Source organism: Pseudarthrobacter sp. LT1, assembly GCF_035621795.1.
Lineage (GTDB): Bacteria > Actinomycetota > Actinomycetes > Actinomycetales > Micrococcaceae > Arthrobacter.
The window spans coordinates 505,066-615,772 of record NZ_CP141830.1; the positions used below are offsets into that span (position 1 = coordinate 505,066).

At 67.0% G+C, this 110,707-nt stretch carries 108 protein-coding genes, 3 tRNA genes, 1 pseudogene and 1 riboswitch (2 of these 113 running past the window's edge); of the genes and pseudogenes, 68 read left to right on the forward strand and 44 right to left on the reverse strand.

Features of this window, described 5'->3' with window-relative positions:
- On the forward strand, positions 1-50 hold the 3' end of the coding sequence (ccmD, locus tag VIK36_RS02455; protein WP_324643947.1) for a heme exporter protein CcmD. It extends 688 nt beyond the left edge of the window; the window shows 50 of its 738 coding nt (coding positions 689-738); its start codon lies beyond the left edge, outside the window; its stop codon occupies positions 48-50.
- Positions 51-112: 62 nt separating this feature from the next.
- Here the strand turns inward: ccmD and VIK36_RS02460 are convergent, their stop codons facing one another.
- Positions 113-1,153 (reverse strand): NAD-dependent epimerase/dehydratase family protein, encoded by a 1,041-nt coding sequence (locus VIK36_RS02460; protein ID WP_324643948.1) that lies wholly within the window; start codon positions 1,151-1,153, stop codon positions 113-115.
- A 146-nt stretch (positions 1,154-1,299) separates the two neighbouring features.
- Between VIK36_RS02460 and VIK36_RS02465 the strand changes: the two genes are divergently transcribed.
- The 11 genes from VIK36_RS02465 to VIK36_RS02515 all read left to right on the forward strand — a co-directional run bounded on the left by VIK36_RS02465 (position 1,300) and on the right by VIK36_RS02515 (position 13,252).
- On the forward strand, positions 1,300-2,259 hold the full coding sequence (locus VIK36_RS02465) for a sigma-70 family RNA polymerase sigma factor (protein ID WP_324643949.1): 960 nt from the start codon (positions 1,300-1,302) through the stop codon (positions 2,257-2,259).
- Between the two features lie 128 nt (positions 2,260-2,387).
- Entirely contained in the window at positions 2,388-2,924 is a 537-nt protein-coding gene (locus VIK36_RS02470; RefSeq protein WP_324643950.1) for an HAD family hydrolase, read from the forward strand.
- A complete protein-coding gene (locus tag VIK36_RS02475; protein ID WP_324643951.1) occupies positions 2,924-4,012 on the forward strand; it encodes a glycosyltransferase family 9 protein in 1,089 nt (362 codons plus the stop codon). The genes VIK36_RS02470 and VIK36_RS02475 overlap by 1 nt, the downstream gene beginning before the upstream one ends.
- Positions 4,009-5,043, forward strand: a complete 1,035-nt coding sequence (locus VIK36_RS02480; RefSeq protein WP_324643952.1) for a glycosyltransferase — start codon at positions 4,009-4,011, stop codon at positions 5,041-5,043. The genes VIK36_RS02475 and VIK36_RS02480 overlap by 4 nt, the downstream gene beginning before the upstream one ends.
- Positions 5,040-6,305, forward strand: coding sequence for a glycosyltransferase (locus tag VIK36_RS02485; RefSeq protein ID WP_324643953.1), 1,266 nt, complete (start codon positions 5,040-5,042; stop codon positions 6,303-6,305). The genes VIK36_RS02480 and VIK36_RS02485 overlap by 4 nt, the downstream gene beginning before the upstream one ends.
- 86 nt (positions 6,306-6,391) lie before the next feature.
- Complete coding sequence (locus VIK36_RS02490; protein WP_420716264.1) at positions 6,392-7,042, forward strand: D-sedoheptulose-7-phosphate isomerase; 651 nt, start codon at positions 6,392-6,394, stop codon at positions 7,040-7,042.
- Entirely contained in the window at positions 7,039-8,433 is a 1,395-nt protein-coding gene (locus VIK36_RS02495; RefSeq protein ID WP_324643954.1) for a PfkB family carbohydrate kinase, read from the forward strand. Before VIK36_RS02490 ends, VIK36_RS02495 begins: the two co-directional genes overlap by 4 nt.
- A 43-nt stretch (positions 8,434-8,476) precedes the next feature.
- Positions 8,477-9,193: an SDR family oxidoreductase gene (locus tag VIK36_RS02500; RefSeq protein ID WP_324643955.1), complete on the forward strand. Its 717-nt coding sequence runs from the start codon at positions 8,477-8,479 to the stop codon at positions 9,191-9,193.
- A gap of 98 nt (positions 9,194-9,291) precedes the next feature.
- Complete coding sequence (locus VIK36_RS02505) at positions 9,292-10,743, forward strand: aldehyde dehydrogenase family protein (protein ID WP_324643956.1); 1,452 nt, start codon at positions 9,292-9,294, stop codon at positions 10,741-10,743.
- Complete coding sequence (gene rfaE2, locus VIK36_RS02510; protein WP_324643957.1) at positions 10,740-12,275, forward strand: D-glycero-beta-D-manno-heptose 1-phosphate adenylyltransferase; 1,536 nt, start codon at positions 10,740-10,742, stop codon at positions 12,273-12,275. Before VIK36_RS02505 ends, rfaE2 begins: the two co-directional genes overlap by 4 nt.
- 74 nt (positions 12,276-12,349) lie before the next feature.
- Positions 12,350-13,252, forward strand: a complete 903-nt coding sequence (locus VIK36_RS02515; protein ID WP_324643958.1) for a fused MFS/spermidine synthase — start codon at positions 12,350-12,352, stop codon at positions 13,250-13,252.
- A gap of 47 nt (positions 13,253-13,299) precedes the next feature.
- On the opposite strand, the gene VIK36_RS02520 is transcribed toward VIK36_RS02515, so the two are convergent.
- A complete protein-coding gene (locus tag VIK36_RS02520) occupies positions 13,300-14,196 on the reverse strand; it encodes a LysR family transcriptional regulator (RefSeq protein ID WP_324643959.1) in 897 nt (298 codons plus the stop codon).
- A 127-nt stretch (positions 14,197-14,323) separates the two neighbouring features.
- On the opposite strand from VIK36_RS02520, the gene VIK36_RS02525 reads away from it, so the two are divergent.
- Both VIK36_RS02525 and VIK36_RS02530 read left to right on the forward strand, forming a co-directional pair.
- Positions 14,324-15,703, forward strand: coding sequence for an MFS transporter (locus VIK36_RS02525; RefSeq protein ID WP_324643960.1), 1,380 nt, complete (start codon positions 14,324-14,326; stop codon positions 15,701-15,703).
- Positions 15,704-15,783: 80 nt separating this feature from the next.
- On the forward strand, positions 15,784-16,533 hold the full coding sequence (locus VIK36_RS02530; RefSeq protein ID WP_324643961.1) for a 3-hydroxybutyrate dehydrogenase: 750 nt from the start codon (positions 15,784-15,786) through the stop codon (positions 16,531-16,533).
- 4 nt (positions 16,534-16,537) lie between these two features.
- Here VIK36_RS02530 and VIK36_RS02535 read toward each other — a convergent pair whose 3' ends face one another.
- Both VIK36_RS02535 and VIK36_RS02540 read right to left on the reverse strand, forming a co-directional pair.
- The gene (locus VIK36_RS02535) at positions 16,538-16,801 is read right to left on the reverse strand and encodes a hypothetical protein (protein ID WP_324643962.1); all 264 of its coding nucleotides are present in this window, start codon (positions 16,799-16,801) and stop codon (positions 16,538-16,540) included.
- Between the two features lie 167 nt (positions 16,802-16,968).
- Complete coding sequence (locus VIK36_RS02540; protein WP_324643963.1) at positions 16,969-17,343, reverse strand: helix-turn-helix domain-containing protein; 375 nt, start codon at positions 17,341-17,343, stop codon at positions 16,969-16,971.
- A 121-nt stretch (positions 17,344-17,464) separates the two neighbouring features.
- Between VIK36_RS02540 and VIK36_RS02545 the strand changes: the two genes are divergently transcribed.
- The gene (locus VIK36_RS02545; RefSeq protein WP_324643964.1) at positions 17,465-18,328 is read left to right on the forward strand and encodes an SDR family oxidoreductase; all 864 of its coding nucleotides are present in this window, start codon (positions 17,465-17,467) and stop codon (positions 18,326-18,328) included.
- Positions 18,329-18,448: 120 nt separating this feature from the next.
- Here the strand turns inward: VIK36_RS02545 and VIK36_RS02550 are convergent, their stop codons facing one another.
- The 3 genes from VIK36_RS02550 to VIK36_RS02560 form a co-directional block, all read right to left on the reverse strand.
- Positions 18,449-19,525 carry an ABC transporter substrate-binding protein gene (locus VIK36_RS02550; protein ID WP_255174245.1) on the reverse strand — a complete coding sequence of 359 codons (1,077 nt, stop codon included), beginning with the start codon at positions 19,523-19,525 and terminating at the stop codon, positions 18,449-18,451.
- 65 nt (positions 19,526-19,590) lie between these two features.
- Complete coding sequence (locus VIK36_RS02555) at positions 19,591-20,457, reverse strand: ABC transporter permease (RefSeq protein WP_255174246.1); 867 nt, start codon at positions 20,455-20,457, stop codon at positions 19,591-19,593.
- Positions 20,454-21,293 (reverse strand): ABC transporter ATP-binding protein, encoded by an 840-nt coding sequence (locus VIK36_RS02560; RefSeq protein ID WP_255174247.1) that lies wholly within the window; start codon positions 21,291-21,293, stop codon positions 20,454-20,456. Before VIK36_RS02560 ends, VIK36_RS02555 begins: the two co-directional genes overlap by 4 nt.
- 231 nt (positions 21,294-21,524) lie before the next feature.
- On the opposite strand from VIK36_RS02560, the gene VIK36_RS02565 reads away from it, so the two are divergent.
- From VIK36_RS02565 to VIK36_RS02575, 3 genes are all read left to right on the forward strand, one after another.
- Complete coding sequence (locus VIK36_RS02565) at positions 21,525-22,298, forward strand: IclR family transcriptional regulator (RefSeq protein ID WP_224024622.1); 774 nt, start codon at positions 21,525-21,527, stop codon at positions 22,296-22,298.
- Between the two features lie 141 nt (positions 22,299-22,439).
- A complete protein-coding gene (locus VIK36_RS02570; protein WP_255174248.1) occupies positions 22,440-23,765 on the forward strand; it encodes a CaiB/BaiF CoA transferase family protein in 1,326 nt (441 codons plus the stop codon).
- Positions 23,765-24,694, forward strand: coding sequence for a hydroxymethylglutaryl-CoA lyase (locus VIK36_RS02575; RefSeq protein WP_255174249.1), 930 nt, complete (start codon positions 23,765-23,767; stop codon positions 24,692-24,694). The genes VIK36_RS02570 and VIK36_RS02575 overlap by 1 nt, the downstream gene beginning before the upstream one ends.
- Positions 24,695-24,749: 55 nt before the next feature.
- Here the strand turns inward: VIK36_RS02575 and VIK36_RS02580 are convergent, their stop codons facing one another.
- Entirely contained in the window at positions 24,750-26,258 is a 1,509-nt protein-coding gene (locus tag VIK36_RS02580; RefSeq protein WP_324643965.1) for an amino acid permease, read from the reverse strand.
- A gap of 229 nt (positions 26,259-26,487) precedes the next feature.
- On the opposite strand from VIK36_RS02580, the gene VIK36_RS02585 reads away from it, so the two are divergent.
- The 5 genes from VIK36_RS02585 (at position 26,488) to VIK36_RS02605 (ending at position 33,075) form a co-directional block, all read left to right on the forward strand.
- The gene (locus tag VIK36_RS02585; protein WP_324643966.1) at positions 26,488-28,131 is read left to right on the forward strand and encodes an HNH endonuclease signature motif containing protein; all 1,644 of its coding nucleotides are present in this window, start codon (positions 26,488-26,490) and stop codon (positions 28,129-28,131) included.
- A gap of 136 nt (positions 28,132-28,267) precedes the next feature.
- A complete protein-coding gene (locus tag VIK36_RS02590; protein WP_324643967.1) occupies positions 28,268-29,110 on the forward strand; it encodes an IclR family transcriptional regulator in 843 nt (280 codons plus the stop codon).
- A 156-nt stretch (positions 29,111-29,266) separates the two neighbouring features.
- Complete coding sequence (gene hutU / locus VIK36_RS02595) at positions 29,267-30,976, forward strand: urocanate hydratase (RefSeq protein ID WP_255174253.1); 1,710 nt, start codon at positions 29,267-29,269, stop codon at positions 30,974-30,976.
- A 98-nt stretch (positions 30,977-31,074) separates the two neighbouring features.
- Positions 31,075-32,667: a histidine ammonia-lyase gene (gene hutH, locus VIK36_RS02600; RefSeq protein WP_324643968.1), complete on the forward strand. Its 1,593-nt coding sequence runs from the start codon at positions 31,075-31,077 to the stop codon at positions 32,665-32,667.
- Between the two features lie 162 nt (positions 32,668-32,829).
- A complete protein-coding gene (locus tag VIK36_RS02605; protein ID WP_255174255.1) occupies positions 32,830-33,075 on the forward strand; it encodes a hypothetical protein in 246 nt (81 codons plus the stop codon).
- Positions 33,076-33,151: 76 nt separating this feature from the next.
- Here VIK36_RS02605 and VIK36_RS02610 read toward each other — a convergent pair whose 3' ends face one another.
- Entirely contained in the window at positions 33,152-33,409 is a 258-nt protein-coding gene (locus VIK36_RS02610) for a hypothetical protein (RefSeq protein WP_255174256.1), read from the reverse strand.
- Between the two features lie 204 nt (positions 33,410-33,613).
- On the opposite strand from VIK36_RS02610, the gene VIK36_RS02615 reads away from it, so the two are divergent.
- Entirely contained in the window at positions 33,614-34,495 is an 882-nt protein-coding gene (locus VIK36_RS02615) for a fumarylacetoacetate hydrolase family protein (protein WP_324643969.1), read from the forward strand.
- Here VIK36_RS02615 and VIK36_RS02620 read toward each other — a convergent pair.
- The 4 genes from VIK36_RS02620 to VIK36_RS02635 are packed head-to-tail and all read right to left on the reverse strand — an operon-like array spanning position 34,492 to position 37,985.
- Positions 34,492-34,884, reverse strand: a complete 393-nt coding sequence (locus VIK36_RS02620) for a universal stress protein (protein ID WP_324643970.1) — start codon at positions 34,882-34,884, stop codon at positions 34,492-34,494. The two genes, VIK36_RS02615 and VIK36_RS02620, sit on opposite strands and share 4 nt — an antisense overlap.
- Positions 34,885-34,935: 51 nt before the next feature.
- Positions 34,936-36,474 (reverse strand): tripartite tricarboxylate transporter permease, encoded by a 1,539-nt coding sequence (locus VIK36_RS02625; RefSeq protein ID WP_324643971.1) that lies wholly within the window; start codon positions 36,472-36,474, stop codon positions 34,936-34,938.
- A complete protein-coding gene (locus VIK36_RS02630) occupies positions 36,475-36,978 on the reverse strand; it encodes a tripartite tricarboxylate transporter TctB family protein (RefSeq protein ID WP_324643972.1) in 504 nt (167 codons plus the stop codon).
- Complete coding sequence (locus VIK36_RS02635) at positions 36,975-37,985, reverse strand: Bug family tripartite tricarboxylate transporter substrate binding protein (protein WP_255174261.1); 1,011 nt, start codon at positions 37,983-37,985, stop codon at positions 36,975-36,977. Before VIK36_RS02635 ends, VIK36_RS02630 begins: the two co-directional genes overlap by 4 nt.
- Before the next feature lie 308 nt (positions 37,986-38,293).
- Between VIK36_RS02635 and VIK36_RS02640 the strand changes: the two genes are divergently transcribed.
- Both VIK36_RS02640 and VIK36_RS02645 read left to right on the forward strand, forming a co-directional pair.
- Entirely contained in the window at positions 38,294-39,874 is a 1,581-nt protein-coding gene (locus VIK36_RS02640) for a sensor histidine kinase (RefSeq protein ID WP_324645206.1), read from the forward strand.
- Complete coding sequence (locus VIK36_RS02645) at positions 39,871-40,536, forward strand: response regulator (protein ID WP_324643973.1); 666 nt, start codon at positions 39,871-39,873, stop codon at positions 40,534-40,536. The genes VIK36_RS02640 and VIK36_RS02645 overlap by 4 nt, the downstream gene beginning before the upstream one ends.
- A 44-nt stretch (positions 40,537-40,580) precedes the next feature.
- On the opposite strand, the gene hutG is transcribed toward VIK36_RS02645, so the two are convergent.
- Positions 40,581-41,534, reverse strand: a complete 954-nt coding sequence (gene hutG, locus VIK36_RS02650) for a formimidoylglutamase (protein WP_255174263.1) — start codon at positions 41,532-41,534, stop codon at positions 40,581-40,583.
- 196 nt (positions 41,535-41,730) lie between these two features.
- On the opposite strand from hutG, the gene VIK36_RS02655 reads away from it, so the two are divergent.
- Positions 41,731-43,035 (forward strand): cation:proton antiporter, encoded by a 1,305-nt coding sequence (locus VIK36_RS02655; protein ID WP_255174264.1) that lies wholly within the window; start codon positions 41,731-41,733, stop codon positions 43,033-43,035.
- A gap of 80 nt (positions 43,036-43,115) precedes the next feature.
- On the opposite strand, the gene VIK36_RS02660 is transcribed toward VIK36_RS02655, so the two are convergent.
- The gene (locus VIK36_RS02660) at positions 43,116-44,558 is read right to left on the reverse strand and encodes an NCS2 family permease (protein ID WP_324643974.1); all 1,443 of its coding nucleotides are present in this window, start codon (positions 44,556-44,558) and stop codon (positions 43,116-43,118) included.
- A gap of 111 nt (positions 44,559-44,669) precedes the next feature.
- Between VIK36_RS02660 and VIK36_RS02665 the strand changes: the two genes are divergently transcribed.
- Positions 44,670-45,323, forward strand: a complete 654-nt coding sequence (locus VIK36_RS02665) for a copper resistance CopC family protein (protein ID WP_324643975.1) — start codon at positions 44,670-44,672, stop codon at positions 45,321-45,323.
- Positions 45,324-45,378: 55 nt separating this feature from the next.
- Here VIK36_RS02665 and VIK36_RS02670 read toward each other — a convergent pair whose 3' ends face one another.
- Positions 45,379-46,014 carry an NAD(P)-binding protein gene (locus VIK36_RS02670; RefSeq protein ID WP_324645207.1) on the reverse strand — a complete coding sequence of 212 codons (636 nt, stop codon included), beginning with the start codon at positions 46,012-46,014 and terminating at the stop codon, positions 45,379-45,381.
- Between the two features lie 425 nt (positions 46,015-46,439).
- Here VIK36_RS02670 and VIK36_RS02675 point away from each other — a divergent pair, with 425 nt between their 5' ends.
- From VIK36_RS02675 to VIK36_RS02695, 5 genes are all read left to right on the forward strand, one after another.
- A complete protein-coding gene (locus VIK36_RS02675) occupies positions 46,440-47,480 on the forward strand; it encodes a universal stress protein (protein ID WP_324643976.1) in 1,041 nt (346 codons plus the stop codon).
- Positions 47,481-47,519: 39 nt separating this feature from the next.
- Entirely contained in the window at positions 47,520-50,369 is a 2,850-nt protein-coding gene (locus tag VIK36_RS02680) for a PEP/pyruvate-binding domain-containing protein (RefSeq protein ID WP_324643977.1), read from the forward strand.
- A gap of 84 nt (positions 50,370-50,453) precedes the next feature.
- Positions 50,454-51,623 (forward strand): hypothetical protein, encoded by a 1,170-nt coding sequence (locus VIK36_RS02685; protein WP_324645209.1) that lies wholly within the window; start codon positions 50,454-50,456, stop codon positions 51,621-51,623.
- Positions 51,624-51,668: 45 nt separating this feature from the next.
- On the forward strand, positions 51,669-52,733 hold the full coding sequence (locus VIK36_RS02690; protein WP_324643978.1) for an ABC transporter ATP-binding protein: 1,065 nt from the start codon (positions 51,669-51,671) through the stop codon (positions 52,731-52,733).
- Positions 52,723-53,607 (forward strand): ABC transporter permease, encoded by an 885-nt coding sequence (locus VIK36_RS02695; RefSeq protein ID WP_324643979.1) that lies wholly within the window; start codon positions 52,723-52,725, stop codon positions 53,605-53,607. Before VIK36_RS02690 ends, VIK36_RS02695 begins: the two co-directional genes overlap by 11 nt.
- Positions 53,608-53,654: 47 nt before the next feature.
- Here VIK36_RS02695 and VIK36_RS02700 read toward each other — a convergent pair whose 3' ends face one another.
- From VIK36_RS02700 to VIK36_RS02715, 4 genes are all read right to left on the reverse strand, one after another.
- Positions 53,655-55,175 (reverse strand): C40 family peptidase, encoded by a 1,521-nt coding sequence (locus VIK36_RS02700; RefSeq protein ID WP_324643980.1) that lies wholly within the window; start codon positions 55,173-55,175, stop codon positions 53,655-53,657.
- Positions 55,176-55,358: 183 nt separating this feature from the next.
- The gene (locus VIK36_RS02705; RefSeq protein WP_324643981.1) at positions 55,359-56,279 is read right to left on the reverse strand and encodes a cation diffusion facilitator family transporter; all 921 of its coding nucleotides are present in this window, start codon (positions 56,277-56,279) and stop codon (positions 55,359-55,361) included.
- A gap of 10 nt (positions 56,280-56,289) precedes the next feature.
- Positions 56,290-56,718 (reverse strand): metallopeptidase family protein, encoded by a 429-nt coding sequence (locus VIK36_RS02710; RefSeq protein ID WP_255174272.1) that lies wholly within the window; start codon positions 56,716-56,718, stop codon positions 56,290-56,292.
- A 9-nt stretch (positions 56,719-56,727) separates the two neighbouring features.
- The gene (locus VIK36_RS02715) at positions 56,728-57,699 is read right to left on the reverse strand and encodes a DMT family transporter (RefSeq protein WP_324643982.1); all 972 of its coding nucleotides are present in this window, start codon (positions 57,697-57,699) and stop codon (positions 56,728-56,730) included.
- 79 nt (positions 57,700-57,778) lie between these two features.
- Here VIK36_RS02715 and VIK36_RS02720 point away from each other — a divergent pair, with 79 nt between their 5' ends.
- On the forward strand, positions 57,779-58,462 hold the full coding sequence (locus VIK36_RS02720) for a DsbA family protein (RefSeq protein WP_324643983.1): 684 nt from the start codon (positions 57,779-57,781) through the stop codon (positions 58,460-58,462).
- Positions 58,463-58,503: 41 nt separating this feature from the next.
- Here the strand turns inward: VIK36_RS02720 and VIK36_RS02725 are convergent, their stop codons facing one another.
- Positions 58,504-59,520: a PHP domain-containing protein gene (locus VIK36_RS02725; RefSeq protein ID WP_324643984.1), complete on the reverse strand. Its 1,017-nt coding sequence runs from the start codon at positions 59,518-59,520 to the stop codon at positions 58,504-58,506.
- 164 nt (positions 59,521-59,684) lie between these two features.
- Here VIK36_RS02725 and VIK36_RS02730 point away from each other — a divergent pair.
- From VIK36_RS02730 to VIK36_RS02770, 9 genes are all read left to right on the forward strand, one after another.
- Positions 59,685-59,757: transfer RNA gene (locus VIK36_RS02730), tRNA-Glu, on the forward strand.
- Between the two features lie 91 nt (positions 59,758-59,848).
- Positions 59,849-59,922: transfer RNA gene (locus VIK36_RS02735), tRNA-Asp, on the forward strand.
- A gap of 48 nt (positions 59,923-59,970) precedes the next feature.
- A tRNA-Phe gene (locus VIK36_RS02740) sits at positions 59,971-60,046 on the forward strand.
- A 535-nt stretch (positions 60,047-60,581) separates the two neighbouring features.
- A complete protein-coding gene (locus VIK36_RS02745) occupies positions 60,582-62,174 on the forward strand; it encodes a glycoside hydrolase family 68 protein (protein WP_324643985.1) in 1,593 nt (530 codons plus the stop codon).
- A 198-nt stretch (positions 62,175-62,372) separates the two neighbouring features.
- Positions 62,373-62,822, forward strand: a complete 450-nt coding sequence (locus tag VIK36_RS02750) for an Asp23/Gls24 family envelope stress response protein (RefSeq protein WP_255174277.1) — start codon at positions 62,373-62,375, stop codon at positions 62,820-62,822.
- Positions 62,819-63,010 carry a hypothetical protein gene (locus tag VIK36_RS02755; protein WP_159633655.1) on the forward strand — a complete coding sequence of 64 codons (192 nt, stop codon included), beginning with the start codon at positions 62,819-62,821 and terminating at the stop codon, positions 63,008-63,010. Before VIK36_RS02750 ends, VIK36_RS02755 begins: the two co-directional genes overlap by 4 nt.
- Positions 63,007-63,387, forward strand: a complete 381-nt coding sequence (locus VIK36_RS02760) for a hypothetical protein (protein ID WP_255174278.1) — start codon at positions 63,007-63,009, stop codon at positions 63,385-63,387. Before VIK36_RS02755 ends, VIK36_RS02760 begins: the two co-directional genes overlap by 4 nt.
- The gene (locus tag VIK36_RS02765) at positions 63,384-64,022 is read left to right on the forward strand and encodes a hypothetical protein (RefSeq protein ID WP_324643986.1); all 639 of its coding nucleotides are present in this window, start codon (positions 63,384-63,386) and stop codon (positions 64,020-64,022) included. Before VIK36_RS02760 ends, VIK36_RS02765 begins: the two co-directional genes overlap by 4 nt.
- The gene (locus tag VIK36_RS02770; RefSeq protein WP_255174279.1) at positions 64,019-64,630 is read left to right on the forward strand and encodes a hypothetical protein; all 612 of its coding nucleotides are present in this window, start codon (positions 64,019-64,021) and stop codon (positions 64,628-64,630) included. Before VIK36_RS02765 ends, VIK36_RS02770 begins: the two co-directional genes overlap by 4 nt.
- A gap of 35 nt (positions 64,631-64,665) precedes the next feature.
- Here the strand turns inward: VIK36_RS02770 and VIK36_RS02775 are convergent, their stop codons facing one another.
- Positions 64,666-66,474 carry a glycoside hydrolase family 13 protein gene (locus VIK36_RS02775; protein WP_324643987.1) on the reverse strand — a complete coding sequence of 603 codons (1,809 nt, stop codon included), beginning with the start codon at positions 66,472-66,474 and terminating at the stop codon, positions 64,666-64,668.
- A gap of 140 nt (positions 66,475-66,614) precedes the next feature.
- Between VIK36_RS02775 and VIK36_RS02780 the strand changes: the two genes are divergently transcribed.
- The 5 genes from VIK36_RS02780 (at position 66,615) to VIK36_RS02800 (ending at position 71,302) form a co-directional block, all read left to right on the forward strand.
- Positions 66,615-67,904, forward strand: coding sequence for an ABC transporter substrate-binding protein (locus VIK36_RS02780; RefSeq protein WP_255174281.1), 1,290 nt, complete (start codon positions 66,615-66,617; stop codon positions 67,902-67,904).
- 7 nt (positions 67,905-67,911) lie between these two features.
- On the forward strand, positions 67,912-68,949 hold the full coding sequence (locus VIK36_RS02785) for a sugar ABC transporter permease (protein ID WP_324643988.1): 1,038 nt from the start codon (positions 67,912-67,914) through the stop codon (positions 68,947-68,949).
- On the forward strand, positions 68,946-69,845 hold the full coding sequence (locus tag VIK36_RS02790) for a carbohydrate ABC transporter permease (RefSeq protein ID WP_255174283.1): 900 nt from the start codon (positions 68,946-68,948) through the stop codon (positions 69,843-69,845). Before VIK36_RS02785 ends, VIK36_RS02790 begins: the two co-directional genes overlap by 4 nt.
- The gene (locus tag VIK36_RS02795) at positions 69,842-70,090 is read left to right on the forward strand and encodes a hypothetical protein (protein WP_236800876.1); all 249 of its coding nucleotides are present in this window, start codon (positions 69,842-69,844) and stop codon (positions 70,088-70,090) included. Before VIK36_RS02790 ends, VIK36_RS02795 begins: the two co-directional genes overlap by 4 nt.
- Positions 70,091-70,246: 156 nt before the next feature.
- Entirely contained in the window at positions 70,247-71,302 is a 1,056-nt protein-coding gene (locus tag VIK36_RS02800; protein ID WP_324643989.1) for a LacI family DNA-binding transcriptional regulator, read from the forward strand.
- 20 nt (positions 71,303-71,322) lie between these two features.
- Here the strand turns inward: VIK36_RS02800 and VIK36_RS02805 are convergent, their stop codons facing one another.
- Positions 71,323-72,207 carry a hypothetical protein gene (locus VIK36_RS02805; protein WP_255174285.1) on the reverse strand — a complete coding sequence of 295 codons (885 nt, stop codon included), beginning with the start codon at positions 72,205-72,207 and terminating at the stop codon, positions 71,323-71,325.
- A gap of 34 nt (positions 72,208-72,241) precedes the next feature.
- Positions 72,242-73,048, reverse strand: coding sequence for an exodeoxyribonuclease III (locus VIK36_RS02810; protein ID WP_324643990.1), 807 nt, complete (start codon positions 73,046-73,048; stop codon positions 72,242-72,244).
- Between the two features lie 160 nt (positions 73,049-73,208).
- On the opposite strand from VIK36_RS02810, the gene VIK36_RS02815 reads away from it, so the two are divergent.
- From VIK36_RS02815 to VIK36_RS02830, 4 genes are all read left to right on the forward strand, one after another.
- Positions 73,209-74,333 carry an enoyl-CoA hydratase/isomerase family protein gene (locus tag VIK36_RS02815; protein ID WP_255174287.1) on the forward strand — a complete coding sequence of 375 codons (1,125 nt, stop codon included), beginning with the start codon at positions 73,209-73,211 and terminating at the stop codon, positions 74,331-74,333.
- On the forward strand, positions 74,326-75,351 hold the full coding sequence (mmsB, locus tag VIK36_RS02820; RefSeq protein WP_324643991.1) for a 3-hydroxyisobutyrate dehydrogenase: 1,026 nt from the start codon (positions 74,326-74,328) through the stop codon (positions 75,349-75,351). The genes VIK36_RS02815 and mmsB overlap by 8 nt, the downstream gene beginning before the upstream one ends.
- Positions 75,348-76,124 (forward strand): enoyl-CoA hydratase, encoded by a 777-nt coding sequence (locus VIK36_RS02825; RefSeq protein WP_255174289.1) that lies wholly within the window; start codon positions 75,348-75,350, stop codon positions 76,122-76,124. The genes mmsB and VIK36_RS02825 overlap by 4 nt, the downstream gene beginning before the upstream one ends.
- Before the next feature lie 119 nt (positions 76,125-76,243).
- Positions 76,244-76,912, forward strand: coding sequence for a DedA family protein (locus VIK36_RS02830; protein ID WP_255174290.1), 669 nt, complete (start codon positions 76,244-76,246; stop codon positions 76,910-76,912).
- A 17-nt stretch (positions 76,913-76,929) separates the two neighbouring features.
- Here VIK36_RS02830 and VIK36_RS02835 read toward each other — a convergent pair whose 3' ends face one another.
- The 5 genes from VIK36_RS02835 to VIK36_RS02855 all read right to left on the reverse strand — a co-directional run bounded on the left by VIK36_RS02835 (position 76,930) and on the right by VIK36_RS02855 (position 80,432).
- Positions 76,930-77,715, reverse strand: a complete 786-nt coding sequence (locus VIK36_RS02835; protein ID WP_255174291.1) for a MerR family transcriptional regulator — start codon at positions 77,713-77,715, stop codon at positions 76,930-76,932.
- Between the two features lie 68 nt (positions 77,716-77,783).
- A complete protein-coding gene (locus VIK36_RS02840) occupies positions 77,784-78,119 on the reverse strand; it encodes a hypothetical protein (RefSeq protein WP_224024689.1) in 336 nt (111 codons plus the stop codon).
- 121 nt (positions 78,120-78,240) lie between these two features.
- The gene (locus tag VIK36_RS02845) at positions 78,241-78,444 is read right to left on the reverse strand and encodes a cold-shock protein (RefSeq protein ID WP_013599688.1); all 204 of its coding nucleotides are present in this window, start codon (positions 78,442-78,444) and stop codon (positions 78,241-78,243) included.
- Between the two features lie 132 nt (positions 78,445-78,576).
- Positions 78,577-79,203, reverse strand: coding sequence for a response regulator (locus VIK36_RS02850; RefSeq protein ID WP_255174292.1), 627 nt, complete (start codon positions 79,201-79,203; stop codon positions 78,577-78,579).
- Complete coding sequence (locus VIK36_RS02855; RefSeq protein ID WP_324643992.1) at positions 79,200-80,432, reverse strand: sensor histidine kinase; 1,233 nt, start codon at positions 80,430-80,432, stop codon at positions 79,200-79,202. Before VIK36_RS02855 ends, VIK36_RS02850 begins: the two co-directional genes overlap by 4 nt.
- A gap of 197 nt (positions 80,433-80,629) precedes the next feature.
- On the opposite strand from VIK36_RS02855, the gene VIK36_RS02860 reads away from it, so the two are divergent.
- The gene (locus tag VIK36_RS02860; protein ID WP_324643993.1) at positions 80,630-81,202 is read left to right on the forward strand and encodes a heme-binding protein; all 573 of its coding nucleotides are present in this window, start codon (positions 80,630-80,632) and stop codon (positions 81,200-81,202) included.
- Between the two features lie 9 nt (positions 81,203-81,211).
- Positions 81,212-81,901: an ankyrin repeat domain-containing protein gene (locus tag VIK36_RS02865; protein WP_324643994.1), complete on the forward strand. Its 690-nt coding sequence runs from the start codon at positions 81,212-81,214 to the stop codon at positions 81,899-81,901.
- A gap of 126 nt (positions 81,902-82,027) precedes the next feature.
- On the opposite strand, the gene VIK36_RS02870 is transcribed toward VIK36_RS02865, so the two are convergent.
- Genes VIK36_RS02870 through VIK36_RS02885 form a run of 4 tightly spaced genes read right to left on the reverse strand, consistent with a single transcriptional unit; the run spans position 82,028 to position 86,127 of the window.
- Positions 82,028-83,212 (reverse strand): acetyl-CoA acetyltransferase, encoded by a 1,185-nt coding sequence (locus tag VIK36_RS02870; RefSeq protein ID WP_324643995.1) that lies wholly within the window; start codon positions 83,210-83,212, stop codon positions 82,028-82,030.
- Positions 83,209-83,880: a CoA transferase subunit B gene (locus VIK36_RS02875; protein WP_324643996.1), complete on the reverse strand. Its 672-nt coding sequence runs from the start codon at positions 83,878-83,880 to the stop codon at positions 83,209-83,211. Before VIK36_RS02875 ends, VIK36_RS02870 begins: the two co-directional genes overlap by 4 nt.
- Positions 83,881-83,917: 37 nt before the next feature.
- Positions 83,918-85,357, reverse strand: a complete 1,440-nt coding sequence (locus tag VIK36_RS02880) for a short-chain fatty acid transporter (protein WP_324643997.1) — start codon at positions 85,355-85,357, stop codon at positions 83,918-83,920.
- 53 nt (positions 85,358-85,410) lie between these two features.
- Positions 85,411-86,127 (reverse strand): CoA transferase subunit A, encoded by a 717-nt coding sequence (locus VIK36_RS02885; RefSeq protein WP_324643998.1) that lies wholly within the window; start codon positions 86,125-86,127, stop codon positions 85,411-85,413.
- 161 nt (positions 86,128-86,288) lie between these two features.
- Here VIK36_RS02885 and VIK36_RS02890 point away from each other — a divergent pair, with 161 nt between their 5' ends.
- Complete coding sequence (locus tag VIK36_RS02890) at positions 86,289-87,086, forward strand: IclR family transcriptional regulator (protein ID WP_324643999.1); 798 nt, start codon at positions 86,289-86,291, stop codon at positions 87,084-87,086.
- A 103-nt stretch (positions 87,087-87,189) separates the two neighbouring features.
- Here the strand turns inward: VIK36_RS02890 and nadE are convergent, their stop codons facing one another.
- Positions 87,190-88,044, reverse strand: coding sequence for an ammonia-dependent NAD(+) synthetase (nadE, locus tag VIK36_RS02895; RefSeq protein ID WP_324644000.1), 855 nt, complete (start codon positions 88,042-88,044; stop codon positions 87,190-87,192).
- Positions 88,045-88,119: 75 nt separating this feature from the next.
- On the opposite strand from nadE, the pseudogene VIK36_RS02900 reads away from it, so the two are divergent.
- The 5 genes and pseudogenes from VIK36_RS02900 to VIK36_RS02920 all read left to right on the forward strand — a co-directional run.
- Positions 88,120-89,379 (forward strand): annotated as a pseudogene (locus tag VIK36_RS02900) (FAD-dependent oxidoreductase); the annotation flags it as partial.
- Between the two features lie 48 nt (positions 89,380-89,427).
- A complete protein-coding gene (pyrE, locus tag VIK36_RS02905) occupies positions 89,428-90,012 on the forward strand; it encodes an orotate phosphoribosyltransferase (RefSeq protein WP_200830744.1) in 585 nt (194 codons plus the stop codon).
- 143 nt (positions 90,013-90,155) lie between these two features.
- Positions 90,156-90,902 (forward strand): GAF and ANTAR domain-containing protein, encoded by a 747-nt coding sequence (locus VIK36_RS02910; protein ID WP_324644001.1) that lies wholly within the window; start codon positions 90,156-90,158, stop codon positions 90,900-90,902.
- Positions 90,903-90,984: 82 nt separating this feature from the next.
- Positions 90,985-91,605 (forward strand): hypothetical protein, encoded by a 621-nt coding sequence (locus VIK36_RS02915; protein WP_324644002.1) that lies wholly within the window; start codon positions 90,985-90,987, stop codon positions 91,603-91,605.
- A gap of 69 nt (positions 91,606-91,674) precedes the next feature.
- Positions 91,675-92,715 carry a thioesterase domain-containing protein gene (locus VIK36_RS02920; RefSeq protein ID WP_324644003.1) on the forward strand — a complete coding sequence of 347 codons (1,041 nt, stop codon included), beginning with the start codon at positions 91,675-91,677 and terminating at the stop codon, positions 92,713-92,715.
- On the opposite strand, the gene VIK36_RS02925 is transcribed toward VIK36_RS02920, so the two are convergent.
- The gene (locus tag VIK36_RS02925; RefSeq protein WP_324644004.1) at positions 92,712-93,548 is read right to left on the reverse strand and encodes an HAD-IIA family hydrolase; all 837 of its coding nucleotides are present in this window, start codon (positions 93,546-93,548) and stop codon (positions 92,712-92,714) included. The genes VIK36_RS02920 and VIK36_RS02925 overlap by 4 nt on opposite strands.
- 71 nt (positions 93,549-93,619) lie before the next feature.
- Between VIK36_RS02925 and VIK36_RS02930 the strand changes: the two genes are divergently transcribed.
- The 3 genes from VIK36_RS02930 to VIK36_RS02940 all read left to right on the forward strand — a co-directional run bounded on the left by VIK36_RS02930 (position 93,620) and on the right by VIK36_RS02940 (position 95,958).
- Positions 93,620-94,276, forward strand: coding sequence for a TrmH family RNA methyltransferase (locus VIK36_RS02930; protein ID WP_210411303.1), 657 nt, complete (start codon positions 93,620-93,622; stop codon positions 94,274-94,276).
- A 239-nt stretch (positions 94,277-94,515) separates the two neighbouring features.
- The gene (fbaA, locus tag VIK36_RS02935; RefSeq protein ID WP_324644005.1) at positions 94,516-95,535 is read left to right on the forward strand and encodes a class II fructose-bisphosphate aldolase; all 1,020 of its coding nucleotides are present in this window, start codon (positions 94,516-94,518) and stop codon (positions 95,533-95,535) included.
- Positions 95,536-95,958 carry a DUF3151 domain-containing protein gene (locus VIK36_RS02940; protein WP_324644006.1) on the forward strand — a complete coding sequence of 141 codons (423 nt, stop codon included), beginning with the start codon at positions 95,536-95,538 and terminating at the stop codon, positions 95,956-95,958. It abuts the gene before it with no gap.
- A gap of 123 nt (positions 95,959-96,081) precedes the next feature.
- On the opposite strand, the gene VIK36_RS02945 is transcribed toward VIK36_RS02940, so the two are convergent.
- A complete protein-coding gene (locus tag VIK36_RS02945) occupies positions 96,082-96,711 on the reverse strand; it encodes a uracil-DNA glycosylase (protein ID WP_255174308.1) in 630 nt (209 codons plus the stop codon).
- A 211-nt stretch (positions 96,712-96,922) separates the two neighbouring features.
- Positions 96,923-98,131, reverse strand: a complete 1,209-nt coding sequence (locus VIK36_RS02950; protein ID WP_324644007.1) for a cobalamin-independent methionine synthase II family protein — start codon at positions 98,129-98,131, stop codon at positions 96,923-96,925.
- Between the two features lie 13 nt (positions 98,132-98,144).
- A riboswitch (SAM riboswitch) is annotated at positions 98,145-98,249 on the reverse strand.
- Positions 98,250-98,467: 218 nt separating this feature from the next.
- Here VIK36_RS02950 and VIK36_RS02955 point away from each other — a divergent pair.
- The 5 genes from VIK36_RS02955 to VIK36_RS02975 all read left to right on the forward strand — a co-directional run bounded on the left by VIK36_RS02955 (position 98,468) and on the right by VIK36_RS02975 (position 103,429).
- Entirely contained in the window at positions 98,468-99,532 is a 1,065-nt protein-coding gene (locus VIK36_RS02955) for a M14 family zinc carboxypeptidase (protein ID WP_324644008.1), read from the forward strand.
- A gap of 235 nt (positions 99,533-99,767) precedes the next feature.
- Entirely contained in the window at positions 99,768-101,057 is a 1,290-nt protein-coding gene (locus tag VIK36_RS02960; RefSeq protein WP_056392225.1) for an adenylosuccinate synthase, read from the forward strand.
- 192 nt (positions 101,058-101,249) lie between these two features.
- Positions 101,250-101,621 (forward strand): YegP family protein, encoded by a 372-nt coding sequence (locus tag VIK36_RS02965; RefSeq protein WP_255174311.1) that lies wholly within the window; start codon positions 101,250-101,252, stop codon positions 101,619-101,621.
- 294 nt (positions 101,622-101,915) lie between these two features.
- Positions 101,916-102,467: an RNA polymerase sigma factor gene (locus tag VIK36_RS02970; RefSeq protein ID WP_255174312.1), complete on the forward strand. Its 552-nt coding sequence runs from the start codon at positions 101,916-101,918 to the stop codon at positions 102,465-102,467.
- On the forward strand, positions 102,464-103,429 hold the full coding sequence (locus VIK36_RS02975) for a hypothetical protein (protein ID WP_324644009.1): 966 nt from the start codon (positions 102,464-102,466) through the stop codon (positions 103,427-103,429). Before VIK36_RS02970 ends, VIK36_RS02975 begins: the two co-directional genes overlap by 4 nt.
- Positions 103,430-103,490: 61 nt before the next feature.
- Here VIK36_RS02975 and VIK36_RS02980 read toward each other — a convergent pair whose 3' ends face one another.
- The 7 genes from VIK36_RS02980 to VIK36_RS03010 all read right to left on the reverse strand — a co-directional run.
- Positions 103,491-103,985, reverse strand: coding sequence for a CoA-binding protein (locus VIK36_RS02980; protein WP_324644010.1), 495 nt, complete (start codon positions 103,983-103,985; stop codon positions 103,491-103,493).
- The gene (locus tag VIK36_RS02985; protein WP_324644011.1) at positions 103,982-105,334 is read right to left on the reverse strand and encodes an O-acetylhomoserine aminocarboxypropyltransferase/cysteine synthase family protein; all 1,353 of its coding nucleotides are present in this window, start codon (positions 105,332-105,334) and stop codon (positions 103,982-103,984) included. Before VIK36_RS02985 ends, VIK36_RS02980 begins: the two co-directional genes overlap by 4 nt.
- Entirely contained in the window at positions 105,334-106,524 is a 1,191-nt protein-coding gene (gene sfnG, locus VIK36_RS02990; RefSeq protein ID WP_324644012.1) for a dimethylsulfone monooxygenase SfnG, read from the reverse strand. Before sfnG ends, VIK36_RS02985 begins: the two co-directional genes overlap by 1 nt.
- Positions 106,521-108,473: an acetate--CoA ligase gene (acs, locus tag VIK36_RS02995; protein WP_420716265.1), complete on the reverse strand. Its 1,953-nt coding sequence runs from the start codon at positions 108,471-108,473 to the stop codon at positions 106,521-106,523. Before acs ends, sfnG begins: the two co-directional genes overlap by 4 nt.
- Complete coding sequence (locus VIK36_RS03000; RefSeq protein ID WP_324644013.1) at positions 108,464-109,366, reverse strand: ABC transporter permease; 903 nt, start codon at positions 109,364-109,366, stop codon at positions 108,464-108,466. Before VIK36_RS03000 ends, acs begins: the two co-directional genes overlap by 10 nt.
- Entirely contained in the window at positions 109,366-110,415 is a 1,050-nt protein-coding gene (locus VIK36_RS03005) for an aliphatic sulfonate ABC transporter substrate-binding protein (RefSeq protein WP_324644014.1), read from the reverse strand. The genes VIK36_RS03000 and VIK36_RS03005 overlap by 1 nt, the downstream gene beginning before the upstream one ends.
- A 137-nt stretch (positions 110,416-110,552) precedes the next feature.
- A protein-coding gene (locus VIK36_RS03010) for an ABC transporter ATP-binding protein (RefSeq protein ID WP_324644015.1) crosses the window boundary here: on the reverse strand, positions 110,553-110,707 show its end. Its footprint extends 661 nt past the window's final position; only the last 155 of its 816 coding nucleotides appear in the window; the start codon falls outside the window, past its right edge — the gene reads right to left on this strand; its stop codon occupies positions 110,553-110,555.

Here is a 110,707-nt window from a genome sequence, read left to right on the forward strand (position 1 = left end):
ATGGCGTGCGGGACGGGCGCGGCGAAGACGAGCCGCGAACCGGAATCTGAACGCACGGGCATCTGAAAATGCCGGACGCCGCCCCTTCTGGCGGCGGCGTCCAGCGCTTCCCCTAGGGGCGGCGCGGCTTCAGGACGGGGGAAGGACTGGCTCCTTCCCCCGTTCCCATGCCGGCAAGCACTTCCTTGACGGCATCGATCGATGACACTTTGGGTTCCCAGGCCAAAATGCGTTCCGCGCGGCTGGTGTCCATGATGGGGGCGCCGGCTGCCATCTCCACCCATCCCGAATCGGTGGGCTGCACCCGCGCGCGCCATGTCAGGTCCACGACTGCGTGGAGCAGTCGCATGGGGATGGGGAGGATTCTCCTGGCACCGAGGATGCGTCCCAGTTCCTGCGGCGTGAGGACCGGCTCGGCGGCGATGTTGAAGGCTCCACTGGCACGCTGGTCCACCACCCGCCAATAGGCTTCCGCGACATCGTCCGCATGGACTGCCTGGAAGACCAGGTTGTCCGGGGCCGGCAGTATCGGCAGCCATGGTTGGGGCGGTAACAGGCGGGACAGGACACGGCCCAGGAAGTACCTGCCGATTTCAGCCCCTGCTTCTTTTTGGAAGATGAGCGCCGGCCGCAGCCGTGCGACGGCGATGCCGGGGTTTTCGGCCATGAAGCCGTCCAGGAGCTTTTCCTGCTCGGCCTTGTGACGGCTGTAGTGCGAACCGGCCATTCCTTCTGCCGGCCATGACTCATCCCTGCGCTGGTCCTTGCCGGACTTGCTGTAGGCGCCCACTGAAGAGGCGCAAACAACCTGTTTGACTCCCGCTTGGTCGGCGGCCTCCAGGACGTTCCCTGTTCCCGTGACGTTGGTCCGGTGCAGCAGGTCCAGATCGCGGTTCGGCTGGATCTGCCACGCCAGGTGGACCACTGCGTCAACTCCGGCGAGCGCTTCTTTCAGCAGTGGCTTGTCCCGCTCCAGGCCCACATCCAGGGTGTGCCACTGCACGCCGGCGTAGGGTTCCCGGGACGTATCGGGAAGCCTGCGGCTGATTCCCACCAGCTCCAGGCTTCCGGGCTTTCTCTTGAGCTGGCCCTGCAGATTGCGCAGCAGTGCTGTTCCCGCATTTCCGCTGGCTCCGGTGATGGCAATGCGCATGACGAGACTCCTTGGCGGGTTGGTCCGGTTGCCGTTTACATTCCGAGCTTATAGCGGAGAAGGATTGTTTTATAAGCAAGCTTATGATTTCCTACTTCTAAGTCTTGCCGCAGGCTTTCGGAACCAGACCGAGGGAAACCACACTCATGCCCGAATCCTTTGCCGCACTAGCCGTGGACGCTGCGCCCGTCCACCATCCACAGCCGGTATCCGTATCAACGCAAACCCCTCCCGCCGCCTCAGGGCGGCTTCGGGAGACGTTCGAAAACGACCTGGTCCTAAGGTACCTGGACCTCGCAGAAGCTCTCGCTGCGCGCTTTGAAGCCCGTGGCAGGGAGAGGGCTGACCTGAACCAGGTGGCCTATTTGGGGCTTGTGAAGGCGGCGCGTGGTTTCGACCAGGCCAAAGGGGAGAGTTTCCCCGCCTACGCCGCGCCCACCATCACCGGCGAACTCAAGAGGTACCTTCGGGACCGGACGTGGGTTGTCCGTCCGCCGCGCCATATCCAGGACCTGAGGACCCGCCTGTTCCGGGCGGAACCGGAGTTGACCCAATCGCTGGGCCGCAACCCCAGCGTTGAGGAACTGGCCGGCGAGCTCGGCAGTGACCCGGCAGAGGTTCAGGAAGCCATCTCGGCGTCCAGCAGCATGCACCCGGATTCCCTCGACGCCGTGAACCCAAACTCGGATGCACCTTCCATTGGCGAGGTGCTGGCGTGCCCGGACACTCCGCTGGAACGGCTTGAAGAACTTGCCTGCCTCCGGGAGGCAATGCAGGACCTGGATGATTCCGACCGCGAGCTTCTGTACCGGCGCTACTTCTGCGAGGAAACCCAGGTGCAGTTGGGAAAGCGGTTGGGAATGTCCCAGATGCAGGTCTCCCGCCGCCTGGCCAAAGTGCTGGTGGAGCTGCAGCGCAGGCTGGAGGAAAGCGCGCAGTTCGGGAGCCCGGATGGAGAAGCCGGCAACGGAACGCCAGGACGCGCTGTGCGGCCAGGCCGCGCGGCCGGCCCCGTCGCACCGTTCCACCGGACCGTTAGGGCTGGGCATCCCGGCACTGCCGGCGCTCGGATGGACCGGCGCCACGGCGGTACCGGGACCAGGTAGCAGTCCTGCTGCCCGGCACCGCATCGACCCATATCTTGCCTGTTCAACCGGGTCTTTGTGCGCCGCTGCCGCAAACGGAAAGCCCGCGGCCTTGTTTAGGAGCAACAGCAGGAGGGAACAGGTTGGTTATGGGAAGCTCTGAAATGTCCAAGCTCCGGGCTGTCCTGTTCGACCGGGACGGGACCCTGGTGATCGATGTGCCCTACAACGGGGACCCCGGCAAGGTAAGGCCCGTGGCAGGCGCCAAAGCAGTGCTTGACGGCCTGCGGGCGCATGGAATTGCCACCGGCGTGATCAGCAATCAATCGGGTATTGCCCGCGGCTTGATTACGGCCGACGACGTGGAAAAGGTCAATGCCCGGGTGGAAGAACTCCTGGGCCCGTTTGATGTGTGGGAGGTCTGCCCCCACGCGGAGCAGGACGGTTGCTCCTGCCGCAAGCCCGCTCCCGGCATGGTCCACAGCGCCTGCCGCAAGCTGGGAATCCACGAATCGGAGGCCGCCCTCATCGGGGACATCGGCGCCGACGTCGGCGCCGCAGAGGCTGCCGGCGCCACCGGGGTCCTGGTCCCCACGCCCGTGACCCGTGCCGAGGAGGTGGCCGCGGCGCGGCTGGTCGCCTCCGATTTGGCGTCCGCCGTAAGCCTGCTGCAGGAGACACCCTGATGGGGCGCGTCCTGGTGGCCCGGCTGGACAGCATGGGCGATGTCCTTCTGGCCGGCCCCGCGGTCCGCGCGGTGGCCAACGGCCGCGCCCAGCGCGGCGGCAGTACCAACCATGTGGTGATGCTGTGCGGCCGGCAGGGTGAAGCGGCCGCTGCCATGCTTCCCGGCGTCGCCGAGGTCTACAGCTGGGACAGCCCCTGGATCATGAATCCGGCACCCCGGATGACCGGCCCGCACGCGGACCGGCTGATCGAATACGTCCGCAATTCCCGCATCACCGAAGCCGTTATGCTCACCTCCTTCCACCAATCCCCCCTGCCGCTGGCACTGTTGCTGCGCCTGGCCGGCGTGGAGCGCATCACGGGTGCCTCCACCGATTACGCTGGCTCGCTGCTTGACGTGCGCCTGAAACCGGGGGAGGACTTTCCCGAAGACCAGCCCGAAGCGGAACGGGCGCTGGGGATCGCCGAGGCCGCAGGCTTCCGGCTCCCTCCGGGCGATGACGGAAAGCTGCGCGTCAACTCCGTGGCCGAAGTGGCAGCCCTTGTGGGGACCGAGCCCTACGTCGTGGTCCACCCCGGAGCAGCAGTTCCCGCGAGGGCGTGGCCTCCTCTGCACCATGCGGCCGCCGTCGAACTCCTCCAGGGTGCAGGGTACCGGGTGGTGGTGACCGGCGGTCCCGGCGAGACGTCGCTGACGGCCACGGTGGCGGGCCCCTCCGCCCTGGACCTCGGCGGACGAACCGACCTTGCCACCATGGCAGGCGTCATGGCCGGCGCCGATGCCGTCATCAGTGGCAACACCGGCCCGGCCCACCTGGCAGCCGCGGTGGGAACACCCGTGGCGTGCCTGTTTTCACCCGTGGTCCCGGCCATCCGCTGGGCGCCCTACGGCGTGCCCCTGGAACTCCTCGGGGACCAGAACGCACCCTGCCGCATGTCCCGCGCCCGGGTATGCCCGGTTCCCGGCCATCCGTGCCTCGACTCGGTCTCACCCGAGGAAGTCGTGGCGGCCGTGGAACGCCTGATCAGCGGAGTGAGCTCCTTCAGCACCCACGTCAGCACCCGTAGAAAGGCCCGCAACAGATGAGAATCCTGCTCTGGCATGTCCACGGTTCCTGGACGGACGCTTTTGTCCGCGGCCGTCACGAATACCTGCTTCCCGTCCTGCCCGAAGGCGGGGCCTGGGGACTGGGCCGCGCCGGCAGGGACTGGCCGGAATCAGTGCGGGAGGTGGACCTGGCGGCCCTCGACGGCGACGACGTGGACGCCGTCGTCCTCCAACGGCCCGAAGAAATCGACGAAGTGGCGCGGTCCCTGGGCCGGATCCCCGGCGTCGACCTGCCGGCCGTGTTCGTGGAACACAACACGCCCAAAGGCAACTTCCCGAACATCAGCCATCCGCTCGCGGACCAGACCGTGATCCCGGTTGTCCACGTGACCCATTTCAACCGGCTGGCCTGGGACAACGGTTCTGCCCCCACCACGGTCATCGAGCACGGAATCCCGGACCCGGGACAGCTGTACACGGGCGAGCTTCCCGAACTGGGCGTCGTGGTCAATGAGCCCGTGCGGCGTGGCCGGGTCACAGGGACGGACCTCCTGCCCGCCTTCGCCTCCGTGGCGCCCCTGCAGGTGTTCGGCATGAAGACCGACGGGCTCGCGGCAGCCACCGGAATCGGGGAGGCGCGGCTGACGTCCCGCGGCGACCTCAAAACGCGGGACCTGCACCGCGAGCTTGCGCGCTGCCGGGTCTACGTCCACCCGATGCGCTGGACCTCGCTGGGGCTGTCCCTGCTGGAAGCCATGCACCTGGGAATGCCCGTGGTGGTGCTTGCCGCCACCGAAGCCCCCAGGGCCGTGCCGCAGGAAGCCGGCGTGGTCTCGGCAGATATGGATGAGCTGCTCCGTTGCGCGGAGCGCCTGGTTGCCAATCCGGAGGAAGCCCGACGGCGGGGACTCGCCGCCCGGGAGGCGGCGCTGGAGCGTTATGGCCTGGGCAAGTTCCAGGACCGCTGGGATGAGCTCCTGGCGGACCTGCGCAGCCGGCCCCGGCACTCCGTCAAGGAGCGGCCGGACGAGCGGATCCTTGTTCCGGCGCGGGAGAGGAAGACCCCATGAAAATCGCGATGATCTCCGAACACGCCAGTCCCTTGGCGGCACTTGGCGGGGTGGACGCCGGCGGCCAGAACGTTCACGTTGCCGCGCTGTCCGAGGCCCTTGCCAAGCGGGGCCACCACGTCACCGTCTATACCCGCAGGGACGCAACGGAGCTCCCCGAACGCGTCCAGGTGGGGCGCGGCCTCGAGGTGGTCCACGTGGACGCCGGGCCCGCCCGCCAAGTGCCCAAGGACGACTTGCTGCCCTACATGGGGGAACTCGCGGACGGGGTGGCCAGGGACTGGGGGCAGCGGCCGCCGGACGTGGTTCACGGCCACTTCTGGATGTCCGGCCTGGCGGCACTGGACGCTGCGAGGCGGCCCGAAACCGGGTACCGCGTCCCCATGCTCCAGACCTTCCACGCCTTGGGTACCGTCAAACGGAGGCACCAGGGCGCCGAGGACACCAGCCCGGAGGAACGCCGCTGGCTGGAACCGGGCGTGGGACGTTCTGCGGACCGGATCATCGCCACCTGTTCCGACGAAGTCTTCGAGCTCAAGGCCATGGGCATCGCCACCGGAAAGATCTCGATCGCGCCCTGCGGCGTGGACCTGAACTTCTTTTCGCCGGAGGGGCCGGTGGCCGCAAGGAAGCGCCGCTACCGCATCCTGTCGGTAGGGCGGCTGGTGCCGCGCAAGGGCGTCGACCTGGTGATCCGCTCGCTCCCGTACCTCAAAGCGGCGGGATTCGAGGACGTCGAACTCCTGATCGTGGGCGGTGGCGGTGACTCGAACGTCATGCACAAAGACCCGGAAATCCGCCGCCTGCTTGACCTTGCCGCCGAGCTTGGTGTGTCCGGACACGTGACGCTGCAGGGACAGGTGTCGCGGGCTGAAATGCCGGGCATCTTCCGCAGCGCCGACGCCGTGGTCTGTGCGCCCTGGTACGAGCCCTTCGGCATCGTGCCGCTGGAGGCCATGGCGTGCGGCGTTCCGGTGGTGGCTGCGGCAGTGGGCGGCCTGCGGGACACCGTGGTGGACCACGCCACCGGCCTGCACGTGCCACCCCGGGATCCCGAAGCCATTGCATCGGCCCTGTCGCTGCTCCTGGAAAACCCCGCCCTCAGGGCAAAGCTCGGCCAGGCCGGAGAGCGGCGTGCCCGCACCCGTTACTCCTGGGACCGGGTGGCCGCGGAAACGGAAAAGGCCTACCAGCTTGCCGTGGCCGGGGCGCCGGCCAGCGCTTCAGCCGGAATCGTACCGATGGAAGGAGCCGCACTGTGACCGCCGAATCGTCCCTGCGTGAATCAACCCTGCGCGAACCAAACCTGCGTGAAGCAGACTTGCGCACCCTGACCGCAGCCCCGGCACTGCCGGCGGTGCTCCCCGGCGCCACGTTCGTTGATCCCGCCAGTGCCGACGCGGTCCGCCTGCACCTGGACAACGTGCTTCCGGCCCTGGACTCGCTGCGCAGCCAGTCCGGCCGGCTCGCCGCCTGGGGCGTGGAGCTGGCACAGCGGCTGCTGCGGGGCCAGCGGCTCCTGGCTGCCGGCAACGGCGGATCTGCCGCCGAGGCGCAGCACCTGACCGCGGAACTGGTGGGCCGGTTCGACAGCGAACGCGTCCCCTTCTCCGCCATCTCCCTGCACGCCGAGTCGTCAGCCGTGACGGCCATCGCCAATGACTACGGCTACGACGACGTCTTTGCCCGGCAGGTGCGTGCGCACGGCCGCTCCGGCGACGTGCTGATACTGCTGTCCACCAGTGGGAAGAGCCCCAACCTGCTGCGGGCCGCGGACGTTGCCGCCCGGCTCAATATGACCACCTGGGCGCTGACCGGCGCCGGTCCCAACCCGTTGGCGGATGCCTGCGATGAGGCAGTCATGATTGACGCCCTGAACGCCAATGCCCAGGAAGGGCACCTGATCGCCCTGCATGCCATCTGCCGCGCCTTCGACCTCGAGGTTGCCCGGCACACGCCGCCCCCCTTCCCCGGGATGGCGAACGGGGGCCGGCCATGAGGATCGTCGTCGTGGGTGACGTCATGCTCGACGTCGACCTCTCCGGTGAAGCCACCAGGCTCAGCCCGGACGCCCCCGTCCCCGTCGTGGACATTTCCGGCGTCCGCCGCCGTGCCGGCGGCGCAGGCCTGGTGGCGCGCATGCTGGCCCAGGACGGCTGGCCCGTCACCCTGGTGACAGTGCTGGGGGATGACGACGCCGGCAGCCAGTTGCGTACGCACCTCGCCGGAGTGCAGCTCGTGGCGGGGACCAGCGGCTACCCGTCGCCGGTCAAGACCCGCGTGCGGGCAGGCTCCCATCCGGTGGTCCGCTTTGACCAGGGCTGCGAACGCACTCCAATCCCGGACGTCACCCCGGCCATGCTGCGCGCAGTGGAAAAAGCCGGTGTGGTCATTGTGGCCGACTATGGCCGGGGACTGGCAGCCAACCCGCAGCTGCGCGGGCTGCTGGGCCGCCTGGCCGGTTCGGTGCCCATCGTGTGGGACCCGCACCCCTCAGGCCCGGAGCCGGTGCCGGGGGTTGCCGTGGTGACACCGAACATTTCCGAAGCGACCAAGGCGGTCCAGGCCGCCGGGAACGTCCCCACCTCTGTGGACGGTGTCGCGCAGGTCCTGCTGGAGCGTTGGCGCAGCCAGGCCGTCCTGGTGACCAAAGGCGAGGAAGGGGCGGTCCTGCTGCAGCAGGGGGATGCTTCTTCCCACGCCGTTCCCGCCCCAAGGGTGGAAGCCGGGGACCCCTGCGGAGCCGGCGACCGCCTGGCGGCCGGCCTGGGAGTGCACCTCCTGGCCGGCCGCGGGCTTCCCGAAGCTGCGGCCCTCGCCGTCCACGACGCCGCCGATTTCCTGGCGGCCGGAGGTGTGTCGGCGCTGCCGGATACCCAGGGGCAGGATGCGGCCCCGGACAACCACGGGGGTGCACCGGCCCGGGGCCGGCGCACCACCGAACCGCTGCTGCTGGCCCGTTCCGTACGCGAAAGCGGCGGGAAGGTAGTGGCCACCGGCGGCTGCTTCGACCTGATCCATGCCGGCCACATCAGGTCCCTCGCCGCCGCCAGGGAACTGGGGGACTGCCTCATCGTGTGCCTGAACTCGGATGATTCGGTGCGGCGGCTCAAGGGCCCGCAGCGGCCCATCATCGGCCAGCACGACAGGGCCGAACTGCTCCTCGCGATGGAATGCGTGGACGCGGTGATGGTCTTCGACGAGGACACCCCCGAGGCCGCCCTGGACCGGCTCCGCCCCGATATCTGGGTCAAGGGCGGCGATTACAAGGGAGCCCGCCTTCCCGAGGCTGACCTGGTGGAAAGGTGGGGCGGCCGCTGCCTTACCGTTCCCTTCCACCCGGCCCGCTCCACCACAGGCCTGGCGGACGCGCTCGCCAAGGTGAGTTGAACTTCTTCCCACTTGTCTTGTTTTCCCCATTGAAAGGAACACCATGACCGCAGAATCAACCGCAACTGCCGCCACCACGCCCGGACGCGTCCTTGTCACCGGAGGTGCCTCCGGACTGGGGGCCGCCGTCGTCGACGCCGTCCTTCGCTCCGGCGGGACGCCGGTGGTCCTGGACCGCGACATCAGCACCGTCTCGGGGGTGAAGGCGTTCGAAGTGGACGTCGCGGACCGCGCGGCCGTGGAGCACGCCGTCCGGGAAGCCGCCGAAACCCTGGGCGGCCTGGACGCGGTGGTCACTGCTGCCGGGATTGACCGCTGCGGCAAGCTTGCCGACGTGGAAGCCACCGAGTGGGAAAAGGTCATCGGGGTCAACCTGATGGGCACCGTTTCGGTGGTGCGCGCGGCCCTGCCCTACCTCAAGGAAACCCACGGCCGCGTGGTCACCGTGGCGTCCACCCTGGGCAAGCGTGCCGTGGCCGATGCGACCGCGTACTGCGCCTCCAAGTTCGGCGTGGTGGGGTTCAGCCACGCACTGGCCGCGGAAACCGGCGGCGAAATTGGCGTGACCACCATGATTCCGGGCGGCATGAAGACCCGGTTCTTCGATGACCGGACCGAACAGTACAAGCCGCAGGACGATTCCCGGCTCAACGACCCCGCCAATACGGCGCAGGCCATCCTGTTCGCCTTGAACCAGCCCACCGGCTGCGAGGTCAGGGAAATGCTGATCTGCCATGAGGAAGAGGGCTCCTGGCCCTAAGCCGGATACCCGGCCGCCACACCCTGGCGGCACAGCAGGACCACCAGCACCGACATACCAGCACCGACATACCAGCACTGAAAGGCGGGAGGAACACCATGCCCACCACGGCCACTGAAACAACCGCAGGCAACGAAACAGTCGAGGGCGCCGGCATCACCATCCAGGACCCGCGGACCGGTGAAGTGCTCTGGACGGTGCCCCAAGCGGGCCCGGACGCAGTGAATGATGCCGTGGACGTGGCCCGCAGGGCTGCGCCCGGCTGGGCTGCGACAGCTCCGGCCGAGCGCGGTGCCGCACTGCGCGCCGCCGCCAAGGCGCTGGACGCTGCCGCCCAGGAGCTCGCGGGGCTGAATGCCAGCGAAACCGGGCGCCCGGAGGCGGAGGCGCTCGCGGGCATCGCCGCCGCCGTGTCCACCCTGGAACAATATGCCGAACTGGGCCCGGTGCACCGCGGCCACAGCCTCCGCGGCAGCAGGCTCGCCTCCGACTACACGGTGGCCGAGCCGCGCGGCGTGGCCGTCCTGCTGACCCCGTGGAATGATCCGGTGGCAGTAGCCTGCGGCTTGATCGGGGCCGCGTTGGTGACGGGCAACGCGGTCATCCACAAGCCCAGCGAGCGCTGCCCCCGGCTGGGCGAGGCGCTGGGCGAAGTCCTGGCGCCGGCCTTCCCTGCCGGCGTCTTCCTGACCCTCTCCGGCGGCGCGGACGTGGGGGCAGCCCTGTCACAGGCGGAGGTGGACGTGATCGCCCACGTGGGTTCCAGCGCCTCCGGTGCCCGGATCGCGGAGGCGGGGGCCCGTACCGGCGCACATGTCATACGGGAAAACGGCGGCAATGATCCCCTGCTGGTGGACCGCGACGTGGACCCGGCGTGGGCTGCGGAGCAGGCAGCGATCGGCGCCTTCAGCAACAGCGGGCAGATCTGCACCGCCGTGGAACGCATCTACGTCCATAAAGACATCGCTGCCGCGTTCTGCAGCGCGCTGGAGGCCGAGGCCGCATTCCGGAACAGCAACGGATCCGTGGCGCCGCTGGTGGACCTCCGGATGCGGGACGCTGTCCACGGGCACGTCGCCGAGGCCCTGGGCCAGGGGGCCCGCGCCGTTGAGGGCGGGGCCCTGCCGGACGGGCCCGGCTCGTTCTACCCGGCCACCGTGCTCCTTGGCTGCACCGAAGGGATGCAGATCATGACAGAGGAAACCTTCGGACCGGTGGCTCCGGTCCAGGTGGTGGACACGTTCGACGACGGCCTGCGCCTGGCGTGCAGCGGCAAGTATGGCCTGGCAGCCACCGTCCTGAGCAGCAACATTGCGCACATCCAGCAGGCGGTGGCCGCGCTGCCGGTGGGAACGGTCAAGGTCAACGCGGTCTTTGGCGGTGCTCCAGGCGGGGCAGCCCAGCCCCGCGGGGAGAGCGGCGCCGGGTTCGGCTACGGGCCCGAGCTGCTGGACGAATTCACCCAGGTCAAGGTGGTCCACATCGCCGCGCCACCGGCGCCGGCGGACCCCGGCACGGGATCCGTCATCGATGAACAGGACCTGCCATGAGCACGTCCCCGGACTCCATTGACCTCTCCACCCAGCGGGCATTGTCCGACTGGCTGCCGGGCAGGCTGGCAGTGGAACAGCCGTCGATCCTGGTGATCGGCGACGTCATGCTCGATGGCTGGTGGAGCGGCAGCATCGAACGGCTGTGCCGCGAAGCCCCCGCACCCGTGGTGGACATCCAAACCCGGGAATCGGTTCCCGGCGGGGCGGCCAACACCGCCATGAACCTGGCGGCCCTGGGGGCGAAGGTGGCGGTGGCCGGCATTATCGGTACGGACGACGCCGGTGAGGACCTGCGCGGGCAGCTTGCCGCGGCGGGCATCGATGTCCAGCACCTGCAGTCCCATCCGGACATGGTTACCACCACCAAGATCCGCATCAGCAGCGGTGGCCAGGTGATGCTGCGCCTCGACGACTCGGCCAAGGCTGTCCCGGCCGACGCCCTGGACGCGCTCGCCGCCTCGGTGCGTGCCGCCGTCGAACACCGGGACGCTGTCCTGGTGTGCGACTACGGGACCGGGGTGGTGGCGGACCCCGTCCGCACGGCCATGGCCGATGTCCTGGGGAGCGGCGCTGCTGGAAAGGACCGGCCGCTGGTGGTGGTCGATGCCCACGACCCCCGGGCATGGGCTGGGCTGCAGCCTGACCTGGTGACTCCGAACGCGCAGGAAACGGCGCGGCTGCTGGACCGGAAGCTCCCGGAGGGACAGGCGCGGGTGGAAGCCGTGGCCGCCGAGGCGGAGGCGCTGCTCCAGGGCACCGGCTCACGCGCCGTAGTGGTCACTTTGGACCGGGACGGAACCGTCCTGCTGACTCCCGACGGCGTCCGGCACCGGACGTGGGCGCGGCCGGCTGCGGAGAAACAGGCATCCGGGGCGGGCGATACGTTTGTCGCTGCCCTGACGCTGGCCCGCGCGGCCGGCCTGCCGCTGACCGCCAGCCTGGACCTGGCCCAGTCGGCTGCCGACGTGGTGGTCCACCAGCCCGGCACATCAGTGTGCAGCACCGCCCAGCTCAGCCGGTACCTGGAAGCCTTCGCCGATACTGCCCTGAGTGCGGACGAACTGGAGCGGCAGATGGAACTGCACCGCGCCCAGGGCCAGCGGATCGTGCTGACCAACGGGTGCTTCGACGTCCTGCACAGCGGCCATACCCGGTACCTCAACCAGGCCAAGCAGCTGGGCGACATCCTGGTGGTGGCGCTGAACAGCGACGATTCCGTTCGCCGGCTCAAGGGGGACGGCCGGCCCATCAACAACATGGCAGACCGGGCAGCGGTGGTGGCGGCGTTGAGCTGCGTGGACTACGTCACGGTGTTCGATACCCCCACGGCGGCGCCGTTGATCCGCAGGCTCCGGCCCGAGGTGTACGCCAAGGGCGGGGACTACACCCCCGAAATGCTGGCGGAAACCCCCGCGGTGGAGGAGTACGGCGGCCGCGTGGCCATCCTGGACTACGTGGCGGAACGGTCCACCACCGCCGTGGTGAACCGGATCCGGGACGGCCAAGGGGCAGCCAGCCCTGCCACATAGGGCCCGCCAACCAGGGCCCGTCAACCAGGGCCTGTCACATAGGGTTGAAGCATGACTGAAGCGGAGCACGGGTAATGGGCAAACGCGGAAAGTCAGGAGGCAGGGCCGGCCGCCCGGCAGCCGGTGTGGTCGAGGTGCCCAGGGGATCCGTGGTGAACGGACCGGTGGAGGGCGTCTACTACATCGATACCGGCGACTGCGAGCTGATTGCCGACCAGGACAACTCCACCGGCTGGCTCCTGAAGATCAACGGCGTCATGAGCTCGCACATCGACCTCGCGGACCCCCTGTTCCTGGACTTCGAGTACATGCGGTGGATGGCGGCGCTCATCGAGTCCCGCTGGCCGCCGTCGGCCGCGCATAAACTGCGCGGGCTGCACCTGGGCGGCGGCGCCTGCTCCATGGCCCGCTACTTCTCCGCCGCCTACCCGGACGCACGCCAGGTGGTGGTGGAGCTGGACGGGAAGCTCGCCGAGTACGTGCGCGGCTGGTTCGACCTTCCCAAGGCACCCCTGCTGCGGATCCGTGTGGGGGAGGCCCGGGCCGTCACGGAAACCCTCACCGCCCAGACCCGGGACTTCATCATCCGCGACGTCTTTGCCGGCGCATTGACCCCCCGCCCGCTGACCACCGCCGAATTCACCGCGCATGCCAAGCGGGTCCTGGCCCCCGGCGGGCTTTATGTCGCCAATTCCGGGGACGCACCGGACCTGAAAAACGCCCGGGAGGACGCCGCCACCATCGCGGCGGCCTTCAAACACACCGTGATCATTGCCGATCCCGCCATGCTGAAGGGCCGGCGGTACGGAAACATGGTGATGGCCGGAAGTGACGTGCCCTTCGGCGATGATCCGCAGCTCCGGCGCCGGCTCCTCGGCGGGGCCGTCCCGGCACACCTGTGGGATGACGCGCAGGTGCGGGCATTCGCGGCCGGAGCGCCGGTCCGCCACGATTCACCCCCATCGATTGCTGAGTAATCGTCGTTTTCAGCGGTCAAAACGGCATTTACTCAGCAATCGACGGGCTAACCCTTGCCCAAAAGCGCGCCGCGGTGCTCGGCCATCCGTTCCCGGAGTGCCTGCACGACGGCGGCCACCGCGGGACGGCGCAGTGAGTCGGGGCGCAGGACCATCCAGTAGGGGAGCAGTTCGCCGATCTTGTCAGGCAGCAGGCGGACCAGGTCATCGTGGAGGTCGGCCATGAAGCACGGCAGGAACCCGACGCCCGCGCCGGCCCGGGTGGCCTCCACATGGACGAACACGTTGGTGGAGGTCAGCCCGTCCTTCATGGCGGGAACCAGCCGCCGCGGCGCGTCCAGGTCGTCCACCTGGAGCATCGAGTCCACGAAGTAGACCAGCGGGTGCCCATTCAGTTCTGCCACGGAGGCCGGCGTCCCGTGCTCCGCAAGGTAGGCGCGGGAGGCGTACATGCCCAGGCGGTATTCGCCGAGCCGGATGGCCTCCGCGCGGTGCACCTGCGGCTCGCCCACCACCACCTCGATGTCCAACCCGGACCGCTGCTGCAGCGCCCGGCGGGTCATGGTGACTACCTCCACGCTCAGGCCGGGGTGGTTCCGGCGCAGCCGCGCCACCGCCGGAGCGGCAATGTAGGCGCTGAAGCCATCCGTTGCGGTCATGCGCACGACGCCGGCAACCGGGTCGGGTGCCTGGCCGGCCGGTCCCAGCGTGCCCAGCACCGCCTCCACCTGTTCCGCAGCCCGCACGGCCCGATCGCCCAGCTCCGTCAGCTCCCAGCCACCCGCGGCGCGGGACAGCACCCGGCCGCCCAGCGACTTCTCAAGCGCGGCGATCCTGCGTGAGACCGTGGTGTGGTTCAAGCCCAGGGCCTGGGCCGCCGTCGTGAATCTGGCAGAGCGGGACACTGCCAGAAGGACCAGCAGGTCATCAGGATTCGCATTCATATCTGCAATTGTGCACACGTTGACTGCCTCTTTGGCCATTGAAGTGCATCCTTTGTGCAGCAATACTCATCTGAGTCACTTGTGCTGGAGATCACGGCGCGTGTCAATGTGGACACTAGGAGAAACAATGAGCGTAGAGCAGCGCCCGGCCAACAACGCCGGGCATGCACCCGAAGGATCAGGACTGAAGAGGATTGTTGCCGCCTCCATGGTGGGCACTGTTGTGGAATGGTACGAGTTCTTCCTCTACGCCACCGCTGCCACCCTGGTCTTCGGCAAGTACTTCTTTCCGTCAACGGGCAATGACCTGGACGGAATCATCCAGGCCTTCCTCACCTACGCCGTGGGCTTCATCGCCCGTCCCCTGGGCGGCATCGTGTTCGGCCAGATCGGTGACAAACTGGGCCGCAAGCCCACCCTGCAGCTCACCATCGTGATCATCGGCATCTCCACGTTCCTGATGGGCTGCCTGCCCGGCTTCGCCGACATCGGATACCTGGCCCCCGCGCTGCTGGTGGCCCTGCGCTTCATCCAGGGCTTCGCGCTCGGCGGCGAATGGGGCGGCGCCGTGCTCCTCGTGGCCGAACACAGCCCCAACAAGACCCGCGCCTTCTGGTCCAGCTGGCCCCAGGCCGCCGTCCCGGTGGGCAACCTCCTGGCCACCCTGGTGCTGTACATCATGTCCACCACCCTCAGCAGCGAGGCGTTCCTCGGCTGGGGCTGGCGGGTGGCGTTCTGGCTCTCCGCCGTAATCGTCTTCGTGGGCTACTACATCCGCACCAACGTCAGCGAGTCGCCCATCTTCCTCGAAGCCAAGGAACTGGTGGAGAAGGAACAGGCCGTCAGCTACGGCGTCTTCGAGGTCCTGCGCAAGTACCCCAAAGGCATCTTCCAGGCCATGGGCCTGCGGTTCGCGGAAAACATCATGTACTACCTGGTGGTCAGCTTCGCGATTGTGTACCTCAAGAGCGTGCACAAGTACGACACTTCATCGCTCCTGCTGGCGCTGCTGATCGCCCACGTGATCCACTTCGCCATCATTCCGCAGTACGGCCGCCTGGCGGACCGGATCGGCCGCAAGCCCGTCTACCTCGCGGGCGCCATCCTCGGTGCCACCTGGCCGTTCTTCGCCTTCCCGATGTTCGATACCCGGAACGCAGTGGTCATCGTCCTGGCAGTGACCATCGGCCTGTGCCTGCACGGCCTGATGTACGCGGGACAGCCGGCCATCATGGCCGAGATGTTCCCCACCCGCATGCGGTACTCGGGCGCATCCCTCGGCTCGCAGGTCACGTCCATCTTCGCCGGGTCCCTGGCTCCGTTGCTGGCCACCCAGTGGCTGAAGGACACCGGTTCGTGGGTGCCCACCGCCATTTACCTGGTAGTGGCCTGTGCCATCACCACCGTGGCCGTGCTAAGCCTGAAGGAAACCAAGGGCGTCGCCCTGGAGGATGTGGACAAGGAAGACGCAGCCCGCGAAGGCCTGCTGACCGCTGGACGGCGTTGAGCTGGCTGCCACTGGACTGATGGAGCCACTGGACCGTTTGGCCGCACAAGAGCGTTTGGCTGCACAAAAGGAGAACTGCAATGGATAACACGTTGAACGGACGCAAGGCGCTGGTCACCGGCGGCGCGAGCGGAATCGGCGCCGCGACCGTACGGGCACTTGCCGCACGGGGTGCGAAAGTGGTGGTGGCCGACGTCGATTCCTCCGCCGCGGAGAGCCTTGCCGCAGAGGTGGGCGGCACGGCCTGGGCCGTGGACCTGCTGGATGTCGACGCCCTGGCCGGGCTGAGCCTGGACTGCGACATCCTGGTGAACAATGCAGGAATCCAGCGCATCAGCCCCATCGAGGAGTTCGATCCTGCGGACTTCCGCCGGCTCATCAGCCTGATGCTGGAGGCGCCGTTCCTGCTGATCCGGGCCGCCCTGCCGCACATGTACGCCAACAAGTTCGGCCGCATCATCAACCTGTCCTCCGTGCACGGCCTCCGCGCATCTCCCTTCAAAAGCGCGTATGTCTCCGCCAAGCACGGTCTCGAAGGACTCAGCAAGGTGACCGCACTCGAAGGGGGTCCGCACGGTGTCACGTCGAACTGCGTCAACCCGGGATACGTGCGCACGCCCCTGGTGGAGAAGCAGCTCGCGGACCAGGCCAAGATGCACGGAATCCCGGAGTCCGAGGTTCTGGCCAAGGTGATGCTCACCGAAGCCGCCATCAAGCGCCTGGTGGAACCGGACGAGGTAGCCTCCCTGGTGGCCTGGCTGGCCTCCCCGGACGCCGGCATGGTCACCGGTGCCAGCTACACCATGGACGGCGGCTGGTCCGCCCGCTAGGACATCAGTCCAGGGGTCTGACCAGCCGGTGGTCGAAAAAGAAGACGCCGTACGGGGTCTTCACTCCCACTGACCGGCGGTCCTGCCACACGACGACCCCTTCGCGCCTGCCGCTGAAGGGGTCGTCGCCTATCACGGTGTCCCCCACCCGATAGGGGCAGCGGGGGCTGAAGACAGTCAGGGTCCGGCCCCACGCCCCTGAAAGGGCAGCCCCGAGACTGACGGGCCGGCCCATGCCGGCAAGATCCTGTACGTAGTCCTTGGCCATGCGACCAACTCCTCCGGGCGGCAGCCCGCCGCCTGCTAACGGTGCTGGTTGGCGGAACGCTCCCAGCAGAGGATGGTCCTCCCATTCCGGCCGCCACCGTACGCCCACGCTATGCGCTATTCACACCAGCCACACCAGTAACAGGTACTCGAGTTTCGGTGCCGGTACTACTTGGCCTTTCCGGTCCCGTTGATGATCTCGTCGGCGTTGTCGAACGCCCACGCCACCAGCGGCACCAGCAGCGCGCTCAACTCGTAGCCCCGCTCGGTAAGGCTGTAGTCCACCCGTGGAGGGATGACCGGCTGTGCGTTCCTGCTGACCAAACCGTCGCGTTCCAGCGTCTTCAGCGTCTGTGCCAGCATTTTCTCGCTGATGCCCTCGGCCCGCCGTCGTAAGTCACTCCACCGCTGCTCACCCTCGGACAGTGCCACCAGGATCAGGACGCCCCATTTGCTGGTGACATGGTCCAGCACGGTCCGGCTGGGGCAGCCGGCCGCGAACACGCCGTCGGCAAATGCGGGAGGCAGGGGAGATGCTTTCATGGCCCCAGCTTACCTGGAGGTCAGTACCTTACTTCAAAGTGCGTACTCTCTTTCGGGAAGTTATCTGCCGCCGGGTCGGTTGTGCCCACTGACAGAGTAAAAGTTCCCGAAAGGAATCATTGTGAGCATCGTTGTTACAGGCGCCACCGGCCAGCTTGGCCGCCACGTTCTTGAAGCCCTCCTGGAACGCGGCGTGCCGGCCGAAGAAATCGTCGCAGCAGGCCGGTCCGTTGAAAAGCTCGCTGACTTCGCTGCACGCGGGGTTCAGGTGAAGGCGATGGATTACGCCGACGCCGCTTCAGTCCAGGCCGCCCTTGCGGGTGCCAAGCGCGTGCTGCTGATCTCCGGCAGCGAAGTGGGACAGCGGGTGGACCAGCACCGCACGGTCATCGAAGCCGCCAAGGCCGAGGGCGTAGAGCTGCTTGCCTACACCAGCATCGCCAACGCTGACACCACCGGCATGAAGCTGGCCAACGAGCACAAGGCCACCGAGGCGCTGCTGCGTGAATCGGGTGTTCCCTTCGTCCTGCTGCGCAACGGCTGGTACCTCGAAAACTACACGGATCAGCTTCCCGGAACCCTCGCGCAGGGCGCCGTCGCAGGAAGCGCCGGTGACGGTAAGGTCAGTGGCGCCTCACGGGCCGACTATGCCCATGCAGCTGCCGCTGTCCTGGAGGCCAACGACCAGGCCGGCAAAGTCTACGAACTGGGCGGCGACGACGCGTTCAGCATGGCCGACCTCGCATCGGAGATCAGCGCTGCCACCGGAAAGTCCATCAGCTACAACGACCTGCCCGCGGGGGAGTACGCAGGCCTGCTCGCGTCCGTGGGCGTACCGGAGGCTTTCGCTGAAATCCTTGCGGACTCCGACCTTGGCATTGCGCGCGGCGATCTCCTGGTCAGCACCGGCGACCTCCGCCGGCTGATCGGGCGCCCGACGACGTCCCTCGGCCAGGCGGTACGGGCCGCCGCTGCTGCCGCTTAGGACGGCGGAAGGACAAAGGTGCCCGGCCCCATTGGGCCGGGCACCTTTTTTGTTGTGCTTGCCGGGGCGCGGCGTTATTCGCTGGTTAGGCGCCGCCCGCGGTCAGGACATAGCGTGGCATCACTTCACGAGGTCGTTGGTGTACGTATCGGCCAGCTTGATCTCCTTGTTTCCGACGTCCGGGTTGGCTACCTGCTGGGTCTTCAGGACTGCCTGGACGCCGTCGTCGGTGAATGTGCCGTCCTTGCTCAGGGTCTTCTTGAGGTCCTCGATCACCTTGGCATAGAGGTCCTTGTCTCCGCCGGCGAAGCTTTCCGGCATCTTGGCCGCGATTTCGGCGCCCGAATGCCCGTTGATGTACTCCAGGGTCCGCTTGATGGCCTTGGCCAGCTTGGCGGCGGTGTCCTTGTTCTGGTTCAGCCACTCGGTCTTGGCGTAAAGGCAGGCGGAAGGCCAGGAATCGGTGGCGAATACTTCCTTCAGGCCCTCCGACGTGCGGACGTCCTCCAGCACTACGGGATTGTGGCCGATGCGCTTGGTGAGTACTGACACGTCCGGTTCGAGCATCACGGCTGCATCCACCTGGCCCTGCTCGACAGCGGCGACGGCGGAAGACCCGGCGCCGATGGCGGACACGGCTGCATCAGTCTGTTGCATGTTGTTCTTCGCCAGCAGGAACTTCACGAACATGTCCGTGGAGGAGCCCGGAGCCGTGACGCCGACGTTTTTGCCCTTTAGGTCGGCAATGGATTTGATCTGGCCTTCATTCTTCGGGGCCACCAGCAGCGCAAGGCCCGAGGACTGGCCCATGTCCACGAACGCCTTGATCTGCTGGTTCTTGGCCTGCATCTGGATGGTGTGCTCGTAATACCCGCTGGTTACGTTGGTGCTGCCGCCAATCATGGCGGTCAGGGCCTTGGAGCCGCCTTGGAGGTCCTGAAGCTCAACGTCCACGCCCTCATCCTTGTAGTACCCAAGTTGCTGGGCCAGGGTGGTCGGCAGGTAGGTCAGGAGGGTCTGTCCGCCGACGCCGATGACCACCTTGCCGCCCCCGCCGCCGGCAGCGGCGGATCCGCTTTGTCCGGGAGGGGCGGCCGCGGGGGCGCCACAGGCGGAGAGCGCCAGGGCAACCGACGCAATCAGGGCCAGTGGCCGGAGGAGGACCCGGCCACGGCGCCGGGTTGCTTTCTGTGTCATGAGTGTCCCTTTCAGGCGGGTTGTTGAGTTTCTGCGCCGGTAAAGCAGCTGTTGTCCGGTCGGGGTCAGGAAGACCGGACCGGGCGCCACCTGAGCAGGTGCCGTTCCAGGCGGTTGACGAGGAGGTCGATGATCAGCACGACGATCATGAGGATGAACATCCCCGCGAACACGCCCCTGGTATCGAATACGCCCTGCGCCTGTGCGATGGCGTATCCCACACCGCCCGAAGCGCCCAGGTACTCACCCACCACTGCGCCGGTAATGGCGAAGCCGACGCTGATATGCAGGCTGGAGAAGATCCAGGTCAGTGCACTCGGAATGAAGACGTGGCGCAGGAGCTGCTTTTCGCTGGCCCCCAGCATCCTGGCGTTGTCCACCAGGACCCGGTCCACGCTCTTGACGCCTTCCAGGGTGTTGAAGAAGACGATGAAAAACACCAGGGTGAAGCCGAATGCGACCTTGGACCAGATGCCAAGGCCGAACCACAGCAGGAAGATCGGAGCCAGGACCACGCGGGGGAGCGCGTTGAACATCTGGAGGAAGGGGTCCAGCAACCGTTCAAGGAAGCGGACGCGGGCGAGGATGAAGCCCAGGAGGAGTCCGACGGCGGCCCCGACCAGGAAGGCGAGGATGGCTTCCTGCATGGTCACCCAGAGATGGGGGAACACGAACCCTGAGGAGACCCAGAGCCACACGGTCTGGAAGATGTCCGAGGGAAGGGGGAAGAAGAATTCGTCAATCACCCCGGCCCGGCCCAGGACCTCCCACGCTCCCAGGACGAGAACCGTGAGGAGGAGTTGGATGCTCCGCATGGCCAGGGGCGACATTTCGCCCCGGCGGGCGGGGCGGCTGACCGGGCTGCGGTCATGGGTGCTGCCGGGTGAGCCGTTCCCGCGGGAACCCGGCCTCCGTGAACCGAGGATGGTCATGCTGCCTCACCTTCCTCCGCCATGGCGCTTTCGTAGGTCTTTGAGACTTCGATTTTCAGGCGGCCCCAGATCTCCCGGTGGAGGGCAACGAAGCGCGGGTCATCTCGGATGTCCAGCAGGTCGCGGGGGCGGGGAATGTCGATCTGGTAGCTTCCCACCACGGTGCTCCCGGGGCCTGCGCCCAGGATGAGCACTTCGTCGGACAAGGCAATCGCTTCGTCGAGGTCGTGGGTAATGAAGACCACCGCCTTGCCGGATTCCTGCCAAAGCTGCAGGAGTTCGTTTTCCATGATTTGGCGGGTCTGGACGTCGAGGGCAGAAAACGGCTCGTCCATGAGGAGGATGTCCGGGTTTACGATCCAGGCCTGGGCGATGGCGGTGCGCTTGCGCATCCCGCCGCTGAGCTGGTGCGGATAGCGGTCCGCAAAGTTCTTGAGGCCCACCTTTTCGAGCCAGCGCCGGGATTCCGAGTGGGCCTCGGCCTTGGAGACGCCGGCCATGGTCAGGCCCAGGCTGACGTTGTCGATGACGGTTTTCCACGGCAGCAGGGCGTCCTGCTGGAACATGTAGGACGCCCGGCGGTTCACTCCCGACACCGGTTCGCCGAAGCTCTTGACCTCGCCGAAGCTGGGTGTCAGAAGGCCTGCAGCCATGTTCAGGATGGTGGACTTTCCTGATCCGGTCGGGCCAACGATCGAGACGAAGCGGCCGGGTTCAACCTTTAGGTCGATGTCGCGGACTGCGAAGTAGGTCTCGCCTCCGGAGGTTGGAAATTGTTTGGTGCACCCGGTGAGCTCCACGGCATATCCGGACGTGGCTGGCTGTGCAGCTGGCATCTTTGCCTCTTCCCGGCCAACTCCGGCCGCTTGTTTCCCCCTGCTGGTTCACGCTCTCGGAACGATGATGGTGCATCGGTCCGCGTCCGGAGTCCCGTGTACGGACTCCGTTTGTACTACTCATCAGCAGAACTGGCCTGCCACATCGTGGGTTCTCCATCATGATGTGGACCTGATGCTAACAGTTACTTCGGTCACACTCAACGCCCCCACGGCTCATACACTTTCCCCATGAGCTCCAGCGAAACGTCGGCCACGCCCCTGTTGGTCCTGCGAAAGATCACTGCCATCCTCGATGCCTTTTCCCTCGTCCGGCCCGAGTTGTCGCTGGCTGAGATCCGTTCCAGCACGGGGGTGCCGCACTCCACGGTGCAGCGCCTGGTGGCGAACATGGTGCAGGAAGGGATCCTGGACCGGCACGGGGACCGTTACCGGGTGGGGGTGCGGATGGCCCACTGGGCGGCGCCGGCAACCCAGGGCCTGGATTTCCTGGAACTGCTGACCCCCGTGCTGCGGAGGCTTCGTGACGAACTGGGTGAGACGGCCTGCATCTTCCGCGAATCCCAGGGAAAGCGCGTCTGCATTGCCTTGGCCGAGACCCGCCGCATGCTCCGGCGGGCGGTGAGCGTGGGTGAAATCATGCCGCTGCACGTGGGTGCGGCGGGCCGGGTCCTGCTGGCCTGGAACCCGGAAGTTGCGGATGAGGTGTACCGGTCGGGCCTGGCGTCCCTGACCGACCAGACCATTACCGATGCCGCGAGCCTGGAGGAATCCGTTGCGAAAGTCCGGGCAGATGGTTTCGCCATCACTACCGGTGAGCGCGTGTCCGGCGCCAGCGGAATCTCAGCTCCGATTTTCGGGCCGCAGGGTGAACTCTTCGGGGCCCTGACGGTGATGGGTCCTGCGCTGAGGATGCCCTTCGATGTCTGTGCCTCCTGGGTGGAACAGGTGCTGGCGGCCGCCGAGGAGGGCACCCGGATGATCGGCGGCACCATCCCCCAGTAGAACCGGTTCTCGGATCCCTCTATCCACATTGTGAATTTGGGTCCACAATATGAGTTGTCGTGCCAACGATGCTTCGCGATCCACGGCAGGCCGGGCAACGCGGCCCGGGCACCGGCTGCCGGCAGAACAGGAGTCCCAAAGATGGTGGAAACTTCACAGAGCGCGCCCACTGGCGGCGTGCGCCGTGGTCAGCACACAGACTTCGGACCTGGCGCCCGAGAGTGGGCCGGCCCCGGCGCTGCACCTGCCCTCGGTGCCGTGGGAACGGCCGGCGGGCCGCTCGCCGGCGTGCGGGTCCTGGAGCTCGGCTCACTGATCGCGGGCCCGTTTGCAGGACGGCAGCTCGCAGACTTCGGTGCGGAGGTTATCAAGATCGAGTCCCCTGACCGTCCCGACCCCATGCGTGAATGGGGCCGGGCCCGGATCCACGGCCACACCCTGTGGTGGTCGGTGCAGTCCAGGGGGAAGAAATGCGTGACTCTGGACCTCAAGTCGGCCCGCGGACGTGATCTGTTCCTGGAACTCTGCAGGGAAGCCGACGTCATCCTGGAGAACTTCCGCCCTGGAACACTCGAGAAACTCGGGCTCGCCCCCGAGGTGCTGTGGCAAAGCAACCCGGGCCTGGTCATCGCCAGGGTTTCCGGCTACGGCCAGACCGGACCGGATGCGAATAAGCCGGGCTACGCTTCCGTGGCCGAGGCCCGCGGCGGCCTGCGCCACCTCAATGGATATCCGGACCAGGCACCGCCACGGACGGGCATCTCGCTGGGGGACAGCCTGGCGTCGCTCTACGCGCTGCAGGGAATCCTGCTTGCCCTGTACTGGCGGGACGCCAAGGGAGGGACGGGGCAGGTTGTGGACGTGTCCCTCGTAGAGGCCTGCTTCTCCCTTTTGGAAAGTGCCGTTCCCGACTACGCGGCTGCGGGCGTTGTGCCGGGTCCCAGCGGTTCCGGTCTGAAGGGGATAGCGCCGTCGAATATCTTCCGCTCCAGCGACGGAAAGTGGGTGGTGATCGCTGCCAACCAGGACTCGGTGTTCGTGCGGCTGGCTGCCGCAATGGGCAGCCCGGAGCTGGCTTCCGACCCCCTCTACAGCAACCACGCATCCCGGGGTGTCAACCAGGAGGCGTTGGAACAACTGATCGCCGAATGGGCCGCCGGCTTCGACCACTCGGAACTGGTGGCGTGCCTTGATCGGCACGCTGTTCCCAACAGCACTGTGAGTACCATCGAGGACATCTTCGAAGACCCCCAGCTTCGGGCGCGCGGGATGCTGGTGGAAGTTGCCGACGAACAGTTGGGAACGGTGGTCCAGCCAGGCGTCATCCCCAAGCTATCCCGGACCAGCGGGGGCATTGCATGGAACGGGCCGCTGGCGCCCGGCTCCCACAACAGCGACGTCTACGGGGGTCTGCTCAACATGGATGTCGAAGAACTGCAGCATGCCAAGGACGAGGGTGCCATCTGATGAACGGAATGACGGGAACCGGTACTCCCGGGGGAGCAGTCTCAATCGTGGACGTCAGTCCCCGGGACGGGCTGCAGAATGAAAAAGTTCCGGTCAGCACCCGCGACAAGCTGCGCCTTATCAACGATCTGATTGCCCTGGGCGCCAGGCGGATTGAGGCGGTGAGCTTCGTAAACCCCAAAAAGGTTCCGCAAATGGCCGATGCCGATGCCGTCATGGCGGGGGTGCCGCGGGACGCCGGTGCCAGCTACATCGGTCTGGTGCTGAACACCCGGGGCGCCTACCGGGCGGTGGATGCGGGGGTGGACGAGATCAACTATGTCCTGCCGGTGACCGATGCCTTTGCAGCGGCCAACCAGAACACGACGGTCGCCGCCGCCCTTGATGCCCTGGAGGAAGTATCCGGAATCGCTGCCTCGGCGGCCATCCCGCTCACCGTCACAGCCGCCGTCGCCTTTGGCTGCCCGTACCAGGGCGACGTGCCCGGGGAACAGGCTCTTTCGGTCGTCCGGAGCGCCCTGCAACGAGGCCAGCTGGCCGAGGTTGCCTTGGCGGACACCATCGGCTGCGCCGTCCCCTGGCAGGTCAACGGGGTCTTTGCCGCCCTGGCGTCTGAAACGGATATGCCGCTGCGGGCCCACCTGCACGAGACGCGCCACACTGCGTTGGCGAATACCTATGCCGCCATGGCGGCCGGGGTCAAGGTCTTCGACAGTGCCGTGGGCGGCCTGGGCGGTTGCCCCTTCGCCCCCGGCGCGGCCGGCAATGTTTCCACGGAGGACCTGGCATGGATGCTGGAGCGGGCAGGGTTTTCCACCTCGATTGATCCGCTGGCTGCGACCGAGCTGGGCCGCTGGATCTGCGCCAAGGTGGAGACCGCGCCGCGCTCGGGGCTGGCCGGCGCGGGAGTGTTCCCCAAGGCCGCGTAGGCGCCGGGGAACACTCCGCACCGAACTCCCGAACGGCGGCTATCGGCGTCTTTTCCTAGCCCCGGCTGCTCCGGGCGGCAGCCTCCATCCCGCCGTCCCTGGCGACCACCGGCAGCGGCGAGGTTTCGTCCTCAAGGTGGGCCCGCCGTCGTCCGTCACCCTTGATCCACAGCCGGTACGCCAGGACCAGCAGCCCCAGCCACACGGCGCCCACGTACAGTGCGATCCGGGTGTCCTCGAACGCGCCCAGCACGGCGATCACCAGCGCCATGAAAGCGATGGTGAGGACAGAGGCGGCAGGCCACCACGGGGAGGGGAATTCCGACGCCGGCAGACCCTTCCGCGCGATTTCCCGCTTCATGGCCACGTGGGACGCCAGGATCATCACCCACACCCAGACGGTGGCGAAGGTGGCGATGGAGGCAATAACGAGGAACACGTCTTCCGGGGTGACGGCGTTGAGGACCACGCCCACCAGCAGGATCCCGGCCATCATGACCACGGTCATCCAGGGGACGCCGTGCCGCGAGACCTTCCCGAAGGCTGCGGGCGCGTGGCCCTGGTTGGAGAGTCCGAAGAGGATGCGGCCGGCACCGAAGATGTCGCTGTTGATGGCCGACAGCGCCGCCGTGATGACCACCGCGTTGAGGATGTGCGGTGCGGCCGGGATGCCCAGGCTGCTGAAGATCTGGACGAACGGGCTGCCGCTGGTGCCCACCTGGTCCCACGGGAAGAGACTCATCAGGACGCCCAGGGTGAGGACATAGAACAGCAGCACCCGCACCGGCACCGTGTTGACGGCCTTGGGGATGACCTTCTTGGGATCTGCTGCCTCGCCGGCCGTGATCCCCAGCGTCTCGATCCCGCCGAAGGCGAACATCACTACCGCGAAGGATGCCAACAGGCCTTCGAAGCCGTTGGGGAACAGCCCTCCGTGCCCAACAAGGTTGCCCAGTCCGGGCACCACGGTGGAGTCCGCGGCCTGGAAGCCGAAAACAATGATGGCGGCGCCGCCGGCGATCATGGCGATAATGGCTGCCACCTTGATCAGCGAGAACCAGAACTCCAGCTCGCCGAAGACCTTGACGCTGAGCAGGTTAAGCGCGGCCAGGAAGCAGATGACGGCCAGGATCCAGATCCAGCGGTCCACCTGCGGGAACCAGAAGCCCATATAGATGCTGAATGCGGTGACATCGGCGATGGCTACGATCGCCATCTCGAACACGTACGTCCAGCCGGTCACGAAGCCGGCCAGGGGTCCAAGGTAGCGGCTCGCGTACTGGCTGAAGGACCCGGATACCGGGTGCCGCACCGCCATCTCGCCGAGGGCCCGCATCACCATGAACACTGCGGCGCCGCCGATGATGTATGCCAGCAGGACGGCCGGTCCTGCTTTCTGGATCGCCGAAGCGGAACCGTAGAAGAGGCCCGTACCGATGGCCGAGCCCAGGGCCATGAAGCGGATGTGCCGGACATTGAGGCCCCTGTTAAGGACTTGTCCGACGACGGCTGCCGGTTTTTGCGTTTCCACCGGACTTTGGGTCCGGGTTGGGGTGGGTTGCATAGAGTTACCTTCTCGTCTTTGGGAGGGGAGCCGCTAACCAGCAGACCATTTCCGGCCCGTTCGTGATGAGGCTCACGGAGGCTTGGTGTCTTCGGTTCCAGACTGTGGGCAGTGAGATGCGTTCGACGGCGGCACGCGGATTGACGCGCTGAGGCACCATCCGCTGCAGAGGGCCTGGCGGCCGGCAGCCCCCGGCGTGAATGTCAGTGGGTCGATGGATGATGTGGTTATGGGAATCAGCGGTGGTCTTGGGGCGGTGTTGGAGGGTGTCCGCGCCTCTGTTGCTGCCCTTGATGCGCTGGAGAAAGAGGACGCTTTCCTGGCTTCCGGGGCTCATGGTGGTGCCGGTGTGGATATTGGTGCGGGTACGGATGTGTTGCAGCGGCGGTATGGGATCCGGTTGGAGCGGCTGGAGCTTATGGCTCGGCTGGAAGCGCAACTGGCTGCGGTGAAAGCGGAGACCGCTGCTGAGGCAGTGGAGTTCCAGCAAGCGATGACGCCGCCGGACGCATCGATCCAGGACCGCACTTACGCGGACATGTCGGTGGTGGAGGAGATCGCCGGGGTGCTGACTATCAGCTCCGCGGCCGCGGGCGCGTTGGTGGAGCAGTCACGGCGCATCTGTTCCCTGCCGCTGGTGTTCGATGCACTGTCCGCCGGGGACATGTCGTGGCAGCACGCCCGCATCATTGCGGACGAGACCGAAGGCCTCACCCCGGAGGGCGCGCTGGCGTTGGTGGCGCATTTCTTCGACCCGGCTGCACCCCAGCCCGCCCGCGGCGCCGCCCCGGGTGAGCTCATTCCGTGCCGGTTTCGGGCCAAGGTCCGTGGGTGGCGGGAGCGCCATCATCCGGAATTGATCCAGAAGCGCCATGTAAAGGGTGTGGCGGACCGGCGGATGGAATACATCCCCGACCGGGACGGCATGGCCTGGGTCTCGCTCTACCTGCCAGGGGATACCGCGTGCGCGATCTGGAACCGGACCACCGCCACGGCCCGCGGACTCCAGGGCCCCGACGAAGAGCGCACCCTCACCCAGCTGCGCCCCGATATCGCCGCCATCCTCCTCCTCGGAGCCGGGCAGATGGCGGGCGAGGGGTCCACCGGCACCGCCCCGGGCACGCAGGGTGTCACCGGGATCGGGAAGCTCCCTGCGCCGCGGGCTGATGTCCTAGTGATGGTGCCGGCATTCGCCCTCCTCGGAGCGACCGACGAACCCGCCGTACTGGATGGCTTCGGCCCGATCCCGGCCTCCATGGCACGGAAACTGGTCGCCGACGGGGCGGAATCGTTCTACCGGGTCCTGGTCGACCCCAGGGACGGGGCACCGCTGGAGATCGGCCGGAAATACTACCGGCTCACGGAGGCCATCAAACGGTGGGTCAGGCTGCGCGATGCCAAGTGCACCTTCCCCGGCTGCACCAACCGCACCCCCGACAACGAAACCGACCACCTACAAGCGTGGCAACACGGCGGCACCACCAACGTCAGCAACCTGGCCCAACTCTGCCCCAAACATCACCGGCTCAAACATCACAGCCAATGGACACCGGACCCGGCCAACAAGAATGAACCACCCGGCTGGACCTCACCAACAGGCAGGCACTACAACCCAGAACACCCCGACCCCGAACCAACCCACTGGCCACAACGGCTCCTGGCGTTGTTCGGCGACGCCTCGGAACGGGAGACTTCAGCCGGGGCACTGGAGTGGCCGGACGGGTACGTGCCCGAACACTTTGGCATGCTCCAGGAATTGGATGTGCCTGATGATCCTGGTCCCTCCGAAACTGAACTGGCGGCTGACCCTTTCCCTGAATGGTCTCTGTTCCTGGACTTTGAGGACCTGGAAGCGCCGGTTCTCTCGGGCTGAGCGTGCCGAGTCCCGGGAGCGTTTGTCTGGTATTTCAGACGATAAGGTTCAAAATGAGTCGCTCAAGGCTCCCGGAAGGACGCAAGCTTAAGTACGGGATACCGGACAGAGCTAGCCAGAAAGACACTTCCACTTCATGAGCACTGCACTAAGCGCCGCAACACCAAACGCCGAAGCCCAGGCTCCCCGGGTGTCCGCAAAGGCGTCGTCCAAGGTTCCCGCCGCAGAAAACACCTTGCGCATCCTCAAGTTGCTGGCTTCCAGACGGGGGCCGATGGCGGCGTCGCAGATTGCCTCCAGCCTGGACCTGCCCCGCTCCAGCGTGTACCACCTGCTGGGGGTGATGGAGGCGAATGGCTTCGTCCTTCATCTCCACGAGGAGCAGCGCTACGGCCTTGGCATCAGCGCCTTCGAACTCAGCTCCGCCTACTCCCGGCAGGAACCGCTGTCCAGGCTGGGCCGTCCCCTGCTCGCCAGCCTGGTGGACGCGATCGGCGAGAGCGCCCACCTTGCCGTGCTCCATGGCCGGGACGTGCTGTACATCGTCGAGGAACGGGCCAAGAACCGCCCGTCCCTGGTGACCGACGTCGGCGTCCGCCTTCCCAGTCACCTCACGGCCAGCGGCCGCGCCATCCTTGCCGCCCTGCCCAAGTCCCAGGTTCGTGCGCTCTACCCCAACGCCGCCGCCTTCAGCGCGCGGCACGAGGTGGCGGGTGCCATCATGAAGTACTCGGCGCTTTCCTCGCACCTGGACCAGGTCAGGCAACGCGGGTATGCCACCGAGCACGGCGAAGTGACCCCGGGCTTCGGTTCCATCGCCGCCGCCGTCACCGACCACCTGGGCTGGCCCACTGCCGCTGTCGCGGTCACCTTCCTGGAAGACAGGTTGGCCCCGGAGGAATGGCCGGCGCTGGCAGCCCGGGTCCAGAAGGTGGCTGATGAGCTCTCGGTCCGGATCCACGGACGCCCCACCAAGTAAAAGCTGTCAACCATGAACCCTGGCAGCAGGCCTCGGGCGCGTCTGGCATCCCGGACAGCACCCATGCAAAAGCCCTGTGAAGCCCTTCCTGGAGGGGCTTTAGTGGATACAGAACTTCTTTCCTCCGTCAGACACACCACCCAGAAGGAGCCCACCATGGCACCCGCCGATTTCACCACCGGTGCCCGCCCGGTCAAAGCAGCCCGCGGCACCGAGCTCACCGCCAAGTCCTGGCAGACCGAAGCGCCCCTGCGCATGCTGATGAACAACCTGGACCCCGAAGTGGCAGAACGCCCCGATGACCTGGTGGTCTACGGCGGCACCGGCCGCGCCGTCCGCTCCTGGGCCGCCTTCGATGCCATCACCCGCACCCTGCAGACCATGGAAAAGGACGAAACCCTCCTGGTCCAGTCCGGCAAGCCCGTGGGCGTGTTCCGCACCAACGAGTGGGCGCCCCGCGTGCTGCTGGCCAACTCCAACCTCGTCGGCGACTGGGCCACCTGGCCCGAATTCCGCCGGCTCGAGGCCGAAGGCCTCATGATGTACGGCCAGATGACCGCCGGCTCCTGGATCTACATCGGTACCCAGGGCATCCTGCAGGGAACCTTTGAAACCTTCGCCGCGATTGCCCGGAAGCTCACCGGCGACGAAAACGGCACCCTCGCCGGCACCCTGACCCTGACCGGCGGCTGCGGCGGCATGGGCGGCGCCCAGCCGCTGGCCGTCACCCTGAACGAGGGCGCCTGCCTGATCGTCGATGTCGACGAATCCCGCCTGCGCCGCCGCGCCGGCAAGCGCTACCTGGATGAGGTGGAAACCGACCTCGACGCCGCCATCGCCAAGGTGCTCAAGGCCAAGGAGGAGCGCCGCGGCTGGTCCGTGGGCTACGTGGGCAACGCGGCCGAGGTCTTCCCCGAAATCCTGCGCCGCCACAATGCGGGCGAGCTCACCGTGGACATCGTCACGGACCAGACCTCGGCACACGATCCGCTGTCCTACCTGCCCGAGGGCATCACGGTGGACGAGTGGCACCGCGAGGCTGCAGCGGATCCGGAAGGCTTCACCAAGAAGGCCCAGGCCTCCATGGCCCGCCACGTGCAGGCCATGGTGGAATTTCAGGACGCCGGTGCCGAGGTCTTCGACTACGGCAACTCCATCCGCGACGAGGCCCGCAAGGGCGGGTACGAGCGAGCCTTCGCGTTCCCCGGCTTCGTTCCCGCCTACATCCGGCCGCTCTTCTGCGAAGGCCTGGGCCCGTTCCGCTGGGTGGCCCTCTCCGGCGACCCCGAGGACATCCGCGTCACGGACGAGGCCATCAAGGAGCTGTTCCCCGAGAACAAGCACCTGCACCGCTGGATCGACGCAGCCCAGGAACGGGTGGAATTCGAAGGCCTGCCGGCCCGCATCTGCTGGCTTGGCTACGGCGAACGCGCCAAGGCCGGTCTCCTGTTCAACCAACTCGTGAAGGAAGGCAAGGTCAAGGCGCCCATCGTGATCGGCCGCGACCACCTGGACTCCGGCTCCGTGGCCTCCCCGTACCGCGAAACCGAGGCCATGGCCGACGGCTCCGACGCCATTGCCGACTGGCCCATGCTGAACGCCCTCCTGAACACGGCCTCCGGCGCCACCTGGGTCTCCCTGCACCACGGCGGCGGCGTGGGCATCGGCCGCTCCATCCATGCCGGCCAGGTCTCCGTCGCCGACGGCACCGACCTCGCCGCCGAAAAGCTCGAACGCCTCCTGACGAACGACCCCGGCATGGGCGTGATCCGCCACGCCGACGCCGGCTACGAGCGCGCACTCGACGTTGCCAAGGAACGCGGCGTCAGGATCCCCATGCAGGAAACCGGAACCGAAAACAGCTGACCCGGCCAAACCCCGCATCGATTGCTCCGTAACTGCCGTTTTGAGCCTCCAAAAGGACCGTTACGGAGCAGTCGATGAAACAACCCAAGGAACTTAAATTGACCACGATTACCCACGAAGCGCTCACTGTCACCCTCGGGTCCGTCGGCGTCACGCCCCAGGACGTTCTCGCCGTCGCGCGCCAGGAGGCAAAGGTCACCATCGCACCCGAAGCCCTGGAAACCGTGGCCAAGGTCCGCGCCCACATCGACAGCCTGGCCTCCAGCGACACCCCGGCCTACGGCATCTCCACCGGCTTCGGCGCCCTGGCCAACCGCCACATCCCCAACGAGCTGCGTACCCAGCTGCAGAAGTCGCTGATCCGCAGCCATGCGGCAGGCATGGGCCCGGCAGTGGAGCGGGAAGTGGTGCGCGGCATCATGTTCCTGCGCGCCAAGACCCTGGCGTCCGGCCGCACCGGCGTCCGCCCCGTGGTCCTGCAGACCATGGTGGACGTCCTCAACGCCGGGATCACCCCGGTGGTCCGCGAGTTCGGTTCGCTGGGCTGCTCCGGCGACCTCGCGCCGCTGTCGCACTGCGCCCTGGTCCTGATGGGCGAGGGGGAAGCGGAAGGGCCCGACGGCGTCACGTACGGCGGGCGCGGCGAGCGGCCCGTCGCCGAGCTGCTTGCAGAGCACGGCATAGAGCCCGTCACCCTCGCTGAAAAGGAAGGGCTGGCGCTGGTGAACGGCACCGAGGGCATGCTGGGCATGCTCCTCATGGCCATCGCGGACCTGCGCCAGCTGCTGGCGACGGCGGACATCACCGCCGCGATGAGCGTCGAGGCGCTGCTGGGCACCGACCAGGTGTTCCTGCCCGAGCTGCACGCCGCGCTGCGGCCGCACCCGGGCCAGGCGGCCAGCGCGGACAACATGCTGCGCGTGCTCTCGGATTCGCCCATTGTGGCCTCCCACAAGGTGGGCGACTCCAGGGTCCAGGACGCCTACTCCCTGCGCTGCGCCCCGCAAGTGGCCGGTGCCGTCCGCGACACCGTGGACCACGCCGAACTGGTGGCAACCCGGGAACTGGCGGCAGCCATCGACAACCCCGTGGTACTTCCCGACGGCCGCGTCAGCTCCAACGGCAACTTCCACGGCGCACCCGTGGCGTACGTCCTGGACTACCTCGCCATCGCCGTCGCCGACCTCGGCTCCATCGCCGAACGCCGCACCGACCGGATGCTCGATCCTGCCCGTTCGCACGGCCTCCCGGCGTTCCTCGCTGCCGACCCGGGGGTGGACTCCGGCCTGATGATCGCCCAGTACACCCAGGCCGGCCTGGTCTCCGACAACAAGCGGCTGGCCGTTCCGGCATCCGTGGACTCGATCCCGAGCTCCGCCATGCAGGAGGACCACGTGTCCATGGGCTGGCACGCGGCGCGGAAGCTGCGCAAAGCCGTGGAGAACCTCCGCCGCGTGCTGGCCATCGAACTGGTGACGTCGGCGCGCGCGTTGGACATCCGCACGCAGCTCTCAGGTGGCGTGCTGACGCCGGGGCCTGCAGGCTCCGCTGTTGTGGCTGCCCTGCGGGCAGTGGTGGAGGGGCCGGGGACAGATCATTTCCTGTCCCCGGAACTGGAGGCGGCTGACCGGCTGGTCGCTTCAGGTGAGGTGCTTCGCGCGGCGGAATCCGCCGTCGGGCCGCTCACCTGACACCGAAGAATCTTCAGCGCCTGCACGGCTTCTGTCCGAAGGGCGGAATTTCCGGCGCCGCGGCCCACCGCGGCGCCGGGAGTGTAGTAGAACTGAAGGTGTAGTGAAAGTCACATCAAAGAGGCTGTGGCGGCAGAACGATACAAAGGGGTAGAAGTTCAAATGAAAGCACGTGGGGCAGTTCTGTCGAGGCGCAACGCCCATTCCGCCGCGGTGTCCAACTGGAAGACCCTCCAGGCCGGGGACCGCGTCGAGATCATCAAGCATGCACATGTGGTGGCAGCCGGGGAGGTGGAAGAGGTGTCGCAGAGCGGCAACGTCCTCTGGCTGGTGCCGGCGGGACCTTCAGGTCCTGCGGAGAAAGAGCTTTTCCTGAAGTCCGACGGCGTTGAGGTCCGCCGCGGCTAGCAGTCCGGCCGGCAGCGACCAGCAACAAAAAATCCCCGCACGCCATGACGGTGTGCGGGGATTTTTGCGGTTATGGTCAGGCGGCGATGGACTCGTAGGTCTCGCCGAAGGGCACTGATTCGTCCAGGGCCACGGTGTAGCGTCCCGGGTGCAGCCTGGTAACCAGGATGCCACAGGCGGCGTCATGTGCTGCTACTTCAATCAGTTCGGCTACCGCCTCTTCCAGTCCGGCGTGGACCTCGCTGGCGCTGGAGAACTCCAGGCTGATGGACCGCGGCGCGGGTCCTTCGGGGGTCTGGGAGGCGGGGATGCGCTCCAAGGTAGCTGTAGTCATGTACTGAACTTTCTGTGTTTCGTGCCAGGATGGCTCCAACATTCTACCTTCTGCTCCCTTTATATGTCAGATGACTGTCCTTTGGAACCCCCGATCAAGCGGTCACAAAGCGTTTCGTTCCCGGCCGCGCGGCGAAATCAAGGACCATGGAGGCGGGGCCCAGAGGGCCCGAAACCTGTCGATACAGCTTGAGGAGAATTCGGTATGAAGATCATGCGCCTGGGCGAAAGTGGCAGCGAGCAGCCTGCCGTCCTGGTTCCCTCCGCGGACGGCGTCGACCGGTACTTCAGCCTGCTGCCCCTCACCAACGACGTAAACGGCGCGTTCCTTGCCGCCGGCGGCCTGGACAAAACCCGGAAGGCCCTGGAGGCGGGGGAACTGCCGGTCCTGGAAGGTGCCGCTGCACTCCGCGTTGGTTCCCCCGTGGCCCGGCCCGGCTGCGTGGTGGGCATCGGGATGAATTACGCCGCCCACGCCGCGGAATCGGGGGCAGAGCCGCCCACCATTCCCGTGGTCTTCCTCAAACCCAGCAACACGGTCACCGGCCCGTTCGACCCCGCCCCGCTTCCACCCCGTTCCACTCAGTACGACTGGGAGGTGGAACTGGGCATTGTCATCGGCAGGGAAGCCAGCTACCTCGGTTCCACGGAGGAAGCCGCCGCCTGCATTGCCGGTTACGTCACCGCCAATGACTTTTCTGAACGGGAGTACCAGCTCCCGGGAGCTGCCGGCCAGTGGACCAAGGGCAAATCGCTTCCCGGGTCAACGCCCCTGGGTCCATGGCTGGTCCCTGCAGAGGAGACCGACGGCGGAAACCTGCGGCTGCGCAGCTGGGTGAACGGTGAGCCCCGGCAGGATTCGACGTCGGCGGAGCTCATTTTCGATGCGCCCACCCTGGTCCACCACTGCAGCCAGTACATGCGCCTGGAACCGGGCGACGTGATCCTCACCGGAACACCGCAGGGGGTGGCCTTAAGCGGCCGTTTCCCCTACCTCCAGCCCGGCGACGTGGTGGAAGTAGAGGTGGACGGCCTGGGCCGCCAGCGCCAGGAGCTGTACCGGACGCCGGCGGCCACAGCGGTTTAGCCCGCCTTTACCGCCAGGACCGGGCAGTCAGCTTCAAGCAGGATCCGCTGTGACGTGCTGCCCATGATCAGCTTGCCCACCGGGGTACGGCGGCGCAGGCCGATCACGATCAGGTCGGCGTTGTGTTCCTCAGCGGCATCCAGCACCTCGGCGGCGGCGTCATGGCCGCGGACGGGCCGCTTGACCAGGTACTGGATACCCTGGCTGGCCAGCCGCTGCTCGATGTCGTGGATGTCGCCTTCCTGGGCGAAGCGGTTGTCCACAGTTGCCTCGCCCTTGGAGGAGTTGATCAGCACCAGCGTGGTGTTGCTCTTCCGGGCTTCGGCGATGGCCTGCGTCAGGGCGGCTTCGCCCTCGGGTGTCGGGACGTATCCCACAACGACGGTCATGGTGTCTCCTTGCTTCTGCTCGATGTGCGTGGATGGCTTTGGTGCGGCTGCTTAGTCACTGTAATCCGCTGCACCCGAGTTGGCCGGGATCAGCGGCCTGCGCTCGGGACGGTTGCGGCGGATCAGCTTGTAGGCAAAGGGCCAGACCAGGATGAGGGCAATGATGACATAGATGCCGACGGCGATCGGCTCACCCAGGAGCCCTGCCGGATCGCCCGCGCTCAGCTGAAGGGTCTTGCGGAGCTGCCCTTCGATCCGCGGACCCAGGATCACGCCGAGGATCAGCGGCAGCACGGGAAGGCCGAAGCGCCGCATCATGAACCCGAGTGCGCCCAGGATCAGCAGGATCACCAGGTCGAACGCCTGCAGGTTCACCGAGTAGGCGCCCAGGGTGGCGAAGAACAGGATGCCGGCGTACAGATACGGGCGGGGCAGCTGCAGCAGCTTGGCCCACAGCGGTGCCAGCGGCAGGTTGATGATCAGGAGCAGCAGGTTGCCGATGAACAGGCTGGCGATCAGGGCCCACACCAGGGGCCCCTGGCTTTCGAAGAGCTGGGGACCCGGCTGGATCCCGTAGCTGGTGAAGGCGGCGAGCATCACGGCTGCGGTGGCGTTCGTGGGCAGGCCCAGCGCCAGCATGGGGGTCAGGGTGCCGGCGGCCGCAGCGTTGTTGGCTGCTTCCGGACCGGCCACGCCTTCGATGGCACCCTTGCCGAACTCTTCCGGGTGCTTGCTGAGGCGTTTTTCCGTCACGTAGGACAGGAACGTGGGGATCTCGGCCCCGCCGGCCGGCAGGGCACCGAACGGGAAACCGAAGGCGGTACCGCGCAGCCACGGCTTCCAGGACCGCTTCCAGTCCGATTTGCCCATCCAGGGCTGGCCCACGGGGATGGCATGCAGGGGAGTGCGGCGCAGGTGTGCCGCCACCCAGAGGGCCTCGCCCACGGCGAAGATGGCGACGGCCACCACCACGATGTCCAGGCCGTCCGCCAGGAGCGGCTGGCCGAACGTCAGGCGGCGCTGGCCGGTGACGGAGTCCATGCCCACCAGGCCGATGGCCAGGCCGAGGCCCAGCGAGGCGAAACCGCGCAGCCGGGAAGAACCCAGTACGGCGGTGACGGCCAGCAGTGCCAGGACCATGATGGCGAAGTAGCTGGGTGCGCCCAGGCTGACGGCGAACTTCACCACGATCGGTGCGCAGACGGCCAACAGCGCCGTGCCAATGGTGCCGGCAACGAACGAGCCGATTGCCGCCGTCGCAAGCGCCTGCGCCGCCCGGCCCGCCTTGGCCATCTTGTTGCCTTCGATTGCGGTGACCACGGAGGACGATTCGCCGGGGGTGTTGAGCAGGATCGAGGTGGTGGAGCCGCCGTACATGCCGCCGTAGTAGATGCCGGCGAACATGATGAAGGCGCTGGTGGGTTCCAGCGCGTAAGTGACGGGAAGCAGCAGGGCGACGGTCATGGCCGGGCCCAGGCCGGGGAGGACGCCGACGGCGGTGCCCAGGATGACGCCGATCACGGCGTACAGGAAATTCATGGGGGTGAGGGCGGTGGCGAAACCGTCCATCAGGGAGGACCAGACGTCCATTTAGAGGATTCCTTCCAGGAGGCCGGCCGGCAGTGCGATGCCCAGGCCGAGGTAGAAGCCGTAGAAGGTCAACAGGGACAGGGCCACGGAGATCAACCCGTCCCGGACAAAGTGCCGGCTGCCCAGGGCCAGGACGCTCCCCCAGAACAGGACCGTTCCGGAGATCACCCAGCCGGCCCAGTCGATGAGCAGGATGTTCAGGATGAAGGCACCCGCCAGCGGCAGGACGGTCTTCCAGTCGGCGGGGTGCGTCAGGTCGACATCCTCGCCGCCTTCGGCTTCACCCTTGCCGCCGCGCAGGACGTTGATGGCCAGCAGGACGGCGCAGACCACCAGCATCCCGGCCACGATGAACGGGACGGTTTTGGGCCCGACCGGATCAGACTTCGAATACGGGGTGACCAGGCCGTTGGCGTCAAGGAAGACCAGGACGCCGGCCGCTCCGAGCAGGAGTGCAACTCCCAGCTCGGAGCGGCCTTTAAGGCCTGTGGTCAGGGATGTCACGCCAACCCAAGCTTGGTGAGGACGTCCGCCACCCGCTTGTCCTGCTCGGTCAGGAAGGTCTTGAACTGGTCGCCGGTGATGAAGGCATCGGTCCAGCTGTGGGTCTTCAGCGCTTCCTTCCAGCCCTCAGTGCCGTGCATCTTCTCCAGGGCCGCGATCAGGGCCGCCTTGTCCTTGTCGCTGATTCCCGGAGGGGCCACCACGCCACGCCAGTTGGTGAAGACGAGGTCGATGTTGGATTCCTTCAGCGTGGGTGCGTCCACACCGTCAAGGCGCTTATCGCCACTGGTGGCCAGCACCCGGACTTCGCCGGACTCGATCTGCTTCAGGTACTCACCGGCGCCGGAGGCGGCGAAGCCCAGCTTGTTGCCGAGGATCGCGGGCAGCAGGTCGCCGCCGCCGTCGTAGGCAACGTAGTTGACCTTGGTGGCGTCGATGCCCACGGCACCGGCGAGCTGCATGGGCAGCAGGTGGTCCGGGCCGCCGGGGGAGGAGCCGCCGCCAACGGCAATGGAGCCGGGATCGGCCTTCCAGGCCTTTACCAGGTCATCGATGGTCTTGTAGGGCGAATCCTTGCCGACCATGATGGCGCCGGGTTCCTCGATGAGGCGGGCCAGCGGGGTGGTCTCGGTCAGTTTGGATTCAGACTTGTTGGTGTAGCTGGCGCCCACCACACCCAGTCCCATGAGCATGGCCAGGTCGCCGTTGCCCTTTTCATTGACAATGCGGGCCAGGCCCACAGTGCCGCCCGCGCCTGCAAGGTTAAAGACTTCGGTGTTGGTGGAGATCTTCGCGTCGTCCAGCACCTTCGCAGCGGCGCGCGCGGTGGTGTCATAGCCGCCGCCCGGGGAGTTGGGGACCATGATCTGCAGGCCGGTAATGGGTCCGGCGGCAGCGCCGGAGCTTTCCGAACCGGTGGAGCTCTTGCCGGTGGCACCGCAGCCGGTGGCCATCAGGGCGATGCCGGCAGCAACGGCGGCAACGCGCAATGCGCGGATCTGGCGCATGTGTTCCTCTTCTCTCAAAAACAAATCAGACCAGCACCGGCTGACTAGTGGTTCCGGTGCCTTGTGGTTCCGATGCTAGGGGCGGCCGTGACGGCGATCACTCTTGTGTACGCAGAGAAAGTTGTGTTCATTGCGTTCACGTTTCCGAATCCCCACAGCGGCCCTGCTGCGGGCTTTGGGATATAGTTCCCGGTACCACCCCAGGCCCTGCGCCCATATCCTGCGCGCACCGCGGCCTGCCACCCCTGCCGGACAACCCTTGCCCTGCCCGCAACACCAGGAAGACCATTGTGACTCGACGACGAGGAATGTCCCTCGCGGGACAGTACCTTCTGCTGCAGTTGCTCATTGTCCTGGCCGTCCTGGTGGGTGTTGTAGCCATCTCGCTGGCCCAGTCTGCTGCGGCCTTCGAACGCATCGAAGGCCGGCGCGCCCTGTCGGCTGCGGAAGCCCTGGGCGGAAACCCCGTGGTCCGCGAACTCCTCCCCGAGTCCCAGGCCCGCGGCGGTGCCGTGCTGCCGGCAGTGGCAGAGTCCGTGCGGATCGTCTCCGGCTCGTCCAGGGTGGCGCTGGCAAAAATCGACCGGACTGTGGTGGCGTCCTCGGATCCCAGCCTGCTCGGTGAACCGCTGGAACTCGGCGCCAGCAGGGTGATGGAAGGCAGGGCCTGGACCGGAGTGGTGGGCGGAACTCCGGCCCCGCTGCTGTCCGCGCACGTCCCGGTCCTGGATGACACCGGGCGCATGATCGGTATCGCCTCCATCAGCCGCAGCTATCCCACAGTGCTGGAACGGCTGGGCGATGCCGTTCCCAACCTCCTGACTTACCTGGGAGTGGCAAGTGTGCTGGGCATTGCCGGGTCCTTCCTGCTGTCGCGCCGCGTCAAGCGGCAGACCCTGGGCATGGAACCCAGCGAGATCACCAGCCTGGTGGAAAACCGCGAGGCCATGCTGCACGGCCTCAAGGAAGGCGTTGTGGCACTGGACCTGCACGACCGGATCACAGTGGCCAACCACAGCGCCCGTGCCCTGCTCGGCCTCCCACCCGACTGTGTTGGCAAGCGCGTGGCGGGACTCGCCGTCGAACCCGCCCTTAAGGACGTCCTCACCCGCGAGCAGCCCGGCCCGGACCAGTTGGTGCTGGTGGGAGACCGGCTGGTGGTGATGAACCGGGTGCCGTTCGAATCCCGCGGCAGGGTCATCGGCTCGGTGACCACCCTGCGCGACCGCACGGAACTCTCTGAGCTGGAGCACGAGCTCGGTACCACCCGCACTGCCACGGACACCCTCCGCGCCCAGGCCCACGAGTTCGCCAACCAGCTCCACGTCATCTCCGGCCTGATCCAGATCGGCGAGTACGATTCCGTGGTCCAGTTCGTCAACGGTGCCACCGTGGACCGTACCCGGCTCAATGACGAAGTGACCGCCCGCATCAAGGACCCCGCGCTCGCCGCCCTGCTGATCGCCAAGTCAAGCCTCGCCACCGAACGGGGCGCTGCACTGCAGCTGGACCCGGATTCCGTGCTGGACGCCGTCGATGACGGGTTGTCCCGGGACCTCACCACCGTGGTGGGGAACCTGGTGGACAACGCGTTCGACGCCGTCACCGGGCTCCCGCAGGCAGCCGTCCGGGTCCGGGTGGACGGCAAAGCCGGGGGAGACGTGGTGGTCACCGTTCGGGATAACGGTCCCGGCGTCCCCAGCGGCTCCACCGACCACATCTTCCGCCAGGGCTTCACCACCAAGGAACCCGGCCCGGCCGGCAGCCGCGGTTTCGGCCTGGCGCTGTCCCGGGTGGTGTGCCGCCGGACTGGCGGAAACCTGGTGGTGGCCAACGATAATGGGGCTGTCTTTACCGCTGTGCTGAAACGAGGGAGTACCCAGCCATGATCAAGGTCCTGATCGTCGATGACGACTTCATGGTGGCCAAGGTGCATGCCGGCTTCATCCAGCGCACGCCGGGCTTCACTGTGGTGGGCGCGGCGCATACCGGCGCCCAGGCGGTTGCCGAGACCGAACGCCTCCAGCCGGACCTGGTGCTGCTGGACATCCACCTGCCGGACATCAACGGCCTCGACCTGATGCAACGCCTGCGCGCTGTCGCGCCCGAACTGGACGTGCTGGTCATCAGCGCCGCGCGGGAGGTTGAAACAGTCCGTAAGGCCCTGCGCGGCGGCATTGTCCATTACCTGATCAAGCCCTTTTCCCAGAAAGACCTCCAGGAGCGGCTGGAGCACTACCGCCACGCCTACCAAAGCCTGGATGCGTCCAAGGACGTGGCCGAACAGTCGGACGTCAACCGGGTGTTCGGCCTGGACCGCGCCGAACGGCCCCTGCCCAAAGGCTGCAGTATCGAAACGCTGAAGCTGGTGGAGGCGGCACTGAACGCTTCAGCCGGTGACGTCTCGGCAGCCGAGATGGCCGAGGAGCTGGGCACCTCCAGGGTCAGTGCCCGCCGCTACCTTGAATACCTGCACGACGAAGGAACGCTGGACGTGCGGCTCAAGTACGGGGTGGGACGGCCCGAACGGCGGTACGTGCTCAAGGCGTGACGGGACCCGCCGGCCGCCCGTGTCCCGCTCCCGCGGACAAGCTCTCAGCGCAGCAGCGTGTCAATCAGCCGGGCAGCTGTCCTGGCGGTCCGGCCGTCAATGTCGAACGCCGGATTCAGTTCCGCCACGTCCAGGTGCAACAGCTTCCCGCTTCGGGCCACCTGCCGGCACACCGCCGAAATGACCGGCAGCGGCACGCCGTAGGCTGCCGGCGCGCTGACGCCGGGGGCCACCGCGGCGGGCAGCACGTCCAGGTCGATGGTCAGGTACAGGACGTCGATCTCCGCCAGGAACTCCGCCACGAAGTCCCGGATCCGTTCCGGTTCGCAGTCCTCATCCAGCAGGTAGCGGACCCCCAGTTTGTCCGCGGTGTCGAACAGGACCCGGGTGTTGTTCGGCTCCGAGATCCCGGCGACGGCGTAGCGGAATTCGCGTCCGGCGTCCGCTTCCGCGCGGGCCATCTGCAGGAACGGTGTGCCGGAGCTGGCCACCGGCTCGTCGCGGAGGTCGAAGTGGGCGTCGAGGTTCAAGACGCCCAGGCGCTGCCCGGTTTGAACCGCGGCTGAGGCGCTGACGCCAAGGTAGCTGGCGTAAGCGGTTTCGTGCCCGCCGCCCAGCACTACAGTCTGGTGGCCGGCGTCGAGCAGGGCAGCCAGCACCCGGCCAAGCCGTTCCTGGCCGGCCTCCAGGTCTTCCCCGGACACCACCACGTCACCAGCGTCGGCCACCGTCCGGTCCAGGTGGAAGGCCAGCGGGCCCAGCGCTTTTCGCAGCGCCGCCGGGGCGGCGGCTGCCCCGGTCCGGCCCTGGTTGCGGCGGACCCCCTCGTCGCTGGAAAATCCCAGCACGGCGGCGGGCCTGCGTCCGGGCGCGGCAGGCTGAAACTCATCGGAGGCGGTGACCGCCTGCCACCAGCGGCGGTGGCCGGGACCATCGCCGTCGAACCTGCCGGTCCAGGGCCGGGGCGGGACGTCGACGGCGGGAAGCTTGGGGAACATGCCTCAAGCTCACCGCATGCCGGGCACGAAAACCAGCGCCGGCGCCGTCGTCCTGTCCGGAATCCAAGAACCCGCGCAACGGCCGGGCCGGACATCGGTGCCTGATGCAGGGGTTAAGGTGAGATCAGCCCACCGGTCCAGGGATGACCTGGCCGCTCCGGATCCACGCACCACTCCCAGGCTGGAGAGCCGCTCCATGTTTGAAGCCCCAGATATCCTCTTTGCCGCGGCCGGACTGGCCGTGTTCGTCGCTGCGGTCCTGCCCAAGCTGCTGCGTGACATGCCGCTGTCCATGCCCATGGTCTTCCTGGGCGCAGGGATGGCAGCCTTCGCGTTGATTCCATCGCTGCCCAACCCGAACCCGGTGGAACACAGCGACTTTGTCATGCACCTCGCGGAGGTCTGCGTGATCATTTCCCTGATGGGCGCGGGGCTTGCCCTGGACCGGCCCGTGGGACGCAGGCGCTGGTCCACCACGTGGCGGCTCCTGGGCATCGCCATGCCGCTCTGCATCGTAGGGCTGACCCTGCTGGGCATGTGGTTCCTGGGCCTGGGGCTCGGCGCGGCGCTGCTGGTGGCGGCCAGCCTGGCGCCCACGGACCCCGTCCTGGCCTCGGAAGTGCAGGTGGGCGAGCCGGCCGACCAGGATGAATCCACGGACAAGGAGGACGAGGTCCGTTTCGGCCTTACGTCGGAAGCCGGGCTCAACGACGGGCTGGCGTTCCCGTTCGTCTACCTTGCCATTGCCATCAGCGTTGCCGGAGCGGACCCCTCCGCCTGGTTCGGTGAGTGGTTCGGCCTGGACGTGGTGTGGCGGCTGGCTGTCGGGCTTGTGGTGGGGTTCCTCACCGGAAAGCTGCTCGCCAGGCTGTTCTTCTCGGCCCGTGCCGACAGCCTTCGGCTCTCCAACCACTCGGAGGGCTTTGTTGCCCTGGCGGCGACGTTCCTGGCGTACGGGCTCACGCAGATGGTGGAGGGCTACGGGTTCATAGCGGTGTTCGTCTGTGCCGTGACCATCCGGGCCGCTGAACGGACGCACGGCTACCACCGGGTGCTGCACTCCTACGTGGAACAGCTGGAACGGCTCCTGACGGTGGTGATCCTGGTCCTGCTCGGCGGTGCCATCGCCCGCGGGCTGCTGGCCGGGATCGGGCTTCCTGAACTGCTGGTGGCGCTTGCATTCCTGCTGGTGGTGCGGCCGCTGGCGGGCTGGCTGGGCCTGCTGGGCGGCAAGACCGGTCCCCGGGAACGCGTGGCACTGTCCTTCTTTGGCATCCGCGGCATCGGTTCCCTGTATTACCTGGCCTTTGCGCTAGGCGAAGGCCACTTCACGGACCAGGGGCACTGGCTCTGGTCCTTCATCGGGCTGGTGGTGGCACTGTCCATCGTGATCCACGGCGCCACCACTTCGCCCCTGATGAACCGGCTGGACCGGCTGCGCCAGAAGAAGGCCCTGGCAGTCTCCGGCGACGAGGGACTCGCCCCCAACACCCCGGTCTAGGCCGCCGGTCATGGAAACCCCGCGGTAAGCAAAAAGGGCTGGTACGGCAGACGCCGCACCAGCCCTTTCCGTGTTAGGGGTTACTTCATCCCCAGGGCCGCCTCGATGGGGCCGATGGCGAAGAACAGCGCGAACGCCGCGGCCACAGCCCACATCAGCGGGTGGATGTCCCTGACCCTGCCCTGGACCGTGCGGATCAGGACGTAGGCGATGAAGCCGGCACCCAGGCCGTTGGCGATGGAGTAGGTGAAGGGCATCAGGGTGAAGGTGAGGAACGCGGGGATCGCGATGCCCCAGTCCTGCCAGTCGATCTTGCCCACCTGGGAGACCATCATGAAGCCCACCACCACCAGCGCCGGGGCCACGGCCTCGAAGGGCACCAGGTTGATCAGCGGGGTGAAGAACATGGCCACCAGGAACAGCACCCCGGTGACGATGGAGGCCACGCCCGTGCGGGCGCCTTCGCCGATGCCTGCACCGGCTTCGACGTAGATCTGGTTGGAGGAGACGGAGGCGCCGCCGCCGATAATGGCACCGAGTGCGTCCACCTGGAGCACGCGGTCGACGTCGGGAATGTTGCCGTGTTCATCCACCGTGCCGGCTTCGTTGGCCAGGCCCACCATGGTGCCCATGGCGTCGAAGAAGATGCTGAGCAGGATGACGAAGGCCAGCAGCGTGGCGGCCACGAAGCCGAGGTGCTCGAAGGCACCGAACGGGTTGGCCTTGCCGATCAGGGAGAGGTCCGGGGCCGCCCAGCCGGAAAACGCCGGGGCCACCAGGGACCAGCCCTGCGGGTTGAAGTTCTTGCCGTCGAAGCTGGGGCCGATGTGCAGGGTTGTCTCAAGGATGACGGACAGCACCGTGGAGGTGATGATGCCAATCAGGATGGCGCCCTTGACCTTGCGCACCACCAGGGCGATGGTCAGGATCAGGCCGAACACGAACACGGCGGTGGGCCAGCCAAGGAGCTTGCCTTCGAAGCCCAGGCCAACGGGCACGGTGGTGCCTGCGACGTCCGGGATGCGGCGCACGAACCCGGCGTTGACCAGGCCGATCAGGGCAATGAACAGGCCGATGCCCACCACGATGGCGGTCTTGAGTCCGTCCGGCACGGCCTTGAACACGGCCGTACGGAAACCGGTGAGGACCAGGATCAGCATGGTGACGCCGGAGAGGACCACCAGGCCCATCATGTCCGGCCAGGTGAGCCCGGGATTGGTGGCCACGGTGACGGCCACGAAGGCGTTGACGCCCAGGCCGGTGGCCAGGGCGAAGGGGTGCCGGCCCCACGCCCCCATGAGGATGGTGAGGATGCCTGCCACCAGCGCGGTCACGGCAGCCACCGCGGGGAAGCCCAGCGTGGTGCCGTTGGAGTCGGGCCCGGACAGGATCAGGGGGTTCAGCACCACGATGTAGCTCATGGCGAAGAACGTGGCGAACCCGCCGCGGATCTCGCGGGAAAGGTTGGAACCGCGCTCGGTGACCCTGAAATACCGGTCCAGGGCAGAGCCTTGCTTAAGCATTAGTCCTCCGGGGAAGTGTGTGGGGATACCTGCATCCTAAGGGAGCGGCAGGGAGTGGGCCGGCAAATTCGCCTAGTCTGTAAGGAAGCCAACACGAGGAGCAGCCCAACCATGCGCCAGGTCCGCCGCCAGTTGCTGAGCCTTGTGCTCGGCTTGTTTGTCTTTGCCGCCGCCGCGCTGGGCTTGGCGGGCCCCGCCTCCGCGCATGATGCTGCCGAGTCCACCAGCCCGGCGCAGGGGGCTGCGCTGGCTGCCCCGCCCGCCGAGGTTTCGGTGACCTTCAGCAACAAGCCCCTGGGCATCGGTTCGTCCTTCTCCATCAAGGACGCCGGCGGCACCGAATGGGCTGATGGCTCCGTGCAGATCGTGGACAACGTGGCCACCCAGAAGCTCCGCCCGGGCGGTCCGGCGGGCATGTACACGGTGGCGTGGCGCGTGGTCAGCTCGGACTCACATCCCATTGAGGGGACGTTCACCTTCTCCGCGGCCTCCGGTGCTCCCGGTGCCGTTTCGTCGGGGACACCCACGGCTGGAAGTTCGACGGCGGCGGGTGCGGTCCCTGGCATGGGCACCGCCCAGCCCGGGGTCACGGAAGAGCCGTCGGAGCCGGCCGGCGCGGGCGAGCCGTTCCAGTGGAGCATTGTTATTTTTGCGGTGGTGGCCGTGGGGCTGCTGGTGGCGCTGGGCGTCCTTGCCCGCCGCCGGCTCACCGGCGACGGGGACACCGAAGATGACGGGGAGGTCGGGAACAGGGCCGGGGAGTAGCGCCCGCCGGCAGGCCCGGTTCCTTCCAGCCCTGCAGCGCGTACCGGGGCCGCAGTCAGCAGCCCAGGGCAGCAAAGCTTCCCGTTGCCGGGAAGACGCCGGTGGACGGGAGGGCGCCGTCCGGGTTGACCTTGGCAGAGATTGCCTGGCCCACGGTCTTGGCCTGGCGCAGCACCTCTTTGGGCGATGGCGTGATGAGTTCGCCCACTCCCACCAGGTAGATGCCGATGGCCCGCATGGCTGCCGCCACGTTCCGGCCCACGGCGATGCCGAAGTCGTTGAGCATGCGCCGCAACTGGCTGTGGGCGCAACGGGTGAGGACGATGTGGTCCGCCACCAGGATGCCCGTGGGGGTGTGCACCTGCCACTGCGGGGCGGCCTGGTCAGGTGCTTCGATCATGCTCAGCTGCACCGCCCGGGTGGTGTTCCGCACGTCCACGCTGTGGCTTGCGGCGTAATTGCGCAGGTGGCGCAGGATCTCGTTCCGCTCGCGCAGGGTGCCGCTGTCCGCCGCATCGCAGCGCTGCAGTGACGTAGTGTTCGCGGGCTGGGCCTGGCCCAGGATGTCGAGGCCGTCCACCACGATGGAGTCCACCCCATGGCGGCGCAGCTCAGCGGCCACGGCCAGTCCCGACAGGCCCGTGCCAATGACGATGGTGGTGGTCTGTTCGGCCCCGGCAATCCCAGGCATGCTTGACACTACAGTTTCCCTCCTATGGAGCTTCGGCAGGTGCCGGCATCCTCGCCGGCTCGCGTCCCGTTACCCCCAAGCACGGCCGCAGCGCATGGCCGGGACCGTCCTGACAGGAAGAAGCAGTTGGCGTCCCGGACCAACAATGTCCTGAAGACTACAGAACAAAAGCGGCCGTGGATAGCCCGTGAACGAAATCATTTTCGTGGCGAGAAGGCGCTTTCCGGAACCCCGCAAATTGCCTGTGGATAACTTGGCCCATCAGCCCCTGAGCAGGCTTGCTAAGCCTTGGGGGACAGAGAATAGTGGGAATCGGGAGCGGTCCTTTTCCTGCCGGTGCCACCGCTGGGCCGGGTGCGCGGGGAGTGGCCCGTTTTCTGGCAGAATAGCCGCAACATCAGGCGTATCGCGAGGAGGCGGCCCCCATGGGCTCACGAGAGTTGCATCCGGACCCGGCCCGGGACGGTGGGGGTGGCGCGGCCGCTCCCCACGGCATCGTGGTGGGCGTTGACGGTTCGGACCATGGCCAGTGCGCCCTGGTGTGGGCCGCGCGGGAAGCCCAGCGCCGTCGTCGTCCGCTTCACATCGTCACCGCCTACTCCGTGCCGATCTTCGCCGCGTCCGGCCTGGACGGGGGCTACGCCACCGTGGATGATTCCGTCATCCGCGAAGGCGCCGAAGCCATTGCCAGGCAGGCCCTGGAAAAGATTGCCGCCTACGACGTGGACGTCAGCTCCGCCGTGGAGAACGGCGACGCCGCCGGAGTCCTGCTGGACATTTCCGAAACCGCGGAACTCCTGGTGGTCGGCACCCGCGGCCGCGGCGGCTTTGTGGGCCGGCTCCTGGGATCAGTCAGCAGTGCCCTGCCCGCCCACGCGAAATGCCCCACGGTGACGGTCCCATTGTTCTGCTCCGACCGGCTCGGCGAGTCCACGGAGGACCGTCGCGTCAAGGCCGAGCAGGCCAGATCCGGGCACCGGCCGGTGGAGAACGTGGTGGTGGTTGGCGTGGATGGCTCCGAGCAGGCCCGCGTTGCCGTCCTTGAAGCAGCCGACCAGGCCGAACGCCTTGGCGCATCCCTCCGCGTGGTCTGCGCCGTTCCCCAGTACAGCGGCTCGCTGGCCTGGGTTCCGGCGCCCATGGACCGGAAGGCCCTGTTCGATGACATCCGGGTCACCCTGGACGCCGGCATGGCCTGGCTCCGCAGCCATTACCCCAACCTCCAGGCCGGCTACGAGCTGAAGGACGGCTCGCCGGTGGACGTGCTCGTCGAGGAAAGCCGGCACGTTGAACTGGTGGTGGTGGGCACCCGCGGCCGCGGCGGCTTCACCGGAATGCTCCTGGGCTCAACATCAGACGGCGTGCTCCACCATGCCAAGGGCCCGGTCATGGTGGTCCCGGACCGGGAGGACCCCCGCCTGGCCGACCGCGGGCGGTTCGGCCCCATCCTGGGCGACGCCGCCTAGACCGCGCCTTTCCCGGGCAGCCGGCGGGAGACCGCGGACATGACGCAACAGATGACAGCCGGTGAGGGGTCCGAGGGGCTGGTGCTCGGCCTGGGCAGCCTCGACTCAGGGATGCTGGCGCTGGTGGGCGGCAAGGCAGCCAACCTTGGGGAGTTGTTCTCTGCCGGGTTGCCGGTTCCGGACGGCTTTTGCCTGACCACCGCCGCATACCGGCAGGCAATAGGTGCCCCCGACGCCCTGCTTCCCGCGTTGGCAGGGGTTTACGCCACCATGATGGAGACGGCAGGGGCCGCCGGGGACCTTCCCGACGCAGCCGGCTTGGCCGCAACGGCGCGTGCAGCAATCCTGGACGCTCCGGTTCCGGCAGCCGTAGCCCATGCCGTGGAGCAGGCCTATACGGCACTGGGGCCGGACGTTGCGGTGGCAGTGAGGTCCTCGGCCACCGCTGAAGACCTGCCCTTCGCCAGCTTCGCCGGCCAGCAGGACACCTTCCTGAACGTCGTGGGGGTGCCCGCGGTGCTGGACGCCGTCCGGAGGTGCTGGGCGTCTTTGTGGACGGACCGGGCAACCGCGTACCGGGCAAGCCTCGGAATCGACCCGGCAGCCGTTTCGCTCGCGGTGGTGGTCCAGCGGATGGTGGACGCCCAGACCGCCGGCGTGATGTTCACGGCGAATCCCCTCACCGGCAGCCGCCGGCAGGTAGTCATCGATGCCAGCCCCGGCCTCGGCGAGGCCGTGGTCTCCGGTGCCGTCAATCCGGACCACTTCGTGGTGGACGCACTGACCGGCAGGGTGCTGGAACGGAAACCCGGCGATAAGGCCGTGGAGATACGGCCGGTTGCCGGCGGCGGGACCGAAATCCGCCAGGTGCAGGGCGCCCAGGGCACCGCGTGCCTTCCAGACAGCCAGGTGGTTGGCCTGATGCGGCTGGGGCTGCAGGCCCAAGGGCATTTCGGTTCCCCGCAGGACATCGAGTGGGCCGTCGACGGCGCCGATGGGCTGTGGCTCACGCAGTCCAGGCCCATCACCACCCTCTACCCGGTCCCGAAAAGCAACGGTGCTGCCGGCAGGGTTCCGCAGGCAGCGTCCGCCGTTGGCGGGACCAGGGCCTACCTCTGTTTCAGCCTCGCGCAGGGACTGACACGGCCGCTGACACCCATGGGCCTGGCTGCTGTCCGCCTCATCGCCTCCTCCGTCGCCACCGCCGCCGGCTTCCCTGTTTCCGATCCCCGGGAAGGGCCATCCCCCTACGCCGAGGCGGGGCAGCGGATATACGTCGACTTCACCACTCCCATCCGCAGCACCGTTGGCCGCCGGCTCGTGCCGCGGGTCTTCGACATCATGGAGGCACGGACGGCAACGGTCATGCGGCAGCTGTTCGCGGACCCCGCCTTTTCGGTGACCACCAGGACGCCCCTCGGGCTGCTGCGCCACGTCGGACCCGCGGCAATCCGTGCAGAGGTTCCCGCCACCTTCCTCCGTGCGCTGGTCCGGCCCGGGGCGGCCCTCCGCCGGCTTGACCGCTTCACCCGGACCTTCGAGGCGTCCCTGGCTCCCGGCGGCGCAGCAAGCGCCCTGGCCCGCCTGGACCATGCCGAGTCCCTCGCGGGATCGCGCCTGTTCCCCATTGTTCCGGCCATCCTTCCCCTTCCCGCCTTGGGCTTCGCGATGCTGGGCCTTGCCGGAAAGCTCGTGGGCGGCAATGCGTGGGACGGGCTGCAACCGGTGATCCGCGGCCTGCCCAACAACGTCACCACGGAAATGGACCTGGAATTGTGGCACCTGGCGCAGGCAATCCAGGAAGACGCCGAATCACGCACCGCACTGATGGCCCGCGATCCAGCCGCCCTCGCAGCCGCTTTCCAGGCCGGCCAGCTGCCGGCGCGCCTGGACGCCGGCCTCGCCAGGTTCCTGGACAGATACGGCCACCGGGCGGTGGGCGAGATCGACGTCGGACTGCCCCGGTGGTCGGAGGAACCGGAACACATCCTGGGCATCCTCGCCAACTACCTCCGGCTGGACGACCCCGCGCTGGCGCCGGATGCCCAGTTCAGCAAGGCCGCCGAGGACGCAGAAGCGCAGGTTGACCGGCTCGTTGCCCGGGCCGCTGCCCGCAGCAGGATCCGGGGACGGCTGGTGCGTGCCGCACTCCGGCGGGCGCGCATGTTCGCAGGCCTGCGGGAGCTGCCGAAGTACCAGCTGGTGCTTGGCCTTGGGGAAGTCCGGCGGCAGCTGCTCCTGGTGGGTACCGAACTGGAGCAGGCGGGCACGGTGGAACAGCCGGACGACGTGTTCTTCCTCGATTTCGCGGAGGTCCGCCAGGCATTGACCCGAACAACCGCGGGCAGCCCGGCGCCTGCCCCGGACCTGAAGGCACTCGTGGCGGCCCGGCGCCAGGACTACGCCCTGGAGCTCAGGCGCCGGCACATCCCCCGGGTGCTGCTTTCGGACGGCACCGAACCCGAGGCAGTGCGGGCCGACGCCGGAACCGCCGCGAACGGAGGTCCGGCCAACGGAACCCTGGCCGGCAGCCCGGCCTCGGCCGGGACGGTGACCGCTGCGGCGCGGGTCATCCTGGATCCCGTCGGAGCCCGCCTGGAACCGGGAGAGATCCTGGTTGCACCGTCCACGGACCCGGGCTGGACTCCGCTGTTCCTGACGGCAGGAGGACTGGTGATGGAGATGGGTGGACCCAACTCCCACGGCGCCGTGGTGGCCAGGGAATACGGCATCCCCGCCGTCGTTGGTGTGGCGGACGCCACCGGCCTGATCAGCACGGGCCAAAAGATAACGGTCGACGGCGGTGCGGGAACCGTTGTGCCGGAACGCCCCGGTACGCCGCAGAACGGGAAAGTTCCCCGGGGCACGGACCCCCCTGCACGGGCGTAGTCTGTATCTATGGGCTCCGACAGGCTGGATTCCAGCGGACCGTTCCAACACGTACAGGTGCAACGAAACACCACAAGGCGCAGGATGTGGCTGCGGTGGCTGCCCGCCGTCGCGGCTCCGGTGGCCATTGCTTCCGGTGCCCTGATCGGGTCCCTCCCGGCCGGCGCCAGCAACCCGCTGCCGGCCAAGACGCCTGCCGAGGTCCTGGAACTGGCGGCCAGCCACCAGGTGCGCACGTTCTCGGGGACGGTGGAGCAGTCCGCTGAACTGGGACTGCCGGAACTTCCGGTTGCCGGCAAGCCGTCCGGTGCTGCGTCCGCCGGCAGCGTGGCGTCGGTAATCGAGCTGTTGTCAGGCAAGCACACCGCGCGCATCTACGTGGACGGCAAGGATAATGCCCGTGTGCAGGTAATGGACCAACTGGCCGAACGGGACGTGGTCCGCCACGGCAGCGACGTCTGGCTCTACTCCTCAAAGGACAACACGGCAGCGCACCTGTCCCTGCCGGCGCACACCCAGGACCCGGCGAACGGCACCGACCCTGCACATGCCACCGACCCTGCGCATGCCACCGACCCACGGCTTCCGGGTGAAACGCAGGGCGGCATGCACACTCCGGCTGAGCTGGCCCGGCAGTTCCTGGCCAAGGTGGACCCCAGCACCGCCGTATCCGTGGGCCCGGACGTTTCCGTTGCAGGGCGCGCCGCCTACAACCTGCTGATCGAGCCCCGCACGGACGCAACGTTGGTAGGCAAGGTGGCCATCGCCGTCGACGGTGCCAGCGGGATGCCGTTGTCAGTCCAGGTGACCGCGCGCGGCGCGGACAAGCCTGCCTTCGCGTCCGGGTTCACCAGCCTTTCCCTGGACGCCCCGGACCCGTCAGTATTCGCCTTCACCCCGCCGCCCGGCAGCACCGTCAAGGAACTCCCCGTACCGGACAAGTCCCATGACCCCGCCGTATCCCATGACCCCGCCGATGCCCATAACCCGGCTGCCATGCACGGCGGCGCCAAGGGAGATATCTCCGTAACCGGCGCCGGCTGGGAGACAGTGGCAGGCACAGCACGTGGATCCGCCGCCGCCGCCGAATCAATACTGCAGGACCCGCTGCTGTCCCAGGCCGCCGTCGCCGTACCCGGTGGCAGGCTGCTGTCCACGGCACTGCTCAACATCCTGATTACCGACGACGGCCGGATCTTCGCGGGAATGGTGCCGCCGGAGAGGCTGCAGGCCGCAGCAGCAGCGGCCCGGTAGGCCTTGGACGGGCGGGGGAGTGGCAACCGGACCGGCCCTGGCGCGGTGACTTCCGGCCTGGCGATTGAGACCCGGGGCCTCACCAAGCACTTTGGCCAGCAGGCCGCCGTCGACAACGTGGACCTGGCCGTCCCGCACGGGACGGTCTTCGGTTTCCTGGGTCCCAACGGCTCCGGCAAGACCACCACCATCCGCATGCTGCTGGGATTGGCATCCGCGTCCGCAGGGACAGTGAACCTGCTGGGCCAGGAGATGCCGCACAAGCTCCACGAGGTGTTGCCGCGCGTGGGCGCGTTGGTGGAAGGCCCGGCCTTCTACCCTTTTCTGTCCGGCGCCGCCAACCTCCACCGGCTGGACTCCGCCGGCCCGCATTCAGTGCCCGCCACGCGCAAAGCCCGCGTGCAACAGGCACTGGAGCGCGTGGGCCTGGAGCACGCGGCAGGGAAACGCGTGCACGCCTACTCCCTGGGAATGAAGCAGCGGCTGGGCATAGCCAATGCCCTGCTCTCACCCCGTGACCTGCTGGTACTGGACGAACCCACCAACGGGCTCGATCCACAGGGCACCCGCGAAGTGCGCAACCTGGTGCGGTCCCTGGCACACCAGGGCACCACCGTTTTCGTCTCGAGCCACCTGCTGGCCGAGGTGGACCAGATGTGCACCCACGCCGCCGTCATGAGCGCGGGAAAGCTCGTGGCACAGGGTCCCCTGGCCGAGCTGCGGCAGGCCGGAAGCACCCGCCTGCGGTTGGTAACGCCCGACGGCGGCGCGGCGCGGCAGGTCCTGGCGGGGCTGGGGTTGGCACCCGGGCCGGCAGACCCGGAGGCACAGGCTGAACGTCGCGCCCTACCCGGACATCCCGCCTTTCCCGGCCTTCCGGGGCCGCAGGGGCCGCAGGGGCTGCAGGAACCCCAGCGCCCACAGCTGGATGGGGAGACCATCGTGGCCGCGATGGGTGCCGCAGCCGGGCAGACTGCGGTGCTCCCGGAGGATGTTGTGGCGCACCTGGTGAAGGCCGGCGTCCGCGTCCGGGGCTTCGCCGTCGAGCGTGAAAGCCTTGAAGACCGCTTCGTTGCCCTGACCGGGGAAGGATTCGACGTTGCCCAGTAGCGTTCCCGCCGAGATACCGGAAACCGCCAAAGCCACCCGGACGGCCGCCGTCCCGCGCAGCCCGGGACTATCCCTTCTGGGGTCGGAGCTCAAGGTGCTGTTCGGGCGCCGGCGGACCTGGGCGCTGCTCCTGGCGCTCGCCGCCATTCCGGTCCTCATTGCCGTGGCCGTGAAGGTTTCCTCTGCGGTCCCACCGGGGCGCGGTCCTGCGTTCCTCGACCGGATCACCCAGAACGGGCTGTTTGTGGCCTTCACGGCCATGCTGGTCTCCGTCCCGTTATTCATGCCGCTCGCCGTGGGGGTGGTGGCGGGGGACACGATCGCCGGGGAGGCCAACCTGGGGACCCTCCGGTACCTCCTGGTGGCGCCGGCAGGGCGGGCGCGGCTCCTCCTGGTCAAGTATGCCGGGGCGCTGGCCTTCTGCATCGTGGCTCCACTCACCGTTGGATTGGCGGGCGCGGCGATTGGTGCGGCGCTGTTCCCGGTAGGCCCGGTGACACTGCTCTCCGGCGGGGTGGTCCAGCCCGCCGACGCTGCCCTGCGGATAGTGCTGATCGCCGCCTACCTGGCAGTGTCGCTGGCCGGGCTGTCGGCGATCGGGCTGTTCCTGTCCACCATGACAGTGGTTCCCGTTGGGGCGATGGCCGCAACCGTGGTGGTCTCGGTGGTTTCCCAGGTCCTGGACCAGCTTCCTCAGCTGGACTGGCTGCACCCATGGCTCTTCAGCCACTACTGGCTTGGTTTCGGCGACATGCTCCGCCAGCCCCTGGTGTGGGATTCCTTCGTGGACAACGCCCTGCTCCAGGCCGGCTATGTGGCAGTGTTCGGCGCGCTCGCCTATGGCCGCTTCGTCACCAAGGACATCCTGAGCTGACGACGGCGGCGGAGCCTCCAGGTCCTGCCGGGCGCCCAGTCCGCTGGTCAGTAACGGGCGGCGTACGGGTACAGGTCCATGCCCACCATGGAGCTGATGCTGGAAACCGTGATGCCTTCCTGCGGGTTCAGGGCCTGCACCACCTGGCCGTTCCCCAGATAGATGGCCACATGGTAGAAGTTCGGCGCGGAACCCCAGACCAGCAGGTCTCCGCGGCGGGCCTGCGAGATGGGAACGTGGACCGGGGCGGCGGCATACTGCTGGGATGCGGTGCGCGGAAGGTACGTTCCGGCCGCGGCGAAGGCATTCTGCACCAGGCCCGAGCAATCAAAGCCGTAAACGCCCGTGCCGCCCCACTGGTAGAAGTACGGCGCGCCCACCTTCCCCAGGGCAACCGAAATGGCTGCCTCGTACGACCCCGAGCCCGTGGGAGGCGCGGGGGCCGGAGCTGGAGCCGGGGCCGGGGCAGGAGCGGGCGCGGGAGCCGGGGCAGGAGCGGGAGCGGGAGCAGGCGCTGGAGCAGGCGTAGCGGGTGCGGGTGCCGGGGCTGCCGGAGCAGGAACAGGTGCCGGCGCCGCCGGAGCCGGGGCCGGAGCCGGAGCGGCAGGCGCCGGCCCGGCCGGGGCGGGTGCCGGCGCTGCAGGGGCCGTGTCCTGGCCGCCGCCGTTCCGTCCGGCGGGCCGGTTTTGGCCGGCGTTGTCCTGCGCTGACTTCTCCTGCGCTGCCTTGTCCTGCTCAGCCTTCTCCCGCGCCGCCTGGTCCGCGGCGGCGGACAAGGCAGCAAGGCGTGCCTCTTCGCGTTGCCGGTCAAGGGCATCCACCCTGGCCGATTCGAGCGCCACAGTCGTGTTCCGGAGTTGGGCCAACTGGTCCACCAGGATGGTCCGCTGTGCCTTGGCGTCGGCAACGGCTTTGACCTGCGCGGCGTTGGCCTGTTCCGCCTGGGTCTTGCGTTGCTCGGCCGTCTTTGCGGCATCATCGGCGGCTCTGGTGGCGTCCTCCGCGGCTGCGGTCAGGGAACGGTAGGCGGTGGCAGCAGCGTCCGCAGCCTCAAAGGCCCGGCTGCGGCTGGCGGAAAGTGCCTCAAGCGTGGCAGCCTGCTGCAGGCTTTCGCTGCCGCTGGCCAGGGTTCCGAGGGTGGGGTTCAGGCCGCCATTGCGGTACAGGTCGCCGGCGAGCTGACCCACCTGCTTCCGGGTTTTGTCCTGCTGGTCGCGCGCGGAGGAGGCTCTGGCTGCGGCAGCTGACGCCGCTTCCGTCCGTTGCTGCAGCTCCACGAGAGCCTCGCTGTAGGAGTTGTTGGCCTGCATGGCCACCGCGAACGCTGCCTGTTGGGCTGTGGAGGCGTCCGCCAGGATGCGCTCGATCGCGCTGACCTGGTCCGCCGTCGCGGCTTCACTGGCTTTCGCTGCTGCGATGTCGTCCGGCGAGGGAATTGCGGGCGACGCAGGAACGGTCACGGGGGCCGATGGTGCAGGCACCGCGAGTGCGGGTGTTGCCACGGATGCAAAGAGTGCGACGGCGGCGCACAGCGCAGCCGTCCTGCGGCCGGATCCGGGTAAAGCCATCTGCAGAGACCTCGCAACGGTAAGACTGGGAGTGAGGTTCTGGATGCGGCACGACTGTGCCCCTCAGCTGCTCGCCAGCAGTCCGAGGCTACGTGACCTTTTGCACATTAGCAACAACAGTCACATCAATAACATAAACCACATGGGTGTCATTTTCCGGTGAAATCCGCGGGTGTGTCGGGGTTAGGCGTGTTGATGTTCCTCGTGCTCTGAGTGGCTAGCAGGCTCCAGTTGGAAGGTGCAGTGGTTGGTATCGAAATGGGAACCCAGGCACGTGATCAGCTTGTCCAGCAATTGGTCGGCACCCCGTGCGTTGAGCACGCCGTCCTCCACCACCACATGGGCCGAGAAGACGGGGACGCCGGACGTGATGGTCCAGATGTGGATGTCGTGGACATCGGTCACGCCGGCAACCGAGAGGATGTGCTCGCGGATCATCTGCACCTCCACCCCCTTCGGACTGGCCTCCAGCAGGACATCCACCACGTCGCGCAGCAGGCTCCAGGCCCGCGGCAGGATCATCAGCGCGATAAGGACGGAGGCGATGGTGTCTGCAGCCTGGAAGCCGGTCACCATAATGACCACGGCGGCAATGATGACGGCCACCGAGCCCAGGAGGTCGCCCAGCACCTCCAGGTAGGCGCCACGGATGTTCAGGCTTTCATCCTGTGCCGTGCGAAGGATCAACAGCGACACCAGGTTGGCCACGGCGCCGAGGATGGCGGCAAACAGCATGATGTCTGTCTGCACTTCCGGCGGTGCGCCGAACCGGCGGACCGCCTCGGTGAAGATCACCACGGAGATCACGATCAGGATCAGAGCATTCGCCAGGGCCGCGAGCACCTCGGCGCGCTGGTAGCCGTAGGTCCGCTGGTCGCTCGCCGGGCGGCCCGCGATCCAGGCGGCAAGCAGTGCAATGGTGACGCCGGCCGCGTCGGAGAGCATATGACCGGCGTCCGCGAGCAGGGACAGCGAACCGGACAGCACCGCTCCCACGAGCTGGATGAGGACGACGCCGAGGGTGATCCCCAGGACGGCCACCAGCCGTTTCCGGTGCCGCCCGGTGGCGGTGATCCCGTGGCTGTGGCTGTGGTCGTGTCCCATGCTTACAAGGCTAGCCCCAGCCCAGCTCGTGCAGCCGGTCATCGGAAATGCCGAAATGGTGCGCGATTTCGTGGACCACCGTGACGGCCACTTCGTGGATCACGTCCTCCCGGGAGGCGCAGATCTCCAGGATGGGCTCGCGGAAGATGGTGATCCGGTCGGGAAGGGAACCGGCGTCCCACCACGAATCGCGTTCGGTCAGCGGGACGCCTTCGTACAGCCCCAGCAGGACGGTGTCCGGATCTTCCCCCGGACCGGGCACGTAGTCGTCGTCGATGAAGACTGCCACGTTGTCCATGGCACGGGCCAGCCGGTCCGGGATACTGGCCAGGGCATCCTCGACTGCCACCTCGAATTCGTCAGCAGACATGGTGAATGGGGACGATTCGTGCGGGCCGTCGGGAACGATGGGCAGTCCGGGCGGGAGGCTGGCTGGCATACCCCGACTCTAGTGCCCGGGCCGCTGCCCGGGTGCCCGCGTCCTGCGCCGGGTCAGCCCTACGCCCACCAGGCACACCAGCCCGCCCACCAGTCCCCAGGCGGTGGGGATCTCACCGAGCAGCAGCCAGGAGATGAGGACCGTGGTCCCGGGCACCAGGTAGGTGGTGGCGGCCAGCTTCCCGGCGTCCACCAGGGACAGTGCGTAGGCCCAGGTGGTAAAGGCAATGGCCGTGGGGAAAACGCCCAGGTACACCAGCGCCCAGGTGGCCTGCGGGGGAGCGGCCTGCACTTCGGACGCCAACTGCCCGGCGAACGGCAGGCAGCACAGTGCTCCCACCATGATGCCGAACCAGGTGGCCTGTGCCGCGGGGAACTTCCGCACCACTGGCTTCTGGATGATGACGCTGACTGCGGCGAGCACTGCCGCAAGGAGGCAAAGCGCCACGCCTGCCAGGTCCGTCGTCGAACTTTCCCCGGGGCTGCGCGGCTGTCCGGAACCCAGGGCGATCAGTGCAACACCGCCGAACGCCACCGTGCTGCCGATGAGCAGCCAGCGGGGAAAGCCCTCTTTGAGGAAAATGCCGGCCATGATGGCCACCAGGATCGGGTTGACGTTGATCAGCAGGGCGCTGGTGCCGGCATCAAGGATGTGTTCGGCGGCGTTCAGGGCAACGTTGTAGCCGCCGAACCACATCACGCCATAGGCGAGGATGGGCAGCCATTCGCGCCCCCTGGGCAGCACCCGGCTCCTGAGCAGCTGCGGCACCACCAGGAAGGCCAGCACGACGGCGGCGACCGCCAGCCTGCCGAGCGTCAGGGAGCCGGGGGAGAAATGCGGCCCAATGGCGCGGATGCCGACGAACGCGGAGGCCCACAGCACCACCGTGACCACCATGGCCGCCACGCCAAGGGCCTTTACGGGCGTGGGTGCTGCAGCGGGGGAAGGCAGGGGCCGGCGGGCGCGGCTGGTGGAAGGCATGAGTCAAATGTACGGCTGCTGCGGGCACCGAACTGGCGGAAATCGGCCATGTGGGTGGCCGCGGGCTAGGATGCGGACCATGGCCTCTCCTTCGGTTCCCGCCCGTGACACCCCGCGCCTTGTCAGGAAAATCACCTGGATTGCGCTGGCTGCCATCGTCCTGGGCGGCGTTGCCTTGTACGCCATCTTTACCGCAACGAAGCCCCAGCAGGTGGCGTCTCCGGCCGCCGGTGCCGAACAACTCGTTCGTGCCGACAGCCACCGCCTCACTGCGCCTGCCGAGGAGAAGGCCCAGCTGGTGGAATTCCTGGACTTCGAGTGCCCGTCCTGCGCCGCCGTCCATCCTTTCGTGGAGGAGCTCAAGGCGGAGTTCGGGGACAGGATCACCTTCGTCAACAGGTACTTCCCGCTGTCCGCCCACCCCAATTCCGGCCAGGCCGCCCTGGCGGCGGAAGCAGCGGCGCAGCAGGGGCAGTACCAGCAGATGGCCGCCAAGCTGTTCGAAAACCAGTCCCAGTGGGCCGGCAGCCAGCAGTCGCAGGCACCCCTGTTCCGCACCTACGCCGGGCAGTTGGGGCTGGACCTGGCGCAGTTCGATGCCGTCGTGGCCGACCAGAAGACCGAGGACCGCATCCTGGCCGACATCGCGGACGGCAACGCCCTTGGGGTCAATGGCACGCCCACCTTCTTCCTCAACGGCGAGAAGCTCACGCTGTCCACCAAGGCGGACTTCCGCCAGAAGCTGGCAGACGCCCTCAAGTAGCGGCGCTCAGCCCCGCTGACGCGGCCCGGGACAACACCGCCCTACTTTGTGCCGGCCCACGCAAGCAGCTTGTCCACCGGCCAGGTGGTGATGATCCGCTCGGGCGGCACGTTATTTCGGGCTGCCCGCTCGGCGCCGTACTGCAGGAAGTCCAGTTGTCCCGGTGCGTGGGCGTCACTGTCGATCGAGAACAGGCACCCAGCCTCCAATGCCAGCTGGATCAGGGCATCGGGCGGGTCCTGCCGCTCCGGGCGGGAATTGATCTCCACGGCAACGTTGTGTTCCGCGCACGCTGCGAAGACTTCCTTGGCGTCGAATTCCGACGGCGGCCGCGTCCCGCGCGAACCTTCAACGAGCCGTCCCGTGCAATGGCCAAGGACGTTGGTCTGCGGAGACCGGATGCCCCCGAGCATCCTGGTGGTCATGGTTTTCCGATCCGCACGGAGCTTCGAGTGGACGCTGGCCACCACGATGTCCAGGCGGTCCAGCAGCGCCGGTTCCTGGTCCAGGCTGCCGGATTCCAGGATGTCCACCTCGATGCCCGTCAGCAACCGGGTGGCCCCGCCGTTGCTGTTGATGCCCGCCACCACGTCCAGCTGCTCCCGCAGGCGCCCGGCGGACAGCCCGTTGGCGATGGTGAGGTTGGGGGAGTGGTCGGTCAGGGCCAGGTATTCGCGGCCCAGCACCTCAGCGGCCGCCACCATCAGCTCAATGGGGGAGCCGCCGTCGGACCATTCGCTGTGGCTGTGCAGGTCGCCACGGAGCGCCGCTTGGAGCTCCGTCCCGCCTGATGCCAGCGGCTGGGCACCCTTCTCCCTGAGGTCTGCCAGGTAGTCAGGGACCTGTCCGTCCACGGCCTGCCGGATCACGGCGTAGGTCCGGTCGCCGATTCCCTTCATGGATTTGAGCCGGCCGCTCCGGGCGCGTTCGGCTACTTCCGCGGGGCCGAGGGGGCTGATGGCGGCGGCTGCCTTCCGGAAGGCCTGGACCTTGAACGTGGCCGCGCGTCCGCGCTCCAGCCAGAAAGCGATCTCGTTGAGCGCGTCGACGGCATCCATCCGTCCATCTTCACCTGCGCAGCCGCCAAACGGCGGGGTTTTTCGCCAATTTTGGAATATTCCCGGTTAGCCCCTATAGTTTTAGAGTCCAGTTCGGAGAAACACAGAGGACAAAGACGGAAAGCCCCGCTTGACGCCTTTTATTTTGTTCCGAACGGGTTCTGGCCCCCATCGTCTAGCGGCCTAGGACACCGCCCTTTCACGGCGGCGGCACGGGTTCGAATCCCGTTGGGGGTACGCAAGGAACTGGTCAAGCAGGCTAAAAAAGTCTGGTAGGCTGGAAGCCTTGAAAAAAGCGGTAGAGATACTGCAAAAGCAAGAAACGCAAGGCCCTGTAGCGCAGTTGGTTAGCGCGCCGCCCTGTCACGGCGGAGGTCGCGGGTTCAAGTCCCGTCAGGGTCGCTCTGATTGTTGGAAGAAATTCCGGCTGTCATGGTGACTAGTCACCTAGGCTCTGTAGCTCAGTTGGTAGAGCGTTCGACTGAAAATCGAAAGGTCACCGGATCGACGCCGGTCGGAGCCACCACTGGGAAGCATCAGTTCTTCGGAACTGGTGCTTTTCTTCATTTAAAGCCGTGCATTGCGTGCACGTGACCCCGCACCCAGTCCCTATACCTGAAGCGGCCGCCAGGACCTTGGTGCCTGGCGCTGCCCCACGACGGCCGCCCGGCTGCAGGGGGCGCGGACGTGGTGCACGCAACAACGCATCCCGCGCTGAAAAAATTCTCGGGGGCCTGACGAAACATTTGACCCCTGCTGACGGGATGTGGCACGCGCGCGCGATGACTTGCGTAAGCGCTTGCACTCTACTGGGCAGTAACCAGTTCCGGCTACCGAAACAGGGTTTGAAGTGCTCCCTCCACCCCGTCTACGGTTGAGCGCGGCCGAAGGACAGCACGCTTTCCATCGGCCAGGCAGGCCCTACCCAGGCCTGGAACCCCCACAACACAACGGCGTCCCGGATGACGCCAGAGGTGTTGCCGGGGCCGCGGTTGGTTTCGGGGTCATGGGCACTCGCCCGCCTTCCACGAATAGTTACAACTCCGCGAGAAGAGCAAGACATGCACAAGCACCCCCAACACCGGCTGCTGCGGTGGCGCACCGGCGCCGCGGCGCTGGCGGCAACCCTGGCTGCCTCGGCCTTCCTGGCCGTCCCCGCGGCACAGGCCAACGAGCCTTCCGACCCGCCTGCCGTCCAGCAGATGCCGGCCCCCGCCCCGGGCTTCCCCCTGCCCACGCAACACACGCAGCAGGCCTTCGACCCGGCGTCGGACTTCACCTCCAAGTGGACCCGCGCAGACGCACGCCAGATCATGGCGCAGAGCGACTCCACGGTCTCCCCGGGCGCCAACTCCATGAGCCCGGACGTCACCATGCCGGAAATCCCGCAGGACTTCCCCGCCATGAACGACGACGTCTGGGTCTGGGACACCTGGTCCCTGACGGACGAAAACGCCAACCAGATCAGCTACAAGGGCTGGGACGTCATCTTCTCCCTGGTCGCTGACCGGCACGCCGGATACGGCTTCGACCAGCGCCACTGGAACGCCCGGATCGGCTACTTCTTCCGGAAGACCAACGCGGACCCGGCCAAGGACAAGTGGAAATACGGTGGACACCTGTTCCTGGACAACACCTCCATCGGCAACACCGAATGGTCCGGTTCCACGCGCCTGATGCAGGGCAACCACGTGAACGTCTTCTACACGGCCACTACCTTCTACGATGTGGCTGAGCGGAACGCCGGCGGCGGTGGAATTGCCCCGGACGCTGTGATTGCCAAGGCGCTGGGAAACATTCATGCCGACCAGAACGGCGTCACGTTTGACGGGTTCCAGCACACCAAGCTGCTGGAACCGGACGGAAAGATGTACCAGACCAAGGCGCAGAACGCCGGATTCGCATTCCGCGACCCCTACACGTTCGTGGACCCGGCCAACCCCGGGAAGACGTACATGGTGTTCGAAGGCAACACAGCAGCAAAGCGCGGCGACTACCAGTGCAAGGCCGAGGACCTGGGCTACCGGCCCGGTGACCCCCATGCGGAGAGCGTTACCGACGTCCAGAACAGCGGTGCCTACTTCCAGACAGCCAACGTGGGGCTGGCAGTGGCGGACAACAAGGACCTGACCAAGTGGTCCTTCCTTCCGCCCATCCTTTCCGGCAACTGCGTGAACGACCAGACCGAGCGTCCGCAGATCTTCATCCAGAATGAAAACGGCAAGAACAAGTACTACCTGTTCACCATCAGCCACCAGTTCACCTACGCTGCGGGCATGCGCGGTCCCGACGGCGTGTACGGCTTCGTGGGCGACGGCATCCGCTCGGACTACCAGCCGATGAACAACAGCGGCCTGGCCTTAGGTTCGCCCACGGACCTGAACCTTCCGTCCGAGTCCCCGGAGGCACCCACCCCGAACCAGAACGGCCGGCAGTTCCAGGCATATTCGCACTATGTGCAGCCCGGCGGCCTGGTGCAGTCCTTCATCGACAACGTCAACGGCGTCCGTGGCGGCTCCCTGTCACCGACGGTGAAGATCAACTTCCGCAACGGTGTGTCCCAGGTGGACAGGAACTTTGGCCGGAACGGCCTGGGCCCGTTCGGCTACCTGCCCACCAATGTGAGGGTTGGCGGCGAAGGCCTCTACAAGTAGGTCCTCACGCACCAGCGGCTGGTCGCCGCACGTGAACCAGGCGGGGAGCCCCCACGGGATTCCCGCCTGGTTCCTTTTAACCCGGCACGGAAATCCCCGGCACGGAACGCCTTCTGCGGTGCGGCCCGCGCGGGGGTTTTCCAGCACATGTGCCGCAGCCTGGTTATAGGGTGGAACCAACAGAAGGGGGAGTGCCTGATGGAATACCAGAACCCGCACCCCGTGGTGCCAAGCCGTCCTGCCGCCAGTCCGGCTCCTGGTCCGGGACGGACCGTAATTTCCGAGACCGCCGTGGCAAAAGTCGCGGGGATCGCCGCGCGGTCGGTCCCCGGCGTCTACTCCCTGGGTTCGGGCCCGTCCCGTGCCCTGGGCGCCATCCGTGACGCAGTCGGAAGTTCCGATCATGCCGCCGGCGTCCACGCGGAAGTGGGCGAAACACAGGTAGCCGTGGATATCACCCTGGTGGCCAGCTACGGAACGCCCCTGCATGCACTGGCCAATGACGTCCGGGCCGCCGTTTACCGCGCGGTCGAAGAACTCGTGGGGCTGCAGGTCATCGAGGTGAATGTCGAAATCACGGACGTCTACGTGCCGCCGCCCGTCAAGACAACCGCGCCGGTTGCTCCCGAACGGGAGGCGCTGCTGTGAACCTCACCGTGGCAGGCACGGCCATGGGCGCCTTCGTGGCATTCATGTCCCTGCAGTTCGGCCTGTGGGGCTTTCTCGTTTCCCTTTTGTTCATGGCCATCGGGGCGCTCCTGGGCCGTGCCGCCGAAGGAAAGCTGGACCTGCGCGGCATATTCGACGCCATCACCGGCCGGCGCTCCTCCTCATGAGCTCGCCCGCGCCCGTTGTGCGTGGGCAGGCGCTCAGCGGCCATAACCGGATCAGCACCCAGGCGCTGACCAGCCTTGCCAAGGCAGCTGCGGCGCAGGCGCTGGGGGTCGACGCCCAGGACGTGCGCGCGGACTGGACGGACGACGACGGCCTGCTGGCCTTGTCCCTCGTCACCCCCATCAGCATCCCGCCTTTGCAGTCCGTGGTGCTGGACCCTGCCAGGGTCGAGATCGCGGGCGGATCCATCTGGGACCGCACGGTGAAGGCCAAGGAAAGCATCCTGGCAAGGGTCTCGGAACTGAGCGGCTCGCAGTTGAGCCGGGTGGACATCCGAGTCAGCGGGGCAAAGATCAGCAGAGGAGGGCGGGTACGGTGAGCAGCAGGGTGGAAAGCCGCCGGGCCAACAGCGGATCCCGGAGAAACAACGGCCCGGACATGGGCAGGGTGGTTTACCGCGAAACCCATTCCTCCAGGGCCGTGGTCTCGGTCGTGGGCGCCGTCCTGGTCCTGGTGCTGGCCGGCTACGGCGTCCTCGAGTCCGGAGTGCATGCCGTGGGGCAGCCGGCCTGGTTGATCGAGCCGCAGGTGGCTGCCCAGCGCATCGTCGACCTGCCTGCCGGAATCCCCCCGCTGCTGCTGGCAGCGATCGGTGCTGTGCTGGCGATGCTGGGACTGGTTTTCCTGCTCAACGGAATCCTTCCCGGGAAACGTGCCCGCCATCTCCTGGCCGGCGCCCCGGGCGAGGGACTTCCGGCCGTGGTGGTGGATGACGAGGTCGTCGCATCCTCGATCGCCCGGCGCGCGCGGCTGGCGGCCAATGTCACCCCCGACCAGGTCATGGTGGTCGTCTCCCAGCGCCAGGTGCTGGTGAACGTCCGGCCAACCTCCGGTGTGCCCGTGGACCCGGACCGTGTCCTTGAGGCCGTGCGGGACGAGCTGGACCAGATGCTGCTGGAGCCGGCGCCGGTTCCGCGCATCAATGTGACCCCGTCCGGGGTGATCGGAGCATGAACAGCACCCCGGCACTGCTCAACCGCATCCTGCTCACCGTGCTGGGCCTGATCCTGCTGGGCACCGGACTCCTCCTGGTGCTGCTGGCAACCGTGCCCCCGGTGGGCTCCTGGTGGCATTCCTGGTCCGCCGGAGCATGGGACGGTGTCAGCCGGCTGTTCGAGTCCGCCCGGTTCCCGGGCCGGCCGGAGAGCTGGCTGTGGATCGTCGTGGCGCTGGCGCTCCTGGCACTGATGGGGCTCATGGTTGCCTGGATCGCCCAGCAAGGCAAGGGCCGGTCAAACCTGCTGGCCGCGGAATACGATCCCGGAGAGACTCCCGGCGACGTCCGGATCGGCGGCGGGGTGGCCGAGCAGGCCCTCCGGCAGGCCCTTGAAGGACGGCCGGACCTGGCAGGCGCCACCGTCACCACCTACGACGTGAAGGGTTCCCCGGCGTTGAAGGTCCGGCTCCTGCCACGCCAAGGGGTGGCCCCGCACCTCCTCGCAGCCGAGGTCTCCGGGCTCCTGAATGCCCTGGAGTCTGTTGTGGGCAAGGAGATTCCCGTCCTCATCCACATCGGGGCCGGGGCGCGGACACGCTTCAGCCGGGCAGAGCGCGTCCGCTGAACTGCCTCTGCGTGGGCAGCCCGGGCACCCTGCTGCTACCGGCCGCCCAGAAGGTACACGGTGCTGTCCACGGGCACCTCCCGCATCCCGGCCCATTCATCGACCGGCTCGGGACCGCTTGAGAGCACCACGGTGTAGCCCTCCGGCACAGGGGCGGAGGCGAAGCCCAGGTTGGACAGGACCACCACATCCCCGTTCCGGAACGCCAGCAGTCCGCTGTCCGGCGCGTGTTCATCAGTCCATTCCACGCTGCCGCTGCCCAGCTGCTGTGCTGACCTGAAGGCCAGGGCTGCCCGGTACAGCTCAAGGGTTGAGCCCTCCTCGCCATCCTGCTGGTCGGCGGCCAAGGGGCCAAAGCTTTCCGGCTGGGAAAGCCAGGGCCCGGACGCCTTGGCGGAGAGTGCCCCGGAGAATCCGAACCCGGGCTGGTCCTGGGCCCACGGCAGCGGGACACGGCAGCCGTCACGCCCGATTTCAGCCCCATGCGTCCGGAAGAACGTGGGGTCCTGCCTGGCGGAGTCGGGAAGCGCAGTGTGCTCGGGAAGCCCCAGTTCCTCTCCCTGGTAGAGGTAGGCGGAACCAGGCAGTGCCAGCTCAACCAACGTGGCGGCACGGGCGCGGGCAAGGCCCAGTGCTGGGTCGGGCTGTTCGTCGGCGGGGCCGATGCCTTTCGGAAACGTCGTGGGATCCTTGAGTCCAAACCGGGTGGTGTGCCGTACGGTGTCGTGGTTGCTGAGCACCCACGTACACGGGGCCCCCACTGATGCTGCCGCTGCCAGGGATGCGTCGATGGCGTCCGCCATCCGTTCGGCATCCCACCCCGCCAGCAGGAAATCGAAGTTGAAGGCCTGCTGCATTTCGTCCGGCCGGACATAGCGGGCCAGGCGCTCGGCCGGCTCCACCCAGGCCTCGGCCACCATCATGCGGTCCCCGCCGTATCCGGCCAGGACGTGGTTCCAGTCCCGGTAGATGGCGTGGACCCCGTCCTGGTCGAAGAAGGGCGACGGCGGATACATGGGGGACACTGCCCTGTGGGGTTCCTCGGCATCGGTGTGGGCGTGCGGAGCGTCACCGGGCAGGTGGCTTTCCCGGTGGGGAGCGGAGGTTCCCTCCACCATGACTGCAACGCCATCCCAATCCGGAAGCCCTGCCTCCTTCACCAATCCGTGGGCGACGTCCACCCGGAAGCCGTCGGCGCCGCGGTCCAGCCAGAAGCGCAGCACTGAACGCATCTCCTCCTGGACTTCCGGGTTGTCCCAGTTCAGGTCCGGTTGCCGGGTGTCAAAGAGGTGGAGGTACCACTGGCCCGGTGTCCCGTCGGCTTCATTCACGCGGCTCCAGGCCGGCCCGCCAAAGATGGATTTCCAGTTGTTGGGAGCCCGGTTGCCGTCGCCGGATCCTGGCACGTCGTCCTTGCCGTCCCTGAAGATATACCGGTCCCGTGCAGGAGTTCCCGGGGCGGACGCCAGCGCCTCCTGGAACCATGCATGTTCATCCGAGGTGTGGTTGGGAACCAGGTCCACGATGACCTTCAGGCCGAGGCGGTGGGCTTCCTGCAACATGGCGTCAAAGTCAGCCAGCGAGCCGAAGAGGGGGTCCACCTGGCGGTAGTCCGCCACGTCGTAACCGCCGTCTGCCTGGGGCGACTTGTAGAAGGGTGACAGCCAGATTGCGTCCACCCCGAGGGCCTGAAGGTAGGGAAGCCTTCCCGTGACGCCGCCCAGGTCGCCCATCCCGTCGCCGTTGCCATCGGCGAACGAACGGGGGTAGATCTGGTAGACCACGGCGTCGGCCCACCACGCGTGGGAGGCTGGACGCGGCGCGGGAACGGACGGATCTGTCATTTGGTTCCCCTCTGATAACTTTTTGATGTAAACGCTTGCATTGCAGACAGCAACCTTACTAGTGTGATGGTCACCACATCAACCTCACCTAGCAAGCGCACTGTCGACTTACTTGTCACTCAGCGAGGAGCTTCAAGCTAATGAAAACCCCGAGATTCCTGCTTCCGGCTGCCACTGCCGGCATTCTGGCCCTTACGTTGTCCGCCTGCGGCGGCGGAGGTGGAGGGGGCACCACGGGCGGTGGGGGCAGCGACGCTGACGCCAACCTCGACGGCCGCGGCCCCATCACGTATGTACAGGGCAAGGACAACAGCAACGTTGTCCGCCCCCTGGTCGATAAGTGGAATGCGGCCCACCCGAACGAAAAGGTCACCTTCAAGGAACAGACCGACCAGGCCGACCAGCAGCACGATGACATCGTCCAGCACTTCCAGGCCAAGCAGTCCGATTACGACGTTGTGGATGTGGACGTTGTCTGGACCGCGGAATTCGCAGCCAAGGGCTGGCTGCAGCCGCTGAAGGACAAGATGGCGATCGACACCAGCGCCATGCTCAAGCCCACCGTGGACAGCGCAACGTACAAGGGCACCCTGTACGCGGCTCCGCAGACCTCTGACGGTGGCATCCTGTACTACCGCAAGGACCTGGTTCCCACCCCGCCCAAGACCTGGGACGAGATGATGAGCATGTGCTCCATCGCCAAGCAGAACAACATCGGCTGCTACGCAGGCCAGTTCAGCAAGTACGAGGGCCTCACGGTGAATGCTTCCGAGGCCATCAACTCGGCCGGCGGCTCGGTCCTCAACAAGGAAGGCAAGCCCGACCTGAACACCTCCGAGGCCAAGGCCGGCCTGGGGAACCTGGCGAAGGCCTACGCTGACGGCAACATTCCCAAGGAAGCCATCACCTACAAGGAAGAGGACAGCCGCCAGGCGTTCCAGAGCGGCAAGCTCATGTTCCTGCGCAACTGGCCCTACGCATTCAACCTGATCACCACTGAAGGCTCGTCGGCTGTGAAGGACAAGACCGGCCTGGCTGCCCTGCCGGGCAAGGACGGCCCCGGTGCCTCCTCCCTTGGCGGCCACAACCTCGCCGTCAGTGTCTACTCCAAGAACAAGGCCACCGCGCTGGACTTCCTGAAGTTCATGACTTCGGCCGAAACCGAGAAGTTCTACGCTACGCAGGGCTCCCTGGCCCCGGTGCTTGGTTCGCTGTATGAGGACCAGGAACTGGTTGCCAAGCTGCCCTACCTGCCGGTCCTGAAGACGTCCATCGAAAACGCTGTGCCGCGTCCGGTGACGCCTTTCTACCCGGCTGTCACCAAGGCAATCCAAGAGAACGCCTACTCCGCAATCAAGGGAGAAAAGTCCGTGGAAACCGCACTCTCTGACATGCAGAAGTCCATCGAATCCGCCGGTGCGGGATCGTAGTTCTGCCATGGCAACCGAACTAGGCCCGACGCCGGTCAAGTCACCGGCGTCGGGCGGTACCCCCGTCCATCACGCGCCCAAGGGCGTGGGGGAGGACAACAGGATTGCAAGCCAGGGGCGCTGGGCCTCCTGGCTCCTCGCCCCCACCATCATCGCCCTCGCCGTGGTGATCGTTTACCCGATCATCAGCGCCATTGTTATGTCCTTCCAAAAGGATGCCGGCCTGGATCCGGCCACGGGCCTCTTCACCGCAGGCGGCCCGGCGGGTATTCAGAACTACGTCAACTGGCTGGCGCAGCAGTGTTCGGCACCGGACGGCGGAACCGTAGCCTGCCCGCCGGGCACCCTGGGTGGGCAGTTCTGGTCCGCTACAGCCACCACGTTCTTCTTCACGGTAGTGACTGTGGCGTTCGAAACTGTCCTGGGTTTCTGGATGGCCATGATCATGGCGCGTACGTTCCGCGGACGCAGCCTGGTCCGCGCCGCCGTGCTGGTGCCCTGGGCCATCCCTACTGCTGTGACGGCCAAGCTCTGGTTCTTCATTTTCGCTTTCGAGGGCATCGCCAACAAGCTGTTCAATACCACCATCCTGTGGACAGGCAGCGAGTGGCCGGCCAAGTGGGCCGTGATCATTGCCGACGTCTGGAAGACCACGCCGTTCATGGCGCTGCTGATCCTTGCCGGCCTGCAGATGATTCCGGCGGAAGTTTATGAGGCAGCCAAGGTGGACGGCGCCACTGCCTGGCAGCGGTTCCGCCTGATCACCCTTCCGCTGGTCAAGCCGGCGCTGATGGTGGCAGTCCTGTTCCGTACGCTGGACGCGCTGCGCATGTTCGACCTGCCGTACATCCTCACCGGCGGTGCGAACAACACCACCACTTTGTCCATCCTGGTGATCAACCAGATCAGGCAAGGCTTCAACTCGGCGGCCGCACTGTCCACCATCACGTTCATCATCATCTTCCTCGTCGCCTTCATCTTTGTCCGCTTCCTCGGGGCAAACGTGGTTGAGCAGAGCGGTGCCACAGGAAAGGGGAAGAAATGACCACGGCAACAGCAGACGCCACCGCCCTGCGGGCACGCCAGGACAAAGGCCGTAAGGCTGCCCAGAACCGGGAAAAGTGGGCCCAGGGCAGGACCTATGTCAGTGCCATCGTCATTTTGATCTGGTGCCTGGCGCCGGCGTACTGGATGGTGGTGACCGCTTTCCGTGAGGTGGGGTTCACCTACGACACGTCCATCCTGCCCACCCACGTCACCTTGGACAACTTCAAGACCGCCTTCGATACGTCCTTTGGCAACAGGTTCGGCCAGGCACTGTTGAACAGTGTGTTCATCGGCGGCGTGGTGACGATCGTTTCCTTGCTCATTGGTGTGTTCGCCGCCTACGCACTTGCCCGGCTGAACTTCAAGGGCAAGTTCCTGGTACTCGGCTTCATCCTGGGCGCCTCCATGTTCCCCGGCGTTGCCCTGATCACCCCGCTCTTCCAGCTGTTCACCAATATCGGCTGGATGGGTACGTACCAGGCACTGATTATCCCGAACATCTCCTTCGTGCTCCCGCTGACGGTCTACACCATGACCTCGTTCTTCCGGGAAATGCCCTGGGAGCTTGAGGAATCGGCACGCGTGGACGGCTGCACCCAGGGACAGGCTTTCCGCAAGGTCATCATGCCCCTGGCTGCACCGGCAATCTTCACCACGGCAATCCTGGCGTTCATTTCCTCGTGGAATGAGTTCCTGATTGCCAGCCAGCTGTCCAGCGACGCAACCCAGCCGGTGACGGTGGCCATCGCCAACTTCGCCGGCGCACAGCCCAACCAGATCCCGTACACGGCCATCATGGCCGCAGGCACCATTGTCACCATTCCGCTGGTGATCCTGGTGCTGGTCTTCCAGCGCAAGATTGTCGCCGGCCTCACGGCAGGTGCAGTCAAGTGACGGACAACGGTTCCCGCCCCCGCACACCGGGGGCGGGAAACCGCAGCCGGTTGGTCCGCTCGGGCGAGGACTTCGACATCATCATTGGCTTCCTCGCATTCTGGGCCCTGGTCCTCCTGGTGGTCACTGTGTGGATGGAAGTTACTGCCCAGCCTGCCCTTGGATGGGCGCTGGGACTGCTGGCAACTTTGCTGGCCCTGTATGGCATGGTCCGGCTCCGCCGGAAACTCCCGGCCCGCAGGTAGGAATGCGGACGGCGCCGGGCCGCCGCCGTGATGGTGGTGCATGCGCGGCCACCGGGCCGGTTAACACTGCCTGCCCGCGGAGTGGAAAAATACAGGGCCGGGGTAAACGCAGGGCCGGCCGGCCCTACGCCGCAAAGGAGTTAAAGAGGGGACACGGTGGCACGGACAACGGAAAGGTCCCAGCGGGGCGGCCATAACGGCGTCAGCATCGAGGACGTGGCGGCTGCCGCCGGAGTCTCAACCGCCACAGTCTCCCGGGCAGTCCGCGGATTGCCGCGGGTTTCGCCGGCCACCAGGAAAAAAATCCTGGAAGTGGCAGGGGACCTGGGCTATGTCGCTTCATCTTCGGCCTCCGGCCTGGCCACCGGACGCACCAAGACCATTGGTGTCCTGGCCCCGTTCGTCAGCCGGTGGTTCTTCTCCAAGGCCATCGAGGGCGCCGACCGGGAACTGCATGCCCGCCACTACAATCTTTCGCTGTTCAACCTTGGCGGCCATGGCAGCAACCGGGAACGGCTTTTCAGCAAGACCATGGTCTACAAGCAGATCGACGCGCTGCTGGTCCTGTGTATGGCGCTCAGCCACGAAGAGATCGAGCACCTGCAGAAGATCGATATTCCGCTGATTGTGGTGGGAGGGCACGTTGAGGAATGCCCGTACATCGGCATTGACGATTATGCTGCCGCGTCCACCGCGGTCCGGCACCTGATCGACCTCGGACACCGGGACATTGCCCTGTTGCATGGCGACGACGAGACCGACTTGAATTTCGACGTCCCCCGGGTGCGCATCCTGGCGTTCAAGGACGTGATGGCGGCCGCCGGCCTGCCGACCCGGCCGGAATGGGATGAGTGGGGGGACTTCACCGTCCGCAGCGGCCAGGAAGCCTTGCGCCGGCTGTGGTCCCGGCCGGGGCAGAAGCCCACCGCCATCTTTTGCGCCTCGGATGAAATGGCCATGGGGGTCATTTTTGAGGCCAACCGCATGGGCGTCAGCGTCCCCGGCGAACTGTCCGTGGTGGGCATCGACAACCACGACTTTGCCGATGCCATAGGCCTGACCACCGTGGGGCAACGCCCGGACGAGCAGGCCGAACTGGCCACCAAGATGCTGCTGGACGAGCTGGATGGCGAGGCCGGTGCGGTCCGTTCCGCCGTCGCCCCCCACGAACTGATCATTCGGCGCACCACTGCGCCTCCCCAAAACCCCTAACAGCAGGAAACCGGGGACCGTTACGACGCGCGGGCCAGCTGCCGGATGGGAATCCAGCGCGAGGCCAGCCGCCGGTAGGCCGCGGCGGCGCCCGTCATGTCACCCTCGGCCAGGCATTCGATGCCCAGCCTGATGTCCATGGGGGATTCGTCCGGGTACACCTTGTCCGCCACGGCACCGTAGTCCAGCTCCACCATGGAATTCACGTGGAACAGCTCAAGCCATTCCGTCAGCTGCGCCAGGTCATCGAGCATATCCAGGTCCGGGGCGGCGAGGGCCAGGTTGGCCACCGCGTAGCGGGCCCGCTCCAGTGCGTCGGTGATGGGCGCCCAGACGCGGACGGTGAGGATGCGCCCCGCGGCTTCCACCACATCCTTGCGGTCGGATTCCATGAACAATGAGAACCAGCTGAACGGAATGCCCCAGGTTGACGCCCGGGTGTGGACGCGGACGGAACCGTCACGGGCCTTCACCAGGTCGATCCGCTCCTGGTGCCGGTCCCGCTGCTCCTCCGGAATCAGCAGTTCGGCCAGCGGGCCGTGGATTCCCTCCATCAGGGCGTTCGCAGCCAGACCGGCGCGCAGGACAAGCTGGCTGGGGCAATACAGGAGGACTGGCTCAGTGCCGGCGTCAGCACCGTCGTCGGCCGTTCCGCTTTCCGGCGCCGTGGTGACGCGCACCAGGTCGGTCCGGCCCGTGGGGAACGGATCGCCGCCCGTGCGGGTGATACGTCCCAGCGACGCCAGCAGTTCCGCATTTTCGACGGCGGCGCGGGACATGGCCTGCGCGCCGGCGGCCTTGATGGCCGGGCGTTGTTCCTCCGGAAAGGCTTCCAGAGGTTCGTAGACGCGCAGGGTGGAGGAAAATGGCAGGCCGGCCTGGCCCCGGTAGAGGTTCCCCGTCATCACGGTCTCCTTGGAAGGGTCCAGGGTGCAGTCATCAGTCCGCCAGTTCCACCAGCACGGGAGCGTGGTCAGAGGCGCCCTTGCCCTTGCGTTCCTCGCGGTCGATCGAGGCGCCGGTGACGCGGGCCGCCAGCGCGGGGGAGGCCAGGACGAAGTCGATCCGCATGCCCTCTTTCTTGGGGAACCGCAGCTGGGTGTAGTCCCAGTAGGTGTAGACGCCCGGGCCGGGGGTGTAGGGGCGCACCACGTCGGTGTAGCCGGCCGCCTCGAACGCGTGGAACGCCTCCCGCTCCGGAGGGCTGACGTGCGTGGACCGGTTGGCGATGAACAGGTCGATGTCCCAGACGTCGTCGTCAAAAGGCGCGATGTTCCAGTCACCCATCAAGGCCACCTGCGCCTGCGGGTTGTCCGTGACCAGGGCCTGGGCGTGCGTCTTGAGGCTTTCCAGCCACTTGAGCTTGTACGGCATGTGTTCGTCGTCCAGGGAGCGGCCGTTGGGGACGTAGAGGCTCCAGACACGGATGCCGCCGCACGTGGCAGCCATGGCCCGGGCTTCCTGGACGGGATCCTTGCCGGCCTTGCCGAACGAGGGCTGGTCCAGGAACGTCCGTTCCACGTCCTCAAGCCCCACCCGGGAGGCGATGGCCACGCCGTTCCACTGGTTCACCCCGAAGTGGGCCACCTCGTAGCCCATCCGTTCAAAGAGTTCCCACGGAAAGTTGTCGTCCTTGCACTTTGTCTCCTGGATGGCCAGGACGTCGCAGTCGCTGCGCTGGAGCCAGGCTTCAACGCGGTCGGCGCGGGCACGGAGCGAGTTCACATTCCAGGTAGCTATCTTCACGGTTCCTAACTTACCTTGGCAGCCGTGCGGCAGGTAAAGCCCTCGAAGGGCCCCGCCCGCGGCGCGGGCACGGTTGGTCCCGGGCAGCAGGCGGCGGGTATATTCGCACCAGAATGACCTGGATCACACGTCCGGCCACCATGCGAAGGAGCACCAGCCGATGACGGCAGCTACGGGCAACATCACGGACAGCACGGCAGGGAACGGAACCGCGGAAGTGCTTTTTGACCGCCGAGGCCAGCTCGGCGTGATCACCCTCAACAGGCCACGGGCGGTCAATGCGCTCACCGCCGGAATGGTGGACCTGCTCCTGCGGCAGCTCACCGCATGGGCAGGGAACGACGGCGTGGCGGCCGTCCTGGTGCAGGGCGCCGGGGAGCGGGGCCTGTGCGCGGGCGGAGACATCGTGGCCATCTACAAGGACATGCTGCACGGCGGAGACCGGACCGCCGGCTTCTGGCAGACCGAGTACCGCGTGAACTCGCTCATTGCCCGGTACCCAAAGCCCTATGTTGCCCTCATGGACGGCCTGGTCCTTGGCGGCGGCGTGGGTGTCTCGGCGCATGGGAATGTCCGCGTGGTCACCGAGCGGACCAGAATGGGGATGCCGGAAACAACCATCGGGTTCGCCCCCGACGTCGGCGGCACCTTCCTGCTGTCCCGCGCGCCGGGCCAAACGGGAACCCACGCGGCCCTGACCGGGGCACACCTTGACGCCGGCGATGCCTTGTTCCTGGGCCTTGCCGACCATTACGTCCCGTCACACGCGCTGCCCCGGCTGGTGGCGGCGCTGGAGGACGAAAGCCCGGAAGCCGCCGTCGCCCGCTGCGCCGAACAGCCTCCGGCCTCAGCCCTGTCCGGGCAGCGGGACTGGATCGATGCCTGCTACGCCAGCGACGATGCCGGGGAAATTGTTGCCCGGCTCCGGGCCTGGACCGGGCCTGGCCGGGAAGATGCCACGGAAGCGGCGGACACCATCGAAGCCAAGTCGCCCACCTCGGTCAAGGTCACCCTGGCGTCCCTGCGCCGGGCCGCCAACCTGACCCTTGATGAGGCCCTGGCCCAGGAATACCGGGTAGGAATCCGCCTCCTGGCCGGACCTGATTTCCGCGAGGGAATCCGCGCCCAGGTAGTGGACAAGGACAGGAACCCGCAGTGGAAACCGGCCACGCTGGCCGAGGTGCTGCCCGCGCAGGTGGACAGGTTCTTCCAGCCGCTGGACGGCGGGGAACTGGACCTGCAGCCCGGGCCGGACCTGGACGTGAAGGAGGCGGACCATGCCTGAAACGGGCGCTGTGGCCTTTCTGGGCCTTGGACACATGGGCGGTCCCATGGCCCTGAACCTGATCCGTGCCGGTTACCGCGTGACCGGGTTCGACGTGGTGCCGGCAGCCGTGGAGGCTGCCCGGGCACAGGGTGTTCCGATGGCAACCAGCGCGGTGGATGCGCTGGCGGGCGCCGACGTGGTGCTGACCATGTTTCCCAGCGGCCGGCACGTCCTGGACGCCTACCGGGGCGGCGCTGGACATTCTGGACAACCGGAGGAACCAGGGCTGCTGGCTGCCGCGCGGCCCGGGACCATGTTCCTGGACTGCTCAACCATCAATGTGGAAGAGGCGCGGGAAGCCGCGCGCCTGGCCACCGAAGCGGGCCACCGTTCCGTTGACGCCCCCGTTTCCGGTGGCGTGGTGGGAGCGGAGGCAGGCACCCTGACCTTCATGGCCGGCGGTGAAGCGGAGGACTTCGAGGCAGTGCGGCCGCTCCTGGAGGTGATGGGCAAGCGGGCGGTGCACTGTGGTGCCCACGGAGCGGGACAGGCCGCCAAAATCTGCAACAACATGATCCTGGGCGTCTCGATGATCGCGGTCAGCGAGGCCTTCGTGCTGGGGGAAAAGCTGGGCCTGACCCACCAGGCCCTGTTCGACGTCGCCTCCGCCGCGTCAGGGCAGTGCTGGGCGCTGACCACCAACTGCCCTGTGCCCGGGCCGGTCCCCACCAGCCCCGCCAACAGGGACTACCAGCCGGGCTTCGCCTCGGCCCTCATGGCCAAGGACCTCAACCTGGCCGTCAACGCGCTCGGCAGTACCGGGGTGGCAGGGCAGATGGGAGCGCTCGCCGCCCGGATCTACGATAGGTTTGCCGCGGAGGGCGGCGCGGGCCGCGACTTCTCCGCCATCATCACCGAAATCCGCGGCGCCTCGGAGCGGCAGGCCGGGGACGGTCCCGCAGGGGAGCACAGCGGCACGGAGTTGCCGGACCAGCGCAGGGCCACAACAGCACACGACGACGGGAGTCCCGAATGACGGAGTACGCCAACATCCTGGTGGAGCAGCAGGGCAGGGTAGGGCTGGTGACCCTCAACAGGCCCTCGGCACTGAACGCACTGAACAAGGCCACCATGGAAGAGCTGGTGGCCGCCGTCACCGCCATGGATTCCGATCCCGGGGTCGGTGCCGTCGTGATCACCGGCTCCGGCAAGGCCTTCGCTGCGGGCGCCGACATCAAGGAAATGGCGGACCAGGGCTACATGGACATGTACGTGGCGGACTGGTTCCGGGGCTGGGAAGACTTCACCCGCCTGCGGATCCCCACCATCGCCGCGGTATCCGGCTTTGCCCTGGGCGGCGGCTGCGAACTGGCCATGATGTGCGACCTGATCATCGCGGGGGACAACGCCAAGTTCGGGCAGCCGGAAATCAACCTGGGCGTGCTCCCGGGCATGGGCGGCTCGCAGCGCCTCACGCGGGCCGTGGGCAAGGCCAAGGCCATGGACATGATCCTCACCGGCCGGTTCATCGACGCTGAGGAAGCAGAGCGGTGCGGGCTGGTCTCCCGGGTGGTTCCGGCGGCAGACGTGGTGTCCGAGGCACTCAAGGCAGCCGGGGTGATCGCCGCGAAGTCAAAGCCTGCGGCGATGGCAGCGAAGGAAGCCGTGAATGCTGCCTTCGAAACCGGGTTGGCCCAGGGGGTGGTGTTTGAACGGCGGCTCTTCCACTCCCTGTTCGCCACGGAGGACCAGAAGGAAGGCATGGCGGCGTTCACCGGGAAGCGCCAGCCGGAATTCAAGCACCGCTAGTCCGGGCCCTTGCATGCCCTGACGGGCGGGGCCGGCACGGCATGCGTCCGCCGGTCCCCGTAAGGTAGGGAGTACGGGCCAGCACGCGGCCACGGCATGCAGCGGAACGGGGTAAGCGTATGTGGACGATGATGACCGGTGCAGCCAGTCCCACCGAGGGACTTACGGGAATCGTGGGCTTTGCCGCGAGGTCCATCGACGCCCTGGGGGAGTGGGGCGTGGGGGCGTTTACCCTCGCGGAGACTGTGGTGCCGCCTATCCCCAGCGAGGTGATCCTCCCGCTTGCGGGGTATCTTGCCAAGCAGGGCTCCCTGAATCTCTTCCTCGTCTTTGCCACGAGTACCCTTGGTGCGTATTTGGGGGCGTTGTTGCTCTACCTGCTGGGGGCCAAGTTAGGGCTGGACCGGTCCATCCGGGGGTTGTCCAAGCTGCCACTGGTGGACCGGGAAGACTTCGAGCACGCGGCGGGCTGGTTCCGGCGGCACGGCAGGTCGTCCATTTTCTTCGGCCGCCTGCTGCCCGGGGTCCGCAGCCTGATCTCCCTGCCGGCGGGCGCGGCGGCCATGCCGCTGGGAACATTCACCCTCTTCACCCTTGCCGGCAGCGGGCTGTGGAACGGTGCCCTCATTGGGCTGGGCTATCTCCTGGGCACCCAGTACCGGCTCATAGAGGAGTACTCCAGGTTCCTGAACTACGCGGTCTATGGCGCATTGGCCGTTGCGGTGGTGCTGCTCGTCCTCCGGCGGACCAAGCGGGCCAGGGCCCAACGGGTGGACGTAGGCCGCTGAGGCAGCCTCCCGGTGCCCTAGAGGTACTTCTCCGCGAAGCTGTGCAGGGCGGCCCGGACGAAGCGTGCCCCCTCCGGGCCGCCGTAGTTGGCGGCGAAACGGGGGTCTTCCACGTACATGTCCGCCAGCCCGGTGACGTATCTCCTGATATCCCCGCCGCTTTGGGCCGCAGGTGTTCCGGGGATGGACTTCAGCCATGCCACGTGCCGCCCTGCCAGCTCCCGCGCTTCCGGCCCGTCGGCAGCAAGCCTGGCTCCCGCAGCCGCCGTCCAGTCCCGGGCAAGGCCCTCTGCCATGGACTTCCACTCCCGCTTTTCCGCTGCCGCCATTCCGCGCCACCATGAGTCGGATGTGGCGTAGGCGTCCTTGCCCCAGCGCTCCTCGACTTCATCCTTGTATTCGGTGTGGTCGAAGCCCTGGAACATGTTCTCTGCCATCAGCTGGCCTCCTGCCTTTACTGTTTCGATTGTTTGCCGGACTGATTCGGCCTGCAGGGCCAGCCGCTCCTGCTCCCGGCCGAGCCAGTCGAGATGGCGGCTGAGTGCCGCCACGGGATCCGCCCGGCGCTGGAGGAGCTCCCCGATCGCCGGCAGGCCCAGGCCCAGTTCCCGCAGCAAAAGGATGCGCTGGAGCTGGAGGAGGGCGGCGCCGTCGTAATACCGGTAGCCGTTGTGGCCCACCCGGCTGGGCGTCAGGAGGCCAATCTCGTCATAGTGCCGGAGCGTGCGGCTGGTGGTGCCGGCGATCCTGGCCACGTCCTGGATGGACCAGTCCCTGCCGCCGGCGTCGGGGAAATCCTGCATGCTCCGAGCCTAGGCATTGACGCTGCGTCAAGGTCAAGGTCAAGGTCAAGGTCAAGGGCGGCTGACCGTCACCCAACCCGCCGGCCGTGGGGCCTGCGGCGCCTGGCCTGGGCCACCAAGCGCGTGAAGGCGAAAACAAAGATGGCCTCGATGAGCAGCATGAGGCCCAGCAGCAGCCACTGCTGCCGGCTGATGAAGACGACGCATCCGGTCAGGGCCAGGATGGTCCCCAAGGCCAGCGCGTAGACGGCGAAGCCGACGGCGACCCGGGCGCTGCGGACCCCCGTCCGGAAACCGAAGCCGTGCGGCTCCCCGCCGGGCTGTCCGGGGACACGGTCCGGTGCTGCGGGGCCAAGGGAGTCAAACTCCTCCCAGGGATCCCTGTCCTGGTCCTGTCCGGTCATGAATCAATTATCCCAAATACGGAAACCCAGAGACGCTGCGCACAAAAACAGCGGTTCCTCCAACCTGGGTTGGAGGAACCGCTGGATGGGGTCCCGGCGTATACCGGAGGCCGCCGAAGACTTAGAGCGGGCGGATGTTCTCTGCCTGCGGGCCCTTGGGACCCTGGGTCACATCGAATTCGACCTTCTGGTTCTCGTCCAGTGAGCGGTAGCCGCTGCTGGCGATTGCCGAGTAGTGGGCGAATACGTCAGCGGACCCGTCATCGGGGGCAATGAAGCCAAAACCCTTTTCGGCGTTGAACCATTTAACTGTGCCTGTTGCCATGGCTGCATTCCTTCATGTGACTCTGATTCTCTCCCCGGGGAACGTCCCGGAGTGTGCGGGAGTTAGTCCCCCACAGACCCCAACGTACGGGGCTCAGGCTCTGGGTGCAAGGGTAGGCGCCATAAAGTGCCGTCAGCGCATGCCTTCGCGGCGGATCGCGGTGGCGATGGCGGCCGCCCTGGTGTCCACGCCGAGCTTGGCATAGATGTGCGCCAAATGGGTTTTGACCGTGGCCTCGGAGATAAAGAGTCGCCGGCCGAGTTCGCGGTTGCTGAGGCCCTCGGTGAGGAGGCCCAACAGCTCGGCCTCCCGTGGCGTCAGGACTTCGTCGGGATTGCGGAGCTGCTGGAACAACCGGGATGCCACCGGCGGGCTCATCACGCTCCTGCCCACGGCCGCACCCCTGATGGCCGCAAAAATCTCCTCCGGGGCAGCGTCCTTCAACAGGTAGCCCATGGCGCCGGCATCCACGGCGCGGACGATATCGGCATCGGAGTCGTACGTGGTGAACACCAGGATGGCCTGCCGGCCGTTGAGGTCCCTGATCCGCCTGATGGCTTCGAGCCCATCCATGCCCGGCCCCATGGCAAGGTCCATCACCACCACCGAGGGGGAGAGAGCCTGGGCCAGGTGCAGGGCATCCTCGCCGGATGCGGCTTCGGCCACCACCTCGATATCCGGCTCCGTGCTGAGCAGTGCACGCAGTCCGCTCCTGACCACCAGGTGGTCGTCCACCAGCAGGACGGTGATGCCGTTCATCTGCCTGCCTCCACCGGCAGCTGCGCCGCCACGATTGTTCCGTCGCCGGGGGCGCTCTGCACGGAGAATGTTCCGCCCAGCTGCTCCACCCGCTGCCGCATGGCCCGCAGCCCATAGCCTCCCGCGTGCGACGGCGGAGCTGCCGCCGCCGGATCGAAGCCGTCGCCGTCGTCGTAAATGTCCAAAGTCACGGCGTCCGGCAGGAAGCCCAGGGTTACCGTGGCCGCCGACGCGGCCGCGTGGAGCAGGATGTTCGACGCAGCGCTTTGCACTACGCGCAGCAGGGCGTGGCGAACGTCAGCGGAGACCGGCCGCAGCTCACCAGTCACCAGCAGCGTGGTCCCGGGAACGTACTGGCAGGCGGTGGCCAGCAGTGCCTCCGGCAATGGAACCGATTCCAAACCGGGCGAGGCCAGCTCATGGACCAGGCTCCGGGTCTCCGCCAGGTTCGCGCGGAGCAGGCTGGTGGCCTGGAGAAGGCCGTCACGGGCTGCTGCACTGGGCCATCCGCGGCCGGCGGCCTCGAGCAGGAGCAGGCTGCTGGCGAGGCCCTGGGTGACAGTGTCGTGGATTTCCCGCGACACCCGCTCCCGTTCGGCAATGGTGCCCGCCCGGCGCTCACTGGCGGCCAGCTGGCCCTGGGCCAGGGAAATGTCCGCATGCAGGCGGCGCTGCTCCTCGGCGTCGTGCTGTATCCGGTCGTAAATCAGTGTCAGCATGGCGCCCACGGCCAAGGGCCCCAAAAACATGGCCAGGTCGGTGCCGTTGCCCAGCCGGAACAGGCCGGCGGCGGTGGCGAGTGTGATGGCGCCCGCCAGGACGTAGGACGCGGCACCGCGCAGGGCGCTCCTGCAGAGGAAGAAAAGAGCGAAGGAACACCACGCGAAACTCGGCGCAGCCACGACCAGGACCGCCCAGACAGTCACCAGGGCCACCATCCACGGGGTTCCGGGGCGGTCCTGCACCGAGAGCAGGGCCACGACGGCGTAGAGCACGCAGGCGGCAGCGGCGAGTCCCAGGACCAGGAGATTGTCGGCCGGGGTATGCCGCATGACGTACCGCACCACCGAGGCCACCAGGAGGACGGCGAAGCCCAGGTGGACGGCTGCCTCGATGCTGCCCGGCCGGCCTTTGGCGCTGGGAGGCACGGGACGGCGGGAGCACGCGGCGCCCTGACCGGCGACGGCTTGGGCTGGCCCGGTGTGCTGGGGGGTGTCTCTGGCGGGCATGCTGGATCCGGATCTGGTGGCGGGAAGTGCTGCCTTCCATGCTAGGGCTCACCGGTTGTCCGGTGCCTCAGCCTTTTGGCTGATACGGCTGGCCTTTCGTCGGAGCCGGGACCAGACGAAGGCCCGATGGCAGGGCCGGTGTTTCCCGGAAACATGGAAAGCGGCAACACGATCCCTCCCTGACCTAAGGAAATACCTTGAAGAAGTCCACCAAAGCCCTCGCCGCTGCCGCAGCCGGAGCCCTCCTGATAACTGCCGGAGCAACGGCTGCCGCCAACGCCGGTACCGCGGGCACTACGGAAGCACCCGTCGTCGTACCCGCCGTTGATGTCCAGCCGGCTCCGGAAACCGTGGTGCAGCAAAACCGCATAGCAGCCGGCGCCTCCGCCCAGGCCGTCGCTGCTGCGCTCGCAAAGTGCCAGGCCGACAAGCTGCCGTTCGTCACGGTGGCCCTCGTTGACCGCTTTGGTACGGTCCAGGCTTTGCTCCGGGGTGACAACGCCGCCGCCCACACCATCGAAGCGGCAAAGCAGAAGGCCTATACGGCAGCCGCGTTCGGTGCCCCTACCAGCGAGTTGTCCAAGGGGGTCAACGGCAACGGTCCCTCAATCGCGGACCTGCCGGGCACCCTGTTCCTCGCAGGCGGTGTCCCACTGAAGGTCAACGGTGTCTCCGTGGCCGGCATCGGCGTCGGCGGGGCCCCCGACGGCGCCCTGGACGAAGCCTGCGCGGCGGCCGGCGCGGAAGCCATCGCCGGCGCTGCGAAATAGGCAGGACGCATGAGGCCTGGCAGCACTGCAGCACTCATGACCGTGGCCGCGCTGGGGTTGCTCCTTGCCGCGTGCCAGGCCAGTCCCGGCCAGCCGCAGGGAGTGGATACCCCACCATCCGCTGCCTCGGTCAGTCCCGGCGCCGGTGCCGGGACCCCGACGCCACCTTCCACTGCGTCCCCACCCGCACTGTCTCCCGCGGACCAGGCACAGCTGGACCAGGACCTCATTGCAGCCGCCAAAGCCAACAACGCCCCGTTGGTGGCCGAACTCATCCGCCGGGGTGGCGATGTCAACGCCAAAGACCCGATCCAGGACTCCGCGTTCCTGTACGCCGGGGCGCAGGGGCTCAACGAGGTACTGCAGCTGACGCTGGCCGCCGGCGCGGACGTCACCAGCATCAACCGCTACGGCGGGACGGCGTTGATCCCGGCCAGCGAGCACGGACACGTGGAAACGGTGAAGGTCCTCATTGCGGCGGGAGTTCCTGTCAACCATGTCAACAACCTTGGCTGGACCGCCATGCAGGAGGCCATCCTGCTCAACAACGGCGGGCCGCGCCAGCAGGAGGTGGTGCGGCTGCTGCTGGCGGCCGGCGCAGACCCCGGAATCCGCGACCCGGAAGGCCGGACGGCGCTGCAGAACGCTGAGCGGCTCGGTTTTTCGGAGATTGCCGCCGCGATCCGGGGCCGGGGTTAGCCCGTCGGCGTGCCGAGCCGCCGAGCCTGCCCACCTTTGCCTGATAACGACGGCGGCGCCCCGCACTTTCGGTGCGACGCGCCGCCGTCGGGCTTGGAAGCCGGGGAAATTCAGCAGTCCCTCAGCTCAGACGGCCTCAAGCACGCTGACATAGTTCGCGATGCCCACGCCGCCCATGTTCTGCACAGCCGCCCGCCGTGGCGCCCGGAGCTGCATGTCGCCCGCAGTACCGGTGAGCTGCATGGCGGCGATGACGTGCTGCGAAACGCCGGTGGCACCCACCGGGTGGCCCTTGGCCTTGAGGCCGCCGGAGACGTTGATGGGAAGCTTGCCGTCCTTGAAGACCCAGCCTTCCTTCACCGCCGTGGCACCCTGGCCGGGTTCGGCCAGGCCGATGGCCTCGTACATGAGCAGCTCCGCGATGGTGAAGCAGTCATGCACCTCCGCGAAGTCCAGGTCCGCCAGGCCGACGCCGGCCATCGCCATGGCGCGCTGCCAGGAAGCGCGGGTGGCTGCGAAAGCGGTGGGGTCCCGGCGCTCGGCGGGGAAAAAGTCGTTGGCCTGGCCGAAGCCCGCGAGCCGGACCGGGGCGGTGGTGCCGCCGGTGGGGGAGACGGACAGCACGACGGCGGCCGCCCCGTCGGAAACCGGTGAACAGTCAGTGCGCCGCAGCGGGTCCGCCACCATGGGGTTCTTGTCCGAGACAGTCCGGCAGAACTCCTCCCCAAGATCCTTGCGGAGCTGGGCGTAGGGGTTGTCGACGCCGTTGCGGTGGTTCTTCGCCGCGATGCTGCCCAGCACATCGGAAACGGGTCCGTACCGCTTTTCGTAGTGCTTCGCGACCTCGGCGAAAAGACCGGTGAAGCCGGTGGTGGAGGGCTTGCCGGCCATGTCATAGTCAGCGCCGAGCAGGGCGGCACCCACCACGTCTGCACCGGCGTGGGTCATCTTCTCGGCGCCGATCACCAAGACCGTCTTCGCGGTGCCGGCCAGCAGTGACTTGGTGCCCTGCTGGAAAGCGGCCGACCCGGAGGCGCAGGCGTTTTCCACCCGTGTGGAGGGGACGTTGGCCAGTGCCGGGGAGACCTGCAGGGCCAGTGAGGACGGGAAAGCCAGCGGCATCATGCCCGAATTGAACTGGCCCACGTAGATCTCGTCGATCTGCCCGGGGTCGATTCCGGCATTGCCGATCGCTTCGGTGGCCACCTGGACGATCAGGGACTCGAGGGTCTCCTCCGTCAGCTTGCCGAACCGGCTGTGTCCCCAGCCGGTGAGCAGGACGTCCTTCCCGAACTGTTCCTTCAGGCTCATGCCACCACTTCCTTGGTCTCAAGCCGGATGTCGAATCCGGCCTCGGTCTTCTCACGGATCTCCTCTTCGGTGACCCCCGGTGCCAGGCGGGTCAGCGTGAGCTGCCGCCCGCCGTCGTCCGTTTTGTAAAGGTCAAAGACGGCGAGGTCGCTGATGATCCGGTCCACGCAGCTGAGCCCGGTCAGCGGCAGCGTGCACTCGCGCACAATCTTTGCGGTGCCGTCCTTGGCGTTGTGCTCGGTGAGGACCACCACGCGCGGCGTTCCGGCCACCAGGTCCATGGCGCCGCCCATGCCCTTGACCATCTTGCCCGGGATGGTCCAGTTGGCCAGGTCGCCATTGCCGGAGACCTGCATGGCGCCCAGGATGGCCACCTTGACGTGCCCGCCGCGGATCATGCCGAAGGAGGTGGCGGAGTCGAAGATGCTGCCGCCGGGCAGGACCGTCACGGTCTGTTTGCCGGCGTTGATCAGGTCCGCGTCCTCTTCGCCCTCAAAGGGGAACGGGCCCATGCCCAGCAGGCCGTTTTCGCTCTGCAGGACCACCCGCACGCCCTCGGGCAGGTTGTTGGCCACCAGCGTGGGGATGCCGATCCCCAGGTTCACGTAGTCGCCGTCGTTCAGTTCCTCGGCCGCGATGGCAGCCATTTCATCCCTGGTCCATCCCATGGGGTTTCTCCTTGGTCTTCTAGCTGTTCCCGTTGACTTAGTTGGGTATTACCGGCGGCACGAACTCGAACGTCATGCCCAGCAGCCACGCGAGCAGCAGCACCACCGGCAGGTGGAACAGGAACTGCTGGAACGTGAAGCCCACCAGGTCCCGGGCCCGCAGGCCCAGCACCGCCAGCAGCGGGAGCATGAAGAACGGGTTGACGAGGTTGGGCAGGGCCTCGGCCATGTTGTAGATCTGCACGGTCCAGCCAAGGTTCATGTTCACGTCCGTGGCGGACTGCATGACGTAAGGCGCCTCCACCAGCCACTTTCCGCCGCCGGACGGGACGAACATGCCCAGGATGGCCGTGTAGATGGCGATGATGACGGCGAACGCCCCGTTGCCGCCGATGCTGGTGAAAAAGTGTGCCAGGTGCTCGGACACCGACAGGCCACCGGCCCCCGGGGCCTTGGTCAGGATGGCGGCCATCGCTGCATACAGCGGAAACTGCACCAGGATTCCTGCCGTGGCGGGTACGGCCTTGGTGACCGACTGCAGGAATTTGCGCGGGGTGCCGTGCAGCACCAGCCCCAGCATCAGGAAGACCAGAAGGTATCCGTTGAGCGAACTGACCACGCTGAGGATGGGCAGGGTCAGCAGCTGGGACACCAGCCAGCCCAGGGTCAGCACGCCGGCCAGGATGGGCAGGACCCTGCTGTATTCCAGCCATTCGCCGGGCCGGGACTTTTCGGCCGGCGGTTCAGGCTGGTCATCGAGGTCGACGCCGAGATCGGCCGCCGTCTTCACGCCGGCTCCCGTCGGGGCCGAGAAGTGCGCGATGACCGTGGTCAGGAGCATCAGGATGGCCAGGGTCAGCAGGGACTGCCAGGTGAAGATGGTGGTCCCGAAATCCAGGACGCCGGTGATCTTCAGCAGCGCCGGCGGTATGGAGGCCTTGGTCGCCTGGAGCTGGGCGGCGGAGGAGGACATGCCCAGGGCCCACACAGCACCCAGCCCCATGAAGGCCGCGGCGCCGAGGGCCCGGTAATCGACGTGGAGGTCCTTGCGCCGGGCCACGGCCCGCGCCAGGAGGCCGCCGAAGATCAGGCTCAGGCCCCAGTTCACGAACGAGACGGACATGGACAGGACGGCCACGAAGCTGACGGCGGAGCGGGCGGAGCCGGGAACCTGAGCCAGCCGGTCAATCAGCCTGGCCACGGGCGGTGAGGTCGCCACGACGTAGCCGGTCAGTACCACCATGGCCATCTGCAGCGTGAAGGCCGTGAGGTCCCAGAACCCGTTGCCGAATGAATCGACCACCGCCTTGGGGGAGGCGCCGATGGCCAGGGCCGCGATGGCTACCAGCAGCACGCCCGCCAGGGCAAAGATGTAGGCGTCCGGAAACCACTTCTGCGTCCACCCGGCCAGCGTTTCAGCCATCCGGGCCAAACCCTTCTGGCGGACGTCCTGGTGGGTGAGCTGCGTGCTGGTCATGAGGGTGTTTCTCTCCGTTGAGTGCTGTGATTCAGGGGCAGGCGTGGGTTCGGTCAGGCCGGGACAAGGCCGGTGCGCTGCCGGACGGTGCGCTGCTCGATGTCCTTGACCCGGTCCGTGGCCTGCACCAGCCGCTGGACAAAGACGCCGGGGGTGGCGATGTGGTTGGGGTCCAGGTCGCCCGGCTCAACGATGACCTCCGCCTCGGCAACGGTCAGGATCCCGGCCGTGGCCACCACCGGGTTGAAGTTGCGGGCCGTGTAGCGGTAGGCGAGGTTGCCGTCCGTGTCGGCGGTGTGGGCGTGGACCAGTGCGACGTCGGCGCGGATGGCCCGCTCCTGGACGTACGTTTCGCCGTCGAACACTTCGTGCGGCTTGCCTTCGGCAACCAGGGTGCCCACCCCGGTCTTGGTATAGAAGGCCGGGATTCCGGCTCCGCCGGCGCGGAGGCGCTCAGCCAGGGTGCCCTGCGGGGTGAACTCCACCTCCAGCTTGCCCGCGAGGTACTGCTCGGCGAACAGCTTGTTTTCGCCGACGTAGGAGGCGATCACCTTGCGGACCTGGCCCGCCTCGATGAGGATGCCCAGTCCTTTGCCGTCCACGCCCATGTTGTTGGAGACCACGGTGAGGTCCCGCACGCCGGAATCCCGGACGGCTTCGATGAGGTCGGCCGGGATGCCGCTCAAGCCAAACCCGCCGACGGCGAGGGTGATGCCGTCCTGCAGGGACCCTTCCAGGGCCGTGGCGGCAGAAGCCTGGAGTTTCTTCATGACGTCTCCTCGTTGAGCGCGGTAGTCCACTTAGTGGACGGTTGGGATCTGAGTTTGGAGACTACGGGGGCCTCGAAGAACGTGTCAAGAATCACTGGCGAGTGAATTACAGTATGGACAGTAGGCTCAAAAGCATCCATATTGTGGACAAAGGGGAAGTGATGGCATCGACGCCGGTGCAGGGCGCCCAGGTGGTGGCACGGATCGCCGAACTGCTGCGGCTGGTGGGCCGCGGCGCGGAGGGGATGCCCCTCGCGGCCCTGGTCCGGGAGTCGGGCCTCACCCGCCCAACGGCCCACCGGCTCCTGACATCGCTCGCCGCGGAGGGCTTGCTGGACCACGATCCCGTTACGGGCAACTGGGTCCTGGGTCCCGAAATCCTCCTGATGGGATCGGTGGCCTCGGCACGGTTTCCCATGGAGGACATCGCGCGGCCCAGCCTGCGCCGGCTGGCCCAGGCCACGGGGGAGAGTGCCTTCTTCTCCATCCGGCGAGGCAGTGAGACGGTTTGCCTCCTGCGTGAGGAGGGCAGCTTCCCTGTCCGGTCCTTTGTCCTGCACGAGGGCGTCCGCTTCCCGCTGGGCGTCGCGTCAGCCGGGACGGCCATCCTGGCCTTCCTGCCAACGAATGAGCAGGAGGAGTTGCTGGGCCGGTGGCCGGAGCATGCGGGCGCCTTCGCGGCGAACCACACTGTTGACCTGGTCCGGAAGAACCTGTCCCGCACCAGGCTGGCCGGCTACTCGGTGAACCCGGGGCTGGTCCTGGAGGGAAGCTGGGGGATGGGCGCTGCGGTGTTCGACCGTTCAGGGCGGCCCGCCTGGGCGTTGTCGCTGACCGGCATCGAACCGCGGTTCAAGGCCGAACGGCAGGAGGAACTGGGCGGCCTGCTGATGGCGGAGGCCCATCGGATTACGCAGCAGCTGGGCGGCGGCCCCGACGGCGGGCGCCGGACCCGCTGAGCCTCCACTGCTGTCCCCGGATACGACGACGGCGCGCCGCGCTGTCAGGTGCGGCGCGCCGTCGTGCGTTTCCGGAGAGGGGTGATTCGGCGCAGGTGGGTTTCTATAGTCCAGCGCGGGGCTGTTCGGGACCTTCGCCCTTCCACCACGTGTCAAAGATGGTCACCGGCACGGTGCGCTTGTGGCGGGTCCGGAGATACTTCTGTTCAATCGACTCGGCAACGGCGTCCGGAACGTTGCGGCCTTCGAGGTAGTCGTCGATCTGGTCGTAGCTGATACCCAGCTCGTCCTCGTCCGTGCGCCCCGGCCGGTCATCGAGGAGGTCGGCGGTGGGCACCTTTTCCCACACCCGCGCCGGTGCCCCAAGCTCAGCCAGCAAGGCCCGGTTCTGCCGCTTGTTGAGGCCGAACAGGGGAAGGATGTCAGCCCCGCCGTCGCCGTACTTGGTGAAGAAGCCCGTGACGGACTCCGCGCCGTGGTCGGTGCCGAGCACCAGGTAGTTGAACTCGCCGGCCAGTGCATACTGGGCGATCATCCGGGTGCGGGCCTTGGTGTTTCCCTTGTGGAAGTCGGAGATCTCCGAACCTACGGTCTTCTCGAACTCGTCCTCGAAGCCGTCCACCGCTGCCGAGATGTTGAACGTCCATTCCGTCTTGGCCTTGATGAAGTCCAGTGCTGCCTGCGCGTCTTCCTCATCGTGCTGCACGCCGTAGGGCAAGCGGACTGCAACGAAGTTGGCCTCTACGCCCTCGGCCTCAAGCTCATCAACCGCCAGCTGGGCAAGCTTTCCGGCGAGCGAGGAATCAAGTCCGCCGGAGATGCCCAGGACAAAGCCTTTGGTGTGGGTGGCCTTCAAGTATTCCTTGAGGAATGTGACGCGTTTGCGCACCTCCCCTGCGGGATCGATCCGGGGCTGAACGCCCATTTCTTCAATGATCTTGGCCTGGAGTTCGCGCATGTTGTCCAGCCTAGCCAGCGCTGTCAACAACCCTCAACTGTTCCGGGCGGGCCCTGCGCGGCGTAGCTTTAGTGCATGGAGCGGACGGGATGCGCCGTGGTGGGCGGGGGCCCGGCAGGGATGATGCTGGGCCTTCTGCTGGCACGGGCCGGAGTGCAGGTGGCGGTCCTGGAGAAGCACCGTGATTTCCTGCGGGATTTCCGCGGCGACACCGTGCATGCGTCCACTATCCGGCTGATTGACGAACTCGGCCTGGGCGCCGGATTCCGGGCCCTGCCGCAAAGCCGGCTCAGCAACGTCGCCGTCCCGGTCCCCGGAACCGGGCTGGTCACGCTGGCGGCTTTTGACTCCCTGAAACCCCCGTACAACTACGTGGCCATGATGCCCCAGTGGGACTTCCTGGATTTCCTCGCCGCGGCCGCCGCCGCGGAACCGACGTTCACCCTGCTCATGGAAACGGAGGCCACCGGCCTGGAGTTCGACGGCGGACGCGTCACCGGAGTGCGCTACCGGTCCACCGCCGGCGGCGCGGAGGGCCAGGAACAGGTGCTGCACGCCGACGTCGTGGTGGCCGCGGACGGCAGGCATTCAGTGCTGCGACAGGCGGCAGGGATGCGGGCAAAGGAGTACCCGGTGCCCTTTGACACCTGGTGGTTCAAGATCCCGCGCCACGCCTCGGAGCGCGGCGAGGTCGCCGGAGTGGTGCCTTCGCTGGGCGATCGGGATGCCATGATCGCGCTCAACCGCACCGACTATTACCAGATGGGCTACCTCGCCCCCAAGGGCTCAGATGCCAGGATCCGGGAGGGCGGCGTGGAACGGTTCCGCCAACGGGTGGCAGCACTCCGGCCTGACCTCGCCGACCGCGTAGATTCCATCCACAGCCTGGCGGACCTGCACTGGCTGGACGTCAGGCTCAACCGGCTGCGGCGCTGGTACGTGGACGGTTTCCTCTGCATTGGAGACGCCGCCCACGCGATGTCCCCCGCGGGCGGGGTGGGCATCAACCTGGCCATCCAGGACGCAGTGGCAGCCGCGGAACGCCTGGCCCCTGATTTACGCCAAGGGCGCGTACGGACCAGGACCCTTGCTTCGATCCAGCGCCGCCGCCGCATGCCCACGGTGCTGGTCCAGACCGTGCAGCGGATCATGCACCGGGTGGTCTTCGTTCCACTCTTCGCGGGCACATTGTCCGGCGACGTGCTGGCCCGCGTGGGGGACCGGACACCGTTCTCCATCCAGCGCCTGCTTTTCTTCATCCTGCGCCACAACCCCGTGGTCAAGCGTGTCCTGCCCCGGGTCATTGCGATCGGGCCACGCCCCGAACACGCGCCCGGCTTCGCCCGCCCGCTCACCGTCCCGCCACCCACTAAACTTGGGGCCATGACTTCGCCCACTGACACTGCGGTAGACACCGCGGCTGCCCGCGCCCGACTGCTCGAACTGATCAAGGAACTTGCCGTGGTCCGCGGCAAGGTGATCCTCTCCAGCGGAGCCGAGGCCGACTACTACATCGACCTGCGCCGCATCACCCTGCACCATGAGGCGTCCAAGCTGGTGGGCCAGGTAATGCTGGCACTGGCGGACGACGCCGGCATCGACTTCGAGTGCGCCGGCGGGCTCACCATGGGTGCCGACCCCGTTGGCACTGCGGTGATGCACGCTGCCGCCGACGCCGGCCGGACGGTTGACGCGTTCGTGGTCCGGAAGGCCCAGAAGTCCTACGGCATGGGCCGCCAGGTGGAAGGCCCGTCCGTTGAGGGCCGCAAGGTGCTGGTCCTGGAAGACACGTCCACCACGGGCGGCTCCGCGCTGACCGCAGTGGAAGGCGTCCGGAAGGCCGGAGGCAACGTCGTGGCAGTAGCCGTGATCGTGGACCGCGATACCGGCGCCAAGGAAAAGATCGAAGCCGAGACCGGTGTTCCCTACCTGTTCGCCTTCGGCAAGGACGAGCTGGGACTGGACTAGTCCCGGACGGGGCCGGCCCCGGGGCCGGCTCCGGGACACATGGGGGACCAGTGTTGGCCTGCCGCTGGTAGCTGATTTATTATTTGCGTTAACACCTTTCAGTTGCTTGGAGATCCTGTATTTTGCTCCCCCCACAACAGCCTTTGAGCGCGACGGACCAAGTCCAGAACCTCATCCTGGAAAGCGCCGATTTCGAGGACTTCCTCAACGAGTTGGCGCGCTTCTCCGCGCACCAGATGGCAGGCGACGGCGACGACGCGCTATGCGGCATCACGCTGCTTCGCGACCGCAAGGCAGCCACCATCGGCTGGAGCAGCGAAACGGCACGGGAAGTGGATGAAATCCAGTATTCCCTCGCCCAGGGACCGTGCCTGTCCGCGGCAAAGGAAGAACGCGAGGTCTACGTCCCGGACCTTCTGCAGGAGGACCGGTGGGGGCCGGACTATGCGGCTGCCGTTGCCTCCCACGGGTTGCGTTCGGTGCTTTCGCTGCCGTTCAACCTGCAGGGGGAGGCCAAGGCCGCGCTGAACCTCTACTCCGACGCCCCGCGCAAGTTTGACGGCCGGGCGGCGGACAGGGCGCGGGACTTTACCCGGGAAATTTCCGAAGCACTGCGACTGGCTGTCCGGTTCTCGCTGCACGCAGACAGTGCGACGAACCTTCGGGCCACGCTGGAGTCGCGGACCATCATTGACATCGCCATCGGCATCGTCATGGCGCAGAACCGGTGCAGCCAGGAAGCCGCCGTCGAAATCCTTACCGAGGCGTCCAGCAACAGCAACACCAAACTCCGGGACATCGCCAAGTCGTTGGTGGATTCGGTGGGCGGCGCCGGAGCACGGACCCATTACCAGGAGCCGGGTAAAGTCGGCCAGGGCCGCCGGGCCTGAGTCACAGGTTGTGCGGCGGCCCGGGGCGGGTTACGCTTGCGGAGGTTGAGCCGTCGGCCATAGAACCTCTTTTGGAGTACCTATGGACCGCGCGCTAGACGCACTCGTTAACCTTGATGTCCCCGCGGACATCGTCCGGATTGAAGTCCGGGGAGCCCTTCACCACGAATCCCGTGCTGAACTGGTCCACATCATCCGCCGCGTCCGCAGGATGGGCATCCGCTGCCGTATCTGCGTCGATCTTTCGCAGGCTGAACTTGTCGAATCATCCGCGCTGGCAGGTCTTCGCAGCGACCTCAACGCCATGGACACCACGTCCCTGCTGGGCGTTCCCTCGGCCGGGGTGTCCCTTCAGCTCACGCCCGCTGCGTACGACTGGGCGCAATGGGACGCTTCCAGCCGCCGGCCGCTCCTGATGGATGATGACGTCAGGGAGCTTTTCCCCGGCGGTGAGTTCGCAGGAGAATACCCCCAGCTGCCGGTGATGTGGATCGAAGAGCTGTACGGCCGTCCGCTGACCGAATACACGGAGCAGGAACTGCTGCACGCCAGCGACTCCGCCTTTGCCCTGCTGGACAACCCGGACGCACCCGACGGCGCTGACCTGCTGGGCCGCTACAACGACATCGGCCTGGAGATCCTACGCCGGCAGCAGGAACCGCAGGCGCCATTCCCGGCCACGGAGGGGCAGGCCGCCAGCTGACGCGCAGCGTCACCGAACGTTAACATCCGCGGTTGCCGTGGTGACTTTCCCGGGGCTTACGGTAGGAGTGTGCCGTATGAGGGGGAAGTTAATCCACAGAGCCGGCGAGGGGTCTCCGATGCCCGGCTGCTGGCGGAAGCGGCTGCCCTCAAACGCTTCTCGCGGCGTGCGTTCCTGGCAGGGGCCGGCGCCTCCGGGCTGCTGGCCGCGGACATGCTGATGACCCGTGAAGTGCAGTCGCAGCGCCGGACCACCAGGATCCTGACCATTGCGGACGACTTCGCCGATGTTTACTACCCGGACGCCAGCTGGTTCCTGTTCCCCGGGTACAAGACCAGCTGGGAAGAGGCGCAGTGGATCCTTAACACGCTCAGGGGCGCACTGAACAAGCGCGCCCGGCTCGCCGCCGTCGGATATTCCAACCTGGGGCTGAACATCACCGAGGTGGTCAACGCGATCACGGACTACATCACTGCTGAGAAGATCACCAAGCTCTTCTTTTACGGGCACAGTTTCGGCGGCATGCTCGCCACCCAGGTGGCAGCCCGGCTCCTGGCCCTGCAGGGCGTCCAGGTGCAGTTCATTCTCCTGGACTCCAGCCCCTACAGCGCCCACGACGTCCTGGACCAAAGCTGGTTCGACGGCGTGGTGTTCCTCTACGAGAGCGGCGTCAGGTTCCCCTCCACCCTGCGCGGCGGGTACGAACTGGGGGAGCGGATCATCCACAAGGACGAACGGAGCTGGCGCCAGATCCTGAACCAGACGCTGGAGCAGCTCTCACCCATTGCCCCGTCCAACGTCCTGGTCCAGACGGAGTCCGCCTACATCTACCACTTCGAGGGAAGCCAGTTCGCCGGCCACCTCGGCACCGCCAAGATGGCCTACATCGGCAACCCCAAAGACGGGACTGTTGACTATGAGACCGCGGCCGAAACCTGGGCGGTGGTGTTCAAGGACAACATGGTCTCCAGCAACCTGCAGACTACGGGGGCGGCGCCCGCCCACGCCAGCCCCGGCTGGAACCCGCAGATCTACCGGCCCCTGGTCACGGAACTGCTGGACGAGTACTTCCCGCTGCCCCGGGGCGGCTCCCGGGTCAGCATCTTCTAGATCTGGTTTTTCAGGTCCGCCACGGAATTCAGCACCTGGTTGGGCCGGAAGGGGTATGCGGCGATGTCGTCCCTGTGCGTGATGCCGCTGAGGACCAGGACGGTGTGCAGGCCTGCCTCCATGCCGGCGATGATATCCGTGTCCATCCGGTCACCGATCATGGCGGTGGTCTCGGAGTGTGCATCGATCTGGTTCATGGCCGACCGGAACATCATGGGGTTCGGCTTGCCCACAATGTACGGTTCGCGGCCGGTGGCCTTGGTGATCAGGGCCGCGATGGCACCCGTGGCCGGCATGGGGCCATCCTTGGAGGGGCCGGTGGCATCCGGGTTGGTGGCGATGAACCGCGCACCGGCGAGGATCAGGCGGATGGCCGTGGTGATTGCCTCGAAAGAGTACGTGCGCGTTTCGCCGAGCACCACGAAGTCCGGGCTCTGGTCGGTGAGGATGAAGCCTGCCTCGTGCAGCGCCGTCGTCAGCCCTGCCTCGCCGATGGTGTAGGCGCGGTTGCCCGATTCCGATCCGCCCGCGGACACCTGGTCCTTCAGGAACTGGGCGGTGGCCAGCGCGGAAGTCCAGATGTTCTCCTCGGGGATCTCCAGCCCGGAAGCGCGCAGGCGGGCGGCGAGGTCGCGGGGCGTGAAGATGGAGTTGTTGGTCAGCACCAGGAAGCGCCTGGACGTATCCACCCAGCGCTGGATGAGCTCCGCTGCCCCGGGGATGGGCTGGTTTTCATGCACCAGGACACCGTCCATGTCCGTCAGCCAGCACTCAATCTCCTGGCCGCTCCGGTATACCGCCGGGTTGCCTGCTACCTGGTCCTCGTCTGCCATGCCCTGCCTCCGCCTGTGATGATTGCCCGAAGAGTCCAGTCTAGTGTTGAAGGGTGAACCAAACGCCCGGCATGACAGACGAACCCGACCACCAGCCCGGGGAGGCCGAACCCGCAAAGGCGGAGGTCGGCGTCGGGCCCTGGGAAGGGGAACTGCCGGAAGGCGACCACTGGGACCCTGACCTGCTGGCGGACGGCGACCGGCGCAACGTCCTGGACAAATACCGCTACTGGAAGCACGAGGCGATCGTGGCGGAGTTGGACTCCCGGCGGCACAACTTCCACGTGGCCATCGAAAACTGGCAGCACGATCTCAACATCGGCACCGTGGTGCGCACCGCCAACGCCTTCCTCGCCAAGGAGGTGCACATCATCGGTCGACGGCGGTGGAACCGGCGCGGCGCCATGGTCACCGACCGCTACCAGCACGTCCGCCACCATCCCACCGTGGAGGACTTCGTCCAGTGGGCGCAGGGGGAGGGGCTGGCGATCATCGGGATCGACATCTTCCCGGACTCGGTGCCCCTGGAGACGTATGAACTGCCGCGCGACTGCGTGCTGGTGTTCGGGCAGGAGGGCCCGGGCCTGACCCCGGAAGTCCACCAGGCCGCCGCCGCCACCCTGTCCATCGAGCAGTTCGGCTCCACCCGGTCCATCAACGCCGCCTCCGCCGCGGCTATTGCCATGCACGCCTGGATCCGCCGGCACGTCTTCAACCAGCACGTGTAGCCCAGACCTGCGGGTGGCGGGCCCACGCCCGCGGGGTTCCCTGGCCGAGCTTGCGAGGCTAGGGTGCGGGTGGCGGGCCCACGCCCGCGGGGTTCCCTGGCCGAGCTTGCGAGGCTAGGGTGCGGGTGGGGCGTAACCCAGAGCACTCCGGGCCCGGGAATGGCTAGGATGGTGCCAAGCCGTAAGCGGTCTATTTGAGGGTCATCCACCCACAGACGAAACTCAGCAGAGGAGCCAGCATGCCCATTGCAACCCCAGAGATCTACGCCGAGATGATCGACCGCGCAAAGGCGGGCGGATTCGCCTTCCCCGCCGTGAACGTCACGTCCTCGCAGACGCTGAACGCGGCACTGCGCGGCTTCGCGGAGGCAGAGTCCGACGGCATCGTGCAGGTTTCCACCGGCGGTGCCGCCTACTGGTCCGGCGCCTCCACCAAGGACATGGTTGCCGGTTCCCTGGGCTTTGCGGCTTTTGCCCGCGAAGTGGCCAAGAACTACGGCGTGAACATCGCCCTGCACACGGACCACTGCCCCAAGGACAAGCTGGACGGTTTTGTCCTGCCGCTGCTGGCGGCCTCCGAGGCTGAGGTCAAGGCCGGCCGCAATCCGCTGTTCAACTCCCACATGTGGGATGGCTCGGCAGAGACCCTGCAGGAGAACCTGAAGATTGCCCGCGACCTGCTGGCCCGCACCGCTGCCGCCAAGATGATCCTCGAGGTGGAGATCGGCACCGTCGGCGGCGAGGAAGACGGCGTGGAGAACGCCATCAACGACAAGCTGTACACCACGGTCGAGGACGCCCTGGCCACCATCGACGCCCTCGGCTCCGGTGAGAACGGCCGCTACATCACCGCGCTGACCTTCGGCAACGTGCACGGCGTCTACAAGCCCGGCGGCGTCAAGCTGCGCCCGGAGATCCTCAAGGACATCCAGGCCCAGGTCGGTGCGAAGATCGGCAAGGACAACCCGTTCGACCTGGTGTTCCACGGCGGCTCCGGCTCCTCCGACCAGGAAATCGCCGACGCCGTCTCCTACGGCGTGATCAAGATGAACATCGACACCGACACCCAGTACGCCTACACGCGTCCGGTGGCTGACCACATGTTCAAGAACTACGACGGCGTCCTGAAGGTCGACGGCGAAGTGGGCAACAAGAAGACCTACGACCCCCGTGTCTGGGGCGCCTCCGCCGAAGCCGGCCTGGCAGCCCGCGTGGTGGAAGCCACCAAGCAGCTCGGTTCGGCCGGAAAGACCTTCTAGATGTCGGACGAGTTCCGCCGGAACCTGATGGGGCCGGAGCCCACGCTCCTGCCTGCCGAAACCGAGGTGTACGGGCAGCTGGAGGCCGGCCACGAGGCATTGGACCTGGTGGCCAAGCACCCCACGTCCTCCCTGCTGTGGGCCGTGCTCGCCGAAGAGGCGTGGGCGGAGGGCCGGGTCATCGACTCCTACGCCTACTCCCGGGTGGGCTACCACCGCGGCCTGGACTCGCTGCGCCGCAATGGCTGGCGCGGCGTCGGGCCCATCCCGTGGGAGCACGAGCCCAACCGCGGATTCCTGCGGGCCCTCTACTCCCTGGGCAGGGCTTCGTCTGCCATCGGCGAGGCTGACGAGCCGGAGCGGATCGAAAAGTTCCTCAACGACTCGGACCCCACGGCGAAGGCAGCCATCGAGGGCAAGTAAGTCCCTACCGCCTCCCTGGCTTCGCTTCGCTGAGCCAGGGAACCCTCGGCGGCGGAGGCCCCTGGATACGACGACGGCGGGTGGTTACCTTTCCTGGAAAGGTGACCACCCGCCGTCGGTCGTTTAAGGCTTGGCGATTCCGGTGCGTGCCATGGCGTCGGCGTAGGCCGCGCGCATGTCCTCGAGGTACTCCTCCTGGCGCGCCGGGGAACCGGCGAAGGCGCGGCCGCTCAGTGACCGGACCTTGTAGGTCTTCAGGCCGCGGCGCCACAGCAGGGGCACTTCGGTCTTCAGCAGCAGGTTGGCCAGGCGGTTGGCCTCGGTGCCGTGCGCCACGATGACCGAGGCGCGGGGCACCAGTGCCAGGAACTTCAGCAGCGGCTTCAGGCCTGCCTGGATCTGGTCGGGAGTGAACTTGCCGTTGGCCTCACCGGGGACGTGCCACGGGTGGACGTTCCACGGCATCACGAACTCGGGGCGCAGGCCCAGCTTCCACTGCAGGCCAAGCATGCGGGTCGCGGCATCCTGGTCCCCGGCCGTGATGAACCCGGACGGGTCCGCCTCGCCAATGTTGGAGAACAGGCTGATGATGCGGCATTCCTCCACGTCGTGCATGGGATCCACGTAGGGGACCACGGTTCCGGGCTTGGTCTCCCGAAGGGAATCACACAGCTCGTTAACGGCAGCAACGCTGGGGTCGTAGCGGCGGCTCATGAGCTGTTCGTGGAATGTTTCGGGTGCCAGGGCTGTCATGAAGTGCTGGTTCTCCTGCGGGGATTGGCGTTGCTGCCGCCACGGAAATGGGCACGCGGGGGCGCGACACATCAGCGGCGGTTGATTGGGGTGGGCCGATTCCTGGTCGGCCTTACCCAGTTTAGCAAGCCCCGGGAAACGAAACGCCGGTCCCGTGCACCTGATTCAGCCAGGGCACGGAACCGGCGGGTTTTTGCTTCGCCTCCCGCAGCTACCAGAGGCGGCTGGTGGCCCGGCGGGCGCCCTCGCCGAGGGCCTCCAGCTTGGCGAAGGCGATCTGCGGGTGGACCCGGCCGCCCAGGCCGCAGTCGGTGGAGGCGATGACATTCTCGCGGCCCACGACGTCGGCAAAGCGGACAATGCGGTCTGCCACCAGGTCCGGGTGTTCCACCACGTTGGTGGCGTGCGAGACGACGCCCGGGATGATCACCTTGCCCTCGGGGAGCTTGGTGTCCTCCCATACCCGCCATTCGTGTTCGTGCCGGACGTTGGCCGCTTCGAAGGAGTATGCGCCGGCGTTGACCTGCAGCACCGAGCCGACGATGTCGGCGAACGGGATGTCCGTGGTGTGCGGGCCGTGCCAGGAACCCCAGCAGACGTGCAGCCGGATCTGTTCCTGGGGCAGGTCGCGGAGGGCCCAGTTGGTGGCCTCGACGCGCAGCTGGATGAACTTCAGGTAGTCCTCCAGGGATGGCTCGGGATTGATCTGGTCCCAGCTCTCGGCCAGGGACGGATCATCGAGCTGCACGGTGAGGCCGGCATCGATGATCGCCTTGTATTCCTCCCGCATGGCATCCGCGCACGCGTAGACGAGTTCCTCATCCGACGTGTAGTACTCGTTGGCCACGCGGGCGCAGGAGCCGGGGGAGAGGGACGCTACGAAGCCGTCCGACAACCCGGCGGCGGCGAGGCCGGTCTTCAGGTTCCTGATGTCCGACGCCACCAGGTCCTGGCCCGTGTAGGTCAGGGGTCCGGCGATCTTGGGCTGCGTGACGCTCTTGCGGTGGGACAGGATGCCCGAAGAGGGATCGTTGTAGGCCTCGTTGAACGCCTGCCGGTCCCGCCGGTCCGGGAAGGAAGTCAGGACGATGTTGCCGGGGGAAGAGCGGTGCACCTGCGCATCGGCCCAGCGGTCCACATTCGTCGGCTCCAGGCCGCCCAGCCGTGCGAAGGAGTAGTTCCACCAGGCACCGTAGTCCACGGAACTGGACATCGTGTGCCCGTATTCGCCGTCGTTGGGGATGTCGATGCCGAGGTCCTTCTGGCGCTGGACCACCTCCACCACGGAGGCCTCCAGGAGTTCCAGGAACTCAGGGGTGACGCCGTCGGTTTCCTTGGCGGCATTGGCCGCGATGAGTTCCGGGGTGCGGGGCAAGGATCCTGCGTGGGTGACGCGGATGTGGTCGGTGTTCAGGGACATGCTGGAATCTTCCTTTCCATCGGTCCTGGCAGTAGCACCTTCGGCCGGCAGGAAGCCTGCGGGGCCGTGGTTGCTGCGGCGTCATCGAGCCAGGTCTCTCGGCCGCTCCGGATGGTTCACTCTCACATAAATCCAGATGCCTGCCCCGGGGCAAGTCTGCTCCGCTTTATGTCGCGGCGGTCGCGTCTGAGGCTTCCCTGCCGAAAACAGCATGCTTACAGCTTTTGTTCAGGTTATTGACAGGTTTCGTTAAGCTTGGTTGGCTGAGGTCACATACCGCCGCCCGCGATGGAGCTGGCCGGCGCACCCCGATGCACTCGAAAGAGGTAACGCACTGTGAAGAAATCCCTGGCAAATTTCGGGACCCTTGCCGTCTCCGGCGCCCTGGCGCTGGCCGTCGTCGCAGGACCCGCCCCGCTGGCGCACGCGGTAGGCGAAGGCCCCAACTACGACGGCAACGGCCAGATCACCACGTCCAAGCTCGCCACGTACGAACAGATGGTTTCGTTCCTGAAGGACCAGGACGCCCGCCAGCCGGCAATGGAGCTGGAGGTCATCGGGCAGACGGTCAAGGGGCGCGACATCCACCTGGTCAAGTACATTTCGGACCCGGCCAAGCCCACCATCCTGTACCTGACCCAGCAGCATGGCAACGAGCAGCTCACCACCGAGGGCGCCATGGAGTTCATCAAGCACCTGGGGACCGGCAAATCCGCGGACATCCTCAAAGGTGTGAACATCCTGGTGGTGCCTATGCTCAATGCGGACGGCGCCATGGGCGACGTGAACTTCTCCCTGGACAATTACCTTGCCAAGGGGGACCGCCACCTCACCCGCTACAACGCCGAGGGCGTGGACCTGAACCGCGACCATGTGGCCAAGATCCAGCCGGAGACCCAGGCGCTGCACAACAACGTCATGCGCAAATACCGGATCGACTACATGATCGACCTGCACCACCAGGGCACCCGGGCGGAGCGTGACGGCAAGCTGGTATCCGGCTCCATCCTGTACCCCACCACCCCCAACGCCGACCCCGCCGTCGTCGAAAAATCCAAGCAGCTCGGCGCGGTGGTCTTCAACAACGTCGACTCCACCGGCTGGGGACACCTGGGCAAGTACCAGGGCGGCAGTGCCGAAACCATCAGCCGCAACGGCATCTCCGTGGAGTACGGCATCGCCACCCTGCTCTTCGAGATGCGCGGCATGTCGGACCACTACCTGGACGGCTATGCACTTGGGCAGCGCAGCAACGGCTACCTGATCAAGCAGACCGTCACCACGCTGACCTCCACGGCCGCGGCCATCGCGGACGGGTCCATTGCCGACGCCGACACCTCCTTCTGGAACACGCTCGCCGAACAGACGTCCCGGCCCGCCGGGGAGGCTGAGGACGAATAGACGGCACCGCCCGCCGCGGCCTTTTGGCAGAAAGGGCCGCGGCGGGCCACAAACAGTGGACAAAGTGCCCTATCGGCTAAACTTGGGTGGTAAGAGCCCCGGAACTCTTGCTTCGCTGCGCCGTGCTGCGGCTGTGCGAAGGCCGGTATGTTCGGGGCATTCTCATGAACGGCGCTGCATGGGCCCGCCACCTGGTGGCCGGCCCGGGCAGTCCGAACGAATGGGGGAGGATCCCATGCCAGCAATTGTGATCGTAGGAGCCCAGTGGGGCGACGAAGGAAAAGGCAAGGCTACCGACCTGCTGGGCGGCCGTGTTGACTACGTCGTCAAGCCCAACGGCGGCAACAACGCCGGGCACACCGTCGTCGTAGGCGGTGAAAAGTACGAACTCAAGCTGCTGCCGGCCGGCATTCTCAGCCCCAACGCTGTTCCCATCATCGGCAACGGCTGCGTGGTGAACCTTGAGGCCCTCTTCCAGGAAATCGACGGACTCCAGGCGCGCGGCGCCGACACCTCAAAACTGCGAGTCTCCGCCAACGCCCACCTGGTGGCCCCGTACCACCAGGTGCTGGACAAGGTGACCGAACGCTTCCTCGGCAGCCGCGCCATCGGCACCACCGGCCGCGGCATTGGCCCCGCCTACATGGACAAGGTGGCACGGCTGGGCATCCGCGTCCAGGACGTCTTCGACGAATCCATCCTCCGCCAGAAGGTGGAAGGCTCGCTGCGCCAGAAGAACGAACTCCTGGTCAAGGTCTACAACCGCCGCAGCGTTGTGGTGGACGAGATCGTGGAGTACTTCCTGTCCTTCGCCGAGCGGCTCCGCCCGCTGGTCATCGACAGCACCCTGGTCCTGAACACCGCGCTGGACGAGGGCAAGGTAGTCCTGATGGAGGGCGGCCAGGCGACGTTCCTGGACGTGGACCACGGCACCTACCCGTTCGTGACGTCCTCCAACCCGACCGCCGGCGGCGCCTCGGTGGGTTCCGGCATCGGCCCCACCCGGATTTCGCGCTCCATCGGCATCATCAAGGCCTACACCACCCGCGTTGGTGCCGGCCCGTTCCCCACGGAGCTTTTCGATGAGATGGGCATGTACCTGCAGAAGACCGGCGGCGAATTCGGCGTCAACACCGGTCGCCCGCGCCGCTGCGGCTGGTACGACGCCGTCCTGGCACGGCACGCTTCCCGCGTCAACGGCTTCACGGACTACTTCGTCACCAAGCTGGACGTCCTGACCGGCATCGAGCAGATCCCTGTGTGCGTGGCCTACGACGTCGATGGCGTGCGCCATGACGAGATGCCCATGACGCAAACCGAGTTCCACCACGCCAAACCGATCTTCGAGTACTTCGATGGCTGGACCGAGGACATCACGGGAGCCCGGACGCTGGCGGACCTTCCCGAGAACGCCCGCAACTATGTGCTGGCCCTGGAGAAGCTCTCCGGAACCCGGTTCTCGGCCATTGGCGTTGGCCCGGACCGCGACCAGACCATCGTGGTGAACGACCTCATCAACGACTGACTTGTGGGCCCCGCCCGCTAGGGAGCGGGTAGGGATTACGACGGCGGCAGGCCACCTTTTGCAGGTGGCCTGCCGCTTGTTTCTTGCTGGCGGAAAGCGAATTTACACAGGCTTAACGCGCGCGGTCTTGTGAGGCTTCCGGTGCCGCGGCCAGACTCGTCTGTACAACCTGGTGCCCAAGGAAGGATCGTCATGGCTGGAAAATTTGAAGCATTCATCGACGCTGATTCGTTTTTCCGGTTCCGTCTCCTGGCTCCGGACGGGGCCGTTATCGCCGTCTCCGGCCCCTTCGAGGACAAAGCCGCTGTGGCGGCAGGGATCGCCGCGGTGCGTGAATGTGCCGGGACCGGCCTGGTCACCGACCTGTGCCCCGCCGGAACCGTGGCCCGTCCCGCGCCTGCACCCGCTGCGGCTGCTGCCGCTGTTCCGGCCGGGCTGCCCGCCGCCGTCGTGCCCGTGTGCGGAGAGGAACGCGCGCCCTCCACCCGGCACGCCTTTGCGCTGGCCAATACGCCGCGCCGGCATGCCACGGCCCCCCGGTGGACCAGGACAGCAACCCGCTGACCGGCGGGGAAGGAAATTCCAAAAAGTTTTTTTGAAAGCGCGTAACCCTTTCGGGTGCCCCAGCGATTACCCCTATGAAGTGCCGGTCTGGAACCTGTCCCCCATCACGTTCCAGGCCGGCTCTTTTGTCTTTCCGCAAGGGTGGCCACACCGCCTGGCCCGGCACTGGCCCTGTTTCCGGCGCCGTGGCGGTTCCGGCGCGGTGGTTACCTGAGGGTAAAGTAAGGGCAGCGTTCCGGATGGACTGAACGCCCGCCTTGCCAACACCCTTCTTTGACGGAAAGCACCACGTCAGTGACCGATGCACAGACAGACGAGGCTCCGGACCAGCCGCTTTCCGGGACTGCCGCCTTCAACCTTGTCTACAAGACCTACGCATCACAGGTGCTGGGCTACCTCACAGCCCGGGGAGTCGAGGATCCGGAGGCCGCCATGCAGGAAGTGTTCCTTTCCGTGCTGCCCCGCCTCCACACCGTGCACGGCGGCGAACCCGGCCTGAGGACCTTCATCTTCTCCGTTGCCCACGCCCGCATGGTGGATGACCACCGCCGGCAAAGCCGGACCCCGGTCAAGCTGCCTTTCGAGCCCGAGCTCGACCAGCGGGTAGACACCTCAGCGGAAAAGGAAGCCCTGCAGCGCCTGTCGCCCCAGGAGGTCCTTAGGCTGCTGGACGGGCTGCCGCAGGACCAGCGGGACGTGCTGTCGCTGCGCCTGGTGGGAGGCCTCACGGTGGAACAGACAGCGGAGGCCATGGAAAAGAGCGCCGGTTCGGTGAAACAGCTTCAGCGGCGCGCATTGTTGAAACTCCGGGAACTCGCCGCAGTGAAGGAGTACCTCGCGCCATGACACCCGCCCCGGAAAATCGCGTCGCCCTTGTTGACGACATGCTGCTGAACGCCGGCTGCCACCTGGATGCAGACCTTCGCAACGCCCTGCTGTCGCTGGGCACCCTGGCGTCGCTGCCCGCGCCCGCACCCAGCGGTGAGCTTGCCGCACTCCTTACGGCCGGGGGACCTTCACCGTTGGAAGGCCCGGCTCCGGCCGGGGAGCCAGCGGGGGAACCGGGCGAGGAAGCAGCTGAACAAGCAGCTGAACAGCCCGGTGGACAGCCCGATGCGCACCCTGGGGACGAACTGGCGCGCCGCCGCCGGCACCGCCCCACCGCGCTGGGCCTGGTGCTGGTGGCCGGGATGGGGCTGGGCGTGGGCGGGGTAGCCGCCAGCTCCAGCCCTTCCGGGAACAGTCCCGTGGAGCACCTGCTGGAGGATTGGGCGCCCTGGAACGGTACAGCCGGGGAACCGTCCGCCGCCGGTTACAGCTACCGGGGCCCCCGGGTGGCTTCCGACGGGGACCTTGCCGCTGCCGGCTCACCTGCACCGGGTGCGGCCACCGATGCCGCAAACCTTACCTCCAGCCTCCTTCGGGATCCTGCCGGCTCCTCCCGCCACACGGGACGGGCGCACCCGGGGTTCCCGCCGTGCGTCGGTCCGGTCAAACACGAGGCCGGCGCCGGCGCCGAAGCGTGCACGCCCGCGGCTCCCGGGACTTTCTTGCAGGGCAATGGAACCGGCAGGGGCAAAGAGAATCCCGGCGCTGCGACGGACGGGATGCCGGCGGAGCCAAGGGCTGCCGAAGCGGCGAAGGCCGGACTCCCGGCGGTCAACACCGGGACGTCAGCCGGGGCTGCAGCCGCGGAAGCACAGAAGGCGGCGGGCTCCGCGGCCAACACAACGCCGGCGCAGGGCCAAACAGGCTCCCAGGCGGCAGGACAGGGAACCGGGCCCAAGCCCACGTCTCCAGCGAAATAGCCCAAACACAGCAACAGCGGGCCCGTCGGACGGACCCGCTGTCGCCTTATTCAGTCGCCGGTCAGGCCATGACCTGGCGCTTGGAGGAAATCACGCCGGTATCGAAGCCGGCCAGATGGAGTCCACCGTGGAAGCGCGCGTGCTCGATCTTCACGCAGCGGTCCATCACCACGTTGAGCCCCGCGGCTTCCGCGCCTGCCGCGACGCCTTCGTGCCAGGAACCCAGCTGCAGCCAGAGTGTTTTGGCGCCGGCGGCCACGGCCTCTTCCAGGACGCCCGGAAGGTCGTCGTGCTTGCGGAACACGTCAACGATGTCCGGGCTCTCCGGCAGGTCCGCCAGGGACGCATACGTGGGCTGGCCCAGGATCTCCTTGACCACCGGGTTCACGAAGTACACCTTGTAGCGGGTGGAGGACAGCAGGTAGGTGGCCACGAAGTAGCTGGCCCGCGACGGCTTGTCAGAAGCTCCAACAATGGCAATGGATTTCGCCTGCCGGAGCAGGGCCAGCCGCTCAGGTGCCGACGGGCCGGACCAGGTGCGTTCGGCGGTACTCATGCGTTTGCTCCGATCGTGCAGGCGTCTGCGGGTTCTTCCAGGACGGCGGCGTCCTGGGCCGCTGCGTTGGAGGCCTCGGTGAGTGCCTGGTCCAGGTCCCACAGGATGTCCTCGATGTCCTCGAGGCCCACCGAGATGCGGACAAGGTCCTCCGGCACGCCCGCGGATTCCAGCTGGGCTGCGCTGAGCTGCTGGTGCGTGGTGGAGCCGGGGTGGATCACCAGGGTACGGGAGTCACCCACGTTGGCCAGGTGGGAGGCAAGCTGCAGGGACTCGATGAACTTCTGCCCTGCGGCGCGCCCACCCTTGACCCCGAACGAGAAGACCGACCCGGGGCCCAGCGGCAAGTACTTCCGTGCCCTGTCGTAGTGCGGGTGGGAGGGCAGGCCGGAGTAGTTGACGTAAGCCACCCTGTCATCGTTTTCCAGCCACTCTGCCACGGCCCGCGCGTTCTTCAGGTGCTCGTCCAGCCGCTGCGGCAGCGTCTCAACGCCCTGGAGCAGCTGGAACGCCGACTGCGCCGAGAGGGCCGGGCCGATGTCGCGCAGCTGCTCGCTGCGCAGCTTGGTGAGGAAGCCATACTCACCGAAGTTGCCCCACCAGGAGACGTTGCCGTAGGAAGCCACGGGCTCGGTCATGGTGGGGAACTTTCCGTTGCCCCAGTTGAACCGGCCGCTTTCCACCACCACGCCACCGAGTGTGGTGCCGTGGCCGCCCAGGAACTTCGTGGCGGAGTGGATCACGATATCCGCCCCGTGCTCGATGGGCCGCACCAGGTACGGCGTGCTCAAGGTGGCGTCGACCACCAGGGGGATGCCGGCGTCGTGCGCCACCTTTGCCAGCCCCGCCAGGTCCTGGACCTCCGACGACGGGTTGGCCACCACCTCCACGAAGATGGCCTTGGTGTTGTCCCGGACCGCCGCGGCGTAGTCGGCAGGGGCGGTTCCGGGCACGAACGTGGTGTCCACGCCGAACCGGCGAAGGGTGACATCCAGCTGGGTCACGGTGCCGCCGTACAGCTGGGAGGCTGCCACGATGTGGTCGCCTGCCTGCGTCAGGGCGGCGAAGGTGATGAACTCCGCTGCCATGCCCGACGCCGTCGCGACCGCTCCGATGCCGCCCTCGAGGGACGCGATACGCTCCTCGAACGCCGCAACGGTGGGGTTGCCGATGCGGGAGTAGATGTTGCCGTACTTCTGCAGCGCGAACAGGTTGGCGGCGTCGTTGGTGTCTTTGAAGACGAAGGACGTGGTCTGGTAGATGGGAACGGCACGGGCGCCGTGTTCGGCGTCAGGGGTGCCGCCGGCGTGCAGGGCGCGGGTGCGGAAACCGAAAGTACGCTCAGCCATCAGACACCCACTGCCTGGGCGGCGGGAGTGGTTGAGAGGTCGAGCTCTGTGCCGTGCTTGCGGGCCAGGTCCGCCTCAAGCTCCCGGACGATCGGCAGGATGTCCCGGCCGAATGCGGCCACCTCCTCCTGGAAGTGCAGGTAGCAGGTGAGGAACAGGTTCACGCCGATCTTCTTGTATTCGACGATCCGTTCGGCGATCTGCTCCGGGGTGCCGATCAGCTGGGTCTTGAAGCCGTCGTTGTACTGGATCAGGTCCTCGAACGTGGAATCCGCCCACATGCCCTTGCCGTCCTTGGTGGCGGCACCGGCCTCCTGCACCGCGTCCCGGAACCCCTGGACGGCGGGCTTGTGCGCCTTTTCCACGATCTCGCGCAGGGTGTCCCGGGCCTCCTTCTCCGAGTCGCGCGCAATGACGAAGCCGTTCAGCCCGAAACGGGGAGCGGCCAACTGGCCGGCAGTGCCGCGGCGGGCCTCGCCGGCAGAGGCGACGACGCCGGCGATGTTGTCCTTGAAACCCTCAAGGTCCTTGCCGTTGGAGAAGTACCAGTCCGCCACGCGGCCCGCGGTGGCCTGGGCCGCCGTCGAGTTTCCACCGAAGAAGATCTCGGGGTGGGCGCGGCCGGGGACGTCCACCGGGGCGGGGTTCAGGGTGAAGTCGGTGATGTTGTAGTACTTGCCGGACTGGCTGTAGTCCTTTTCGGTCCACAGGCCGCGCAGGACGTTGATGAATTCCTCCGTGCGGACATAGCGCTCGTCGTGCTCCAGCCACTCCAGGCCGAAGTTGGTGAACTCGCTCTTCAGCCAGCCGGAGACGATGTTCACGGCAGCGCGGCCATTGGAGATGTGGTCCGCGGTGATGATGTACTTTGCCAGCACGCCCGGGTGCCACATCCCGGGGTGAACAGCGGCAATCACCTTGAGGCGCTCCGTGGCGGCCAACAGGGCCAGGCTGAACGACGTCGCCTCGTGCTGCTTGTCCGCGCCGTAGGAGGCGGCGTAGCGCGTCTGCGTCAGGGCATATTCGAAGCCGGACTCCTCGGCGATGCGCGCCAGTTTTTTGTTGTAGTCGAAGTCCCAGCCGGTGCGCTGTTCGATGGTGGATACCACCAGGCCGCCGGAGACGTTGGGCACCCAGTAGGCGAACTTGAGCGGTTCGGAGAGTCGTGCGACGTTGCTGATCTCGGTCATGAATTTTCCTTCGGTAGGGCCCGCTGGCGCAGGACGTCCTGGATACCGGCGATGGCCGGTTCGTTCTGGAGGGAGGTTGTGTCGCCCAGCGCAGTTCCCTCGAACAGCTGGGTGAGCAGCCGGCGCATGATCTTGCCGCTGCGGGTCTTGGGGACATCGGGAACCACGACGACGTCGCGTGGCTTGGCGATGGGGCCGATCTCCTTGGCCACGTGGTTCCGGAGTTCGTCGATACAGTCGGCCGGGGACCCGGCCTTCAGCACGACGAAGGCAACCACCGCATGGCCGGTCTTCGGGTCCGCCACGGGGCAGACCCCGGCCTCCACTACGTTGGGGTGCGACACCAGCGCGGACTCGATCTCGATGGTGGAGAGCAGGTGGCCGGAGACGTTCAGGGTGTCATCAACGCGGCCCAGGATCCAGATGTCGCCGTCGGCATCGTATTTGGCGCCGTCGCCGGCGAGGAACCAGCCCTGGTCCGCGTACTTGCTCCAGTAGGAGTCGAAGTAGCGGCGCGGGTTGCCCCAGACGGTACGGGCGATGGCGGGCCCGGGGGAGTCAACGACGATGTATCCCTGGACGCCCGGCGCAACTGTTGTGCCGGCGTCGTCAACGATCCTGGTGCTGACTCCCGGCAGGGGACGCGCCGCGCAGCCGGGCTTGAAGCTGCTGTCCGTCGGCGCGGGGGAGAGGATGGTGGCGCCGGTTTCGGACTGCCACCACGTGTCCACCACCGGTGCAGTGCCGGCGCCCACGTTGTCCCGCAGCCAGCGCCAGGCCTCCGGGTTGACCGCTTCTCCCACAGTCCCCAGCAGGCGGATGGAGGACAGCTCATAGGTGGCCGGGACGCCGTCCGGGAACCAGCCCATGAGGGACCGGACCAGGGTGGGCGCCGTGTAGTACTGCGTCACGCCGTAGCGTTCGATGACCTCAAAATGCCGGCCCGGATGCGGAGTGTTGGGCGTGCCCTCGAAAATCACCTGGGTGACCCCGTTGGACAGCGGGCCATAGATCTCGTAGGTGTGCGCCGTGACCCAGGCGAGGTCCGCGGTGCACCAGTGCACGTCCTGGTCGCGCAGGGCCGGATCCGGGTTGCTGAACAGGTGCTCGAAGCTCCAGGACGCCTGCGTCAGGTAGCCGCCGGAGGTATGCACCAGCCCCTTGGGCTTTCCGGTGGTCCCGGACGTGTACATGATGAACAGCGGCGTCTCGGCGTCGAACGCCTCCGGCTCGTGGACGTCAGAGGCGCTTCCGACGACGTCATGCCACCACACGTCGCGGCCTGCGGTCATGGGGACGGCAGCCAGGTTGTTGGCAGGGGTGGTGCGGTTGACCACCAGGACGTGCTCGATGGCATTGTCCCCGGCGACGGCGGCGTCCGCGTTGTCCTTCACGGGAACCGCCACGCCGCGGCGGAACTGGCCGTCGGTCGTGACCAGGAGCTTGGCGCCGGTGTCCTCCACCCGGAACTTCAGCGCTTCCGCGGAGAACCCGCCGAACACGAGGGAATGGATGGCACCGATGCGGGCCACGGCCAGCGTGATGATGACCGTCTCGGGGATGACCGGGAGGTAGATGACCACACGGTCGCCCTTGGTGATGCCCAGGGCCAGGAGCGCATTGGCCGCCTTGGCCACCTCGCGCTGGAGTTCGGCGTACGTGATGGACCTGCGGTCGCCCGGCTCGCCTTCGAAGTGGAGGGCCACCTTGGCGCCGCGGCCGGCCGCGACGTGGCGGTCCACGCAGTTGGCGGCCACGTTGAGCTTTCCGCCTTCAAACCAGGTGATGCCCGGCCCGCGGCCCGCTTCACGGTCCGCCGGATTCCAGCGGTGCGCCGTGTGCCACGGGGTGTCCCAGTCCAGGCGCAGCGCCTGCTGCTCCCAGAAGGCGACGTTGTCCGGGTGCACCCCCGCGTTCAGGTCCATCGTCTCGGTGGTGCTCACCCCCATCGTTTCACCGCCCATTTTTCAGCCAGGCCCAGCAGGGCATCGGTAATTTTTCCAATGACGGCCAGCATCACGATGGCCAGGAGCAGACGGTCGGTTCGGCCGTTGTTCTGCGAATCGATCAACAGGAAGCCCAGGCCCATGGAGGAGGCGATCAGCTCAGCGGCCACCAGGAACAGCCAGGCCTGGGCGAGTGCCAGGCGGAGGCCGGAGAACACTGCGGGGACCACCGCGGGAAGCTGCACGGTGGTCAGCAGCCGCACACCCTTCAGGCCGAAAGCGCGGGCGGCTTCCACCAGGTTCCGGTCCACGTGGCGCAGCGCCAGGGACACGGTGGTGAATACCGGGAAGAACGCGCCGATGATGATGAGGGTGACCTTGGAGTCCTCGCCGATCTTCATCCACAGGATCAGCAGCGGCACCCAGGCGAGCGACGGCACCGCGCGCAGTGCGCCGATGGTGGGTGCCAGCAGGGCGTCGGCCAGTTTGGACAGGCCCACCGTGGCGCCCAGGACCAGACCCAGGACCGCTCCCACCAGGAACCCGATGAGGACCCGCTGGGTGGAGATGGCGATGTGGGTGCCCAGCTCGCCGCGTTCCACGAGCTCGCCGGCAGCAGCCAGCACCATGGCGGGCGGTGGCAGTTGGACCACGGTGAACATACCGTTCGTGGAGGCCACCTGCCATGCTGCCAGCAGCGCAGCGGGAATGATGAGGCCAAGGGGCAGACGCGCCCAGTTCCTGGAACGGACTCCGGCGGGAGACCATCCCGGTGCCGGAGCGGATGCCGTAGGGGCGCCCGTCTGGGCGGCGTCTGCCGCGGTTGCGGCGGCGGCTGCAGCACGCCCGTCCGCAACACTGCCGCTGGTGGTCTTCGGCTCTCCTGGGTAGCTCATCAGGAGGCCTTGATGGCTGACGGATCAGCCTTCTTCACCAGCGAGTCGTCGAGAAGGGAGCCCACGGCGTCGTCAATCTGCTGCTGCGTTTTGACGTCGCCTGTTTCCACAAAGGTGGGGCCGATCTTCTCCAATACTTTGCGCTGCGCGTCACCAGGCACCGGGTCCACGTCCAGGTTGCTTCGCTCCAGGACCACGGTCTTGGCCACGGCGAGGTCCAGTCCGGCTACGTCGGCCAGGATCTGGGCGGTCTGGTCCGGGTTCTGCGCTGCCCAGGCGCGCGCCTTTTCATAGGCGTTCACCACGGCCTGGGCCAGCTCAGGTTTGTTCTTGAGGAACGATTCGGTGGCGTTCAGGAAGCCGTAGGTGTTGAAGTCCAGGTTGCGGTAGAACAGCTTGGCGCCCTTCTGCTCCGCCCCGGCCATGATGGGGTCCAGCCCGGACCAGGCCTGGACCGAGCGGTTTTCCAGGGCGGTGCGGCCGTCCGCGTGCTGCAGGTTCTGGACGGTCACGTCACCGGGCTTGAGGCCGGCCTGCTCGAGTGCCTGGAGCAGGAAGAAATAGGGGTCGGTGCCCTTGGTGGCGGCCACGGACTTGCCCTTGAGGTCGGCCACGGAGGTGATGTCCGAGCCGGCGGGTGCCACCAGGGCCGCCCACTCGGGCTGTGAGTAGATGTCGATGGTCTTGATTTCCGAGCCGTTGGCCCGGGCCAGCAGCGCTGCGGATCCGGCGGTGGAACCCACGTCGATGGCACCGGAGCGGAGGGCTTCGTTGGCTTTGTTGGAGCCCGCGGACTGCACCCAGTTCACGGTGACGCCCTGGTCTTTGAGGCTGGCCTCGAGCCAGCCCTGCTTCTTGATCACCAGGCTCAGCGGGTTGTAGGTGGCGAAGTCGATGTTGAGCGTTCCGCCCTTGCTGCTGCCGGCCGCCGCCGCGCTGCCGGAGGAGCCTTCCCCGGCGACGCAGCCGGTGAGTGCCAGGACCGCGGAGGCAGCAAGGGCTGCTGCGCCAAGGACTGAACGGCGGGTGATGGGCAATGCGTGCGGCATGGGTTTCCTTTGGAAGCGGGTGATGGAACGGTGCGGAGAAGGGGTGGGCGGCCGGGTGCCGGGGAAGGGAGCGTGAAGTACGACGACGGCAGGCGCCAACCGGGGCCGGTGGCGGTCCCGGAGGTGTCAGGGGGCGCTTAGTGCCCGTCGACGCCCAGCGTCGCCAGCAGCGAACTGCGCATGAGCGCGAGTTCGGCGGAGGCACGCTCGCGCGGCCGGCTGCCGGGCACCTCGATGGTCCTGACGATGGTGGCGCCTGGGCCTGCCGCATCAGGGCCAAGGACGATGATGC

Excerpts from the sequence above, each read along its gene's own strand:
- VIK36_RS02460 (WP_324643948.1), bottom strand. The coding sequence starts at position 1,153 with ATGCGCATTGCCATCACCGGAGCCAGCGGAAATGCGGGAACAGCACTG.
- VIK36_RS02465 (WP_324643949.1), top strand. The coding sequence starts at position 1,300 with ATGCCCGAATCCTTTGCCGCACTAGCCGTGGACGCTGCGCCCGTCCAC.
- VIK36_RS02470 (WP_324643950.1), top strand. The coding sequence starts at position 2,388 with ATGGGAAGCTCTGAAATGTCCAAGCTCCGGGCTGTCCTGTTCGACCGG.
- VIK36_RS02475 (WP_324643951.1), top strand. The coding sequence starts at position 2,924 with ATGGGGCGCGTCCTGGTGGCCCGGCTGGACAGCATGGGCGATGTCCTT.
- VIK36_RS02480 (WP_324643952.1), top strand. The coding sequence starts at position 4,009 with ATGAGAATCCTGCTCTGGCATGTCCACGGTTCCTGGACGGACGCTTTT.
- VIK36_RS02485 (WP_324643953.1), top strand. The coding sequence starts at position 5,040 with ATGAAAATCGCGATGATCTCCGAACACGCCAGTCCCTTGGCGGCACTT.
- VIK36_RS02495 (WP_324643954.1), top strand. The coding sequence starts at position 7,039 with ATGAGGATCGTCGTCGTGGGTGACGTCATGCTCGACGTCGACCTCTCC.
- VIK36_RS02500 (WP_324643955.1), top strand. The coding sequence starts at position 8,477 with ATGACCGCAGAATCAACCGCAACTGCCGCCACCACGCCCGGACGCGTC.
- VIK36_RS02505 (WP_324643956.1), top strand. The coding sequence starts at position 9,292 with ATGCCCACCACGGCCACTGAAACAACCGCAGGCAACGAAACAGTCGAG.
- rfaE2 (WP_324643957.1), top strand. The coding sequence starts at position 10,740 with ATGAGCACGTCCCCGGACTCCATTGACCTCTCCACCCAGCGGGCATTG.
- VIK36_RS02515 (WP_324643958.1), top strand. The coding sequence starts at position 12,350 with ATGGGCAAACGCGGAAAGTCAGGAGGCAGGGCCGGCCGCCCGGCAGCC.
- VIK36_RS02520 (WP_324643959.1), bottom strand. The coding sequence starts at position 14,196 with ATGAATGCGAATCCTGATGACCTGCTGGTCCTTCTGGCAGTGTCCCGC.
- VIK36_RS02525 (WP_324643960.1), top strand. The coding sequence starts at position 14,324 with ATGAGCGTAGAGCAGCGCCCGGCCAACAACGCCGGGCATGCACCCGAA.
- VIK36_RS02530 (WP_324643961.1), top strand. The coding sequence starts at position 15,784 with ATGGATAACACGTTGAACGGACGCAAGGCGCTGGTCACCGGCGGCGCG.
- VIK36_RS02535 (WP_324643962.1), bottom strand. The coding sequence starts at position 16,801 with ATGGCCAAGGACTACGTACAGGATCTTGCCGGCATGGGCCGGCCCGTC.
- VIK36_RS02540 (WP_324643963.1), bottom strand. The coding sequence starts at position 17,343 with ATGAAAGCATCTCCCCTGCCTCCCGCATTTGCCGACGGCGTGTTCGCG.
- VIK36_RS02550 (WP_255174245.1), bottom strand. The coding sequence starts at position 19,525 with ATGACACAGAAAGCAACCCGGCGCCGTGGCCGGGTCCTCCTCCGGCCA.
- VIK36_RS02555 (WP_255174246.1), bottom strand. The coding sequence starts at position 20,457 with ATGACCATCCTCGGTTCACGGAGGCCGGGTTCCCGCGGGAACGGCTCA.
- VIK36_RS02560 (WP_255174247.1), bottom strand. The coding sequence starts at position 21,293 with ATGCCAGCTGCACAGCCAGCCACGTCCGGATATGCCGTGGAGCTCACC.
- VIK36_RS02565 (WP_224024622.1), top strand. The coding sequence starts at position 21,525 with ATGAGCTCCAGCGAAACGTCGGCCACGCCCCTGTTGGTCCTGCGAAAG.
- VIK36_RS02570 (WP_255174248.1), top strand. The coding sequence starts at position 22,440 with ATGGTGGAAACTTCACAGAGCGCGCCCACTGGCGGCGTGCGCCGTGGT.
- VIK36_RS02575 (WP_255174249.1), top strand. The coding sequence starts at position 23,765 with ATGAACGGAATGACGGGAACCGGTACTCCCGGGGGAGCAGTCTCAATC.
- VIK36_RS02580 (WP_324643965.1), bottom strand. The coding sequence starts at position 26,258 with ATGCAACCCACCCCAACCCGGACCCAAAGTCCGGTGGAAACGCAAAAA.
- VIK36_RS02585 (WP_324643966.1), top strand. The coding sequence starts at position 26,488 with ATGGGAATCAGCGGTGGTCTTGGGGCGGTGTTGGAGGGTGTCCGCGCC.
- VIK36_RS02590 (WP_324643967.1), top strand. The coding sequence starts at position 28,268 with ATGAGCACTGCACTAAGCGCCGCAACACCAAACGCCGAAGCCCAGGCT.
- hutU (WP_255174253.1), top strand. The coding sequence starts at position 29,267 with ATGGCACCCGCCGATTTCACCACCGGTGCCCGCCCGGTCAAAGCAGCC.
- VIK36_RS02605 (WP_255174255.1), top strand. The coding sequence starts at position 32,830 with ATGAAAGCACGTGGGGCAGTTCTGTCGAGGCGCAACGCCCATTCCGCC.
- VIK36_RS02610 (WP_255174256.1), bottom strand. The coding sequence starts at position 33,409 with ATGACTACAGCTACCTTGGAGCGCATCCCCGCCTCCCAGACCCCCGAA.
- VIK36_RS02615 (WP_324643969.1), top strand. The coding sequence starts at position 33,614 with ATGAAGATCATGCGCCTGGGCGAAAGTGGCAGCGAGCAGCCTGCCGTC.
- VIK36_RS02620 (WP_324643970.1), bottom strand. The coding sequence starts at position 34,884 with ATGACCGTCGTTGTGGGATACGTCCCGACACCCGAGGGCGAAGCCGCC.
- VIK36_RS02625 (WP_324643971.1), bottom strand. The coding sequence starts at position 36,474 with ATGGACGTCTGGTCCTCCCTGATGGACGGTTTCGCCACCGCCCTCACC.
- VIK36_RS02635 (WP_255174261.1), bottom strand. The coding sequence starts at position 37,985 with ATGCGCCAGATCCGCGCATTGCGCGTTGCCGCCGTTGCTGCCGGCATC.
- VIK36_RS02640 (WP_324645206.1), top strand. The coding sequence starts at position 38,294 with ATGTCCCTCGCGGGACAGTACCTTCTGCTGCAGTTGCTCATTGTCCTG.
- VIK36_RS02645 (WP_324643973.1), top strand. The coding sequence starts at position 39,871 with ATGATCAAGGTCCTGATCGTCGATGACGACTTCATGGTGGCCAAGGTG.
- hutG (WP_255174263.1), bottom strand. The coding sequence starts at position 41,534 with ATGTTCCCCAAGCTTCCCGCCGTCGACGTCCCGCCCCGGCCCTGGACC.
- VIK36_RS02655 (WP_255174264.1), top strand. The coding sequence starts at position 41,731 with ATGTTTGAAGCCCCAGATATCCTCTTTGCCGCGGCCGGACTGGCCGTG.
- VIK36_RS02660 (WP_324643974.1), bottom strand. The coding sequence starts at position 44,558 with ATGCTTAAGCAAGGCTCTGCCCTGGACCGGTATTTCAGGGTCACCGAG.
- VIK36_RS02665 (WP_324643975.1), top strand. The coding sequence starts at position 44,670 with ATGCGCCAGGTCCGCCGCCAGTTGCTGAGCCTTGTGCTCGGCTTGTTT.
- VIK36_RS02670 (WP_324645207.1), bottom strand. The coding sequence starts at position 46,014 with ATGCCTGGGATTGCCGGGGCCGAACAGACCACCACCATCGTCATTGGC.
- VIK36_RS02675 (WP_324643976.1), top strand. The coding sequence starts at position 46,440 with ATGGGCTCACGAGAGTTGCATCCGGACCCGGCCCGGGACGGTGGGGGT.
- VIK36_RS02680 (WP_324643977.1), top strand. The coding sequence starts at position 47,520 with ATGACGCAACAGATGACAGCCGGTGAGGGGTCCGAGGGGCTGGTGCTC.
- VIK36_RS02685 (WP_324645209.1), top strand. The coding sequence starts at position 50,454 with ATGTGGCTGCGGTGGCTGCCCGCCGTCGCGGCTCCGGTGGCCATTGCT.
- VIK36_RS02700 (WP_324643980.1), bottom strand. The coding sequence starts at position 55,175 with ATGGCTTTACCCGGATCCGGCCGCAGGACGGCTGCGCTGTGCGCCGCC.
- VIK36_RS02705 (WP_324643981.1), bottom strand. The coding sequence starts at position 56,279 with ATGGGACACGACCACAGCCACAGCCACGGGATCACCGCCACCGGGCGG.
- VIK36_RS02710 (WP_255174272.1), bottom strand. The coding sequence starts at position 56,718 with ATGCCAGCCAGCCTCCCGCCCGGACTGCCCATCGTTCCCGACGGCCCG.
- VIK36_RS02715 (WP_324643982.1), bottom strand. The coding sequence starts at position 57,699 with ATGCCTTCCACCAGCCGCGCCCGCCGGCCCCTGCCTTCCCCCGCTGCA.
- VIK36_RS02720 (WP_324643983.1), top strand. The coding sequence starts at position 57,779 with ATGGCCTCTCCTTCGGTTCCCGCCCGTGACACCCCGCGCCTTGTCAGG.
- VIK36_RS02725 (WP_324643984.1), bottom strand. The coding sequence starts at position 59,520 with ATGGATGCCGTCGACGCGCTCAACGAGATCGCTTTCTGGCTGGAGCGC.
- VIK36_RS02745 (WP_324643985.1), top strand. The coding sequence starts at position 60,582 with ATGCACAAGCACCCCCAACACCGGCTGCTGCGGTGGCGCACCGGCGCC.
- VIK36_RS02750 (WP_255174277.1), top strand. The coding sequence starts at position 62,373 with ATGGAATACCAGAACCCGCACCCCGTGGTGCCAAGCCGTCCTGCCGCC.
- VIK36_RS02760 (WP_255174278.1), top strand. The coding sequence starts at position 63,007 with ATGAGCTCGCCCGCGCCCGTTGTGCGTGGGCAGGCGCTCAGCGGCCAT.
- VIK36_RS02770 (WP_255174279.1), top strand. The coding sequence starts at position 64,019 with ATGAACAGCACCCCGGCACTGCTCAACCGCATCCTGCTCACCGTGCTG.
- VIK36_RS02775 (WP_324643987.1), bottom strand. The coding sequence starts at position 66,474 with ATGACAGATCCGTCCGTTCCCGCGCCGCGTCCAGCCTCCCACGCGTGG.
- VIK36_RS02780 (WP_255174281.1), top strand. The coding sequence starts at position 66,615 with ATGAAAACCCCGAGATTCCTGCTTCCGGCTGCCACTGCCGGCATTCTG.
- VIK36_RS02785 (WP_324643988.1), top strand. The coding sequence starts at position 67,912 with ATGGCAACCGAACTAGGCCCGACGCCGGTCAAGTCACCGGCGTCGGGC.
- VIK36_RS02790 (WP_255174283.1), top strand. The coding sequence starts at position 68,946 with ATGACCACGGCAACAGCAGACGCCACCGCCCTGCGGGCACGCCAGGAC.
- VIK36_RS02805 (WP_255174285.1), bottom strand. The coding sequence starts at position 72,207 with ATGACGGGGAACCTCTACCGGGGCCAGGCCGGCCTGCCATTTTCCTCC.
- VIK36_RS02815 (WP_255174287.1), top strand. The coding sequence starts at position 73,209 with ATGACGGCAGCTACGGGCAACATCACGGACAGCACGGCAGGGAACGGA.
- mmsB (WP_324643991.1), top strand. The coding sequence starts at position 74,326 with ATGCCTGAAACGGGCGCTGTGGCCTTTCTGGGCCTTGGACACATGGGC.
- VIK36_RS02825 (WP_255174289.1), top strand. The coding sequence starts at position 75,348 with ATGACGGAGTACGCCAACATCCTGGTGGAGCAGCAGGGCAGGGTAGGG.
- VIK36_RS02830 (WP_255174290.1), top strand. The coding sequence starts at position 76,244 with ATGTGGACGATGATGACCGGTGCAGCCAGTCCCACCGAGGGACTTACG.
- VIK36_RS02835 (WP_255174291.1), bottom strand. The coding sequence starts at position 77,715 with ATGCAGGATTTCCCCGACGCCGGCGGCAGGGACTGGTCCATCCAGGAC.
- VIK36_RS02840 (WP_224024689.1), bottom strand. The coding sequence starts at position 78,119 with ATGACCGGACAGGACCAGGACAGGGATCCCTGGGAGGAGTTTGACTCC.
- VIK36_RS02845 (WP_013599688.1), bottom strand. The coding sequence starts at position 78,444 with ATGGCAACAGGCACAGTTAAATGGTTCAACGCCGAAAAGGGTTTTGGC.
- VIK36_RS02850 (WP_255174292.1), bottom strand. The coding sequence starts at position 79,203 with ATGAACGGCATCACCGTCCTGCTGGTGGACGACCACCTGGTGGTCAGG.
- VIK36_RS02855 (WP_324643992.1), bottom strand. The coding sequence starts at position 80,432 with ATGCCCGCCAGAGACACCCCCCAGCACACCGGGCCAGCCCAAGCCGTC.
- VIK36_RS02865 (WP_324643994.1), top strand. The coding sequence starts at position 81,212 with ATGAGGCCTGGCAGCACTGCAGCACTCATGACCGTGGCCGCGCTGGGG.
- VIK36_RS02870 (WP_324643995.1), bottom strand. The coding sequence starts at position 83,212 with ATGAGCCTGAAGGAACAGTTCGGGAAGGACGTCCTGCTCACCGGCTGG.
- VIK36_RS02875 (WP_324643996.1), bottom strand. The coding sequence starts at position 83,880 with ATGGGATGGACCAGGGATGAAATGGCTGCCATCGCGGCCGAGGAACTG.
- VIK36_RS02880 (WP_324643997.1), bottom strand. The coding sequence starts at position 85,357 with ATGACCAGCACGCAGCTCACCCACCAGGACGTCCGCCAGAAGGGTTTG.
- VIK36_RS02885 (WP_324643998.1), bottom strand. The coding sequence starts at position 86,127 with ATGAAGAAACTCCAGGCTTCTGCCGCCACGGCCCTGGAAGGGTCCCTG.
- VIK36_RS02890 (WP_324643999.1), top strand. The coding sequence starts at position 86,289 with ATGGCATCGACGCCGGTGCAGGGCGCCCAGGTGGTGGCACGGATCGCC.
- nadE (WP_324644000.1), bottom strand. The coding sequence starts at position 88,044 with ATGCGCGAACTCCAGGCCAAGATCATTGAAGAAATGGGCGTTCAGCCC.
- pyrE (WP_200830744.1), top strand. The coding sequence starts at position 89,428 with ATGACTTCGCCCACTGACACTGCGGTAGACACCGCGGCTGCCCGCGCC.
- VIK36_RS02915 (WP_324644002.1), top strand. The coding sequence starts at position 90,985 with ATGGACCGCGCGCTAGACGCACTCGTTAACCTTGATGTCCCCGCGGAC.
- VIK36_RS02925 (WP_324644004.1), bottom strand. The coding sequence starts at position 93,548 with ATGGCAGACGAGGACCAGGTAGCAGGCAACCCGGCGGTATACCGGAGC.
- VIK36_RS02930 (WP_210411303.1), top strand. The coding sequence starts at position 93,620 with ATGACAGACGAACCCGACCACCAGCCCGGGGAGGCCGAACCCGCAAAG.
- fbaA (WP_324644005.1), top strand. The coding sequence starts at position 94,516 with ATGCCCATTGCAACCCCAGAGATCTACGCCGAGATGATCGACCGCGCA.
- VIK36_RS02940 (WP_324644006.1), top strand. The coding sequence starts at position 95,536 with ATGTCGGACGAGTTCCGCCGGAACCTGATGGGGCCGGAGCCCACGCTC.
- VIK36_RS02945 (WP_255174308.1), bottom strand. The coding sequence starts at position 96,711 with ATGACAGCCCTGGCACCCGAAACATTCCACGAACAGCTCATGAGCCGC.
- VIK36_RS02950 (WP_324644007.1), bottom strand. The coding sequence starts at position 98,131 with ATGTCCCTGAACACCGACCACATCCGCGTCACCCACGCAGGATCCTTG.
- VIK36_RS02960 (WP_056392225.1), top strand. The coding sequence starts at position 99,768 with ATGCCAGCAATTGTGATCGTAGGAGCCCAGTGGGGCGACGAAGGAAAA.
- VIK36_RS02965 (WP_255174311.1), top strand. The coding sequence starts at position 101,250 with ATGGCTGGAAAATTTGAAGCATTCATCGACGCTGATTCGTTTTTCCGG.
- VIK36_RS02975 (WP_324644009.1), top strand. The coding sequence starts at position 102,464 with ATGACACCCGCCCCGGAAAATCGCGTCGCCCTTGTTGACGACATGCTG.
- VIK36_RS02980 (WP_324644010.1), bottom strand. The coding sequence starts at position 103,985 with ATGAGTACCGCCGAACGCACCTGGTCCGGCCCGTCGGCACCTGAGCGG.
- VIK36_RS02985 (WP_324644011.1), bottom strand. The coding sequence starts at position 105,334 with ATGGCTGAGCGTACTTTCGGTTTCCGCACCCGCGCCCTGCACGCCGGC.
- sfnG (WP_324644012.1), bottom strand. The coding sequence starts at position 106,524 with ATGACCGAGATCAGCAACGTCGCACGACTCTCCGAACCGCTCAAGTTC.
- acs (WP_420716265.1), bottom strand. The coding sequence starts at position 108,473 with ATGGGGGTGAGCACCACCGAGACGATGGACCTGAACGCGGGGGTGCAC.
- VIK36_RS03000 (WP_324644013.1), bottom strand. The coding sequence starts at position 109,366 with ATGAGCTACCCAGGAGAGCCGAAGACCACCAGCGGCAGTGTTGCGGAC.
- VIK36_RS03005 (WP_324644014.1), bottom strand. The coding sequence starts at position 110,415 with ATGCCGCACGCATTGCCCATCACCCGCCGTTCAGTCCTTGGCGCAGCA.